This window comes from Thioalkalivibrio sp. ALgr1 (genome assembly GCF_000378285.1).
Taxonomy (GTDB): domain Bacteria; phylum Pseudomonadota; class Gammaproteobacteria; order Ectothiorhodospirales; family Ectothiorhodospiraceae; genus Thioalkalivibrio.
On sequence record NZ_KB905135.1, the window covers coordinates 224,050 to 330,825 of the forward strand.

The following is a 106,776-nucleotide window of genomic DNA, read 5'->3' on the forward strand; positions in this document are numbered from 1 at the left end:
GCCGCCTTGTCGCCGGTTTGTACGCGTTTGACCAGAGCCTCGTCGGAAGCCTTCTCGCTCATGCGGGGGCTCCCGCCAGGGCACCGGTCTCCGGTAATCTATGAAGCATGGACCGCCTGACTCGCATTAAGTTCGCTTTCCGCACAACACTGTTGCGAAAGGGCCACGATTTGCTCGGGCAACAAGCGCAGCACGTTACCTGAGCCATGGGAACAGTACAACAACCTCGCCTGGCCGACGTACTGGTCATCGGGAGCGGCGCAGCGGGGCTCTCCGCTGCCCTGCATCTGGCCCCGCATCGCCGCGTCACCGTAATCAGCAAGGGTCCAGTGGACGAGGGCTCGACCCGCTATGCGCAGGGCGGGATCTCCGCCGTTCTCGACCGCGCCGACTCGTTCGATGCCCATATCGCCGACACCCTGGATGCGGGGGCCGACCTGTGCGATCCGGACGCGGTCCGGCGCACCGTGGCCGCCGGCCCCGAGGCAATCCAGTGGCTGCTGAACCTCGGCGTGCCGTTCACCCGCGAGGCCCTGGAGGGGCGCAGCCGCCTGCACCTGACCCGCGAGGGGGGGCACAGCGCCCGGCGCGTCGCCCATGCCGCCGATGCGACCGGCCGCGCAATCGAGGATGCCCTCGTGAAGAGCGCCTCCGGGCAGGCCAGCATCGAGGTCTTCGAGCGCCACGTGGCAGTGGATCTGATCACCCAGCCCGTGGACGGAACCCGGCGCGTGGTCGGCGCCTATGTGCAGGACGCCAAGACCCGCGAGGTGGAAACCATCCTCGCCCCGACCGTGATCCTGGCGACCGGCGGCGCGAGCAAGGTCTACCTCTACAGCTCCAACCCCGACGGCGCCACCGGCGACGGGATCGCGATAGCGTGGCGTGCCGGCTGTCGCATCGCGAACATGGAGTTCATGCAGTTCCACCCGACCTGCCTGTTCCATCCGCGCGCCAAGTCGTTCCTGATCTCCGAGGCGGTGCGTGGCGAGGGCGGTCTGCTGCTGCTCCCCAACGGCGAGCGCTTCATGCCGCGCTTCGACAAGCGTGCGGAATTGGCCCCGCGTGACATCGTCGCCCGCGCGGTCGACCACGAGATGAAGCGTCTCGGCCTGGATCACGTGAACCTGGACATCAGCCACAAGCCGGCAGAGTTCATCCGCGAGCACTTCCCCACGATCTATGAGCGCTGCCTGGAGTTCGGCTTCGACATGACCCGCGAGCCGCTGCCGGTGGTGCCGGCCGCGCACTACACCTGTGGCGGGGTGATGGTGAACCACTTTGGCCAGACCGATCTGCCCGGCCTGTACGCGGCCGGCGAGGTCTCCTATACCGGCCTGCACGGGGCCAACCGCATGGCCAGCAATTCCTTGCTGGAGTGCCTGGTCTATGCCCGCGCGGCCGCCGAGCACATCCTCTCGCAGACCGACCTGCCCGCGCCGGAGCAGCTCGCGGCACCGCCCGCCTGGGACGAGTCACGGGTCACGGAATCCGAGGAGGAGGTCGTGGTCGCCCACGACTGGGATGAACTGCGCCGCCTGATGTGGGACTACGTCGGCATTGTGCGAACCCGCGAGCGCCTGCACCGCGCCGAGCGCCGCATCCGCATCCTGCAGGAAGAGATCCACGAGTATTACAGCCATTTCCGCATCTCGCCGGACCTGCTCGAGCTGCGCAACCTGGCCATGGTCGCGGAGATCATCGTGACCAGCGCCCTGTCCCGCAAGGAAAGCCGCGGGCTGCACTTTATTCGCGACTACCCCGAGACCGACCCGGCCCTGGACGGCCAGCCGACGATCCTGGCACCGGACAACGCCCTGCGCCCCGGCGACCGCCGCCGGCCGTAACCTGCCTCCCCGTCATTGCGAGGAACCTCGCGACGAAGCAAGCGGTATCCGCTAGCCAGCAAACCCCAAAGCGACGTCCAGCTCCGGGCGGTTGCCGCGTCGCCTGCGGCTCCTCGCAATAACGGGGGGCAAGCGCGGCGGCGCTACCACCACTTCTCGTACTTGAGCTGCGCCTCGGGGATTCCCCACTCGGCCAGAAGCGTGGCCATATCCTCGATGAACTCGCGCGAACCGCAGAAGTAGAACAGGGCGTCGCGCGGCAGGTTCAGGGACTCCAGCAGCTCGTGGCTGATGCGCCCGGTGTGGCCCAGCCAGTCCTCAGCCTCGCGCGTCACTGTCAGCGTTACGTCGATGTTCTCGGCCTTGGCCAGGTGCGCCAGCTCGTCGGGGAACAGCATCTCGTCCTGGTGAGCGACGCTGTAGACGAGATGGGCGTAGACGTCCGGCATGCCGTCATTGACCGCACGCAGGATGCTGAACAGCGGCGTGACCCCGATCCCCGCGCCCAGCAGCACGACGTTCCGCGCCATACCCGGCTCGAAGAAGAAGCTGCCCTGGCCGGGGGTGATGTAGACCGTATCTCCCTCGCGTGCGGTGGAGTGCAGGTAGTGCGTGGCGTGATGGTGATCGGCGTACTTGATTGCGAGCTGCAGCCGCCCGTCATCGCGCGGCGCGGAGACCACCGAATACCCCCCGACAAACGGCTTGCCGGCGGCCTGCGGGATCACCAGATCCAGCCACTGCCCGGCCTTGCTGGCAAAGCGCGCCGGGTCGGCCGACAGAGTAAAGACCTTGATCAGCGGCGTAACCTGTTCGATCGCCTCGATCCGGGCCGGCATGAAGTGTTCGGGCAGTTCAACGGCGTGTGTCATTTGGGGTCCGTGTTGGTGTCGCGTTCACGCCGCCGGGCCTCCTGGTAGAGAGCCTCCTGGGCGTCGAAATCCAGTTGTTCCAAGGCCTGCCCCTGCGCGCGGGCCAGGGCCTCCATGGTACGAAAGCGCGCCTCGAACTTGCGCGTGGTGCCACGCAGCGCACCCTCCGGTTCCACTCCCAGATGACGCGCCCAGTTGGTCACGGCAAACAGCAGGTCGCCGATCTCCTCGGCCACGCGCTCGGGATCGGCGTCGCTGGCCAGCTCCTCGCGGACCTCGTCCAGTTCCTCGTGGATCTTCTCCAGCACCGGGGCCGGGTCGCCCCAGTCGAAGCCCAGCCGGGCCGCGCGGCGCTGGGTCTTGGCGGCACGGGCCAGGGCCGGCATCGCCAGCGGGATGTCGTCCATCGCGCTGTGGTGGTCGCGCGCGGCGCGCTCCTCGGCCTTGGCCGATTCCCAGGCGGCCTCGCGGGCGGCATCATCCGAGTATTCGGCATCGGCGAATACATGCGGGTGGCGCCGCACCAGCTTGTCGCCGATCGCACGTGCGATGTCATCGAGGTCGAAACGCCCCGCCTCCTCCGCGATCCGCGCCTGGAAGACCACCTGAAACAGGAGATCGCCCAGTTCGTCGCGCAGCTCGCGACTGGCCGCCTCGCGGCCATCGTCGCGAGCGATCGCATCGGCCAGCTCGAAGGCCTCCTCCAGTGTGTGGGGCACGATAGTTTGAGCGGTCTGCGCCCGGTCCCAGGCACAACCCTGCTCGGGATCACGCAGGCGCGCCATGATCGCGCGCAGGCGATCCACGGGATTGGTGTCCGTCATGACGGTGGAGTGTAAGGGGTCCCGGTGGGCGGGCAAAACCGTCCGCCACACTCCGATGCCAGTGTCGGGGCCGCGTGATCGGCCCCGACACCTCGATCAGCCCTGCTGATCCGGTTCGCAGAGGCGCTTTTTCTCGTCCGGCAGGTTGTCCGGGCAGATCCCGCAGCCCTCGTTGCCGGGCAGCGCCCAGTCGATCTTCTTCGGATACGGCAGGTCCATCTCCTCCATGATCTTGACGAACTCGGCCTCGGGCTTGTTCTTGCCCAGACGCGGGTTGCGCATCTTCTCCTGCCCGATGGTGGTGATCTGGCGCTCTTCGTAGTCGTGGCACGGATATACCAGCGTCTCGTCTGGCAGGGTGAAGAACTTGTCATGGATCGACCGGTACAGGGTCTTGGCGTCACCCGACTGGAAGTCGGTGCGGCCACAGGCCTCGATCAGCAGGGCGTCCCCGGAGAACAACATCTTCAGGCCGACGTGATCCATCAGATAGGCATGATGGGAATCGGTATGCCCCGGGGTATAGAGGGGATTGATCACCAGATTCCCCACCTGGAAGGGCTCGCCCTCGCGCAGGCCGACGTCGCGACAGGGCAGCTCGTCCAGCGCCGGGCCGGCCAGCTGGCAGCCCGTCCGCTCGCGCAGCATCTTGCCGCCGGTGATGTGGTCGGCGTGGATGTGCGTCTCGATCGCGTAGTCGAGGCTCAGCCCCATCTCCTGCAGCACCCGCAGATCGCGGTCCACGGTCTCGATCACCGGATCGATCAGCGCGGTCTTGCCCGTGTCCGGGCAGCTCAGCAGATAGGTGTAGGTGGACGATTCTTCCTCGAACAGCTGCTTGAAAATCATGCGGTGTCCTCCAGGGCCATATGGGCCTGTCCGTTATATCAGTATTTACTAATACTAACCGGTAGTCGCTGCCGGCACCAAGCCAGTGTGCGTACCGCGACTATCTCCCGTTCGGAACCCCACCACTACCACGAGTTCCCGGAGCCGGGCCACCTCGCCCTTCTGTAGCGCCACGCCACTGGCTATCATGCGGCCTCTGCCGACATACACATCGACATCAAGGACTCACCATGGAAGCCAATCAAGTGGCCGAACTCATCCGCGCCGGCCTGCCGGAGGCCGAGAAGGTCGAGGTGACCGGGGGCGAGGGCAAATTCGAGGCCCTGGTCGTCAGCCCGCAGTTCGCCGGAATGAACAAGGTCAAGAAGCACCAGACCGTCTACGCCACCGTGCGCGACCAGATCGACTCCGGCGAGGTCCACGCGCTGTCCATCCGCGCCCTGACGCCGGAAGAGGCCGCAAGCGCCTAGGCACGGCGAGCGGTAATGCTTTCACCCAAGGGCCGCGAGGAGATCGAGCGCCTGCTGGAGGGCGGCCTGGTCCACGACTGGGGCGAGGCCGAGACGACTCTGCGCAATGTCACGCGCATGCTGCTGACCACGCGCCCGGACCTGCTACGTCTGTACTTCAGCCCCGAGGCCTGGGGCCAGATCACCGCCTGGCCGCAAAAAAAGGCTGCCAACGCAATCATCGCCGCATTGCGCACCGGCGTGGTCGACGCCCTCGGGCGACCGGCCATCGCCAACCGCGAGCAGGCCCGCTTCTACCTCCTGTGCTTTCAGGATGACCTCGCCGAACGGGTGGATGCCTGGTGCCGCAAGCACCCGGAGGAATGCCCGCGCCGCAGCCGCGCCCAGACCCAGGCCCTGCCCGGCAACTCCGACCCATGACCTCAACCGTTCTCGAATGCGGCGATGCCACCATCGAAACCCCACTACGCGACCTGCTCGAACGCTACGGGCTACAACTGGTAATGCATCCGCCCGGTGCCGCACTGCCCGGGACCTGGTGGGGCGAGCCCGAGGCGGGGATCATCGGGTTGGCCGTGCATGTACGCCCGGACACCCCGCTGCACTCGGCGCTGCACGAGGCCGGCCATCTGATCTGCATGGAACCCGAACGCCGCGCGGCCCTGCATACCAATGCCGGAGGCGACGACCTGGAGGAATGCGGGGTGTGCTATCTGCAGATCCTGCTCGCCGATGCCCTGCCCGGGGTCGGGCGCAACCGGCTGATGCAGGACATGGACGCCTGGGGCTACAGCTTCCGCCTGGGATCGACCGCGCGCTGGTTCGAGGGGGACGCCGACGATGCACGGGCCTTTCTGCGCGCCGAGGGCCTGATCGACTCGCACGAGCGTCCTTCCTTCGCCTGCCGCGGGGGCCTTGAGCCTGCGCGGGATGCTACACTGAGACCCACGTCACAAGACGCAACGCTCCCGCAAAATGTCCGGCCAGATCCGGGGCGGTGATTGCGCGGCCGGGCACCGCGGGCCGGGGGCACACGAACCCACTGGCGCCCCGCCCGGACCAGGGAATGATCGAAACACAGGCAACGGAATCGCTCATGGACACGACGACCATCGACAGTCTGCTCCAGGAAATGGACCTCACCGCGCACCTGTCGGAATCCGCCCGCGCGGAACTGGCCCAGGCATGCGCGAGCCCGGAGCTGCCCGCTGGCAAGCGGCTGCGGCCCAAGGACGTCGCGGACCGGCACCTGTTTCTGCTGAGCGGCCAACTGGTACGCGTCAGCGGCGGCACCCCTTCGCGCATTACCGTCAGCGATGGCAACAGCGAGCCGCCCCTGCAGATGTTCGACGGCGGGGCCGGCCAGCACGATTTCATCATCACCGAAAAGCCCTGCCGCATGCTGGAGGTGCCCACAGGGGCGCTGGAGCAGGCCCACAGTGCCTCGCTGGTAATGCACGACACCGAGCTGGATGACACGGAAGGCGCCTTTTTCGGCGAGCTGTACGACTTGATCACCAGCAATCGTCTGGAGCTGCCGACCATGCCCGAGGTCGCCCTGCGCATCCAGGAGCTGACCAAGGATCCAGACGCGGACATCGACAAGCTGACCGATGTCATCCAGCGCGACGGGACCATCGCCGGGGCCTTGTTGCACGCCACGAACAGCCCGCTGTTCCGCGGCTCGCAGCAGATCCAGTCGGTACGGGACGCGGTCACGCGCCTGGGCTTTCGCAATACCCGCATGCTGGCCATGAACATGGCTATGCGACAGGCCTTCAAGGCCCGTCATGCGGCTACACGCGAGGCGATGGAGGCGGTCTGGCAGCACGGGGTACTGCAATCGGCCTATGCCTATCTGGTGGCCGACTCCCTGAAGCTGCTGGACCGTGAGCGCGCGTTGCTCGCCGGCCTGGTGGCCGGCATCGGGGCCGTCCCGATCATCCAGTTCATCGAGGTACGCGAGGACCACCCGGAGCCCGAGCGGGTGGCCCGTCTGGTTCGCCGCCTGCGCAATCTGGCCGGCGTACTGGTTATCAACTACTGGGACCTGGGCGGAGACCTGGTCAATGTCGCGGAGCACAGCAGCGACTGGGGCTACCGGCCGGCGGAACCCGACTATGCCAGCATCGCGCTGGTCGCCCAGTACGCCGCGCTGCAGGCCGAGGGCAAGGAACTGCCGGCCCCGTCCGAGGTCAAGGCTTTCGAACTCCTGGGCATCGATGCCCCCGCCCCCGGGGAACCGATCGCCTTCCTGGAGGCCCGGGCCGCCGACCTGGCGGAATTGCAAAAACTCTTTGATATGTAGAGGTGTCGGTGATCGAGGAACGTCTTCCACAACTGGTCCCGTTCGCCGACCTCGGCGAGCGTGCGCGCCACAAGCTCCTCCAGCACGCCAGCACCCTGGACATCAAGCCCGGCCTGAAGCTGCATGCGCGTGACGAATGGCGCCACCTGATCTTTCTCCTTGAAGGCCGGGTAATCCTGTCTGACGACGGCCAGTCGGTCATCCTCAAGGGCGGCAGCCCGGAATCCCTGAACCCACTGTTCAACGAACGCGATTACCACAGCCACGCGATCGCGGCGAGTAGCGGGCGTATCGCCCTGTTCGACCGCAAGGTCTACGAAAACCTGATCGATGGCGCGCGCGAAGGTGTGGAGGTCAGCGAGATCGAGCTGTCCGACCTTGAGGGCGAGCTGTTCACCAGCATCTACACCCGCGCCTTCTCCGGCGAACTGCAACTGCCGCAATTGCCGGAAGTGGCACTGCACCTGCAGGCGGCGCTGAAGGACCCGGACGTCGATATCGAGCGCGTCACCCGCATCATCGAGGAAGACCCCAGCGTCGCCGCACGCCTGCTGTCGGTGGCCAACAGCCCGGCGATGGGGAGCCAGCGCGAGGTCTCGCGACTGGCCGATGCGGTCTCCCGTCTCGGCCTCGAACGGACCCGGCAACTGGTGATGGCGCTCGCTGCGCACCAGGTCTTCATTCGGCGCGACAGCCCCTACCACGGCCTGCTGGAACGCCTGTGGCGGCGTTCGGCCCGCGTCGCGGCCATCAGCTGCGTACTGGCGGACCAGAGCGAGGCAGTCGATCCGCAAAAGGCTCTGCTGGCCGGGCTGCTGCATCGGGTCGGTGCATTGCCCATCATCGGCGAGGTCGCCCGCAGCCACCCCGACCGCAGTGCCGAGGACATCGAGCGCATCCTCTATCGCCTGGAAGGCCTGATCGGCGAACTGGTTGCTCAACAGTGGGGCCTGGCTTCCGATATCATGGCGGCCATTCGCGATTCCGGTGGCCCGGAAACCGCTACGGCAGCACCCCTGACCGACATCGTGCGCATCGCTCGCAGCGCCTGCACGCGCGATGGCGACGACGCCCTGGCGGACCGGACGCCACTGGCCAAGTTGAACGCCGTGGCACGATTCGGCTTTGTGCTCGACGACGACGGCCAGCTGCCGGCAATCGACACGGCCCGCCGCGAGATTGACGCGCTGATCCGCGAGGTCGCCTGACCCCGATCGCGCCGCTATCGCCCCCTGATCGGGCGGAGCGACCGCAACCCATTCAGGGAAGACCCTATGACCACTCGAACACGACCCCAACCTGGCGAAAAACAACGCGCCGCCGACAAGGTCGCGCGCATCCCGGTCAAGATCAGCCCGACCGAGCAGCCGCAGCGCAAACCGAAGTGGATCCGCGCCCAGAGCCAGGCTCGGCCCGAGGTGCAGCGTATCAAGCGCATCCTGCGCAACCAGAAGCTGCACACCGTCTGCGAAGAGGCGAGCTGCCCGAACCTGGGCGAATGCTTCGCCCACGGCACCGCCACCTTCATGATCATGGGTGACATCTGCACCCGCCGCTGCCCGTTCTGCGATGTCGCCCACGGCCGCCCCGAGGCCCTCGACCCCGACGAGCCCCGCCACCTGGCGGAGACCATCCAGGCGCTGGGCCTGAAGTACGTGGTCATCACCTCGGTGGATCGCGACGACCTCCGTGACGGTGGCGCCGGCCACTTCGTGGACTGCATCCGCGAGGTCCGCACGCTGAATCCGAACACGAAGATCGAGATCCTGGTGCCCGACTTCCGCGGCCGCATGGACCGGGCGCTGGAGATCATGCACCAGGCCCCGCCGGACGTCTTCAACCACAATCTCGAGACGATCCCGCGGCTTTACCGCGAGGCGCGTCCCGGCGCCGACTATCAATGGTCGCTGGAGCTGCTGAAGCGTTTCCGCGAACAGCACCCCGGGGTGCCGACCAAGTCCGGTCTGATGCTCGGGCTCGGCGAGACCCGCGAGGAGCTGCTGGAGGTCCTGGCGGACCTGCGCGAACACGGCTGCGACATGCTGACCCTGGGGCAGTACCTGCAGCCCTCGCGCCATCATCTTCCGGTCACGCGCTTCCTGGCACCGGAGGAGTTCGACGACCTCGGCGAGGCCGCACGCGAAATGGGCTTCAAGCAGGTGGCCAGCGGTCCCATGGTGCGCTCCTCCTACCACGCCGACCTCCAGGCCCAGGGCCTCGAAACAGCCTGACTCGCCCTGCCGTCCCCTGCCGCCGGGGCGGCGCCCCGCGCCCTCAGGCGGGGCCTGGTTCGACCTTGGGTGTTTACGGTAGCTCCGGCCTGCCGCCTGCCTGCGCTCACTCGCGAGCGCGCCGCGAGGTACTTCTTTGCTCGTGCAAAGAAGTACCCAAGAAACACGCCCGGGATTCGCCCGGGAACCTTGCTCCGGACGCGCCAGGCCGGCGGCGCTGAAACTCGCTGCGCCTTTGGCTTCGCTCAGACAGTCAGCGCCCCGTGTCTATTTTGAATCGTCCGCCCTGTCACGCCCTCCACAAGGGGCTCATATCGGGAGGGAAGGTCAAAACGGGCGGTGTTCCCGCACCTGTCCTAATTCCCGCGCTGTAGGGTGCGTTGAGCGCAGCGAAACGCACCATGCCAACGTCGGGGCAACCCTGATGCGATTCGCTGCGCTCATCGGCATCCTACGATGGGTCTGGCGCCCGCTTGCGGGCGCGGCACGCCAAGGCCGCAGGCCGCGCGTGCCCGGATGTCGGAATACCCAGCCTCCATCCATTGGCACGAACGTCAGAACCGCCGTTGTCTTGACCTTCATCCCCCCGTATGAAGCCCCTTGCGGAAGGGTCCTCGGGACGGACGATTCAAAATAGAAACGGGGGCGCTGACTGTCTGAGCGGAGCCGAAGGCGTAGCGAGTTTCAGCGCCGCCGGCCCGAGGGCCCTGGAGCAAGGTCCCCGGGCGGAATCCGGGTGCCCTTCTTTGGGTACTTTCTTGGGCAAGCAAGAAAGTACCTCGCGGCGCGCTGGCGAGACAGCGCTTGGCAGGCGGCCGGCCGAAGGCACCGTAAACTCCAGAAGCCGAACTAGTCCCACCCTGAGGGCGCGGGACAACGCCCCAGCGCCAGCACACGGACGAGCTCGGGCGGCAAAGAGGGTTCATGCCTGATGCTCGCGACCGCGGCGGGAAACAGCTGTTCGGCTAGATGGGCGAGCAGTTGCTCGCGGACGCGGGTGGCGTCCACCGGGCCGAGCAGATGCTGCATGGAGGTCGCGGCGAGGCCGGGATAGCCACAGGGGTTCATGCGCTGAAACGGCGCCAGATCCGGGGCGATGTTCAGCGCCAGCCCATGGATGCTGCGCCCGTGCCGGATGCGCAGCCCGAGCGCCGCAATCTTGGCCCCGTCCACATATACCCCTGGCGCCTTCTCCCGGCGCTGCGCGTGGATACCCCATTGCGCGAGCGTATCGATCACCGCCTGCTCCAGGCCTTCGACCAGACGCCGGACCCCGACCCCCAGTCGCGGCAGATCCACCAGCGTGTAGATGACCAGTTGCCCGGGGCCGTGCCAGGTCACCTGCCCGCCGCGATCGATCGCGACCACCGGCGTCGCGCCGGGGTCCAGCAGATGCTCGGGGCGGCCATTACGGCCCTGGGTAAAGACGGGGGGGTGTTCGACGCACCAGAACGCGTCCGGCCGGGTCGCATCGCGCTCCCGGGCCTGGAGTTGCATCGCCTGCCAGACAGGTACGTAGGGCTGCATACCCAGCAGGCGGGCCACGGGGACGAGCGGACCGGTCACAGGATCATGCGGACCCGGTCGCAGCGCCCCAGGGCCCGGTAGAGGTCATCGAGCTGGGCCTGACTGGTCGCGGTGAAGGTGATGGTGATGCCGACGAAACGCCCGCCACTGGAGGCGCGCTGCTGGATCACGGCGTCGTCCGGGTCCGGCACATGCTCGGCCACACAGGCCTCCACGGCCTCCAGGAGCTCCGGGTGCGAGTCGCCCATGACCTTGATCGGAAAACGACAGGGAAACTCGATCAGGCTTTCGCGCTCGTCTGTCATGCGCACCCCTCGACTGGTGCCCGGGACGGGTGAGCGTCGCGCTTTGCCTGCTGATACGCGGCATGAACGGCCTGCCAGGCCGGGCCCGGGACCCCGGCTCCGACCGGATGGCCGTCGAGCCGACAAACCGGCAGGAGCTCCTTGGTGGAACTGGTCAGCCAGATCTCGTCGGCCGCACGCAACTGGGACTCGGACAGATCACGCTCCACAACATCGAGACCGCACTGGGCGGCCAAGCGCAGGACCAGGGCCCTTGTTACCCCCGGGAGCAGCGATGATGCCAGCGGAGGCGTAACCAGCGTGCCGTCGACGAGGGCGAACACATTGCTGGCCGCACCCTCCGTCACCTGACCGTCGCGCAACAGGATGGCCTCGACTGCATCCTGTTCGCGGGCCTCCTGACGCGCGAGCACGTTGGCCAGCAGCGTAGTGGCCTTGATGTCACAGCGGGACCAGCGCGTATCGGGCCCCGTCACCGCCGCGACCCCGGCCTGGCGGATCGTGTCCGCCAGGGGCACGATCGGATTCGCCATCGCAAAGACCGTGGGCGGCCCGCCGGCGGGAAAGGCGTGGTCGCGCGGGGCAACCCCGCGCGTGACCTGCAGGTACAGCCCGAGATCGATGGGCACATCCCCCTCGTTGCGCCGGACGAGCTCCTCCAGCATGCCCCGCCACTGGTCGAACGACAGCGGCGATTCGAGGCGGATGGCGTCCAGCGAGCGCTGCAGCCGCTCAAGGTGTTCCGTCAGCAGAAACAGCTGCCCGGCGTAGCTGGGGATTACCTCGTAGACCGAGTCCCCGAACAGGAATCCGCGATCCAGCGGGGAGATACGCACCGATTCGAGCGGCATGAAGTCGCCATTGAAATACGCAACGCTCACACTCGCCCCGAGTCAGAACGGCCAGACCGAGCGCAGCGACAAGGCAGCACCATCCCATAGGCGACGCACCAGCCCGCCCTCCTCGATCTCTTCAAGGGCGACGACCGGCTGCTGCCCGATCAACTCGCCATTGAGACGGGCCTGCACCTCGCCCACGGCGGCCCCTGCGGCCAGCGGCGCTTCCAGCGGCTGGTTCAATTCCATTGTGGCCTCAAGGTTGTCACCGCGGCCCGGGGGCACGATCACCCAGAAATCCTCGGCCAGCCCGACGGACACCTCGCTATCCGCACCACGATAGATGCGCGGGCTGCCCAGCTGCGTCCCCGCCTCGAACAGACGCTGGGGTTCGGTAAAACGCATGCCCCAGTTGACCAGGGCCTGCGACTCGTTGGCCCGACGCGTACCACCCTCCTGGTGGTTGGAGGCCTCGATGCCCAGCACCACGGCGATCAGGCGGCGATCGCTGCGCTTCGCCGACGAGACCAGGTTGTAACCGGCCGCAGAGGTCCAGCCGGTCTTCAGGCCATCGAAACCGGCGTCACGCCAAAGGAGCATGTTGCGGTTACTCTGCGAGATATCGTTGAACTCGAACGAGCGCTCGCTGTAATAGCCGTAAAGGTCGGGGAACTCGCGAATCAGCGCCCGAGCCAGCAGCGCCATATCCTGAGCAGAGGTGGATTGCGGCTCATCGGAAGGCAGCCCGTGCGAGTTGGTGAAATACGAGTTCATCATCCCGAGTTCACGCGCCTGGCTGTTCATCATGTCGACGAACGCCCCCTCGGAACCGGCCACAGCCTCGGCGAGCGCGGTGGAGGCATCGTTTCCGGACTGGATGATCATCCCGCGCAGCAGGTCCTCGACCTTCACCTCGTCGCCAACCTCAATAAACATGCGCGACGCGCCCCGCATACCCGTGCGCCAGGCCCGCTCGCTGATGGTCACCGTGTCCTCGAGCCCCAGCCGCCCGTCGCGAATCTCGCCGAACACGACGTAGGCCGTCATCAGCTTGGTCAGGCTCGCGGGTTCGCGATCAACATCCGCCTCGCGCGAGGCCAGCACCAGACCGGAATCGAAGTCCATCAGCGCATAGCTCTTCGCCGTCACGTCAGAGGGCGGGCTGGGGATCCCGCTTGGCATGGCCCCACCACTGCCCGGAACCGGCAGGGGCTCACCCGCCATCGCCGGCATGGCGGCAACGCACACGGCCAGGGAGAGGGTCATCAGGGCGCGGCGGGCGACAGAATGGAGCGGGGGGATCATGGTGGTTCGAGGCCTCCTGTAGAGATGGCTAACGATAGCAGACCGGGCCCGAGCAGATGAACGCAAACGGGCCCGGCGGCACAAAAACTGAGCGATACGCGATGTCAGTCGTCAACGATGCGGTAGTCGACGTGGGCGGCCTCCTGCAGGCGCTCGGTCGCCTCCTGCAGCTCGACCTCTTCCAGCGGGCCGATACGCACCCGATGCAGATCCGCCTGCTCGTCGCGTTCCAGCGTCGAGATCTCGATCGACTCGAAGCCCAGGGCCTCGAGATCGCGCCGGATCTCCTCCGCCGTTCGGCGTTCGGAAAACGCCCCGATCTGCACCCAGCGGCCGTTGTTCGCGGCGGCCTCTGGGGCGTTCGCTTCGGAAGCAGCGCGCGCGTCATCAGACGATGTCGCGACCGGGCTGCTGCCGCCCCCCTGGCTGGCCTCGGCGAGTACGATGGGTTCCGGCACTGGCGGGCGCGATTCGGCCACACGCGGCGAATCGACGTCTTCCGGCCCCACGGCACGAATGCGCACCGGGGCCACACCGGCATCGGTCATGTCCAGCCGATGCGCCGCCGCATAGGAGAGGTCAATGATGCGTTCATCCACAAAGGGTCCGCGATCATTGACCCGCACAATCACGCGACGGTCATTCTCCAGGTTCACGACCTCGACATAAGTCGGCAGCGGCAGCGTCTTGTGGGCTGCCGTCATCGCATACATGTCGTAGGGCTCGCCACTGGAGGTTCGCCGGCCGTGGAACTTGGTCCCGTACCAGGAGGCCAGACCCTCTTCCTCGAAGCCGGTGCTAGTGCGCAGGGTACGGTAGCGCTGCCCGAAGACCTCGTACTCGGGCGGGTTCCCGTAGCGACTCGGGGGCTCGTCGGTCGGCACTGCGTCGGGGATCAGCGCCAGATCCTGCGGGATGTCATCCGGGTCCGGGTAGGCGTCATACGCCGCATCGCCCAGCGGGCGATCCGGGTCTGCCTTGCGATCGGGGGCCGACGAGCAGCCGGCCAGCATCAGCGCGAACAACACCGCCGGCGCGGCGGCGGCCGCGCCAGGGCGGCACCGTTTACTCGGCAAAGGCCTCGGCCAGCTGGTGGACGGCCATCGCATACAGCGGGCTCCGGTTGTAGCGGGTGATCACATAGAAATTGGGATAGCCAAGATAGTATTCATACCCGTCCTCGCCCTCGAGGCGAATGAACGAGTACTTCCCGTCCTCGGCCACGGACTCGTCGGGATAGATGCCGTGCTCGGCGAGTTCGTCGAGATCAAAGCGGGCCTGGTAATTGCGGCTGATCAGCTCCTCGTGGGCATCCCCCTCGACCCGGGCGCGTGCCACCACCGGCTCACCGGTCTGCCAGCCATGCTCGCGGAAGTAGTTGGCGACACTGCCGATCGCATCCGGCCAGGAGTTCAGCAGGTCCCGGCGACCATCGCCGTCGAAGTCCACCGCGTAGTGACGGTAGCTGGACGAGATGAACTGTCCGCGCCCCATCGCGCCGGCGTAGGAGCCCCGTGTCTCGCGGACATCCAGGTCCTCCTCCTGCACCAGGGTCAAAAACTCGCCCAGTTCGCGGCGGAAGAAGTCCGCGCGCGGCGGGTAGTCAAATCCCAGCGTGACCAGCGCATCGAACACTCGGAAGCCCCCGGTGTTGCGCCCGTAGTTGGTCTCCACGCCGATGATCGCCGTGATCATCGCCTGCTCGACGCCGAAGGTCTCCTCGGCGCGCGCGAGGGTCTCGGCCTGCTCTTCCATGAAGCGCTCGCCGCGCTCGATGCGCAGGTCGTTCACGAAGATCGGGCGATAGTCCTTCCAGGGGCGCGCCTCGGCAGGGGCCGAGATCAGGTCGAGGATGCGTTGCTGGGGATCGGCCTCGGCGAACATACTCTCCAGCTCGTCGCGATCCATGCCCGCCTCGACCTGTTCGTCGATAAAGGCCTGGACCTCCTCGCGCTCCAGGTACGGCGGATCACCGGCGCGAAACTCGGACCCCGAGACGTTCGACAGGGAGCAGGCCCCCAGTGACAGGATCAACCCGGCCTGCAAGAGGACGGAACGAAGGGTGCCCAGCGGGCGGAGGTTGAGGGTCATCGATTCACCAGGCGCTTTTGCGACGCAATGCTCATGAGAATACCGAAGGCGACCATAAGCGTCACCAATGATGTGCCGCCGTAGCTCACCAGCGGAAGCGGCACGCCGACCACGGGCAGAAGCCCTGTCACCATCGCGATGTTGACCACCATATAGACGGCGAAGGTCAGCGCCAGGCTACCGCCCAGCAAACGGGCGAAGCGATCCTGAGCGAGGGCCGAGATCCACAGCCCGCGCGCCACGATCGCAAAATACAGCAACAACAGGAGTGCGACACCGATAAACCCGAATTCCTCGGCGTATACCGCAAAAATGAAATCCGTGGAACGCTCGGGCAGAAAGTCGAGGTGCGACTGCGTGCCATTCAGCCAGCCCTTGCCGTACAGCCCGCCGGAGCCGATCGCGATCTTCGACTGGATGATGTGATAACCGGTCCCCAGCGGATCCGACTCCGGATTGAACAGGGTCAGCACCCGCTGGCGCTGATAGTCATGCATCTGCAACCACAACGCCGGGATCGCGGCGGCCGCGGCCAGTCCCAGCCCGACGAACCAGCGCCAGCTCAGCCCCGCCAGGAAAATCACCAGGAAACCAGCGGCACCCACCAGCATCGCGGTCCCCAGATCCGGCTGACGCATGATCAGAAAAACGGGCACCAGGATCAGGGGCACCGTCACCAGCAGGTCGCGAAAACGCGGCCGATCGTTGCGAGTGGACAGGTACCAGGCGACCATCATCGGCACCGCCAGCTTCATGATCTCGGAGGGCTGGAAGCGCATGAAGCCGAGATCCAGCCAGCGTCGCGCCCCCTTGCCGATCTCGCCGGCGACCATGACCGCCAGCAGTAGCGCGACACCAGCCACAAACAGCCAAGGCGCGAGGGACCGCAGGGTGCGCACCGGGATCTGCGCGACCAGCACCATCGCGGTCACGCCGAGTCCGATGCGCATGGCCTGACGCTCCAGGGCAATCATGCTCTCGCCGGAGGCACTGAACAGCACCGCCAGCCCCACCAGCAGCAAGATGCCGATCAGCACCAGCAGCACGCCATCCAGGCGCAGGCGCCCCAGCACCCACTGCCCTAGCGGCATCTCGCGCCCCGTCACGCTGATCATTCGTCCTCCGCCACGTCGAGCGTCATTCCGGCGTCGCCTTTCAGGAAGGCGTCCATCACCTCGCGGGCCACCGGGGCCGCCACACGACCGCCCGAGCCGCCGTGCTCGACCAGCACGGCCACCGCGATCTGCGGATCGTCCGCGGGCGCATAGCCCACGAACAGGGCGTGATCCCACAGATGCCGGGGCAGCTCGTCCTCGTCGTACTCCTCGTCCTGGCCCAGCCCGAAGACCTGCGAAGTGCCGGTCTTGCCCGCGATGCGGTAGTTCGTCGGCGGGCGGCTGCCAATCGAACCCCAGGCGGTGCCATGGCGCGTATGTACGGCCTCGATCAGTGATTCGTGAATCGTGTCCCAGTGCTCCGGGGCCGCCTGCACCGGCTCGCGAGGCTGCGGCAGCAGCCGTTCGAGTTCGCCGTTGCCATTGTCCATCGACTGCAGCAGACGCGGCTGGATGCGCTGCCCGCGCCCGGCCAGCGTCGCCGTGAAGTCCGCCATCTGCAGCGGTGTCGACAGCATGTAGCCCTGGCCAATCGCGGTGATCAGGGTCTCGCCGGGGAACCAGACCTGGTCGTGCGTCGCTCGCTTCCAGTCACGGCTGGGCAGGATACCTGCGCGCTCGCCCGTGGCGTCGATACCGACGCGCTGCCCAAGCCCGAATGCCCCCAGCATCGGCACCATGCGGTCGATCCCCATCGTATGCGCAAGGTCGTAGAAATACACGTCAGAGGAGACCGCGATGGCGCGCGACATGTCGACCCAGCCATGCCCTTCCCGGCGCCAGTCACGATAGCGACGCTCATGGCCGGGGATCTGAAAATAGCCACGGGCAAACATCCGACGATCCGCGGTGGTAATCCCCTCGTCCAGCGCGGCCAGCCCCACCAGGGGTTTGACCGTGGAGCCCGGCGGATACTGCCCGGTCAGGGCGCGATTGAACAACGGCCGCGCGGGGTCAGATTGAAGATCGGAAAAGGCGGCCTGGGAGATGCCGTGCACGAACATCTCGGGGTCGAATCCCGGGGCACTGACCAGCGCCAGCACCTCGCCGTTGTTCGGGTCCAGGGCGACAATCGCACCCCGCCGGCCCGCCAGCGACCGGTAAGCGGCACGCTGCAGGTCCGCGTCAATGGTGAGCGTAATGTCGGTACCGGCCTCCGGTGGTGTCACCGACAACTCGCGGATCACCCGTCCCTGGGCATTCACTTCTACCTGACGGTAGCCCGGGCGGCCGTGCAGCAGGTCCTCGTAGTAGCGCTCGATGCCGATCTTGCCGATATGCGAGCTGCCGGCGTAGGCACGCGGGTCCACCCGTGCCAGGTCCTGCTCGTTGATCCGGCCCACGTACCCGACCACATGCGAGAACTTGTCACCGAGCGGATAGAAGCGCATCGGACGGGCCTCGATCTCCACCCCCGGCAACTCGTGCCGCGAGACCGCGATCCTGGCCACCGTGGTGTCGTCCAGGCCCGCCTTGAGCAGCACCGGCTGGAAGGGTCGGCGCTGACGCACGCCGCGGCGGAAGCGTTCGATATCCGCGTCGGAGAGCTCGACAAAGTCATGCAGTCGTTCCAGGAGGTCATCGAGATTGCCAGCCTGTTCAACCGTCACCTCCAGCTGGTAGGAGGCGCGGTTGCCCGCCAGCAACTGACCATTGCGATCCCGGATCACACCGCGACTGGGCGCAATCGGCTCCACCCGCAGCCGGTTGTTCTCCGACAGCGTGGTGAAATGGGTATGCGCGCCGACCTGAAGCCCCGACAGGCGCCAGCCGATCAGGAGCAGGACCGCGGCGAGCAGGACCAGCGCCAGCAGGATGCGCACGGCATACCGCTGCTGGTCCTGTTGTTCCTGCCCGTAGTCATCGCGCCCGGCCATCTCAGCGGACCGCCACAACAACGAACGCCGCGCACCCGGCGACCCCCGACCCCGGGGATACGGGGACGATCCACGCCACGCGCTGACGCCGGGCCGCTACCGGCTCAGATCTTGCTCTTCTGGTAACGCTTGTAGCTGGCAACAATCTCCGCCTTGGCCTCTTCGGCGCCTACCCAGCCCTCAACCTTGACCCACTTGCCCTTCTCCAGCTCCTTGTAGCGCTCAAAGAAGTGCTTGATCGAGTCCAGCAGTTCCTTCGGCACGTCTTCCGGGCCCTTGAATCGCTCGGACTGCGTGCACAGCTTGCTCACCGGAACCGCCAGGATCTTCGCGTCGACCCCGGCCTCGTCGGTCATTTTCAGCATGCCAATCGGGCGCGAGCGCACGACCGAGCCCGGCAACAGTGGCACCGGGGTGATCACCAGCACGTCCACCGGGTCGTTGTCTTCCGACTCCGTGTTCGGGATGAATCCGTAGTTGCACGGGTAGAACATTGCGACCGCCATAAAGCGATCGACCACCAGAGCCCCGCTGTCCTTGTCCATCTCGTACTTGACGGGCTGGCCCTGGGTGGGGATCTCGATCACCACGTTGATGTCGTTGGGGAGATCCTTGCCGGCTTCGATCTGGTTGAGGTCCATGCTTGAGTATATTCCGATTATTTTGAAGAGCGGGGCATTATACAGGGGAGAGCCTCCGCAATGGCACCCGTCGCCGTCAGGCCAGGGAGCCACGGGCTGTATTGAGCGGTTGCGGCCGATTACCCTCAGGCGGTATAAGACCGCGCTCGGGAAACGGTTTGCGCCGCACCGCCGCGGCCCTTTCACGATAGCCATTCACCGTGCCGCCTCGTACCCGGCTTGTGCTGCGGTTCGGCGTCGCACCCGGCAGCAGGAGTCAGCCATGCGTATCGTCCTGATGGGCGCACCGGGGTCCGGCAAGGGCACCCAGGCCAAGAAGATGGTCGCCACCTTCGGTATCCCCCAAATCTCCACCGGCGACCTGCTGCGCGCCGCAATGGCCGCCCAGACCGACCTGGGCAAGCAGGTCGAAAGCGCGATGAACGCCGGCCAGCTCGTACCCGACGACCTGGTCCTGGGCCTGATCCGCGACCGGCTGCAGGAACCGGACGCACAAAAGGGCTTCATCCTCGACGGCTTTCCACGCAACGTCGCCCAGGCCGAGACCCTGGACACCATGCTCGAGAAGCTCGGCGCACCGCTGGACCAGGCGATCCAGATCGATGTGCCGTTCGATGAACTGAAACAGCGCCTGACCGGACGCGTCTCCTGCGGCGATTGCGGCGCGGTATTCAACTCCCATACCTTCCCGCCCCAGCAGGAAGGGGTTTGTGATTTGTGCGGTGGCGAACTCGTCCACCGCGCCGATGACACCGAGAAGACGGTCGTCAATCGACTGAAGGTCTATGAAGAACAGACCCAGCCGCTGATCGAATACTACGCCCGCCGCGGCCTGCTCAAGCATGTGAATGGCACCCGCGACATTGCACTGATCTTCGACGAAGTCCGCCAGCTGCTGGGGAAACACTGATCCAGCATGATCCGTGTTTCCCCAGACTGAAACCCGCATGACGCCATCGCCTGACGGCTACGCACGCCCACTGCACCGCCGGGCCACGGCGCGGACCATCATTGCCTGCGTGCTCGGCGTCACGGCCACGGCGGCACAGGCCGGACTCGAGCGGATGGAGCGCCCCCCGGGCTGCGACTTCGCTCCCGGCATGGAGTGGCCCGAGATGCGCGAGCTCGCGGCCGAAATCACTGATATCGACGCCGATTACGTACGCCGAGAGGGTGAACTGATCAGCGCCCGCGGAAACGTCCAGCTCTTCGAACAAGGACGTCGCCTGGATACCGAATTCCTCGAATACGACCGGGCGACGGGCGTGGCTCGCACCGAGGGTGACACCCGGCTGTTCGACGGCGACCTGCTGCTGCACACCGACGGTGGCGAGTACCGCCTGGACGAAGAAACCGGGGAATTCCGGCGCATCGACTACCTGGTGCAGTCCGTGCCGGCACGAGGCAGCGCCGGGGTGGGCATCCAGCTCGCGCCCCACCTGCACGAGTTCGAGGACGCCGAGTACACCACCTGCCCGATCGACAACGACAGCTGGTGGCTGCGCACACGAGATCTGGAACTGGACCGCGAACGCGGCATCGGGGTTGCCCGCAACGCCCGCATTGACTTCAAGGGCGTGCCCATCGCCTACACGCCGTACATCCACTTCCCGCTGGACGACCGCCGCCAGAGCGGCTTCCTGCTGCCCAGCGCCGGGGTCAGTTCACGCCACGGGCTCGACATCAGCACGCCCTGGTACTGGAACATCGCACCGAACTACGACGCGACGTTCACCCCGCGAGTCATGTCGGACCGCGGGGTGAAGCTCGGCACCGAATTCCGCTACCTGCAGCCTCGCCACGAGGGCGTGGCCGATATCCGCTACCTGCCGAGCGACCGCGTATTCGGCGACGACCGGCACTACGTGCAGTGGTTTCACCAGAGCCGCCTGACCTCGGACCTGCGCTTTCGCCTGGACGCCGCCGACGCCTCCGACAGCGAGTATTTCCGCGACTTCGGTGGCGCGGACCGCTACTCCGGCAGCACCCCCTATCTGCGCCGCCGGGCGGACCTGACCTACAACCAGCCGGCCTACCGCCTGCGCACCCGCATCGAGGACTACCAGATCGTCGACCCCGAGTTGCGGGCCCAGCGCGAGCCCTACCAGCGCCTGCCGCAGATCACCCTGGAGGCGGGCGAGTATCTGGGGCGCGGACTGGCCTGGGACCTGGACACTGAACTGGTGCGCTTCGAGCGCAGCGAGAGCGACTCGCTGGAACCCCTGGGCACGCGCTTCGACCTCAACCCCACGGCCTCCTGGCGTTTCGATACTGGGGGCTTCTTCTTTGAGCCCAGTGCCGGGGTGCGCTATACCCATTACGAACTGGACCGCCGGGGCGAGCCAGGGCCCGAGTCGATCAGCCGCACCGTGCCGCGGGCATCGATCGACACCGGTCTGGTCTTCGAACGTCCGATCCAGGACGGGCGTCGCCTGCAGACGCTGGAACCGCGGATCTTCTACGGCTATGTCCCGTTCGTCGACCAGACCGATATCCCGGTCTTCGACACCGGCGAGGCGGACTTCAGCTTCGACAACCTGTTCAGCCTCGACCGCTTCGTCGGCGCCGACCGGGTCGGCGACACGCACCAGCTGACCACCGCGCTGACCACCCGCATCTTCGACGAGCAGACCGGCCAGGAACGGATGAGCCTGTCCGCCGGCCAGATTCGCTATTTCGAAGATCGCGAGGTCCGCCGCGCTCCTGACGGCGATCCGCTGACGGAGTCCCGCTCGGATCTCGCCCTTGAGGGCCGCGTGCGCATCGGCGATGCCTGGAGCGGCCGGGGCTCCATCCTGTACAACCAGGACGAAGGCGAGACCACCCTCACAGCACTGTCGGTCAGCTACAGCCCGAGCGCTCGCGCCCGCATCAACATGGGGTATCGTCAGCGCGAGGCCGGCAACCGCTCCATCGACCAGACCGATGTCTCCGTGCTGTGGCCGGTGACCCCACGCATCGATGCAATCGGGCGCTGGAATTACAGCCTGCAGGAGGAGCGTGATCTCGAACTTCTGGCCGGCCTTCAGTATCGTAGTTGCTGCTATGGCATCCGAGTGGTCGCCCGCCGCGCCTACGACTTCGACGAGACCTACGACAACTCGATTTATTTCCAACTCACGCTGGACGGACTCGGACGTTTCGACTCCGGCGTGGATTCGCTTTTGAGCGAGGGTATAGCCGGATATGACGCACTCCCCTGACCAACACCGCCGGGCCTCCTGGCTCCCGCTACTGGGCGCCGTGCTTATGAGCCTCGGCCTGTCCGCACAGGCGCAGGTTCCCGGCGGCGAACAGCCCGAGGACGCCGTCGAGGCCCCGGTCACCCCGGGGGCCGCCTCCGAGGCCGGTGCGCCGGCCGCGCCCATCACGCCACCGGAGGGGGATCAATTCACCGATCGCATCCTCGCCGTGGTCGGCGACGACGTGGTGACCCAGCGCGAACTGGTCGAGCGCATGAACCTGGTCGCCCAGCAAATGATGGAGCGCGGCACCCGCCCGCCGGATCGTGACACCCTCGCGCGGCAGGTCATGGAACGGCTAATCGTCGAGCGCGTTCAGCTGCAGGAGGCCGAGCGGGTCGGCATCAACATCGACGAGATGACCCTGAACCGGGCGATGGAGAACATCGCGCGCGAAAACCGCATGAACCTGCCGCAGCTGCGTCAGGCCCTGCTGCAGGACGGCGTCGACTTCAACGCCTTCCGCGAACAGATTCGCAACGAGCTGACCGTCAACCAGCTGCAGCGTCGCCAGGTCGACAACCAGATTCGCGTCAGCGACCAGGAAATCGCGGACCTGATCGCCTCGGAAAGCGGCGCCATCGACCGCGGCGTGCGCTATCGCATCGCGCACATCCAGGTCTCGCTGCCGCGCGGCGCGGACTCCAGCCAGATCGCCACCGCCCGCGAAAAGGCCCGCGAACTGCGCCAGCGGGTGCGCGAGGGTGAGGACTTCGCCAGCGTGGCGATCTCCGAGTCCGACGCGCCGGATGCACTGGAAGGCGGCGACCTCGGCTGGCGCACGGCCGGCGAGATCCCCTCCGTATTTGCCCGCGAGGCCGTGCTGATGCGCACCGGCGAGATCAGCGATGTGCTGCGCTCGCCGAATGGCTTCCACGTCATGAAGCTGGTGGACCGCGAAGGCGGCGACCAGACCCGCGTCCGGCAGACGCAGGTACGCCACATCCTGATCAGCCCCGACCAGGTCCGCAGCGACGAAGAGGCCCGCCGCCAGGCCGAGTCCTTGTACAACCGCATCCGCGAGGGCAGCGACTTCGAGGCCCTGGCCCGCGCGAACTCCGACGACCCCGGCTCCGCCGCCCAGGGCGGCCAGCTCGGCTGGATCAGCCCCGGCGAGCTGGTGCCCGAGTTCGAGGAGGCGATGAATGCCCTGCAGCCGGGCGAGATCAGCGAGCCGGTGGAGAGCCAGTTCGGCTGGCACATCATCGAGGTCCTCGACCACCGCGAGGTCGACACCTCGCGCGAGCAGATCCGCGCCCGTGCCCGCGAGATCCTGCAAAACCGCAAGCGCGAGGAAGAGATCGAGCTGTGGATGCGGCGCCTGCGCGACGAGGCCTATGTCGAGTACCGCGTTGACGGCTTCGGCTCCTGACGCCCGGACGCCGGGTGCAATCCCGCGTCTGGCACTGACCGCCGGCGAGCCAGCCGGGATCGGGCCAGATCTGCTGATTGCCCTGGCCCACGAGCCTGGCGGTGGCGCCCAGCGCGTCGCCATCGGGGAACCGGATGTACTCGAGCAGCGGGCGCAGCAACTGGGCCGGTCGATCCACCTGATCCCCTTCGACCCCGAACGACCGCGCACCGCTACGCCGCGCGGGGCCCTGGAGATCGTCGCGGTCCCGGCCGGCGGCCCGGTGCAGACGGGCACCCTCGACCCCCGGCACGCCGAAGGCGTACTGGCAATGCTCGCCGCCGCCGCCGATGGCTGTCTCGATGGCACCTTCGACGCGATGGTCACCGGCCCGGTGCACAAGGGCGTGATCAACCGTGCCGGCATCCCGTTCAGTGGTCATACCGAGTGGCTGGCCGAACGCGCCGGCGCGCCCATGCCCGTGATGATGCTGGCCACCGAATCCCTGCGGGTCGCACTGGTGACTACCCACCTGTCCCTGCGCGACGTCCCCGACGCGATCACGCCGGAGCGCATCGAGGCGGTCGCCCGCGTACTGCACCACGATCTGGCCGAGGACTTCGGAATCGAACGCCCGAGCATCGGCGTGTGCGGACTGAACCCGCACGCCGGCGAGGACGGGGTACTGGGGCGCGAGGAGATCGAGGTCATCACCCCCACGCTCGACCGGCTGCGCGCCGAGGGCCTGGACCTGCGCGGGCCGCTGCCCGCGGATACCGCCTTCACCCCGCGCGCCCTCGCCGAGGTCGATGCGGTACTGGCGATGTATCACGACCAGGGGCTCCCGGTGCTCAAGCACGCAGGATTCGGGCATGCAGTCAACGTGACCCTCGGGCTGCCCTTCGTGCGCACCTCGGTCGATCACGGCACGGCCCTCGACCTGGCCGGCAGCGGCCGCGCAGAGGTCGGCAGCTTCCTCGCGGCCGAGGGCCTGGCTCGGGAACTGGCCCGCCATCGCCTGCAGGCACAGGCCGCGCACGCCCATGGGTGATACCGCACATGGGTAGCGCGCTGCCGCCGATCCGCAAGCGGTTCGGCCAGAACTTCCTGCATGATCAGGCCGTGCTCGCGCGCATCGTCGGCGCGATCGCCCCGCACCCCGACGACCCGGTGCTGGAGATCGGCCCCGGCCGGGGGGCCCTGACGGGCGCCTTGCTGGAGCGCCTGAATCGTCTGGTCGCGGTGGAGATTGACCGTGACCTGGCGGCCGGTCTGCGCGCCGCCTTTGCCCCGGAGCGCCTGGAGCTCCATGTGGGCGACGCGCTGGATCTGGACCTGGCAAGCCTTGGCCCGACACCGGAGGGTGGCTGGCGGGTCGTGGGCAACCTGCCCTACAACATCTCGACCCCCCTGCTATTCCACCTGCTCGATCAGATGGAGGCCATCCGCGACATGCATTTCCTCCTGCAGCGCGAAGTGGTCGAGCGCATGACCGCCGCCCCCGGCAGCAAGACCTACGGCCGACTGACGGTCATGCTCGCGGCGCGCGCCCGGGCCCAGTCGCTGTTCGGGGTTCCCCCCGGCGCCTTCCACCCGCCGCCCAAGGTCCACTCCGCGGTCGTGCGCATCACACCACTGGAGGCGCCGCTGGTGGACAGCGCACTGTATCCGGCGTTCGCAAAGGTCGTGAACCAGGCTTTCTCCAACCGCCGCAAGACCCTGCGGCGGGGGCTGTCCGGGCTGGTGGATGCCTCCCGGATCGAGGCCGCCGATCTGGACCCGGGCGCCCGCCCGGAGACCGTGGACGTCCACGGCTTCGCAGCGCTGGCGCGAATGGTCGCGCCCAGCTGACCGGCCCCGCCAGCGGACCGCGATCCGCTATGATGGACCCATGGACTTCATGGTGGCCGACATCGGAGGTACCCGCACCCGGGTCGCACGTGCGCGCCGCGGCGGCGCGCACTGGTCGTTGCACGACATCCGCCGCTACCCCAGCCGCGACTTTCCCGACCTGGACCACATCCTCGAGGCCTGGCGCAACGAGGTCGAACCGGCCGAGCCGCTGGCCGCTGCGGGGCTGGCCCTGGCCGGCCCCGTTCAGAGCGGTCGGGCCCGCGCGACCAACCTCGACTGGCCAGAACTGGATGCGCATGCCCTCGAACAGGCACTGGGTATCCCGGTCGCCCTGATCAACGATTTCGCCGCTGTCGGCGCCTGCCTGGATGCCCTGGAACCCGGAGACCGGATCACCCTGCAGAACGCAGCGGCCGATCCAGAGGGTTTGCGCCTGGTGGTCGGGGCCGGAACGGGTCTCGGGACCTGCCTGGTCGGCCCGCGCCAGCAGCCCGCCATCCATCCCGGCGAAGGGGGGCACGCACGCTTTTCCCCGGCCGACGCCAACGAGGCGGCGCTCGCGGCGTTCGTCAGCGCCGAGGAAGGACTGTGCACCCGCGAGCACCTGCTCAGCGGCCGCGGCATTGCACGCATTGCACGCTTCGAGCTGGCACGCCGGGACGATGGCGAGCTGGCGCGGGCGCTGACCGCGGCCGACCCGGCCGCCGCCATCAGTGACCTGGCCGATGCCGGCCATGCAGCGGCCCTCGCGGTCGTCCAGCGTTTTGTAACGATCTATGCGGGACAACTAGCCGACATGGCCCTGACTGCGCTGCCCACCGGTGGGCTATACCTGGCCGGCGGGATCGCCCCGCGCTGGGCCGATTACTTCCAGGACACGACGTTTCTGCGGGCCCTGCATAATCGCCCACCGATGACCCACTTGCTTGAGCGACTGCCCGTGTCCCTTATCATGCACCCTGAACCCGGCCTGCTGGGCGCTGCCGTCAGCGCCTGGTTCCAGACAGGAGCTGCAACCGAATGAATTCGCCTCGCGAAACCGAAGAACACGCCATCGAGATCGAGGTCGCCACGGCCTATGTCGAGGACCAGTCGGAGCCCGATGACGACCGCTACGTGTTCGCCTACCACATCACGATCCGCAACTCCGGCGCGCTGACCGTGCAGTTGCTGAATCGCCACTGGATCATCCGCGATGGCCGCGACCAGACGCAGGAGGTGCGCGGCGAGGGCGTGGTGGGCGAGCAGCCGCGCATCGAGCCCGGTGACAGCTTCGAGTACACCAGCGGCACGGTGATCGAGACGCCGGTCGGCACCATGGAGGGCAGCTACGGCATGCAGGACGAACGCGGCAACACCTTCGAGGCGCCGATCCCGCCCTTCACCCTCTCCGTACCCCGTACGCTTCACTAGGCCAGGGCATGGCCCTTTACGCGGTTGGTGACCTCCAGGGCTGCCTGGACCCGCTGGAACGCCTGCTGGAGCAGGTCCGTTTCGACCCCGCCACGGATCACCTTTGGCTGGTGGGTGACCTGGTCAACCGGGGACCAGACTCGCTTGGGTGCCTGCGCTACGTACGCGCCCTGGGCGATGCCGCGACCGCCGTGCTGGGCAATCACGACCTGCACCTGCTGGCCACGGCCGAGGGTGTCCGCACCCCCGGCAACAAGGACACCCTGCGCCCCGTGCTGGACGCCCCGGATGCCGCCGAGCTGCTGGATTGGCTGGCGCAGCGCCCCCTTCTGCATACTGATCCCGCGGCTGGCTGGACCCTGGTGCATGCCGGCATTGCGCCGGGCTGGGATCTCGAAACCGCGCAGACCGAGGCCCGGCGGGTGGAGGCCGAGCTGCGCGACCCCGCGCGACGCCATGCGCTGTTCGAGGTGATGTACGGCGACGAGCCTGCCCACTGGGACCCGGAGCTGGCCGGATATGATCGCCTTCGCTTCACGATCAACTCCTTTACCCGCATGCGCTACCTGATGCCCGATGGCGGACTGGAATTCTCAGGCAATGGGCCACCGGAAGATGCCCCGGAAACGCTGACACCGTGGTTTGCCTGGCCGGGCCGCCCAAGCGAAGGCTGGTCCCTGGTGTTCGGTCACTGGGCCGCGCTCGGTCACCGCCGAGGACCCGGCTGGCTGTCACTGGACAGTGGCTGCGTCTGGGGCAGGACAATGACGATCGCGCGCCTCGACGAGACCCGCGACCCCTTCCGGGTACGCACCTGGCAGACCGCCTGCAGCCAATAAGGCGCAGCGTGGCCATCGGCGGCGCAAAGAGCGTCCGCCAGGGAAACACTGAGCAATGCACATGCTCGCACTTGAGTCGCTTTCGCGTGCGAACAAGGCGCGGTGACTACCGTGCAATCGATCTGCACAAGGGAGCCGCAGCACCGTGCGCACACCCGTTTTTGATCAACAATGGGCGGGTAACGCGCTCCACGAGACGCCTTGCCTCGGAAAACCCGGGCACCGATGCGACTTGTACTTGGGTCAGTGCTTCTCTAACCCGCGTGGACCGAGTGCAGATACGCCGAGAGTTCGTCCAACAGACGATCGCGGGCCGCATGCAGTTCGTGCAGGCGCGCCAGAGCCCGGCTATCCTCACCGCGTTCACGCAGGGCGAACAGCTCGCCGGCCAGGTCATGGACCTCCTGGTGCCTCTGAAGCAGGGCCTCGGCCTCGTCCACCCGCCGCGAGCCCGCACGCTCGAGGCCGCGAACGAATCCGTCCCGATCCTCGGCCAATAACGGCGGCTGAGAAGTCTGCCCCTGCAGATAGGCCTCCGCACGCATGACCCAGGCCCGGTGGGCGACTGCGGCATACATCAGAGGCATGGCCTCGCGATGGATCCGAGCCAGGTCCGCCCAGTGGGCCGGTGGCTGCCACTCGTTCACCCACGCCGGGATCCGGTCCGCCGGCATGGGATGCGCAATGCCGTAGCCCTGGGCCAGATCGCAACCGATGCCCAGCAGCATGTCGCCATGGGCAATGGTCTCCACCCCCTCTGCGATCACCTCCCGGCCGAAGGCCCCGGCCAGGCTCAGGACCCCGTCCAGAATCGCCAGATCCTCGGGATCATCCAGAATATCGCCGATGAAGCTCTGATCGACCTTGACCATCCCCGCCGGCAGGCGCTTGAGATAGGTCAACGAGGCGTAGCCGGTGCCGAAGTCGTCCAGCGACACGCCCACCCCGAGGGCCCGGCAACCCTCCAGGCGGCGGGAGATCTCCACCATGTCGCCCAGCGCACTGGTCTCCAGGACCTCCAACTCCAGGCGCCCGGGCGCGAGATCCGGATGGTGCTGCAGCAGCCGCTCCAGGCGCTCGACGAAGTTCGGCTGGCGCAACTGGTAGGCCGCGATGTTGACACTGACCTGTGTGGACAGCCCGACGGTCTCCCAGGCCCGCAGCTGCTGCAGGGTCCGGTCGATCACCCACTCGCCGAGATCAACGGCCAGCGGATGGTCCTCGATCTCGGGCAGGAAATCCCCGGGCGACAGCAGGCCATACTCCGGGTGCTGCCAGCGGATCAGGGCCTCGAACCCGATGACCGTGCCGCTGCGCATATTCACCTTGGGCTGATAGAACAGGACGAATTCCTCGTTCCCCAGCGCGCGGCGGATGTCTTCGATGGTCTCGTGGTGGCTGCGCGCCGAGCGGTCGCGCTCGGCATCGAACACATGGAAGCGCCCTTTGCCCGACAGCTTCGCCTGATACATCGCCTGATCGGCCTGACGCAGAAGCTGGTCTGCATCCAGGTCCTGGTCCGCCTCCGGGTAGAAGGTCACCCCGAGGCTGGCGGAGACCTGCAACCGGTCGTCTTCCAGCAGCATGGGTTCCGCGGCCGCCTGCAGCAGCCGCTGCAGCAGGGCCTCGCAGCCGTGCAGATCGCCGACGTCAATCAGCACCGCGACGAACTCGTCCCCACCCAGGCGGGAGAGGGTGTCTTCCGAGCGCATGACCGCCTTCATGCGCGCAGCGACCTCCACCAGCATCCGGTCCCCGGCCGCATGCCCGAAGGTGTCGTTGATTCGTTTGAACCCGTCGAGGTCCAGATAGACGACCGCCAGGTGCTCGCCATGGCGCCGCGAGCGGGCCATGGCCTGCTGCAGGCGATCCGCCAGAAGCACCCTATTGGGCAGACCGGTCAGTGCATCGAAATGGGCGATCCGTTCCAGCTGCCGCTCGTGCTCCTTGAGGGTGGTGATATCAGTCGAGATCCCCAGCAGGCCAATGATCTGGCCCGGCTCGTTGTCGTCCCGGATCGGGGTCTTGATCTCCAGATACACTCGGCGGCCGCCATCCTCCTCGATGACCTCGATCTCCTCGGTGGTCTGGTCGCCGTCCAGCACACGGTGGTCGATCTTGCGCAACCGGCGCACCGTGTCCGGAGGGAAGAAACGGCTGTCGGTGCTGCCGGGCAGATCCTCCTCCGTCGCGCCGAACAGGCGCCGGCAGGGCTTGTTGGCAAACGTGTATCGGCCCTGCGGGTCCTTCATGTAAATGTAGGAGGAGACATAGTCCAGCGCATCACGGAAGCGCTGTGCCTCGGCATGGGCCGCGCGCAGGGCGAGCTCGTCGTTCTTGCGGTCGCTGATGTCGGTGCAGGTACCGATCATCCGCAACGGGCGCTCCTCCGCATCGCGACTGACGATCAGGCCGCGATCCTCGAGCCAGATCCAGTGACCATCCGCGTGCCGGACCCGGTACTCCTGGACGTAGCGTTCGCGCCGGCCCTCGAGATAGGCCCGCAGCGCGGCCTTCACCGACTCCTGTTCATCCGGATGGATGCGCCGTTCCCATTCCTCCAGGGAGGCCCCGAGTTCGGCCTCGACCACCCCCATGATTTCGCGCCAGCGGGGCGAGAAGTAGAGCGTGTCCCGCGCGATATCCCAGTCCCAGAGGCCACTGCGCGAACCCTCCAGGGCAAAGCGCCAGCGAAATTCGCTCTCGCGCAGCTGCTGCTCCTGCCCGCGGAGCTCGTCGGTCAGGCGCCGGGCGATCTCCTCGGCGCGCACCCGGGTGCCGGAGATCGACAGGATCAGCCCGAACAGCAGGCCGCTCAGCGCCAGCCCGGCCACCAGCGTGCCCCAGGCGCTGGTGTAGGCCACCGCCGCATCCGGGTCCTGGTGATCGAACTGCAGCCGCCAGATGCGGCCGTTGAACTCGATCTCGCGGGACTGGGCAAACCGGCTGGGGACCTCCGAGTCGATGCCGCTGTTGCTGAACAGCAGGCGGTCGTCATCCACCTGGGGCCCGTCATAGATGCGCAGCCCAACGCCCTCGCCCTCCATCAGTTCCCAGTCACCAAGGATGCCGGTCATCAGGTCCGTCATGCGGTACGGACTGTAGGCCCAGCCCTTCAGGGCCTCGGCCCGTTGCCCCGGCGTATCGATGGGCATATCCATGCGATAGATGGGCACGTACATCAGCGTACCGGCCTGCACGTCCTCCTCGGTCTCCTGCACCAGCTGCACACGCCCGGTCAGCGCCGCACGCCCGGTATCCCGGGCCTGGGTCATCGCCTCGCGGCGCACCGGCTCCGAGAACATGTCATAGCCGAAGGCCCGCTGATTGCGGGCGTCGAAAGGTTCGAGGTAGACGATCGAGGAGTAGGTCTCGCGCGGACCCGGCGGAAACACGGTGTAGTCCGGGAAGCCCTCGGCCCGAATCTCCTCGATGTGTGCGGCCAGCTCGTCGGGCCGCAACAGGCGTGAAAAACCGATCCCCTGCACGCGCTCGAGGGTGTCGGATACCCGGAGCTTGCGCACGTAGTCGCGCCACTCCTCGCGCGTGACCTCCTCGGAGGCGTCGTACAATCCTGCGGCCCCGCGCAGCACCAGGGCGTAGGCATCCAGTCGCTCCTCGATCCGGATCGTCACCTGATCGGCGGCGAACGCAAAGCGATCAGTCGCCTCGGCATCCAACACCTGCTTGACCTGAAGCGCCGCGAGCAGCGTCAGCACGCCGCCAAAAACCAGTACGATCACCGCGAACGAATAGCGTCCGGAAGCATGGGTACGCGGGTGAAAGAAGGGTATCAACGTCAACAAAACGCCCTGGCCGTGAACAGAGCCAAGTTAACCACGAAAGAAATTCCGGTAACACCGGTCCCGGGCCGAGCCCGGGTCGCGGCCAGGCGAAGCAGAAAACGACAGGGCGCGCCGCTGTCGTCAGTCGCCGGCGACGGTCATCGATTCGACCAGGATCGAGCCGGTGTGGATGTTGCCCCGGCGGTCGACGTCGGTCCCCACTGCGACGATGCGCTGGTAGATGTCCTTCAGGTTGCCGGCGATGGTGATCTCTTCCACCGGGTACTGGATCTCGCCATTCTCCACCCAGAAGCCGGCGGCCCCGCGCGAGTAGTCGCCGGTCACTGCGTTTACGCCCTGGCCGATCAGTTCGGTCACCAGAAAGCCCGTGCCCATCTCGGCCAGCAGGGCGGCAAAGTCCCGCTCGCCGGGCTTTACGGTCACGTTGCGCGCGCCGCCTGCGTTGCCGGTGCTCTCCAGCCCCAGGCGCCGGGCGGCATAGCTGTCCAGGGTATAGCTCTGCAGTACGCCATCGGCCACCAGGGGACGATTGCGCGTACGCACGCCCTCGCCGTCGAACGGGGCGCTGCCGAGCGCGCGCGGCGTCAGCGGGCGTTCCTCGATCTGCATCCAGTCGGGAAACACGGACTCCCCGACCGCATTCAGCAGAAACGAGCTGTGGCGGTACTGTGCGGGGCCGGAGATCGCGCGGGTAAAGCTGCCGATCAGCGTGCGCGCCATCTCCGGGGCAAACAGCACCGGGCAGCTGCGCGTGGAAAGCTTGCGCCCGCCCAGACGCCGCACGGTGCGCTCGGCGGCCTGACACCCGATGGCCTCGCAGGCGTCGAGATCCGCCGCGTGGCGGGCCACGGTGTAGGCATAGTCGCGCTGCATGCCGGCATCGTCGCGTGCCACCAGGGCACAGGACATCGAATGACGCGTGCTGCGATACCCGCCCATGAAGCCCTGCGAGTCGCCGAGAAAGGCGATCGCACGGCGGGTGCTGACGCTCGCGCCTTCGGAATTCTCGATCCGCGAATCGGCGGCAAAGCCCGCGGCCTCGATCGCACGCGCGAGTTCGGTCGCCTGCTCGGCATCGCAGTCCCAGGGGTGATCGAGGTCCAGGTCATCCCACTCCCCCGCCTTGAGCGCGGGATCGGGCATCCCGGCATAGGGGTCCGGCTCGGTGTAGCGCGCGATGCGGCAGGCCGCCTCGACCGTATCCAGCAGGGCCTGATCGCCGAAATCAGTGGTCGAGGCGGCCCCCTTCGACTGGCCGAAATAGGCAATCAGCGACAGGCTCTGGTCGCGTTCGTACTCCAGCGTCTCGATCTCGCCCTTGCGCACGGACAGCTCCAGCCCGACGCTGTGGCTGACCACCGCCTGCACATCCGAAGCCCCCTGCGCGCGGGCCACGTCCAGGGTCCGCTGGACGCGATCCTGCAAGGAGTCGGCGGAATGGGACAGGGCCTGGATCTCGAGATCCGGCGCCATGCGTTCGGGAGATGTGCTCATACAGACGTCCGTTTGCGTTCAGATCAACAGGATCGGCGGGCCGGGAGACCCCGGCCCGCCGTGGTGCGTAATGCCCGGCGGGGCTTCAGGAGGGGCGGCCCGTGTGCTTGTGTACGGCGCCAACGTTGCCCCAGCGTTCCAGGTCCTCGACGTGCACGCCGACCCAGTAGAGCTTGCCGACGCTGTCACGGGTCCAGCCACCAACCAGTTCCTGGCCTTCGCCCAGCTCGACGTGATCGGCGAAATGCTCGGCACGTTCGCGGTCGCGGAAGACATGCCACTGCACGATCTTGTCGTGGCCGTGTCCCTCGGGCAGGGAATGTTCCTGATCCAGAAAATCCAGCTTCATCTAAGCCTCCTTGTCGCTGCTCGTCCGCGGGCACCCCGGGCCGACGTCAGGCCGCCTGGGTGCCCCCCACGGTCATGCCGTCGATACGCAGGGTGGGCTGCCCCACCCCCACCGGCACGCCTTGTCCTTCCTTGCCACAGGTCCCCACACCGGGGTCCAGGCGCATGTCGTTGCCCACCATCGAGACGCGGGTCAGCACGTCCGGGCCGTTGCCGATCAGGGTCGCGCCCTTGACCGGGTAGGTCACCCTGCCCTTCTCGACGCGATAGGCCTCGGAGGCTGAGAAGACAAACTTGCCGGAGGTGATGTCCACCTGCCCGCCGCCGAAGTTGACGGCATACAGGCCGTCCTCCACCGAGGCGAGGATCTCCTCCGGGTCGGCCTCGCCCGCCAGCATGTAGGTATTGGTCATGCGCGGCATCGGCAGATGGGCGTAGGACTCGCGCCGGCCGTTGCCGGTCGACTGGACGCCCGTCAACCGGGCATTCATCTCGTCCTGCATGTAGCCACGCAGAATGCCGTCCTCGATCAGTACGGTCTGCTGCGTCGCAGTGCCCTCGTCGTCCACGTTCAGCGAGCCACGACGCCCTTCCAGCGTGCCGTCGTCGACGATGGTGATGCCCTTTGCGGCCACCCGCTCGCCGATACGCCCGGAGAAGGCCGAGGTCCCCTTGCGGTTGAAATCGCCCTCCAGGCCGTGGCCAATCGCCTCGTGCAGCAGCACACCGGGCCAGCCGGGGCCCAGCACGACCTTCATCGTGCCGGCCGGCGCGTCACGCGCCTCCAGATTCACCAGGGCCTGGCGCACCGCCTCGCGGGCATAGCCGGCCGCGCGATCATTCTCGAGGAAGTAGCGATAACCGAAGCGGCCGCCGCCCCCGGAGCTACCGGATTCGCGGCGATCCCCCTGCTGGGCGATCACCTGAACGCTCAGGCGGACCAGCGGGCGTACATCGGTGGTCAGCTCGCCACGCGCATTCAGTACCAGGACCACCTCGTGCACCCCGGACAGGGAACACATCACCTGGGTCACGCGCGGGTCGGCGGCGCGCGCCGCGGCGTCCACTTCCTTGAGCAGGTCGATCTTGGACTGCTCGTCCAGCGAGTCCATCGGATTCTCCGGGGCGTACAGCGCCGGACGCGTAGGCATACGGCTCGCGACCGCGACCCGCCCGCTCTGGCCCGCATCGGCGATGCTGCGCGCGGTCCGGGCCGCATCCAGCAGTGCCGGCATCGCGATATCGTCGGAGTAGGCAAAGCCGGTCTGCTCGCCACGCACCACGCGAATGCCCACGCCACGCTCGATATTGAAGCTGGCCGACTTGACGATGCCGTCCTCCAGCGACCAGCCCTCCTGGCAGGCAAACTGGAAGTAGCAGTCGCCCCCGTCCACGCCGCGGCCAAAGGTCGTGCCGAGCAGGGTGGTCAGCTCATGGTCGCCCAGACCGGCCGGGTCGAGCAGGGTTTGTTGGGCAAGGCTGTCGATCATGGAATCCTCGTAATTCAGGAAGGCGTCGTATTCCAGTATGGAGCTTGGGGCCCGCGCCGGGCTTTCAAGCCCGCGCGCCACGCGGTTATGCCCGGCCCGGACGGTCGAGCTAGACCGTCCCCGGACACACCAGGCGTCGGTGCTCGATGGTGGGGAAGACCGTGCGGATGCGTTCGACCTGGGCATGATCCAGGTCCGCCAGCAGCACGCCGGGGTTGCGCTGCAACTGGTCGACCACCCGGCCCCAGGGGTCGATCAGGGCGCTGTGTCCGTAGGTCTCGCGACCGTTCACGTGAAATCCGCCCTGAGCCGACGAGAGCATGTAGTACTGGTTCTCGATCGCGCGTGCGCGCAGCAGGACGTCCCAGTGAGCCTGGCCCGTCTGCGCGGTGAACGCCGCCGGCAGCGCGACCCAGTCGGCCCCCTGGTCCAACAGGGCCCGAAACAGCTCCGGGAAGCGCAGGTCATAGCAGATCGCGAGCCCCATGCGCCCCACAGGGGTATCCACGACCACCACCTTGTCGCCCCGTTCGAATACCTTCGATTCCGTGTAGGCCTCGCTGCTGTCTGGTAACTGCACGTCGAACAGGTGGATCTTGTCGTAACGTGCGACCTGCTGGCCCTGGTCGTCGAACACCAGGCAGGCGGAGCGCACGCGCCCCCCGTCCTCGGTCTGTAGCGGCACGGTGCCACCGACAATCCACAACCCCAGGCGACGGGCCTGCTCGGCGAGGAAGGCCTGCAGCGGCCCCGCCCCGTCGGCGACCTCGGCGATGCCCAGGATGTCCGACTCCTGCATCCCCATGAACGCGAAGTTCTCGGGCAGCACCGCCAGACGGGCCCCCTTGTCCGCGGCCTCCTGCAGCAGGCGCTTGGCCTCCAGCAGGTTTGCCTGGGGCTGAGGCCCGGAGGCCATCTGTATTGCCGCTACCTGTGTCATCGGTACATCCGCTAGTCGTCGTTGTCAGTGGCGGGCTGAACCAGGGTCTGCACCTCCGGGTCGTCCCACGGACCGGTGACGCGATATTCCACGCGAGCGGCCTCTTCGATTTGATCCCCAATCCCCAGCACTCGTTCCGCCAACAGTACCACCACCCCGGTTACCGGACCGCCGACCAGGGCCCCGACGATCGGCAGTGCGGTACGCAGACTCGGCACCACCACGATGTGGTGATCGTAATCGCGCGCGACCAGGCCGGTGCGACCGCTCAGTCGTACGCGCGCGGATGGGCCCCGCATCTCCAGATCGGGGACGTGCAGATTGCCATCTTGCAGCGTCGCGGTCGCCTCCAGCCGATCGAACGAAAGTCCTTCCGTGAACACGTCACGGAAATCGAGCCGCAGACGTCGCGGCAACACATCCAGACTCACCAGCCCCAGCAGGCGCCCTGCCCCCGGCTCGACATCCGCCAGGCGGCCATCTTCGAGTTCCAGCTCCATCGTCCCGGCCAGTAACGCCAGGCGCGGTGCATACAGCGGACCAGGCCAGGACAGGTCCAGTCGACCCTCCCCCTCGCCCCCCACCAGTGCGCGGGAGAGCCGTGCCGATGACAGGGCCCCTCCCCAGTCATCACCAGACAGCCGGACATCCAGACGGCTGTCGGGCCGTCCGTCGGCGAGGACATGCCAATGGCCAGTCCCTTGCGCCCGCAAATCGCCGTCCGGGCCGCGGGCGCGCAGGCTCTCCACCCGCAGACCCTGGTCCACGGGCTCCAGTGCCAGGTGGACATCGGCCAGGCGGTACTCGCCGACTTGCAGCCGGTCCAGGATCAGATCCACCCCCGGCCACTCCCGCGGGTCCTCCAGCCCCCCTCCCTCGACAGCCCGAACGGTCGTATCGCTGTCCGGCTCGCCATCAAATTCCACGTCCTCGAGGATCAAATGACGCAGGCGCGCCTGCCAGCGGTCACGGCCATCGCCGGACGCACGCCAGGAGGCGCTTCCCGCCAGCCAGGCAGACTGGGCCTCCAGGTCCCAGCCCTCGTCACGACGCTGCCCCTGCAGGCGCGTACCCGGGATCTCCAGCTCGCCCCAGCGGATACGATCGCGCACGTCCAGCTCGATCCGCTGCAGGCTGAGGCCGCCGCTGCCATCTGCGGCTTCCACATCCCCCAGATCCACATCCCGCGCCCAGGGCGCCTCGGCCAGCGCCTCCAGCCAGGGCTGGACCTCCAGCTCCGGCAACCGTGCCCGCACCGAGAGGCCCTCGCCCGGAAGCGAGAGCAGGGTTGCGGCCGGGATGCCTATCTCCAGCGCCATGGCCTGCACGTCCGTTCCGGCCGCAGCGGTCTGTGGATCCACCCCGCGCGCAGCCGGGTCGTCCGGTGCCTGACTTGGGCTCAGGCGCAGGTGGGCCCGCAAGGTCTCGCCCAGCCGCACATGCCCGATGCCCGCCCGGCTGTGACCGAACGGGAGCGTTACCTCCAGTGGGCGCCGCTCATCGGGTTCCTTGCCAATCGGGCTGGGCCAGTCGATCCCGACGCCGACCAGATCCGAGCTCAGGTCGAGACGCACGCCATCGATGGCATCCCCCAGCCGCAGGGTCGCATCCCAGGTCGCGCGCCCCTCCAGATACGGCTGCAGGGCGGGTATGTCCTCCAGCCACGGTTCCAGCGGCTGGGGGCCATGGGCGCGAATCGTGGCCTCTTCGCCGTTCAGCGGCCAGTCGGCACTGACATTGATCCACTCTCCATGGACTCGTGCCTGCACATCATCGGCCCATACCCGGTCGTGGGTATCAAAATGCACCGCACCCTCCACGGCCTCGAAGCCGGTCGGCCAGCCGGCGACCTCGGCCCGCGTGTGCAGCAGGTCCAGCTGTCCCTGCACACGGACATCCTGCAGGCGGTCCTCGTCGAGCGGCAGGGTAATGCCCAGGGCCAGACGCGTGGACCCCTCGATCATGGCCGCATCGCGAATCTCGGCGGCGTCCTCCAGCAACCCGGCCTGACGCAGGTACAGCAGCAGGTCCTGTGCGGTGCCGTCGCCCGTCCCTTCGATTTCCAGGACCGGGGTGTCCATCATGTCGTCGATCCACACCTCGGTGCCGTGGACCGCCGTATCGAGGATGCGTCCCGAGACATCGGTCGCGCGGAAACTCGCGTTGTGGAACAGCAGGCGCCCGCGCAAGTCCTCCGCCACCGGCCAGCCGGGCTCGTAATCGAGCCGGCCTTCCTCGATATCCGCCCACAGGTCGAACACACCCGACTGATCCGTAAACGGGAAGTCGCGGCCACGGCCGCGATAGACCATACCGCCCCCGTCGGAGACCCCCGTCTGGATGCTCTCCGCCAGCCACTGGTAGGTATTGGATGGCAACAGGTGGATGGGCAGATAACGCTGGGTGTAGTCGCCGTCGGCGCGCAGGATATCCAGCGCCAGGTCCACGCGCGGGCCCGACTCGTGTCCGTCGAACAACAGCCGCATGCGTCCGCGCGCCGCCGCGTGCTCGTTCGCGACATCGAGCCCCTCCCCGGCGATGCGCCAATCACCCGCCTCGCTGCGCTCGGCCCGCAGCCGCCCGCGCACCGTCTCGACCCACAGGGGGTCATCAAACAGGGTCGGCATCTCGAAGCGCACATTGCGGCTGTCGAGGTCGAGCTCCAACCCGCCCTCGCGCCAGGAGACCTCCCCGTCGAACCCCTGCACGCCCGGCCCGTAATCGCCCGCATGCCATTGCAGATCGCGCAGTTGCGCCAGCGCCTCCACCGGCTCCAGGCGTTCCCCGTCATGCTGTGCCCGCACCCAGGCATCGCCAAGCCGTCCGCGCGGGCGCACCTCGCGCAGGGGGTCGGCCAGCTCGGGCGCGCGCTGCTCTACCAGGAACAACAGGGGGGCATAGGGTTCCACCTCCAGGTCCCGCGCCGCGAGTTCCAGCGCCTCGACGATCAGGGCCTCGGGTTCCCCCCCGAGCGTATAGCGCAGGCGCAGATCGCCCGACCCCGGGCGCGTGGCGGTCCAGTTGGATTCATGGGCGGCGCCGCGCACCCGCCAGTCGAAGCGATGACCAAAGGCACCCCCCGGCTCGCCCCCGGCTCCGTCCAGCTGGGTGTCGTGCTCGCCGCGCAGCGCGACCACACGGCCATCGTCGATCTCGCCCCAAAGGCGCAGAGCGGTCGTGCCGGGAGGCGGCTCCCAGCCCAGGCGCACCAGCCAGGGAGACCAGGCGCCCAGTGCCACCGGCTGGGTATCGAGGAAGAAACGTGCATCGCGGGCGGTCGCATCCGGCACCTCCACTCCCAGGATGAAGTCACCGTCGGCCGCCCCCTGCATGGCGCCATCGAGAAAGACTCGCAGCCGGCCCCGGGCATCCGTCCGCACGGCCAGGCGCCGCACGTCCAGGACCGACTCCAGCGCCGCCCCGCGGTCCTCCCAGGTGACGCGCACCTCGCTCGCCTCGAGATCCGGCCAGCGCTCCACCGGGATCTCCAGCAAGGCGCCGTCGCCCAGCCCCACCTCGTAGCCGTGTACGTGAATCGCGCCATCGGCCTCGCGGACCACCCGGACCTCGGTGCCGGCCACTTCGATCTGCATCGACGGAAAACGGCTTCGCAGCGTCGCACCGGCGCTGAGTGACAGGCGCAGACGTTCGAGATGCAGCGGTTCCTCGCCGGACAGGTCGACACGCACGCCCCGGGCAACCAGCGCCGGCGACCAGCCGGACCAGCCCAGATCGATCTCGTCCGTGCGAACGGGGTAGCCCAGCTGTGCGCTGGCCGTGGTCTCCACCCACTCGTCCAGCCCGTCCCAGTGGGCCACCGTCAGGCGCAGAGACAGCAAGGCAAGCGCAGCCAGCGCAATCAGCAGCAGGAGGACGCCAACAGCGACACGAACGGAGTGTGACAGGGCTCTCATTTCAGCCCCGACCGGCCGCCACACCGCCGGCCCGGTGTGCCGGGACCCCTGCGCTGTCTGGGCCCGTGCATCGCTGTCACGCCGTCCGTTTCCTCCTCCGTTCCTGGCTGGGGGCTCGTTTACCCAGCGTTTCCCTGGCTAGAACAAAACCACCTAGATGAAAACCACGTCGAACTGCTCCTGGGTATATAGCGTCTCCACCTGGAAACGGATCGGGATACCGACAAAGCTCTGCAGCTCCGCCAGGCTCGCCGATTCCTCGTCCAGAAGCAGGTCGATCACGTTCTGCGAGGCGAGCACGCGCAGTTCGCGCGCGTCGTACTGACGTACCTCGCGCAGGATCTCGCGAAACAGCTCGTAGCAAACGGTCTCGGCCGACTTCAGATAGCCGCGCCCCGCACAGGTTGGACACGGTTCGCAGAGCTGGTGTTCCAGGCTCTCGCGCGTTCGCTTGCGCGTCATCTCCACCAGCCCCAGTGGCGAGACATCGCAGATCTGCGTCTTCACGTGATCGCGTTCGAGCGCCTTCTCCAGCGCGCGGATCACCTGGCGCTTGTGCTCGTCGTCCTGCATGTCGATGAAATCGATGATGATGATCCCGCCGAGATTGCGCAGGCGCAGCTGGCGCCCGATCGCCTGGGCCGCCTCGAGGTTGGTCTTGAAGATCGTCTCTTCCAGCTTGCGATGCCCGACGAAACCGCCGGTATTGATATCCACCGTGGTCATCGCCTCGGTCTGGTCGAAGATCAGGTAGCCCCCGGACTTCAGCTCGACCTTGCGCTCCAGCGCCCGCTGAATCTCCTCCTCGACATTGAACAGATCGAAGATCGGGCGCTCGCCAGGGTAATGCTCGATCCGCCCGACCAGTTCCGGGAGGTACTGTGCGACGAACTCGCACACCTTCTGGTAGGTCTCGCGTGAATCGATACGGATGCGCTCGATCTCGACCCCGACCATGTCGCGCAGGATGCGCAGCACCAGCGGCAGGTCGGCGTAGACCTCCTCCCCCGCACTGGCCTCGGCGGCGGCGAGCTGAATGCTGTCCCAGACCTTCTTCAGGAAGGCCGTGTCGTTTTCCAGCGCCTCGTCGTCCACCAGCTCCGCCGCGGTGCGCACGATAAAGCCATGCTGCGGGGCGATCTCGTCGCGCAGCGCCTCCACCTTCTCGCGCAGACGACTGCGCGAGCCCTCGTCCTCGATACGCGTGGATACGCCGACATTGCTCTGATTCGGCATCAGCACCAGATGGCGGGACGGCACGGTGATGTAGGTCGTCAGCCGGGCGCCCTTGGTGCCCAGCGGGTCCTTGATCACCTGCACCAGCACATCCTGGCCTTCGCGCAGCAACTCGCGGATGGTCTCGGCACGGCCGGAACCATTGCCGCCGCCGTTTCCGGCGCCATTGCCCGCCCCATTGCCCACTCCTGGGCCATTAAGCTCTTCACGCTCCACCGGGGCCACGTCGGAGGCATGCAGAAAGGCCGTACGATCCAGGCCGATGTCCACGAAGGCCGCGTCCATGCCCGGGAGCACGCGCACGACACGACCCTTGTAGATGTTGCCGACGATCCCGCGCCGACGGGCCCGCTCCAGGTGCAGTTCGGTCAGAACGCCGTTGTCGACCAGGGCCACGCGGCTTTCCTGGGGGGTGACGTTCATCAGGATTTCGGTACCGGTCATGCTGGGTTTTTCTTCTTGTTGTTGTGAATGTGCAAGCCACGCCGGCCTCCCGCGCAGACGCGGAACGCCGGCCCGACGGGGCTACTTGGAGTCGGCTTCGGCGGGTTCGCCCGTGGCAGACTGCTGCTCCGCCTCGCGCCTGGCCTCGAGCTTGTCGGTGCGCGGCCAGGACTTGATTACCGCGTGCACAAGGGTCGCCAGCGGGATCGCGAAGAACACGCCCCACAGCCCCCAGATGCCACCGAACACGAACACCGCCGCGATAATCGCGACCGGGTGCAGATTGACCACCTCGGAGAACAGCAGTGGCACGAGCACATTGCCGTCCAGGAACTGGATCACCCCGTAGGCGATCAGCAGCCACGCAAACTCGCTGGACAGCCCGAACTGGAAGTAGGCCACCGCGGCCACCGGGATCGTCACCACTGCCGCCCCGATATACGGGATGATCACCGAGATACCGACCATGAACGACAGCAGCACGGCGTATTCCAGCCCGAACCAGTTGAAGGTCAAAAAGCTCACTGCCCAGACGATCAGGATCTCGATGAACTTGCCGCGCACGTAGCTGGCGATCTTCACGTTGACCTCGCGCCACACCTCGCTGGCCAGGTGCGAGTCGCGCGGCATGAAGCTGCGTACCCAGTCGAGGATCAAGTCGCGGTCCTTCAGCATGAAAAAGACCATCAGCGGCACCACGATCAGGTAGATCACAACATCCACCAGATGCCGGGCGCTGGCCAGCGAGAACGAGACGACGCGCTGTCCCAGCATGGTGGCCTCGGCCTGGATGGCGCCCATCAGATCGCGCACCTGCTCGTCCGTAATCAGTTGCGGATATCGCTCGGGCAGCTGCAGGAGCAGCGCCTGCCCCTCGCGGATCATGCCCGGCAGTTCGCGCACCAGTTGCGTCACCTGGGCCGACATCAGCGGCACGACACTAAAGAGGGCAGCCACCGTCAGCGCCAGGAAAACGATCAGCACGATCGTGACCGCCAGCAGGCGTGGAACATGCAGGCGTATCAGCTTTTGCACCGCCCCCTCCAGCAGGTAGGCGATAATCAGCGAAGCGAGCAGCGGCGCGAGAATGCGCCCGGCGAAGACGATAATCAGGAACCCCGCCAGCAGCAGGAACGCCAGGATCACTACCTGAGGGTCGGTGAAGTGCCGCCGATACCACTCGCGCAGGACGTCGATCATCGCGACTCGTCCCCGTCAGCCGAACCACCGTTCGCCTGAGTATCCTCGCCCTGGCGCATCGGGTCCTCGGCCAGTACCTTTTCGTAGTGGGTCTGGAACACAACCTCCAGCTCGTCGATCACCTCCACCGCCGAACGCCCCTGCATCACATGCTGGGCCATCAGCGCCGAAGTCTCGTTGAGCAGCTTGGAGCGATCCAGCATGTGATAGGTCGCCGACAGCCGGCGCATCGCCTTGACCACCGACTCCTGCTCCGGGCGCGGGATCGGCTCCGGCTCGGGCACCGGTTCCGGTGCCGGGGCCGGCGACTCCTGTTCAAGGAATCGCGCGAATTTCAGCAGGCTGGCCTGATCCTCGGGCGACAGGCGTGACGCGATCTCGGCCAGCTCGCGCGCCGGGTCGTCCTTTTTCTTCTTGCCACGGGCCAGGGCGGAGGCGACATCGCCCCCGCCCAGCCCGCCGGGACTGCCCATCGGAGGGAGCATGCCTACTCGTTCTCGATCTTCAGGCTGAACACGGGCATCTTGCGCCGCTCCTGCATCAGGCCGAGCTCCTTCACCAGGGCAACGATCACGTCCTCGGTGACCTTCTGCATGTCACCCCATTCCATGCGCGCCTCGCCCAGCAACTCGCCCATGTTCGGCGGCGGGTTGTGCTTGGCCTCCATGATGATGTCTTCCAGCATGCCCGGCTTCATTTCCGGCCGGAACAGCAGGCCGTAGGTCAGCTTGTCCGGCCGGACCGCCAGCCAGTCACCATCGTCGTCCACCAGGACCGGCTCCAGCCCCTCCGGCAGATCCACGCGGCCGTTGACCAGCTGCAGAACGCGACGCCCGTCCAGGGCCTCGGCCAGGTCGTCGCCCTCGCCGGCCGCGGTCTTGTGCGCAGTCACGAAACGGGCCCGGTACATCGGGTCCTCATGCGCGGTGCCACCAGCCTGTTCGGCTACCAGCAGCCCGCCCATGCCCAGCCCCACGACCGGGCGCTGCGAACGGCGGAAGATATCAATCAGCGCCAGCTCGTCGGGGACCTGCGGGTTTTCTTCATGGTCCGCGGTCGGCCAGGCACCACCGAGCAGCCACAGGCCGTCAAACTGGGCCGCCGACCCGGGGAGGTCCTGGCCGACAAAAGGCCGGTAATAGGAAAAGCCGATATCGCGCTTTTCGAGCTGCGATTCGATCAGGCCGAGAAACTCGGAATAGCTATGCTGCACTACGCAGTAATTCTTCATGTCGCGTCTTCTATTCGATTGGATTCTGTGTTCGCGGGGTCACCCTCGGCAGCGCCGGGCCCCAGGCCCGTGCAGTAGCCGCGCAGGAACTGCATCAGCACCTCCAGCGTCGGCACGCGGAACTGCTGGCGCGCATGCACCAGCGAGATCGGGCGTTCCAGCGGCGGGTCCAGCGGGATCGCCGCCAGCTCGCCCAGTGTCAGTTCCTTGGCGACCACGGCCTCGGACAGTACCGACACGCCCATGCCCGCCGCCACGGCGCCCTTGATGGCCTCCGGGCTGCCGAGTTCCATACACCCGCGCAGGGTATTGCGGTCGTAACCGGACCGCCCAAGGTACTCCATGATGACCTCGCGGGTCCCGGAACCCTCCTCGCGGCATATGAATGGCTGCTCGACGAACTCCGCGACCCGCACACTCTTGCGGCTGGCCAGTTCGTGCTCCGGCGGCACAATCAGGCGCAACTGGTCCACCGTGCAGGGCTGTACCAGCAGGGTGCGATGGCTCACCGGCGCCTCGACGATCCCCAGGTCAACACTGCCCTCTTCAACCATCGCGACGACATTCTCGGTGTTGCCGACACGCAGCCGGATACCGATATCCGGGTGTGCCCGACGGAAGGCGCCGAGCAGGGCCGGCAGCATGTACTCGGCCACCGTCATGCTCGCGCCGATCACGATCGCCCCGCCGTCAGCACCCTTCAGCTCGCGCAGCGCGGCCTCCAGCTCGCCGTAGGTATCGAAGATGCGCTCGGCATAGCGCTGCACCAGACGCCCGGCCTCGGTCAGGGTCACCCGATTGTGGTTACGGTCGAACAGCCGCGTCTCCAGCTGCTCCTCCAACTGGCGCACCTGGAAGGTGACTGCCGGCTGGGTCATATGCAGGACCTCGGCCGCCCTGGTAAAGGACAGGAGGCGCGCCACCGTAAGAAAGACCTGCAAGCGTCTATCGGCCATGCACCACTCCGCAACCCGTACGATTCGGCATGCTACCAAGCCACTCGCAAGGGGGACAGCCAGACGCACACCCATGAGCGACTGGCACCCACCAGTGACCGGGGAATGAACTCACCAGTCTCACGGGAATCAATTTTTAAAGAGGGACAGGCTGACAAAACTCATTCCAGCAAGGAACGCGCATGGAGCAGCTTTCGGAGTTTGACCGACCCTGGCGTCCCGAATCCTGGCTCGGGGTAACCGGCGCCTGGCGCCTGACCGGCGTGGGCCTGGTCCTGATCCTGATGGCCGGCATCACACTGCTGGTCTATCAGACTGGCGGCACCAGCACGGCCTATCTCAACTTCATCCTGATCCCGGTACTGCTGGGCGCCGCCCTGATGGGCCTGTGGGGCGGACTGGCCTTCGGCCTGCTCGCCGGGCTTCTGCTGGGGCCTCTCATGCCCCTGAACGTGGACGAAGGTATTGCACAGCCGACCCTCAACTGGGCAACGCGGGCAGGGATCTATCTGGTGCTGGGCGGGTTCAGCGGCTGGCTGTTCTCCCAGCTGCGCCAGCACGCAGCGCGGCTGTTCGATCAGGCCTACCACAACCCCGTGACCGGCCTGCCCAATCGCGAGTCACTGGAACAGCATATCCGCCATTTGATGGCCCAGGCGGAGGGCTCGGAGCAGCCCGCGACCCGGGTATTCGTGATCAGCCTGCAAATGGACAATTATGCGGACACGATCAGCGCCCTGGGCTTCGCCGCGGAGAGACCCCTGCTGATGGGGATTGCCGAACGACTTCAGGCCGTCGCCGGGAGTCCGGACACGCTCGTCTACCATATCCACGACGACCACTTCGCCCTGCTGCTGCCCCACCGCAGCCGCCAGGAGTGCCTGGCCACCACACAGGAGGCCGTGGAAGAGTTGCAGGCGCCGTTCGAGGTGCTCGGGCTGCCGGTTTACGTCGGGGCCCACGCCGGGGTGTCCTCTTTTCCGTTCCACGAACAGGACGACCCGCAAAGCCTGCTGACCAAGGCCTGGATGGCGATGCACGAGGCCAGTCAGTCGGGCCGGCGCTACCGCACCTACGACCGACGCAGCAACGACGCCGGCCGCCAGACCGTGGAGCTTCTGGGCGAGCTGCAAAGCGCCCTGGAGGACGACCAGTTCCAGCTGTACTACCAGCCCAAGGTCACCCTGCGGCGTGACGAATTGTGCGGCTTCGAGGCCCTGTTACGCTGGCAGCACCCGCACCGAGGACAGGTACCGCCGGACCGGTTCATTGCACAAGCCGAACGCACCGGGCTCATCCACGCCCTGACGCTCAAGGTGCTGGACCTGGCGATCGCCGACCTCCTCGTGCTGCGCGAGCAAGGCATCCAGGCCCCGGTCAGTATCAATGTCTCGGCGCGCAACTTCCTCGATCCCGACTTTGCACAAACCATTATCGAGCGCATAGAAGCCGCCGGTCTCCCGCCCTGCGCGCTGGAAATCGAGTTCACCGAGACGGCCCTGATGGCCGATCCTGATCAAGTCATCGAGGCCCTGCGGCGTCTGACAGAGCGCGGGCTCGCACTCTCCATCGACGACTTCGGCACCGGATATTCCTCTCTTGCCTACCTGAGGCGACTCCCGGTGACGACCCTCAAGGTCGATCAAACCTTCGTCTCCCACATGGCCACTCAGAGGGTGGACGAGCAGATCACCCGCGCGGCCGTGGGCCTCGCACACGACCTTGGCCTGAAGGTGATTGCCGAAGGCGCGGAAGACAGCCAGACCCTCGCCATGCTGCGCGAACTGGGCTGCGACGCCGTCCAGGGCTTCGGGGTCGCCCGCCCCATGCCCTTCGGCGAGGCACTGCAATGGGCACGCCATCAGACGGTCGAGCCCTCGTTGCGGCGCGAGTGCGCACTGGAGCAGGACGATCCGTGATGATCTTGCGCCCGGCCGCCGACTGGGCTAAGATCCGCCGTCTTTTGCTAGACCCAATTTCCGGAGTCCCCGAGATGGCCCGAGTATGTCAGGTGACCGGCAAGCGCCCGGCGACTGGTAACAACGTATCCCACGCCCACCGCAAGACGCGGCGGCGTTTCCTGCCCAATCTGCACACCCACCGCTTCTGGGTGGAGAGCGAGAACCGCTTCGTGCGGCTGCGCGTGAGCAGCAAGGGCATGCGGATCATCGACAAGCTGGGCATCGATGCGGTGCTCGCGGACTGCCGCGCACGCGGCGAAAAGGTGTAAGGAGCTACCCATGGCAGCGAAGAGCGCACGCGACAAGATCCGCCTGGTGTCCTCCGCCGGCACCGGTCACTTCTACACCACGTCGAAGAACAAGCGGAACATGCCCGAAAAGATGGAGATCAAGAAGTTCGATCCCGTCATCCGCAAGCACGTGATGTACAAGGAAGCCAAGATCAAGTAATCCCTGCCCGGCGCGAGAGCGCCTGATGGCAGAGCTATAAGCCCGGCTTGGCCGGGCTTTTTTATTTCCTGTGGCCTCGAGTGGGCGCACCATCACGGGCACCACTCATTCGGAGCCTATCCTTCCCCGGCCGCTCCCTGCTGTGCCGCCGTCTCTGCCCAGCGCATCATCATGCGCCCCCACTGATGGGCGGTTGCCGGATCCAGTTCGATCTTGGTGTAACGGCCGCCATCGCGGATAATAACCCTCAGGAGAGGGACTCCCGAGTCGTGCAGGATCTGCCGCAACTCCACGACCTCACCAAACGGCGCATCAATCGACTCCATGATGTGTTCGCTCTCTCCCGGGCCGGCCGCGCGCAGATCGGGCCGCCTCGTTCATCAACTGGCAAAGCGCAAGCATGCACCCTATTTTTGTCGGCCGGCAACCCATCTTCGATGCGCACGAGCACCTGGTCGGCTTCGAACTCCTGTTTCGCGCCGGCCACCGTAGCGAAGCGGCGGTGACCAATGGCGACGAGGCCACCTCGGACCTGCTGCGAAGCGCGTTCGTGGATATCGGCCTGACCCATCTGGTCGGTCCGCATCTGGCCTTCGTCAACCTGACGCGGTCCTTTCTCGACGACGACATCATTACCAGCCTGCCGCCCGAACAGGTGGTCCTGGAGATCCTCGAGGACATCGAGATCGATTCCGAGGTCGTCGCCGCGGTACAAAGGCTGAAGCAACGCGGTTTTCGCATCGCGCTGGATGACTACCAGTTTCAGGTCCACCACTCGCCGCTGGTGGCACTGGCAGACATCGTCAAGCTCGATGTGCTGGTTTTGTCCACCGAGGCACTGGCGCGCGAGGTCGAGACGCTGCGCGCATTCGGCGTAGAGCTGCTGGCAGAGAAGGTCGAAACCGCCGAGTGCTACCACCACTGCCAGCAACTGGGTTTTCGCTACTTCCAGGGCTACCACCTGTCACACCCGCACGTGATCGAAGGCCAGCGCCTGGAGAGCCTGGAAGTCGCGCTGTTGAAGCTGCTGAAGACACTGCAGGACCGCGATCCCGAACCGTCGGAACTGGAACGTCTCATTGGCGCTGAACCCGATCTAGCCGCCCAGATCCTGCGCATCGCCAACAGCCCCGCGTACCGCGCGGAACAGCCCACGGTCGATCTGGCTTCGGCGATCGAGCGTCTGGGACAGGGGCGAATCCGCCGCATCGGGATGCTGCTGGTGCTCAACAATGCGGCCGGACCCTCGGCCGCGGTCGAACAGGTCATGATCCGCGCCCGCATGGGGATGCTGCTCGCCCGGGCGTGCAACCTGACAGCCCCGGAGTGCGAGTGCCACTTCTCGCTGGGGATGCTCTCGGGACTGGACCGCGTACTGGGCATCCCGCTGCGTCGCATCCTGAACGAACTGCATCTGGTGCCAGAGACGGAACAGGCGCTGATCGAACACAAAGGCCCGCTCGCCCCCTGGCTGGAGACCATCGAGGCGTTCGAGGGACCGGCAAACCCGCCCCCCGCCGGCGAATCCCCGGTGGCGCCACAGGTTGCCAGCCGGCTCTACCTGGAATCGGTACGCTGGACCGAGGACATACTCGACGCGCTGTCCAGGACCTGACTGATGGCACCCCACCTGTACAACCGACTCGTCTCGCCCGGGACGACGCTCCAGGACGGCCTCCACGTGCGACTGGATGCCCCCGTGGGGATCCAGGCCGGGGCCGGCCGGATCGAGGTCGCCCCCGGCCTCGAGGCCCTGGCCCCGGATCTCTATATCGAGAGCTGGTGTGGAAACGGCCCAGCACGTTCCACGAACGCCACGCCCCTGCATCTGCTGGAGTTCGATGATGTTCTGTTCGCCGCCTGGCAGGGCCCGGACCGACCTTTGCGCGAACAAACCGAGCAGGCCTACCGTCAGCTCCTGAACGCCTGCAGGGAACGCGGCTTCGAGCACCCGGCACGCATCTGGAACTATTTTTCCGACATCCACGGTGACGAACAGGGCCAGGAACGCTACCAGGCCTTCTGTATCGGGCGCGCCGAGGCGCTGGGGGCGCTCGAAGTCCCGCTGGGCAGCATGCCTGCAGCCACCGCAATCGGCACCCGGCAACCGGGCCTGTTCGTCTACCTGCTTGCCACCCGTGCCCCGGCCCGTGCGATCGAAAATCCGCGCCAGGTCAGCGCCTACCACTACCCCGAACGCTACAGCCCGAGAAGCCCGGCCTTCGCGCGCGCCACGCTGCTGCTGACCGCGACCGGGCCCATGCTGATGGTCTCCGGCACGGCCAGTATCGTCGGTCACGAAAGCCGCCACCCGGACGATGTGGTGGCCCAGGCGCGCGAGACGGTAACCAACCTCCAGGCCCTGCACGACACGGCAGGGCGCGAACTCCCCGGCCCCGCGTGGTTGCGGGTCTACCTGCGGCGTCCCAAAGATCGCAACGCCGTTGCAGGGGTGATCGCCGACCACTACAAGGCAATGAAGCCGGGCCCCGTCATCCAATGGGCCCGGGGCGACATCTGCCGGCCAGAACTCCTGCTGGAAATCGAGGGCGTTCATGCCTGAGCTCCCCGAGGTCGAGACCACCCGGCGGGGCCTGTCACCTCTTCTTGAAGGCCAGACCATCGAACGGCTCGAGATACGCAATGGACGCCTGCGCTGGCCGGTGCCGGAGGAGCTGCCCGGGCGTCTGGCCGGGGCCCGCATCACGACATTGGCGCGACGAGCCAAATACCTGCTGCTGGACACCGACCGTGGCGGGGCACTATTGCATCTCGGTATGTCCGGCTCGCTGCGCCACTGCACGCCCGACGTCCCGCTGCGCACGCACGATCACCTGATCCTGCATCTGACGAATGGCTCGCAGGTGCGCTTTCACGATCCTCGCCGCTTCGGGTGCTGTCTGCCGCTGCCGGAGACCGGTGAGGTGCACCCTTTGCTGGCCGCCCTGGGGCCGGAACCACTCGATGCCACATTCAACGGCGACTACCTGTTCCACCGCAGCCGCGGGCGCCGGGGCCCGGTCAAGGCCTTCATCATGGATCAGGATATCGTGGTCGGGGTGGGCAACATCTATGCGACCGAGGCGCTCTTCCTGGCCGGGATCCGTCCGGGGCGGGCCGCCGGGCGCGTAACCCGGGCGGAATACGAACGACTGGCCGGATTCATCCGCACCGTGCTGGGCGCGGCGATCGAACAGGGCGGCACAACCCTGCGCGACTTCCTGCGCGAGGACGGGACACACGGGTATTTTCGCCAGTCACTGCGGGTCTACGGGCGCGCCGGAGAGCCGTGCCTGGAGTGTGCGACACCGCTACGCAACCGGCGCATCGGGCAGCGCGCCTCGGCCTACTGCCCGACCTGCCAACGGTAGCGAGCCGCGCACGCCCGGGAAACACTAACTAGCCGCGCTGACGCGCGATCCGCAGCACATCCGGAAGACGCCGCAGGCCGCGCATGATCTGGGCCAGGTGCTGACGATCACTGACGGTCAACAGGAAGGTCATCGCGGTGGAGTGGCCATCCTGCTCGTTGAACGAGATGTGCTCGATATTCGAGCCGTGATCGGCGATCACGGCCGCCATGTCGGCCAACGCACCGCGCCGGTTGGCGGTGCGGGTGCGCACCGCCGCGGTGAATTGCAGTTCCGGCTCGTGCGACCACTCGAGAGCGATCGTCTTGTCCGCCCGGTCGCGGCTCTCGTGCAGCACGTTGCGGCAGCTCTCCCGGTGCACGACCAGCCCACGCCCCGCGCTCAACTGGCCGATAATCGGGTCACCCGGGATCGGGTGGCAGCAGCGGGCGTAGTTCAGCACCAGACCCTCGGTACCCTTGACCGCCAGGGTAGTCTGAGTCGTGTTGTCGGCGTCCGCGCTCTCCTTGCCCACCATCTGGCGCGCGACCAGCGAGGCCATGCGGTTGCCCAGCCCGATATCCACCAGCAGGCTGTCCAGGTCCTGTAGCTGCATCGCGTCGAGCAGCTGATCCAGGCGGGCCGGCGAGATCTGCTTGAGCGAGGCATCCAGCGCGCTCAGGGCCTTCTCCAGCAGGCGCTCACCCAGGGCACGGGCCTCGTCCGACTGCATCGACTTCAGGCAATGCCGGATACCAGAGCGGGCCTTTCCGGTGACGACGAAGGACAGCCAGGCAGGGTTGGGGCGCGCGCCAGGCGCGGTGACAATCTCGACCGTCTGTCCACTCTGAAGGCGTACCGAAAGCGGCGCCAGCTGGCGATCGATCTTCGCGGCCACGCAGCGGTTGCCGACATCGGAATGCACCGCATATGCGAAGTCGATCGGGGTCGCATCGCGCGGTAGAACCAAGATGTCGCCCCCGGGGGTGAAGGTGTAGACCTCGTCCGGGAACAGATCGACCTTCACGTTCTCCAGGAACTCAATGGAGTTGCCGACGCTGTTCTGGATCTCCAGCACATCCTTAAGCCACTCGCGGGCCCGGCTCTGCGCGGTTCGCGCGGACTCGCCCCCGGCCTTGTACTGCCAGTGCGCGGCGATCCCGCTCTCGGCCACGCGATCCATCTCGGTGGAGCGGATCTGCACCTCGATCGGGATGGCCTGCGGCCCGAACAGGATGGTATGCAGCGACTGGTAGCCGTTCGACTTGGGGATCGCGATGTAGTCCTTGAAGCGCCCCGGCACCGGCTTGTAGAGGTTGTGCACCACGCCCAGCGAGCGATAGCAGGTGTCGACATCGTCGACGATGATGCGGATGGCGAAAACGTCGAACACCTCCTCGAACGAGTGGTGCTTGTCGCGCATCTTGCGATAGATGCTGTACAGGCTCTTTTCGCGCCCGGAGATGCGCCCGACGATCCCCGCCGCCTCCATGCGCGAGCAGATGGCCTGCTCGATGTTCTTCATTGGCTCGCGCCGGTTGCCCCCGGCCCGCTGCACGGCGCGCTCCAGCACGGCGGCGCGCCAGGGATGCTTGGCGGAAAAGCCGAGCTGCTCCAGCTCGCGGCGGATCGCGTTCATCCCCAGGCGCTGGGCGATCGGCGCATAGATCTCCAGGGTTTCCTTGGCGATGCGGCGGCGCTTGTCCGGGCGCATCACGCCCAGGGTGCGCATATTGTGCAGGCGGTCGGCCAGCTTGATCAGGATCACCCGGATGTCGCGGGTGATCGCCAGCATCATCTTGCGGAAGTTCTCCGCCTGCGCCTCGGCCTTGGACTGGAACTGCAGGTGGGTCAGCTTGGAGACGCCGTCCACCAGCTCGGCCACCTCCTCGCCGAATTCGGCGTGGATACGGTCCTTGCTGGTGGCGGTGTCCTCCATGACGTCATGGAGGATCGCGGCGCAGATGGCCTTGTGGTCCATCCGCATCTCGGCCATGGTCCGGGCCACGGCCAGCGGGTGGTAGATATACGGCTCGCCGGTCTTGCGGGTCTGGCCTTCGTGGGCCTCCGCGCCCAGCAGATAGGCGCGATAGACCTCCTCGACTTCGTCCGGCTCGAGATAGGACTCGAGCTCGGAACACAGATCGCTGATCAGGAATCGGGTCGAGTCACCGGGAACCGGCGATGCGGCCCCGGGCGCGGCTGGCTGCCCAGCGGCCATGAGTTATCGACCCCTAGCGTTCGTCGGCTTCCAGCTGCTCCAGATGGCGGATCGTGCTGAAGTCCAGCATCTGGTTCTGGGGCCGTTCATCGTGCTCGTCGAACACCTCGGTGCCGACCAGCCCCTCGGCGATCTCGCGCAGGGCGATGACCGTGGGCTTGTCGTTGTCCTCGGATACACGGGGCTCCTTGCCGTGTGCGATGTGACGGGCCCGGCGGGCCGCCATCAGCACCAGTTCGAAGCGATTGTCCACTTTTTCGAGGCAGTCCTCGACGGTGACGCGTGCCATGGGTACTCCGGTTATGAGTCGTTAATACTGCATGTTACGCCGTGCCCGGCGTGCTCGCCAACAGATTCCGTATCGTCGATGCGGAGCGTATCTCCTGCTCTACCGTGCGCAGACGGTTGGAACGGAAGATGCTGGCCAGATCACTGACCGCCCGCTCGAAATCCGAGTTGACGACCGTGTAGTCATATTCGCGGAAATGCGTGCAATCAGACTCCGCGTCGCGCAGGCGCCGCTGGATAACCTCTTCGCTGTCCTGCCCGCGTCCGCGCAGGCGGCGTTCCAGCTCGTCGCGCGACGGCGGCAGAATGAAGATCGAATGCGCATCCGGCACCGCCGCACGCACCTGACGCGCACCCTGCCAGTCGATCTCCAGGATCACGTCCATGCCGGCATCCAGGCGCTCTTCGACGCTGGCGCGTGCGGTGCCATAGAAGTTGTCGAACACCTTCGCGTGTTCCAGCAGCTGGCCGTCCTCGATCATGCCGAGGAATTCCTCGGCCGAGACGAAGTGATAGTGCTCGCCGTCAACCTCGCCAGCGCGCGGCTTGCGCGTCGTATGCGAGACCGAGACCTCGACCTGCTCCACCCGCTCCAGCAAAGCGGCGACCAGGCTGGTCTTGCCTGCGCCCGATGGCGCGGAAACGATGTAGAGGGTGCCGCGAACGGCCTGGGAAGTGGCGGTCATGAACGCGTCCGCAGGAGCAGAACAGGAATGGAATCATCGGCTGGCTGCCGGCCAGATACGACCCGGCACACCAGGGAAATAGAGTTGGTCGGAGTGAAAGGATTCGAACCTTCGACCCCTGCCTCCCGAAGGCAGTGCTCTACCAAGCTGAGCTACACTCCGAACCGAGCCCGCTATTATGCCGAGCCACTCCGGGCGTGTCCATGCCCTCGGCCAACGGAATACGTGATCCGGGCAACGCCCGATGCGCTTGCGCGGCCGCGAGTGCACCGACCCGCGGCCGCGCCCGGTCAGTGATCGCGGCCCACCGCGAAGCGCGCGAGGTCGATCAGGGCCTGGCGGTGTGGCGACTCGGGGAGCACGGACACCGCGGCAATCGCTGCCTCGGTCTCCGCGGCCGCGCGTTCGCGGGCGTAGTCCAGGGCCCCGGTGGCGTGGACAACCTCGAGCACTGCATCCACCTGTTCGCGCCCGCCGTCTTCGATCGCCTGACGCACAACGGTCTGCTGCTCCGGCGTACCGACCCGGATCGCCTGGATCAGCGGCAGGGTCGGCTTGCCCTCGGCCAGGTCATCGCCCATGCGCTTGCCGGTCACGGCATCGTCGGAAGAGTAGTCGAGCACATCGTCGATCAGCTGGAAGGCGGTGCCCAGATGCATGCCATAGCGCGCGAGCGACTCTTCCTCGGCCCGCGGACGCTCGCCCAGGATGGCGCCCAGCTGGCAGGCGGCCTCGAACAGCTTGGCCGTCTTCGACTGGATCACGTTCATGTAGCGGGCCTCGTCGACATCGGCATCGTGGCAGTTCATCAACTGCATCACCTCGCCCTCGGCGATCACGTTGGTCGCGTGGGCCAGGATCTCCATCACCCGCATCGAACCGACCTCGACCATCATTTCGAACGCGCGCGAGTAGAGAAAATCGCCGACCAGCACCGCGGCCTCGTTGCCAAAGATGTGGTTCGCGGTCTCGTTGCCCCGGCGCATCTCGGAGGCATCGACCACATCGTCATGCAGCAGGGTCGCGGTGTGGATAAACTCCACCACCGCAGCCAGCACCACCGGCTCCTCACCCTCGACCGCGCAGGCGCGCGCCGACAGGGTCGCCAGCAGGGGCCGCAGGCGCTTGCCCCCGGAGTGGATAATGTAGTGACCCAGCTGGTTGATCAGCACCACCGGCGAACTGAGCCGGTCACGGATGCACTGGTCGACCGCCTGCATGTCGTCTGCAGCCAGCTCTCGGATTGCGTTGATGGACATGCGGGTAGGCGCGCCAGTATGAGGAAGTTGGTAGGCGCTGGCATGCTAGGAAGGCCCCGGTGGGGTGTCAAGCGCGCACCGCCGAATGGCATTGACCCGAACGCGACTCACTGCTAGCATTTCCGCCCTTTCGCGAGACCGGTCTTCAGTTCCAGACTTTACGGGCCGGTCCACACAGGTATCGCAACGGAGTCCCAGGGAAATGTACGCGATCATCGCAACAGGTGGTAAACAGTACCGCGTCGCCGAAGGTGACGTGATCCGCATCGAAAAGCTTGAGGCCGAAGCCGGCTCCGAGGTCGAGTTCGACCAGGTGCTGATGGTCGGTTCGGGCGACGATGTTCGCGTCGGGGCCCCGCTGGTCGACGGCGGCAAGGTGACCGCGAAGGTCGAGGACCATGGCCGTGCCAAGAAGGTCCACATCATGAAATTCCGGCGCCGCAAGCATTCGCAGAAGCAGATGGGGCACCGCCAGCACTACACCACCGTGCGCATCACCGGCATCGCCGGCTGACGCGCCGGCGCACTTTTTCAGGAGAACGAATCCATGGCACATAAAAAGGCAGGCGGGAGTACCCGCAACGGGCGCGATTCCGAGAGCAAACGCCTGGGCGTAAAGCGCTTTGGCGGCCAGGTCGTGCGCGCCGGCAACATCCTCGTCCGTCAGCGCGGGACGCAGTATCATCCCGGCGAGAACGTGGGTTGTGGCAAGGACCACACGCTGTTCGCGAAGGTGGACGGCCAGGTCGTGTTCAAGGTCGGTGGGCCGAACAACCGGCGCTTTGTGAGCGTGCAGCCGCAGCAGTAAGCGGACACGCCACTGGTAGCGCCAAAAGCCCCGTTCCGCGGGGCTTTTTTATTGTGCGCATCAAGAACGGGAACCAGGAAGAAGCGGCATGAAGTTCATCGACGAGGCAACCATTACCGTGAAGGCCGGCGACGGCGGGAACGGCTGCGTGAGCTTTCGCCGCGAGAAGTTCATCCCGTTTGGCGGGCCGGACGGCGGTGACGGGGGCGATGGCGGCTCTGTGTGGCTGGTCGGCGACGAGGGGCTCAACACCCTGGCCGACTTCCGCTACCAGCGCCGCTTCGACGCCCAGCGTGGCGAGAACGGCATGGGGCGCCAGCGCACCGGTGCCTCCGGCGCGGACCTGGAGATCCCGGTCCCGGTCGGCACCCAGGTCCGTGACGCCGATACCGACGAGGTCCTGGGCGATATCACCCGCGACGGCGAGCGCCTGCTGGTCGCCCAGGGCGGCTTTCACGGGCTCGGCAACACCCGCTACAAGTCCTCTACCAATCAGGCCCCGCGCCAGAGCAAGCCCGGCACGCCGGGCGAGCTGCGAAAGCTGGCGCTTGAGCTGATGGTACTGGCTGACGTGGGGCTTCTGGGCCTGCCGAATGCCGGCAAGTCCACCCTGCTCTCGCGCGCCTCGGCCGCACGCCCGAAGATCGCGGATTACCCGTTCACCACCCTGATCCCGCAGCTGGGCGTGGTGCGCATCGGACCGAACCAGAGTTTCGTGATGGCCGATATCCCCGGCCTGATCGAGGGCGCGGCAGAGGGCGCCGGGCTGGGCACCCGCTTTCTCAAGCACCTGGCGCGCACCCGTTTGCTCCTGCACGTGGTCGACGTGGCCCCGCCCGACCCCGAGGCCGATCCGGTCGCAGACATGCAAACCGCGCTGGGCGAGCTCGAACGCCACAGCGACGAACTGGCCGGTCGTCCGCGCTGGATCGTGCTGAACAAGAAGGAACTGCTGGACGCCGAGGCCCTCGAGGACCTGATCGCGAGGGTGCGCGAGGTGGCGGGCGACGAGCGCCCGGTATTCACCATCTCCGCCGCCACCGGCGACGGGGTGGACGCGCTGATGCAGGCCGTCATGCGCCACATCGAAGCGGCCAACCAGGAGCCCGCTACGGCCCCCACGGCGACCGGCGAGGCCGGGGAGGATCGCGCGTGAACACCCGCGCCCTGCGCGAACTCCCGGCCATCCGCCGCGTGGTGGTCAAGATCGGCTCCGCGCTGATCACCGCCGATGGCGCGGGCCTGGATCGCCCGGCGCTGGAATCCTGGGCTCACCAGATCGCCGCGCTGCGGCGCAAGGGGCTGGAGGTCATCCTGGTCTCCAGTGGCGCCGTGGCCGAGGGCATGCGCCGGCTCGGGATGAACGAGCGCCCGCACCAGCTGCATCGCCTGCAGGCCGCCGCGGCCGTGGGGCAGATGGGTCTGGTGCAGGCCTACGAGCGGGAGTTCGCAAGCCACGACCTGCACGCGGCACAGGTCCTGCTGACGCATGACGACCTCGCCGATCGCTCGCGCTACCTGAATGCCCGTTCGACCATGCAGGCCCTGCTGGAGATGGGGACCATCCCCGTGGTGAACGAGAACGACACGGTCGCCTACGAGGAGATTCGGCTGGGGGACAACGACACCCTGGCGGCCCTGGTCGCCAACCTCGTGGTCGCAGACCTGCTGCTGATCCTGACCGACCAGGACGGCCTGTTCGACCGTGATCCGCGCCAGCACGCCGACGCAGAGCTGATCCACGAGGGCCGCGCCACGGATACCGAACTGCACCGCTTCGTGGCTGCCGATTTCGGGCGCCTGGGGCGCGGCGGCATGGCCACCAAGCTCAAGGCCGCGGAGCGCGCCGCGCGCTCCGGCACACATACCGTGATCGCCTCCGGGCGCGAGGCCCAGGTGATCGGCCGCGTACTGAAGAACGAGCGCCTGGGCACCTGGCTAAAGCCCGACCGCGAGCCGCTGGCCGCGCGCAAGCGCTGGCTGGCCGACCAGCTGCATTCGCGCGGCGAACTCCTGCTGGATGCCGGCGCAGCACGCGTACTGCGCGAGTCGGGCCGCAGCCTGCTGCCGGTGGGCGTGGTGGGCCTGCGCGGCGACTTTCGCCGCGGCGAGGTCGTGACCTGCGTCGACCCGGACGGCCGCCCGGTCGCGCGCGGGCTGACCAACTACGCCTCCAGCGAGGTGGAACGCATCCGCGGCCTGCGCGCGGACCATGTCGAGGCGGAGCTCGGCTACCTCCTGGAACCCGAGCTCATTCACCGCGACAATCTCGTTCTCTTGTAGATGCATTGCCCCGGCGATCCCACCGCTCGACGAATGCGGTAAGGTGCCCGCATCCCGAATCACCGACCCGAGCCAAGGAGCCCGCATGTCGCGCGAAATCATCCAGACCGAAAATGCCCCGGCCGCGATCGGCCCCTACTCCCAGGCCGTGCGTGCCGGCGACACCCTGTACCTGTCCGGCCAGATCCCGCTGGACCCGGCCACGATGGAGCTGGTCGACGGCGGCATCGAAGACCAGATCCGCCGCGTGTTCGACAACCTGAAGGCCGTGCTGGAGGCCGCCGGTGCGGATTTCTCCGACATCGCCAAGCTGAACATCTTCCTGATCGACCTGACCCACTTCCCGCTGGTCAACAAGATCATGAGCGAGGTCTTCGCCGAGCCGTACCCGGCCCGCGCCGCAATCGGCGTAGCCGCCCTGCCCAAGGGTGCGCAGGTGGAGATGGACGCCATCGCCTGGTGCCCGCGCGGCTGATCCGCGCGCGGCGACCGCGGTGGACCTTCAGGCACCGCTGACGGGGTTCAAGGGCGTCGGCCCCGCAGTGGCCGAGCGTCTGGCCCGCCTGGGCCTGGAACAGGCCCGCGACCTCCTCCTGCACCTGCCGCTGCGCTTCGAGGACCGTACCCGGCTGACCCCGATCCGCGCCCTGCGCCCGGGACTCCCCGCCCTGTTCGAGGGCCGGGTTACCCATGCCGAGGTCGTCCATCGCCGCCGACGCATGCTGGTGGTCACGCTGGAAGAGGACGGCGCGTCCATCCTGCTGCGATTCTTCCATTTCGGCAGTGGTCAGCAACGCCGCCTGAGCCCGGGCACGCGCATTCGCGCCTTTGGCGAGCCCCGCGGTATGCCCGGCGCAATGGAGTGCGTGCACCCGGAACTCCAGGTGGTGGGCACGAAACCGCCCGTGTTGGAGACCCACCTCACTCCGATCTATCCCACCACCGAGGGCATCTCGCAGAAGCTCCTGCGCCAGCTGGTAACCGAGGTCCTGCCGACGACCGGGCAGCTGCCCGACCTGCTCCCGGAGCTGAACCAGCGCCAGCTGCCCGGGCTGCACACGGCCCTGCAGCAGCTGCACCACCCGCCGGCGCGGGCCGAGGCCCTGGATGCACTGGACACCGCCGAGCAGCGCGGGCCCGCACGCACCCGCCTGGCCCTGGAGGAGTTGACCGCCCACCAGCTCGCCCGCATGGAACAAAGCCGCGCCCCGCAGGATACGCGCCGCGCGCCGGTCATCCGCCCCGAGGGCGCACTGTGGCGACAACTGCGCGACCAGCTCCCGTTCGAGCCCACCGGCGCACAGGACCGCGTGATCCACGAGGTGCGCGAGGACCTGGCCCGCCCGGCTCCGATGAACCGGCTGGTGCAAGGCGACGTCGGCTCCGGCAAGACCCTGGTCGCAGTCGCGGCCGCCCTGGCGGCGGTGGAGGCGGGCCATCAGGTGGCATTCATGGCCCCCACCGAGCTGCTCGCCCGTCAGCATGGGCGCAATCTCGCCATGTGGCTGGAACCGCTGGGCGTGTCGGTGGCGTGGCTGGGCGGACGCCAGGGCGCCAGCGAGCGGAGCCAGTTGCTTTCGGAACTGGCCAGTGGTCAGCGCCAGGTCGCGATCGGCACCCACGCCCTGTTCCAGGAGGAGGTCCGCTTCCAGCGCCTGGGGCTGGCGATCATTGACGAACAGCACCGCTTTGGCGTGCACCAGCGCATGGCCCTGCGCGACAAGGGCAACGGCCAGACGCCGCATCAACTGATCATGACCGCGACCCCGATCCCGCGCACCCTGGCCATGGCCCTGTACGCCGATCTGGACAGCTCGGTCATCGACGAGCGTCCACCGGGGCGCACACCCGTGCGCACCGCACTGATCAGCCACGAGCGCCGCGACGAGGTGATCGAGCGCATCCGCGCCGCCTGCGGCTCCGGCACCCAGGCCTACTGGGTATGCCCGCTGGTGGAGGAATCGGAACAACTGGAGGCAGAGTCCGCGGAGGCGACCGCCGAACGCCTGCGCGAAGCGCTGCCGGAGCTGAACATCGGGCTGGCCCATGGGCGCATGAAGGGGCCCGAGCGCGATACGGTGATGGAACGCTTCCGCGCCGGCGCGCTCGATCTGCTGGTCGCGACCACGGTGATCGAGGTCGGCGTGGATGTCCCCAACGCCAGCCTGATGATCATCGAGAACGCCGAACGCATGGGGCTGTCGCAGCTGCACCAGTTGCGTGGACGTGTCGGGCGCGGCAACACCGCCTCCGCCTGCGTGCTGCTCTACCGCCCGCCGCTGGGCGAGACCGCCCGCGAGCGCCTCGAGGCGATGCGCCGCACCGACGACGGCTTCGAGATCGCGGAGGTGGACCTCCGGTTGCGCGGCCCTGGCGAGCTGCTGGGCACACGCCAGACGGGCGACCGCAGCTTCCGCGTGGCCGACTGGTCACGCGATCAGGACCTGCTGGAGGAGGCCACGGAACTGGCCCTGCGCGTGCGCGAGGACCGGCCGCGTGCTGCGGCCCTGATCGAGCGCTGGCTGGGCAGCGCCACGCGCTATGCCACCGTCGGCTGAATCCGGGCCGCACGGAACGCCCGTCCCCGTCATCCATCAGACAAGAGAGCAAAGGAGTACTCAATGCCCGTTGAATCACTGTTATTGCTGCTGCTGGTCGGCGGCATCGCCGGCTGGCTCGCGGGTTTGCTGGTCCACGGCGCCGGCCAGGGCATCCTGCTGAACATCGTGATCGGGGTCATTGGGGCGGTGCTGGGTGGCTGGCTGTTCACCCAGCTGGGGGTACCGACGGCCGGCCTGATCGGGACCCTGGTGGCGGCCACCGTCGGGGCGATTCTGCTGCTGGCGCTGCTGCGTCTGATCGCACCACGCAAGTGGTAAACGAACCGCATGGAGGGAGACGCGATGATCCAGATCCTCGGCATTGTCCTGCTGGTCGGTGGCCTGATCGCGGCCATCGTCGGACTGCAGGACAGCTTCGGCCTGCGTGAACGGGCCGCCCGCCTGTTCTTCGGCCGCTTCACCCGGCGCACGCTTGCCCTGCTGATCGGGGGCGTCACCGCCGCGGTCGTGGGGCTTGCCCTACTGCTCTGACTCCCCCGCAGTCATCCCCCAGCGTATGACTTTTCCAATGCTCTCACCCCGAAAAAAGGTTGGCGCATATCGTCCAACCCGGTAGGGTCCGGACCGGGAGCAGGCGGTCACCCCGGGACGGGGGGCACGCCCTGCCCCGACCATAACAAGACCCCGGGGGACCGCATGACGCACTATTCCACGCGCCGACTGGCGCTCAGTGTGGCCGTCGCCGGCGCCGTGTTCGCCGCGCCGGCCACCCTGCTCGCAGCGGGGTTCTACATCCAGGAACAGGGTGTCACCGGCCTTGGCCGAGCCTATGCCGGCGAGGCCGCCGCCGCCAATGACGCCAGCACCATCTACTTCAACCCGGCCGGCATGACGCGTCTGCAAAGCGGCGAGTTTCAGGCCAACGTGCACCTGCTGATGCCGCGCACACGCATGAGCGACCGGGGCTCCTCGGCCACCGGCGCCTTCGGCGAACAGGCCACCGACGGTGGCAACGGCGGCAACCCGTACGAGCCGACCCCCGTCCCGAACCTCTACTGGGCCGAGCGCTATGGCGAGCGCCTGTGGCTGGGCGTGGGGCTGACCGCACCCTATGGCCTGGCCAACGACTACGACGACGACTTCTTCGGCCGCTACGACTCCACCGAGACCGACCTGAAGGTGATCAACCTGCACCCGTCGATGGCCTTCGAATTGAGCGAGCGCGTCTCCATCGGCGGCGGCCTGGACCTGCACTACGCGAACGCCACGCTGCGCAGCGCCATCCCCTCGCCCGCGGGACCGGATCCGGACACCGATGGCGAATTCAAGCTGGAGGGCGACAGCTGGGATGTCGGTTTCAACCTGGGCCTGCAGGCCGACCTGACCGACGCGACCCGGCTGGGCCTGCACTACCGCCACGGGGTCAGCCAGAACCTGCGTGGCACCGCAACGATCACGCCCCCGGCCGGGACCGGTGCGGATACCAACACCATGTCCGCGCAGGCCGAACTGAAACTGCCGGATATCGCGAGCGTCGCCCTGTCGCACGAGTTCGATGCCCGCTGGACCGGGCTTGTGCAGTACACCTGGTTTCGCTGGTCGAACTTCGACGAGATCGATGTTCGCGGCAGCGGTGGCGGTTCCATCCAGACCCTGGATCAGAACTATCGCGACAGCTATGCGATCGCCCTGGGCGCAGAATATCAGGCCAACCCGCAGTGGACGCTGCGCGCCGGAATCCAGTACGACCGCACACCGACCCGCGACGGATTTCGCAGCACGCGCACACCGGATGGCGACCGCACCTGGTACACGGTCGGCGCCAGCTACCGCGCCAGCGATCGCTTCAGTTTCGACTTCGGCTATGCCTATATCGACGTTGGCAGCGAGTCGATCGAGCTCGAATCGGAGTTTGCCAATGTCGGGGTAACCACCGAGACTCGCGGGCGCACGCGGGGCGATGTACACGTCCTGTCGGCGGGATTGCGCTACCGCTTCTGATGCCTGCCGGGGCGAGGGATCGCGCCCCGGCCCTTCACGGCTTCACCAGCTCCACCCCGCACGACTCCACCAGCGCGGCACGATCCGCCGCGGCCAGGTCCTCGCGGCCCGCGTTCGCGAGGCCCAGCTCCGCGTGCATGACCGCGGCGGGGTCATCGACGTGCCCGATCCCCAGCGCATGGCCGAGCTCGTGTGCCAGCGTCAGGCGCAGTTCGTCAAAGTCGCTCGCCTTGTAGACCGTGATGCTGCGACGGTTGCCCTGCTGCTGGTAGATCGCCATGTCGAAACCGCTGCCCGCAGCCGCTGTCCGGTTGAACTGATCGACCTGCTCATTGAAGGCGGCGATCTCGCGTTCCAGGTCGCGACCGGCCGCGTTCAGATCCGACCGGCGATCCTCCAGCCCGCGGCGGCGCTCTTCCAGTCGTTCGTGCTCCTCGCGCAGCTCTCGCGCTTCCCGTTCCAGACGCTCGCGGGCCTGCGCACTGCGCTCCCCGCGCCCCGCATTCCAGTCGGCGACCCGGCCTTCGTGCGCACGGCGGCGCTCGTCGAACCCGCGCACACCGCGTTCGTACAGCTCGACGTCGGCGTTCAGCGCCGAGCGATGGCGGTCCAGGCGCTCCCGGGCATCGTCGATATCCGCCTGTGCCTGATCCAGCTGCGCACGCGAGCGCTCCCGCGCCATGGCGCCGGCCTGACGTTCGTCGAACACCAGCCGCACGGCCATCCCTTCACCGTCGCGGGCGGTAAACAGCCGTTCTTCGGTATGGGTCTCCCACATCGCCACCGCGGCATCGAGTGCGCGGCGCACTTCGTCGGGCTCCAGCTCGAAGCGCGGGTCGATCTCGCCCAGATGCATCTCCACCGGAATCGCACAGCCGGGAGCGGCCGGATGCCCGCCGCCCGCCAGGAAATCGCGCGGATCCCCGTCCAGCAGCACGGCGCCGCCCAGCACCACGGCACCCGCACCGCCCAACACCCATAATGGTATGGCCATGCATCCCCTCCGAGACCCCCAACCGCAACATGCCACCGATCAGAGACATTCGCCAATTTGCTCCCCTGCAAGCGCCAAGGCACCATGAACCGCACACATTTCGCAGGGAGAGCCCCATCATGATGCCTCGTTCCAGCCTTTACAGCCTGCTGGCCGCCGTCCCGTTCGCGTTCCTGCCACTGGTGGCCCAGGCCGAAACACCGAATATCCAGCCGGGCGAGTGGGAGTACACGAACACCACCACCATGGACGGCGCGCACCAGATGCCGGAGCAGACCGAGACCTACACCGAGTGCGTGACCGAGGACGACCTCGCGCGCGGCGAGGAGATGATCGAGGCACCGGACGGCTGCAGCGTGGACAGCATGGACATGCGCGCGGACGGTGTGGACTACACCATGACCTGCACCGATCCCGACGGCACCAGCATGGACATGCAGGGCTCAATGCAGTTCATGGGGGATCGAGCGGAGGGCGAGATGAGCAGCGAGATCGACTCGCCGATGGGTCCCATGTCCGTGCGAATCTCGGTTGAAGGCCAGCGCATCGGCGACTGCTAGGGGGGGCGCCTGCTGACCGTATCTGACCGGCCCAGGCGATACCGGGCCGGCATTCTCAGCGCCTGACGGTCGCGCGCAATGCCAGGCGCACCAGCGTCTCTACCGAATCGGCCTGATCGCGCACGGCGGCGACCATCTTCTCCGCGCTGGCGCGCTGATAACCCAGCGACTCGAGCGCCGCCAGGGCCTCGCCGTCCATCGCGGCGGCCGGGGCATCGACCCCTACGCCGGCGTCACCCGGCGTGGCCGCGAATCCCATCTCGGCCAGTCGCTCGCCGAGCTCCAGCACCACCCGTTCGGCCGTGCGCTTGCCGATCCCCGGGACCTTGGCCAGTCCGGTCACGTCACCGCCGCTGATCAGGCCGGCCAGTTCATCGCCCGCGTAGGTCGAGAGCATCGCCAGCGCGAGCTTGGCCCCGATCCCGTTGACCCGGATCAGACGCCGGAACAGATCGCGGTCGCGCTTGTGCATGAACCCGAATAGCTGGTGCGCATCCTCGCGTACCACGAGGTGCGTGGTCAGCACGACACTGCCGCCCGGCTCCGGCAGGGCCGCCAGCGTGGAGAGCGGAACCTCGACCTCGTAGCCCACGCCACCCGCATCAATCACCACGCCATTCACCTCGCGGCTGATCAGCGTCCCCTCCAGCCGGGCAATCATGGGCGCCCCCCGATCACGGCCGAGGCGGCCCCTGCCAGACGCGCCTGGTGCTGGGCGGTATGGGCATGGCACAGCGCGACGGCCAGGGCATCGGCGGCATCGCTGCTGGCCGGTTCGGTCAGACGTAACAGTTGCTGCATCATGTGCTGGACCTGCTCCTTGTCCGCGCTGCCCACGCCGACCACCGCCATCTTGATCGCACGCGGCGCATATTCATGTACCGGGAGCCCGGCCTGGGTCGCCGCGCAGATGGCGGCCCCCCGGGCGTGCCCCAGCTTGATCGCCGACTGCGCATTGCGCGCGACGAACACCGTTTCGATCGCCAGTACGTCGGGCTTGAGTTCGCTGATCACCTCAACGACACCGGCAAAGATCTCGCCCAGGCGCTCGGGAAACCCCTTGGATCTGGGCCGGATCACGCCATGGCCGCGGGAACGGCCCTGGCCTTTGGCATACTCGATCACCGCAAAGCCGGTAATCCGCGAGCCGGGATCGATACCAAGGATACGCATCGTTGTTTGTCCAGAGAGGCGCGGATTACGGCGCGCAGCAGCGCGGCATCACTGCCCCACGCCTTCCGGGAAATCGGCGTTGGTAAAGACGTTCTGCACGTCGTCCAGGTCGTCCAGCATCTCCAGGAGCTTCAGCACGGACTCGGCGGTCTCCGCATCCAGTGGCGACAGGGTCTCCGGGCGCCAGGTGACCTCGGAGCTCTCCGGCTCCAGTCCGCGGTCCAGCAGCGCCTGGCGCACGTCCTGATAGGCATCGGGCTCGGTAATCACCTCGATTGCGCCGTCGTCCTCGACCTGCACATCCTCGGCGCCGCCCTCCAGCGCGGCCTCCATGACCGTCTCGTCGTCCAGACCGGGCGCAAAGCGGACCACGCCCTTGTTCTGGAACAGATAGGCCACCGAGCCATCGGTCCCCAGGTTGCCACCCATCTTGGAGAAGGCGTGGCGGACCTCGGCCACTGTCCGGTTGCGATTGTCGGTCATGCAGTCGACCAGGATCGCCGCACCGCCCGGGCCATAACCCTCGTAGCGAATCTCCTCCATCGCGGCCCCGTCGGACTCACCGGCGCCGCGCTTGGCCGCGCGCTCGATGGTATCCCGCGTCATGTTGGCGCCAAGCGCCTTGTCGATCGCCAGGCGCAGGCGCGGATTGGTCTCGGGGTCGGACCCGCCCTGCCGGGCAGCGACGGTGATCTCGCGGATCAGCTTGGTAAAGAGTTTGCCGCGCTTGGCGTCCTGGGCGTTCTTGCGATGCTGGATGTTCGCCCACTTGCTGTGGCCTGCCATTCGGTCACGACTCCTTGGGTTGGGTTCGTTGGGCGCGGCCAGGCGACCGCGAGACCCGCACAGTCTAATCGACTGGGGCCGTCGGGTTCATGCCAGGATGCAAAGGGACGCTGGATGGAGCCGCGCAGGGCGTGCACGGGGAGCAGGAAAGGTCTGCCTTGCTAAGGACGCAGCAACGGTCCCTCGACGGCCTCGCGGGCCTCGCGCCCGGCCAGCTGCTCGATCAGCGTCAGGGCAAAGTCCATCGCCGCCCCCGGACCACGTCCGGTAATGATGCGCTCGTCGACTTCCACGAGCCCCCCGGTAGAGGGGATACCCGATTCGTCCAGTGCCCCGGTAAACGAGGTCACGCGGCGACCTTCCAGCACACCCGCCTGCGCCAGCGCCTTGGGCCCGGCGCAGATCGCGCCCAGCCAGCCGTCGCGCTCGGCCTGTGCCCGCAGCATTGCCTGCACCCGTGGATCGTCGCGCAGGTGATCGGCGCCCGGCAGCCCACCGGGCAGCACGATCAGGTCGAAGGCATCGTCCTGAACTGCTTCCAGCGTGGCGTCCGGCTGGATCACCGTCCCGCGGGAACAGCGCACGGGGCCCTGTTCGAGCCCCGCGACCGTGACCTCGAAGCGCGCGCGGCGCAACAAGTCGATGATGGTGACGGCCTCCAGCTCCTCGGCCCCGGCCGCCAGCGGCACCAGGACACGCGGTGTTTCCTGCGTCATGGCCACCTCCGATCAGCGCTGGCTGTAGATGTTCAGCCCCTTGAGCAGATTCAGGGCCTCGCTCAGGCCGTAGTCGCGCTCGGCCAGGCTCTCGCCATTGTCGTCATCATCCTCCGGCACGTCCTCGCCTTGCAGCTCCCGCTGCATGCGCACCTGGGCGTCGCGGCCATTGCCGTCATCGGCACGCGAGACCGTCAGATTCTCCAGCCGGATATCGGGCTCTACGCCGTCTTCCTCGATGTTGCGGCCGTCCGGCGTGAAGTAACGCGCGGTGGTCAGCTTGATACCGGTGTTCTCGGTCAGCGGCAGGATCGTCTGCACCGAACCCTTGCCAAAGGTGTTCTGGCCCATGACCACCGCACGCTTGTGGTCCTGCAGGGCGCCGGCCACGATCTCGGAAGCCGAGGCCGAACCCCGGTTCACCAGTACCACCATCGGGGCACCGCCGAGCACATCACCCGGCGAGGCCTGGTAGCGGAACTGCGAGTCCTCCAGCCGGCCCTCGGTGTAGACAATCAGCCCTTCCTCCAGGAACGCATCGGACACACCGACCGCACCGTTCAGAATGCCGCCCGGGTTGTTGCGCAGGTCCAGCACCAGGCCGCGCAGATCACCCTCTTCCTTCAGCTCTTCGACGGCTCGCACGACGTCACGCGCGGTGCGCTGCTGGAAGTTGCTGATACGCAGGTAGCCATACCCGTCTTCGAGGATCTCGGATCGCACGCTCTGGACTTGGATACGGTCACGGGTCAGCGTGATCTCCTTCGGCTGGTCCTCGCCCTCGCGGACGATGGTCAGGGTAATGTCGGAGCCCTTCTCTCCACGCATCTTGGAGACGGCATCGGACAGCGTCATGCCCTGCACCGATTCACCGTCCAGGCGAATAATCAGGTCACCCGCCTGGATGCCGGCCTTGCTCGCCGGGGTGTCGTCGATCGGGGCAATGACCTTGACGAAGCCATCCTCCATGCCGACCTCGATCCCCAGACCACCGAACTCGCCGGAGGTCCCGACCTGCATGTCCTCGAAGTCCTGCTCGTCGAGATAGGCCGAATGCGGGTCCAGCCCGGAGAGCATCCCCTGGATGGCGTTATCCAGCAGCTCCTTGTCGTCCACCTCGGTGACGTAATTGCGCTTGATGCGCATATACACCTCGGTAAACCGCTGCAGGTCCTCCACCGGCAAGGCATTCTGTGCGCCATTCTCGCGATCGGCATACACCGCCACCGACACGCTGAGCATGACACCGACAACCAAACCCACCACCAGGGCGTACCCAGTGCGACAAGACTTCTTCATTACCGATCCTCTAGAAACGGAGGTATTTACCGGACCGATGGTAGCACCGGGAATCTGACCCATGCCTGAACGCCCGACTGCGTCTGCTGTTTTCGCCCGACAAATCCTTCAAACACGGTCACGATTATTTCGTGACGCTCGTCATTGAGATAGCCACCAGTCCTCAGGGTTCAACGGATCGCCATTTCGCCGAATCTCGAAGTAGAGTCCCGGTGCGATCGCCTCGCGCCCGGCGCCGGCCAGGGCCATCCGCGTGCCGCCCTCGACCTCCTCGCCCTCGGCGACCAGGATTTCCTCCAGGTTGCTGTACAGCGTCAGGTAACCGCTCCCGTGGTCGAGGATCACCAGAAAACCGTAGCCCTGCATCCAGTCGGCGTAGACCACACGACCAAAATGGACGGCGTGCACCGACTCGCCGCTGTCAACCTCCAGCACGGTTCCGCGCCAGCGTGACTGCAGACGACTGCCGCGCGGCTCGTTGAAGCGCCGAACGACCGAGCCGTCCGCCGGCATCGGAAGCTCGCCCTGGAGGTCAGCAAAGGCGACATCGGAACGAACGGGCGCACGCTCGGGTGGGGGATCGCCCCGCGCAGCACGCTCTTCGCGTTCAGCCGCATCGCGCTCCACCTCGCGAATCAGGTCTTCCAGCGTCTCGGCATTGCGCTCCAGCCGCGCCAGCTCCAGCGCCTCGTCCGCGATCGCGCGTTCCAGCTCGTCCATCGCCACACGCTGCCGCTCCTCCTCGCGTTCGAGATCCGCCACCACCTCGCGCAGCGCCGCCTCCTGCTCGGCCAGCACCGCCTGCTCGCGTTCCAGGTCGTCGCGCGCGGCGCGCAGCACCTCGAGCTGTTCACCCAGGGCCGCCAGCGCCTCGGCCCGCGCCTCGCGCAGGCGCGCGGCGATCTCCGGGTGCAACCGGCTCAGCTCGCCCTCGCCTCCGGTGCCGGGTACGCGTCCCGGGTGCCGGTCGCGCTGCCACTGGTCGCGCAGCAGGCGCCCCGCCTGCACGCGTTCCTCGCGCAGCCGTTCCTCTTCCTGCTCAACGCGCGCCTCGTGCTCGGCGATCACCTCGGATTGTTGCTCGCGCTGGGCCTCCAGTTCGCGCAGTTCGCGCCGCGACTCGCTGCTGCCCCGCGCCGCGCGCTCGAGCTCATCCTCCAGACGTTCGAGCGCGGCCTGGCGCTCCTCCTGACTGCGCTCCAGGTCACGGATCGCCTCCAGCGTCTCCTCCAGTTCGGCCTCCGGTTCAAACGCCGACAGGCTGCCTGCGGGCGCCAGCAAAAATGCCGCCAGAACAAGCAGTAAGGGGTATCGGGAAGTCAAGATTGCGCAAATTCGCATATCGGGGTACGTTTAGGTACTTATATTCTCACCCGGTTACGGGCTTGCTGTTTCGCAAAACAATAAAGAGGCATGCCGTGAGCAACGAAGCGGTCGAAGAAGAAAAGATGGTCGAAGAAGAACTGATGTCTCAGGACGAGGACATTGAACGGGCCTCGCGCTCGCTCAAGGCCATGTCCCACCCCCTGCGGCTCAAGATCCTCTGCATTCTCGGCGATCGCGAGATCAGCGTACAGGAAATCGTCGATCAGGTCGGGACCTCGCAGAGCAACATTTCGCAGCACCTGGGCATCCTGCGCGACAAGGGCATCCTGGCGACCCGCAAGGATGCGAACCGTGTCTACTACCGAGTGGGGGACTCCCGCACGCTGCGCCTGATCGGTATGATGCAGGACGTTTTCTGCAGCTCCTGACATCTCCCTGACCGACGCGGCGGCCTGAATGCTCGAAAGACTCCCTGAATTCCTGTCCAATCATCCGATCCTGACCGGTGCCCTGCTGGCGGTTGTCGGGATGATCCTGTTCACCGAGTTCCGCCGCCTGACCCGCAAGTACCGCACCCTCTCGCCGAGCGAGGCCGTGCGCGTGATCAATCAGGACGACAGCCTGGTGCTGGATGTGCGCGAGGACAACGAGATCGCCTCCGGCCGCATTGGTGGGGCCAAGCACATCCCGGTGGGCAGCCTGCAAAAGCGCATGGACGACATCGCCAAGTACAAGGACAAGCCCGTAGTGGTGTACTGCCGCAGCGGTAACCGCTCCGCGATGGCCGCCTCACAGCTGACCGCTGCGGGGTTCCAGGATGTCGTGAACCTCCAGGGCGGCATCCAGGCCTGGCAATCCGCGGGCATGCCGATCAAGAAGAAGTAATGCGCTTCGAGGTCTATGGCACGGTCCGCTGCCCGTTCTGTCTGCTGGCCCGCCGGCTGCTGATCCACCACGGTTACCCCTTCGACGACCACCCGGTGGATCGCGAACCCGGGGCGCGCGCGGAGATGGAACAGCGGGCCGGCCGCAGCTCGGTGCCGCAGATTTTCCTGGGTGACACCCATATCGGCGGATACGACGAGCTGCAGGCGCTGGATCGCTCCGGTGAACTGCAACGCATGGCCGAAGCGGCCGGCATCGCGCGCACCAGCGACGCCTGAGCCCCCAGGACGACGGGAAAACTCACCCGCCTCTTGACTCCTATCCGGCGCCACATTCCTTTACGATTCCCGCACACGAATCCCATTCTCCACGACTCGGAACAACATCATGGCTGAAGAAACCTCCAACACCAGCGGTAACGGCGCGGGCGCGCAGGGCAACTCCCAGGACAACCCCGGCTTCTCCATCCAGAAGGTGTTCATCAAGGACATCTCGTTCGAGTCGCCGGACGCCCCCGAGATCTTTCTGAACGAGTGGAAGGGCGACACCAACATTCAGCTGAACACCAACGCCCGCCCGATTCGCGAAGAAGAAGGCGTGTTCGAGGTCGAGCTGAAACTGACCGTGACCACCGAGTCCAACGGCAAGACCGCCTACCTGGTCGAGATCAACCAGGCCGGGGTCTTCATCGTCCGCGGCTTCCCCCGCGACCAGCTCAACCAGCTGCTGGGCTCCTACTGCCCGAACCTGCTGTTCCCGTTCGCCCGCGAAACGGTCGCGGACCTGGTACTCAAGGGCGGCTTCCCGCAGCTGCTGCTGCAGCCGGTCAACTTCGAGGCGCTGTACCAGCAACACCTGGAAGACCAGAAAAAGGCATCCGGCGACTCGCAGGCGGCCGCGCCGGAGTCGACCTCCCAGGCCTGATCCGGGGCTCGCACCCGTGCGCATCGCACTCCTGGGTGGCGGTTCCTGGGGCACCGCGCTGGCGATCCACGCCGCGCGTCTGCACCAGGACGTCGTGCTCTGGGTCCGCAAGGACGAGGCCGCCGAGCGGCTGAGCCGCGCGCGCGAGAACGCCCGCTATCTGCCCGGCATCCCCTTCCCCGAAACCCTCTCCATCAGCGCCGCCCCCGGTGTGATCGACGATGTCGACCTGGTGCTGATCGCGGTCCCGTCCGGGGCCTTTCGCGAGACCCTGCGCTGGATGCAGCCGCGCCTGCGTGAAGGGCAGACGGTCGCCTGGGCCACCAAGGGACTGGAGACATCCAGCGGGGCCTGGCTGCACGAGATCGCCGAGGAAGAACTGGGCTCCGGCTTCCCGCCCGCGCTGATCTCCGGACCCTCCTTCGCCGCAGAGGTGGCCCGCGGCCAGCCCACCGCACTGACGGCGGCCTCGCAGAGCGAACACAGCCTGGACCGCCTGACTGGCGCACTGCATGGCAACGCCCTGCGCATCTATCGCAATCACGACGTGATTGGTGTGGAGCTGGGCGGAGCCCTGAAGAACGTCCTCGCGGTCGCGACCGGGATCGCCGACGGCGCGGGCTACGGCGGCAATGCCCGCGCCGCGCTGATGACGCGCGGTCTGGCCGAGATGCAGCGCCTGGGCGAGGCGGTCGGGGCCCAGCCGGGCACGCTGACCGGGCTTTCCGGTCTCGGCGATCTGATCCTCACCTGCACCGATGACCAGTCGCGCAACCGTCGCCTGGGGCGCCTACTGGGTCAGGGCTATGACCTGGAGACGGCCCGCGCCCGTATCGGCCAGTCGGTCGAGGGGGTCGAGACCGCGCGCCAGATCAGCACGCGCGCCGAGGCCCTGTCGGTGGACATGCCCATCTCCGCGGAGGTCCACGCCGTGCTTTACCAGGGGCGACCGGTACGCGAGGCCGCCCGCCGCCTGCTGGAACGCGATCCGACCCACGAGAACCCGACCGGGTAACCCCGAGCCGAACCCGAACAATCGCGCATGCCGGCACAGTTCGTTACCGTGCACGGACGATTGTCCACAGCTGGGAGGCACCCATGCGCAAGGCGTGGAAGGAACTGGATCTCGAGGGCGGCGGCCTGCAGGCGATCAACGCGAAACTCGCGGCCGAGATGCGCGCGCGCCCGCCCGCCTACGTCGCCTGGGTCCTGTTTCCGCTGGGACTGCACCGTTTCTATCTGCGCGAACCTTTGGGGGGCGCGGGCTACATTGGCCTGAGTGCGGCAATCCTGATCGTGGCCTGGCTAGTGGCTGGCTGGTGGTGGCTGATCCCGACGGGTGCCATGGTGGCCTGGGCGGCGTTTGATCTGATCTGGATCGACCGCCGCGTGACCGACTACAACAAGGAACTGCGCAAGCAGGTGTTCCTGCGCAAGGGCCACAAGCCGCCCCAGGATTATCGCGGCCGCTACACCAGCGACGAGGACGCCCAGCGCGAACTGACTGAATACCAGTCGATCAAGGAAGGCGAGCGCGCCGGGCACCCGGGCCCCGCCGGGGCGAATGAGCGCGATCGCGACGTGGGCGGCAAGCGGCGCATGCCAAGCTTCAACGAGCAGGAAGCCATGCTGCGCCAGATGCGCTCACGCAAGAAGGGCGAGGCCGAGGACGACTGAGCCCCAGCCTCCGGCTTCATGCCCCCACTCAGGCGGGCACAAACGGACTTTAGTTATCGCCCGGGCGCCAGACGCCACTGGCCTCCTGCGGCGGCGGGGCGGCCTGCTTGCGGCTCTCCATATCCACGAACACCGACTCGGTGAACTGCGAGAGCTGCTTCAGATACTCCTTGCGCTCGTTCACCGACTCCGGCATCTGCGCCACCAGAAAACCAGTGATCGCGCTCAGATACTGCACGGCCACGATGGGCTGCTGGGCCTTGGGATCGGTCTCGACCAGAACGTCCTGGATCTTCTGGATCAGGTCGCCGGACAGCTGCAGGGTATCGTCGCTCATGGTGCTCTCTCGGTTATCGAATGTGTGAACAGGCTAAGGCAAGGTCGCCGCGTCCAAAAGTGAACGCAAAGCCGGCGGGACTTTCCATCACGACCGGCGAATCGCCCGACCCTCACCACGGCCGCGGCGGTGGCCCCCGATCTTCCGGATTATCGTCGTCCGGACCGGATTCTGGGGCATCATCCTCGGTGTCATAGTCCTCGCTAACGCGATCCGCCGGCACCTGCCAGGGCTCGCTGGGCAGGATCGACCGCTCGCCCGGGCGCGGTGCCCAGCGCTCCTGCTCCAGCCCCCGGATCAGCCCCACGATCATCATCAGGATCACCAGCGAAAATGGCAGGGCCGCCAGGATCACTGCGCTTTGCAGGACCTCCAGCCCGCCCGCCAGCAGCAACACCGCAGTGATCAGGCCGATCAACGCACCCCAGATGGTCAGATGCCGCTTGCGGTGCTCTGTGGAACCGTGGGCCAGCAGGGTATTGATCACGACGATCCCGGCGTTGGCGGAGGTCAGCAGGTAGGTCGCAATCAGGATCGTGATCAGCCCGCCCCCGACCTTGGCCACCAGCCAGGGCTCCAGCGTATCCATGGTCGCGAAGGTGGCCATGGTCAGGTCTTCGGAGACCTTGTCGGCAATATCCGCGATCCCCTCGACCTCGGCATGCAGCGCGGTACCGCCCAGCATCGCCAGCCAGAAAAAGGTGATGACCGTAGGCACCAGCAGCACGCCCAGGACAAATTCGCGCAGCGTGCGCCCGCGCGAGATGCGCGCGATGAACAGCCCGACAAACGGCGCCCAGGCCAGCCACCAGCCCCAGTAGAACACCGTCCAGTCGGAATGCCAGGGGTCCGTCTGGTGGGCGTGGGTGTACAGCGAGAGCCCCAGCAGGTTCTGCAGGTAACTGCCGGAGGACTGCACGAACAGTGCCAGCAGATACTGGGTCGGCCCCCAGATCAGCAGCAGGCCCATCAGCGCCACGCTCAGCCACATATTGGCCTGGGAAATCCGCTGTACGCCGACCTGGACGCCGGTAATGACCGAAACGATCGCAATGACAGTGAGCAGGGCTGCCAGGAACAGCTGCCCGTTCTCGCCACCGGAAATCCCCAGGGTATGCACCAACCCGGTATCCAGCTGCTGAATACCCAGCCCCAGGGTAGTCGCGATCCCGAACACCGTGGCGAGGATGGCCAGCAGATCAACGATGTCGCCGGGCCAGCCGTGGCTGTATTTCCCGATCAGCGGATGCAGCGCGGAGCGCAGCGCCAGCGGCTGCCCCCGGCGAAAGCCGAAGTAGGCGAGGATCAGCGCCAGCAGCGCAAACACCGCCCAGGCATTCAGACCCCAGTGAAAATAGGTCAGCACCATCGACATGTCGGCGGCCTCGGCCGTCTCGCCGTTGTCCAGCAGGAACGGGTTGCCCCCGTAGTGACTGAGCGGCTCGGCCACCGCCCAGAACAGGAGGCCCACGCCCATGCCGGCGGCAAACAGCATGGCCAGCCACGAGACAGTGGTGAACTCCGGCACCTCGTCATCCCGCCCGAGACGGACGTCCTTGTAACGGCCGACCCCCAGCCAGATCACGATGGCCAGGAACACGGCCATCGCGACCACGTAGTACCACTCGAGGAAAGGCGTCAGAAAGGTGCGGGCGTCCGAGACCACCCGCTCGAGTTCATCCGTGCGGTAGATCGCAAACAGCGCGATCAGCACCACCAGCAGCAGCGCGATCGGGGCTACGCGCGGGTTCAGTCCCTTGAACGGTCCTCGGGTCGCGACGTTGTACATCCGCTTCCTCCCTGAAGTGTCCGGCCCTCAGACGCGATGCGTGTGCAGCAGTTCCCGCTCGCCTGCGGAACGGTTACCGGTACGAAAATCCTGGATGACCCGATGCACGAAGCCCAGCTTCGAGATCGCCTCCGGTGTCAAGACGAATGGATAGACATGGGCATGCCCCATACTGCGGTTCAGGCTGTTCAGGGCTGCGGCCAGCGGCAGCCAGTGCGCGACCAGGGCATCCGGATCGTCGGTGGCGTAGGCATCGAAATGCGATTGCCCGCCCTGCGGCCCAAGCCTCGCCGCCTCTCCAACACTGGGCGCGACATCCATGCCATAGGCCGCCGCCGTATCGAGGGCGTCGACGATATGCAGGTAATGCGCCCAGGTCTCGGCCCAGTCCTCCCAGGGATGGGAGCTTGCATAGGCGGACACGAAATGGTTCTGCCAGTCGCTGGGCGGCCCATCCTCGTAATGGCGGCGCAACGCCTCGTCGTAGTCGATGCGTTCATCGCCGAAGCGGCCACGGAAGTACTCGTGCCAGCGCGTCCCCCCGATCAGACGGTCCCAGTAGTAATGCGCCGATTCATGACGAAAGTGTCCGAGGATGGTGCGGTAGGGCTCGGCCATGGCCTCGCGCATGCTCTCGCGCACGGACGGGTCCGCCTCCGCGATGTTGAGTGTAATCACGCCGTTCGCATGCCCGGTTACCACGCCGCCGCCCTCGTGGAAATCAGGGTTCGGGTCGGCCAGAAAATCGAACGCCACGCCGGCGGAGTCCGTCTGCTTGGACACAACGGGTAACCCCAGGCGCAACAGGCTGTAGACCAGGCGCCGCTTTTCCGTCTCCATCCGTTCCCACAGGCGCGCATTGCCCGGCACGCTCAGATCGGGGATGGTGCGGTTCAGCCGGCACGCGCGGCAATAGCCCTCCGGGTCATCGTGGCGCACCATCCAGTTACAGACCGCGTCCACCGCGTAGTGGCGGCACTGGCGATAAAGCGGCCCATCGGGTTCGCCCGCGACACGCCACAGCCCGCCCGGGATCGGCTCCCCGGAGGAGAAAAGCGCATCCCCGGCCATCTCCAGCGCCGACAGCTCCAGGCGATCGGGCAGGAAGCCCAGCCGCCGTCCACAACCATTGCAGTAGGTATTGTCGAAATAAATGACACTACCGCAGCCTTCACACTCGAACAGCTGCATTACGACCTCCCGAAAAGCCGTGCCGCGGCGATTCGCGGCACGGCTTTCAGCCTACGCCAAAACCGCTGCATGCGTCGCGCACGTTCTGGCCCTCAAGGCCCACTCAGGGGTCTGGTTCGAGCAGCATTTGTACCCGCTTCAGCGCCAGCGGGTCTGTCAGAATCCCCGCATGCGTGGTGTTCACGCCGTAGATGCTGCTCGCCATTCCCTGTATCGGGGGGTACAGCATGGTCGACAGCGTGAGTACGCCATCCGTCCCTGCGCGTCCTCCGCTATCCGGACGGCGAAAGCTGAATAGCAGGTGCAGCTCCGTCTCCCCCGACAGTTCCGATTCGAACAGTCGGCGCTGATACTCGCTGCCGGGTGCCATGTCACGCCAAACCGGGATCACCACCGGCGAACGATCGACCCCCGACTGCGCGGCGGCATGCCCGTGCCAGGGCGTGGACAACGCAATCATGCGTGGGATCCGGGCCGGCGCCGCCCGCCGCTCGCGCTCATGCAGAAAGCCCTTCGCCACCAGCCCCCCCATGCTGTGCGCCACGACCGGCAGGGACTCCACGTCATAGCGCAGCTCCAGCTCTTCCAGGGTCTGCGCCAGGTGGGCCGCGATGGACTGCAGGGGCAACCCGGACGGGTAGTAGTACAACCAGGGTTGGTAACGCTCGCGATCGAGCTGGTGGATGAGTTCGGCGAACCCTCGCGGCGAGCCGTTCATACCGTGTACAAACAAAACCGGGATGCGGCCGGGATCGTAGGGTTCGAGAAAATAGACCCCGGCATAGCCGGCCAGCATGAAATCCAGCGGCCGCCACTGGCTCCCGCGCGCGACATCGTCGTCGAAACGCGGGTCATCCAGCGTAGTCACTTCCCCGAACGCCGTGACCCCACCGACGCTGAAGGGGCCGCCCTCCGGACCCCGCTCGCGCGCGGGCGACAACGCGATCGCATGTGCCGCGACCCCTTCGCCCCCGATCCGGATCTCCATATCGCCAAAACGCGTACCCGCAGGGCATTCCAGCACGCCACCCTCGTTTGCCAGGTACACCGGGGCACCCGCCTCGTGGCGCCCGTCACGCTCGGGGTCGGCAAAGGCCAGGACCTGGTAACGCCCCGGCGCCAGGCCAAAGAACCACTCGCCACCTCCAGCGCTCACCATGTGGTCCACCGGTTCCGGCACGGCACCCTCCTCCATCGGCGCGCGGAATACCGCGACCACATAAGGTCCCGGGACCTCGTCATCCGCCATCACGGTTCCGGCAATCGTGCAGGCCTGGCCCATCATCTGCATCTGTCCGCGCGCATCCCACAGCCCGCAGCCCGTCAGCCACCACGCCACCAGCACCAGTGCGGCAATCCTTGCTCCGTCCATGTCCGCCTTCCTGCCCGCCCGGATTAGTCCAACAAGCGGCTCGTGCATCTCGCCGCCCACCTGTCCCTCTCAGGATAGCGGCGCACACGCCAAATCGCCTGCTGTTAACCGCCGCTGTGGTACCCGCCCCTGCGCGCCCCAAACAAAAAAGGCCCGCGCGGGGCGGGCCTTGTCGGTTGCGGAAGAAAGCGGGCCGAATCAGGCGGCCGCTGCGGCGCGGGTGAAGGCCAGATGCTCGCCGGCCATGTCCACCTCGATGGTGTCGCCGGGGCCGAACTCGCCGGCCAGCAGCGACTGCGCCAGCGGGTTTTCCAGCTGGGTCTGGATCGCCCGCTTGAGCGGACGCGCCCCGTAGACCGGATCGAAGCCCGCGGCCCCCAGGTGGTCCAGCGCGGCGTCGGTGATGGTCAGCCCCAGGTCGCGCTCTTCCAGACGCTTGCGCAGGTACTGCAACTGGATGTCGGCGATCGCGCGGATCTGCTCGCGCTCCAGCGGATGGAACACCACCACGTCGTCCACACGGTTAATGAACTCGGGGCGGAAGTGCTGCCCGACGATCTCCATCACCGCGCCCTTCATCGCCGCGTAGTTCTCCTCGCCGGCCATCTCCTGGATCTGCTGCGAGCCCAGGTTGGAGGTCATCACGATCACCGTGTTGCGAAAGTCCACGGTGCGCCCGTGCCCGTCCGTCAGGCGGCCGTCATCCAGCACCTGCAGCAGCACGTTGAAGACATCCGGGTGCGCCTTCTCGACCTCGTCGAGCAGGATCACGGAGTACGGCTTGCGGCGCACGGCCTCGGTCAGGTAGCCGCCCTCCTCGTAGCCGACATAGCCCGGGGGCGCCCCGATCAGCCGCGCCACGGAGTGCTTCTCCATGAACTCGGACATGTCGATGCGCACCATCGCTTCTTCCGTGTCGAACAGGAAGCTGGCCAGCGCCTTGGTCAGCTCGGTCTTGCCCACGCCGGTCGGGCCGAGGAACAGGAACGAGCCGTTCGGGCGATTCGGGTCGGACAGGCCCGCCCGCGAGCGACGAATGGCATTGGCCACGGCATTGACCGCCTCGGACTGACCGACCACGCGGGCGCCGATCGCCTCCTCCATGCGCAGCAGCTTGTCCTTTTCCCCCTCCAGCATCTTGGAGACCGGGATGCCGGTCCAGCGTGATACGACCTCGGCGACCTCTTCGTCGGTCACCTTGGTGCGCAGCAGTTTGGTCTCCTGACTTTCCATCTCGTGGGCCATGGCCAGGGACTTCTCCAGGTCCGGGATCCGCCCGTACTGCAGCTCCGACATGCGCGAGAGATCCCCGGCGCGGCGGGCCGTCTCCAGCTCCATGCGGGCACGCTCGAGCTCTTCCTTCAGTTGCGCGGCACCGGAGACCGAGGCCTTCTCGGATTTCCACACCTCTTCCAGATCGGAGTACTCGCGCTCCAGGCGCTCGATCTCGCCCTCCAGGGTGTCGAGGCGCTTCTTCGAGGCGTCGTCGGATTCCTTCTTCAGCGCCTCGCGCTCGATCTTCAACTGGATCAGACGGCGCTCCAGGCGATCCATGGACTCCGGCTTGGAGTCGATCTCCATCTTGATGCGGCTGGCCGCCTCGTCGATCAGGTCGATCGCCTTGTCCGGCAGCTGGCGGTCGGTGATGTAGCGCTGCGAGAGCTGCGCGGCGGCGACGATCGCCGGGTCGGTGATCTCGATTCCGTGGTGGACCTCGTAGCGCTCTTTCAGTCCGCGCAGGATGGCGATGGTGTCTTCCTGGCTGGGTTCGTCGACCAGCACCTTCTGGAAGCGGCGCTCCAGCGCGGCGTCCTTTTCGATGTTCTGGCGGTATTCATCCAGCGTGGTCGCGCCGATGCAGTGCAGCTCACCACGCGCCAGCGCCGGCTTGAGCATGTTGCCTGCGTCCATCGCGCCCTCGGCCTTGCCGGCGCCTACAAGCGTATGGATCTCGTCGATGAACAGGATCACCCGGCCCTCTTCCTGCGACAGCTCCTTTAGCACGGACTTCAGCCGTTCCTCGAAGTCACCTCGGTACTTGGCCCCGGCCAGCAGCGCACCCAGGTCCAGCGCCAGTACGCGCTTGTCCTTGAGCCCCTCGGGCACCTCGCCGTTGATGATGCGCTGCGCCAGGCCCTCGACGATCGCGGTCTTGCCAACCCCCGGCTCGCCGATCAGCACCGGGTTGTTCTTGGTGCGGCGCTGCAGCACCTGGATCGAGCGGCGGATTTCCTCGTCACGCCCGATGACCGGATCCAGCTTGCCCTGCTCGGCACGCTCGGTCAGATCGGTGGTGTATTTCTCCAGCGCCTGACGGCTCTCCTCGGCATCCGGGTTGTCCACCTGGCTACCACCGCGAATGTCATGAATGGCCTTGTCCAGTGCGTCCTTGTTGGCGCCGGCATGGCGCAGCATCTCGCCCACGCCGCCCTTCTCGTCGACGGCGGCGAGCAGGAACAGCTCGCTGGAGATGTACTGGTCCTTGTTCTGCTGGGCCAGCTTGTCGCAGACATTCAGCAACCGGCCCAGGTCATTGGAGACATGGACCTCGCCGGCCGCGCCCTCGACGCGGGGCATGCGGTCCAGCGCCTCGCCCAGCGCCGAGCGCAGCTGGCGCACGTTGACGCCCGCGCGGTCGAGTACATGGCGCACGGTACCGCCATCCTGGTCCAGCAAGGCCAGCAGCAGGTGGGACGGTTCGATGAACTGGTGGTCGCGGCCAACGGCAAGTGACTGCGCATCGGCGATCGCGGACTGGAATTTGGTGGTCAGGCGATCCATTCGCATTGGGAAACCCCTCGGTCAAATCTGTATGAACTGACACGAACCATGGGGGCAATGCCCGTCGCTTCAAGGATAGCCACCGAATTTAGAACACGTGGCGCGCCGTCATTCCTCGTCCAGATGCCCGAGCCAGGCCAGCGTGCCCATGCGCCCGGTCTCGCCGTCCCGGCGGTAGGAGTAGAACCGCCCGACCTCCGAATAGGTGCAGCGCCCGCCGCCTGCCACCTGCACAACATCGACGCGCTCCAGCCGGTGCCGGGCCAGCGCGTAGATGTCCGCGTGGAAATGCCCGTTCGGGCCGGGACGGAAGGCGGGCGCGGCCTCGACATCGTGATCGAGGAAGGTATCACGCACCTCCGGCCCGACCTCGAAGGCCCCCGGGCCGATCGCCGCCCCCATCCAGGCGCGGATCTCCGCCTCGGGGCGAGTAATGCGCAGGGCCTCGACGGCCGCCTCGAGCACCCCGTCGGCCAGCCCGCGCCAGCCGGCATGGGCCACGGCCACCGCCTCGCCATCGTCGGTCGCCAGCACGACGGGCAGGCAGTCCGCCGTCTGCACCGCACAGACCACACCGGGCGCGTCGGTGAATACCGCATCGGCCTCGATCACCTCGCCCTGCTCCCACGCCTCCAGCAGGTCCTCGGCCCGGATGACGCGCGTGCCGTGGACCTGCCGCGGCCAGGCGACGGGCTCCGCGATCCCCAGGCTGTGTTCCAGGCGGTAGCGGTTCTCGGCGACATGTTCGGGGTCATCGCCGGTATGCAGGGCGAGATTCAGCGAGTACCAGGGGCCCGTGCTCACGCCCCCCTCCCGCGTGCTCTGTACCGCCCAGACGCCCGACGGGAGGTCGCCGAAGTCCGGTGCGAGCGTGGGGATCAATTCAGCGGTCATTCTCGGCCTCCCGGTCGGTACGCAGGGCGACGAGCAGCGCCTCGAAATCCTCGGGCACGGGTGCCTCGAAGGCGAGCACTTCGCCACTGTCAGGATGCTCGAATTCCAGTCGCGCCGCATGCAGGGCCTGACGGCGAAAGGCCGCGAGCGCCCCCTTCGCCGCCTCGCCCATGCCACGCACCGGGCGCGGGCGCCCTCCATAGGCGGGATCGCCCACGATCGGGTGCCGGATATGCGCCATGTGCACGCGGATCTGGTGGGTACGCCCGGTCTCAAGTCGCACATTCAGCAGGGTATGAGCCGGGAAACGCTCCGCTACCCGATAGTGGGTCACCGCCGGCTTGCCACCGCCCGTGACCGCCTGGCGCTTGCGATCCACCGGATGACGGCCGATTGGCTCTTCGATGGTGGCACCGCTGATCACGCGACCCTGCACCAGTGCCCGGTACTCGCGGTGGACCGTACGCTCCTGCAACTGGCGCACCAGCGCGGTCTGCGCCTGCGGCGTACGCGCAACCACCATCAGCCCGGTGGTGTCCTTGTCCAGCCGGTGCACCACCCCGGCGCGCGGCAGCTGCGAGAGGTTCGGGTCATGGTGCAGCAGGGCATTGACCAGGGTACCGGCACGATGCCCCGCCGCCGGGTGCACAACCAGCCCGGCCGGCTTGTTGATTACCAGTACGGCGGGGTCCTCATGGACGATATCCAGCGCAATGGGCTCTGGCTCGGCCTCCAGGACCGGGGCCTCCGGGGGCTCCAGCACGACATGCTCGCCGCCCTGCACCGGCGTGCGCGGTTTCGGCTGGCCACCGTTCACAGTCAAGGCCCCTTCCTTCAGCCACTGGGTCAGCTGGCTGCGCGAATACTCCGGGAACAGCCTAGCCAGCGCGGCATCCAGCCGCTGGCCGGCCTCTTCCTCGGGGAGTTCCGCAGATCGCGGTTCGTTCATTGGCGATACTCGTCTCGATTTTCCCGCACCCGCGAACGGCCAGGCACGGCATGATGTTGTAGAATCCGCGGACACCGCTTCATCTGCGAGGCCCCATCGTGATTTCTGCTCCAAACCTGCTGCGCCTGCTCGCCGTCCTGCTCCTGGCACTTGTGATTGCCGGCTGCGCCGGACGCGAGGACCCGACGCTGGGCTGGTCCGCCAGTCAGCTCTACGGCGAGGCGAAGAACGCCCTGAACGAGGGGAACTACGATCAGGCCGTCGAATACTACGAAATCCTCGAGGCTCGCTACCCGTTCGGCCGCTATGCCCAGCAGGCGCAGATCGAGATCCCGTACGCCTACTACAAGGCGCGCGAGCCGGAGGCCGCCATCGCCGCGGTGGACCGCTTCATCCAGCTCAATCCGCGCCACCCGAACCTGGATTATGCGTACTACCTGCGCGGGCTGATCAACTTCAACCGCCAGCAGGGCTTCCTCGCCAACCTGTTCCCGCGGGATCCGGCGGAGATGGACCCGGAACCCTTCGAGCAGGCCTTCCAGGATTTCGACCGTCTGATCCGCGAGTTCCCCGACAGCCGCTACGCGCAGGATTCCTACCTGCGGATGGTCTATATCCGCAATGCGCTGGCGGCCTACGAACTGCGCGTGGCCGAGTTCTATATGGAGCGCACCGCCTGGGTCGCGGGCGCCGAGCGCGCGCGTCACCTGCTGGCCACCTACCCCGGTGCCGAGGTCCAGCCACAGGCCCTGGGCGTGCTGTGGCGTGCCTATACCGAACTGGGGCTCGAGGACTACGCCGACGCGACGATGATGGTCCTGGAACTGAACTATCCCGACGCCGCCGTAGCCGTGCGCGCGGGCGAACCGATCGAGACCCGCGAGCAGCGCGGCGGCCTGTGGCGCGTGTTCGACCGCTTGCCGTTCTTCACGAACTGACCGGGGAGCATCCGCACTCCCCCGGCTTCACAATCAAACCGTCATTGCGAGGAGCCGAAGGCGACGCGGCAATCGGTTTCCTGAACCCGCAGGCCTGAATCCGGGGATTACCGGAGCCGGCCGATTGTCTCGTCGCTGCGCTCCTCGCAATGACGGGACAAAGCCCGAGGCCGAGGGTTACAGCGCCTCGCTACCCTCTTCGCCGGTACGGATACGCACCACGCGGGCCATGTCGGAGACAAAGATCTTGCCGTCCCCGATCTTGCCAGTGCGCGAGGCCTTCACGATCGCATCGATACAGGCGTCCACGCGGTCGTCATCCACCACCAGCTCCAGCTTTACCTTGGGCAGGAAGTCGACCACGTATTCCGCACCCCGGTAGAGCTCGGTATGGCCCTTCTGCCGGCCAAAGCCCTGGACCTCGGTCGCGGTCATGCCGGCAATGCCCATCTCGGTCAGGGCCTCGCGGACATCCTCCAGCTTGAACGGCTTGATGATCGCCTCGATCTTCTTCATGCGAATCCCTTTGGTTGTGCCCGCCGCGCGGGCGCTCGTCTTGCATCCGAAAGTGTACCAAACCGCCACCGCGGCGCCCGCGCCCCGGCTCAGCCGTTGCGTGGGCCACAGGCGCGTGAGGGCCCTCAGCCCGGGCGGTAGCCGGAGGTGATCGGGTAGCGCCGGTCACGGCCGAAGGCCCGTCGGCTGACGCGCACCCCGGGCGGGGCCTGGCGGCGCTTGTACTCGGCCAGGAAAACCAGCCGCGCGATGCGCTCCACGGTGGCCCGATCAAAGCCATCGGCCACGATCTCCTCCACCGAGCGCTCCTGTTCGACGAAGGCCTCCAGCACCGCATCCAGCACCTCGTAGGGGGGCAGCGAATCGGCATCCTTCTGATCGGGCGCCAGTTCGGCGCTGGGCGGACGCTCGATCACCCGCTCGGGGATCGCCGCGCCACGCGTATTGCGCCAGCGCGCCAGGCGGTACACCCACTGCTTGGAGACATCCTTGAGCGGGGCAAAGCCGCCGTTCATGTCGCCATACAGCGTGGAATAGCCGACGGCCATCTCCGACTTGTTGCCCGTCGCCAGCAGCAGCTTGCCGCTGCGGTTCGACAGTGCCATCAGCAGCACCCCGCGGGCGCGCGACTGCAGGTTCTCCTCGGTCACATCCCCCGCATGGGCGGGCATCGCGTCGAACGCCGGTGACAGGCCCTCGAGGAAGTCCTGCACCATCGGCTCAATCGCGATCTCGTGGTACTCGATACCCAGCAGCCGGGCCTGTGCCTCGGCATCCTCGATACTCATCGACGCGGTGTAGCGATACGGCATCATCACCGCCGTCACGGCGGCCGGACCCAGGGCGTCCACCGCCAGTGCAGCCGTCAGCCCCGAGTCGATGCCGCCGGACAGGCCCAGCAGCACGCCTGGAAACCCATTCTTGGCGACATAGTCGCGGATGCCGATCATCAGGGCCTGGTAGAGGTCGCGGGCATCCGCCTCGTCCGGCTCCGGGCCGGGGTCGGTCAGCGTCGGGCGGATGCCGCAGGCGGACAGGTGCATGGTCTCGGGACGGGGCTGCAGTTCGATCCCGGACGGTCCGCGCCGGCCCTGCACCAGGGCATACCCGGTCGCCCAGGCCGGCAGCACCGCGCGCGCGCCATGCGCGGCGTCGTGCACGAAGGAGCGGCCGTCGAACACCAGCTCGTCCTGACCGCCCACCTGGTTCACGTAGACCACCGGGCAGCCGGTCTCGGCGACCCGCGCGCCCACCACCTGCAGGCGCTCCTCGGCCTTGCCGCGATGATAGGGCGAGGCATTCAGGTTCAGGATCAGTTCGGCGCCGGCCGCCTGTGCGGCAGCGGCTGGCGCCGCCTGCCAGATGTCCTCGCAGACGGTCAGGCCGATCCGCCAGCCCGCCAGCTCAACCACGCAGGCCTGATCGCCCGCGACGAAATAGCGCTGTTCGTCGAATACCGAATAGTTGGGCAGGACCTGCTTGGCATAGCGCGCGATCTCGCGACCGTCGCGCAGCCACAGCGCGGCGTTCACCAGACCCTTCTCGGTGGTAACCGGCGCGCCGAGGATCACGTCGATGCCCGCTACCGAGCGTGTAATCGCGGCCAGGGACTGCTCCACCGCGCGCAGGAAGGCCGGGCGCAGCAGCAGGTCCTCCGGGGGGTAGCCGGTCAGGGCGAGTTCGGGGAAGACCACCGCGCGCGCACCGGCGGCGCGGGCCTGTTCGATCGCGTCCTCGATCAGGTGGCGGTTCGTATCCAGCCCGCCCACGATCGGGTTGATCTGGGCCAGGGCCAGCGGCAGGTCATCGGTGGACGCCATCGCGGCGTATCAGGCGCGATCGAGCGCGGACTGCATGGCCTGGCCGAGTTCGGCCGGGCTCTCGGCCACGCTCGCCCCGGCCGCGCGCAGGGCCGCCATCTTCTGTTCGGCCGTGCCCTGGCCGCCGGCGATAATCGCCCCGGCATGGCCCATGCGACGTCCGGGCGGCGCGGTGGCGCCCGCGATGTAGGCCGCCACCGGCTTGTCGAACTCGTTCTCGATATAGCGCGCGGCGCGTTCCTCGGCATCGCCGCCGATCTCGCCGACCAGCAGCACGCCGTCGGTCTCCGGGTCGTCGCGGAACAGGCGCAGGCAGTCGACGAAGTCGAGCCCCTGGATCGGGTCGCCACCGATGCCGATGCAGGTGCTCTGGCCCAGCCCCCGATCCGAGGTCTGCTTGACGGCCTCGTAGGTCAGGGTGCCGGAGCGCGAGATGATGCCGATGCGCCCGCGCTGGTGGATATAGCCGGGCATGATGCCGACCTTGCAGGCATCCGGGGTGATGATGCCGGGGCAGTTCGGGCCGATCAGACGGGTCGGACTGCCGGCCAGCACCTGCTTCACGCGGATCATGTCCTGCACCGGGATGCCCTCGGTGATGCACACGGCCAGCTCGATGCCGGCATCCGCCGCCTCGCAGATCGCATCGGCCGCGAACGGGGCCGGGACATAGATCATGCTGACGGTCGCACCCGTCTGCGCCACCGCATCGGCGACGGTATTGAACACCGGACGGTCCAGATGCGTCTGTCCGCCCTTGCCGGGCGTCACGCCCCCGACCAGACGGGTGCCGTAGGCGATCGCCTGCTCGGAGTGGAAGCTGCCCTGCTTGCCGGTAAAGCCCTGGCAGATCACCTTCGTATCGCGGTCGACGAGGATGCTCATGCCACGGCCTCCACCACGGTGCGCGCCGCGCGGTCGAGGTCCGCGGCCGGGATCACGTCCAGGCCGGAGCTGGCCAGCGCCTCGCGGCCCTGCTCGGCATTCGTGCCTTCCAGCCGCACCACCACCGGCACCTGGACCTGCACCTCGCGGATTGCAGCGATGATGCCCTCGGCGATCAGGTCGCAGCGCACGATGCCGCCAAAGATATTCACCAGCACCGCCTTCACCGAGGGGTCCGACAGGATCAGCTTGAACGCGGCCGTGACCCGCTCCACCGTCGTGCCGCCGCCGACATCCAGGAAGTTGGCCGGCTCGCCGCCGTGGTGCTTGATCAGGTCCATCGTGGCCATGGCCAGGCCCGCGCCGTTCACCATGCAGCCGATGGAGCCGTCCAGGCGGATGTAGTTGAGGTCGTGCTCGTGCGCCTGTTCCTCGGCCGGGTCGCGCTGGCGCGCGTCACGTTCGGCCATCAGTGCCTTCTGGCGGTAGGCGGCGGAGTCGTCCACGGTCAGCTTGGCGTCGATGGCCAGCAGCTGGTCGTCAGCGGTCAGCACCAGCGGGTTGATCTCCAGCAGCTGCGCATCCACCTGCTGGAACAGGGCATGGGCATTGGTCACCAGTTGGGCCATCGCCTTGGCCGGCTCGCCCGACAGCCCGAGGGCAAAGGCAACCCGCCGCCCGTGAAACGGCATCACGCCCGTGGCCGGGTGGATCGGCAGGGTGATCACCGCCTCGGGCCGTTCGGCGGCCAGGGTTTCGATGTCCATGCCGCCCTCGGCGGAGACCACCAGCGCCAGGCGCTCGCGGGCCCGGTCCACCAGCAGGGCGAAATAGAACTCGCGGGCGATGTCGGCGGCTGGCTCCAGCAGGAGCTGATCCACCGGCAGGCCCTCGGGGCCGCTCTGCCCGGTGACCAGACGCGAGCCCAGCAGCTTCTCCGCCGCCTCGCGCGCAGCCTCGGCGGAATCCGCCATCACCACGCCACCGGCCTTGCCGCGCCCGCCGGAATGCACCTGGGCCTTGACCAGCACACGCTCGCCGCCCAGTGCCTGCCAGGCCTCGGGAAGCTCGTCAGCGTGGGTGATCACCTGTCCGTCGGGAACGGGGATGCCGGCGTCGCGAAAGCGCGCCTTGGCCTGAAATTCGTGGAGATTCATGGGTGTGGAGGATAGCGGTGCGCCCATTTCCCTACAACTGCGGGCCCTACAACTGCGGGGGCGAACGCGAGGGGTGGTTTCTCAGGCGGCCTGCACCGGGATGCCGTGGCCGGTGCGCACGATCGCGTTGCGGGCGTCGAGATACACGAGGTTCGGGGTGAATTCCCGGGCCGCGGCGGCCTCCATCTGCGCGTAGGCGCAGATGATCACGCGATGCCCCACCGCCGCCTTGTGTGCGGCGGCGCCATTGACCGAGATGATGCCGGAGCCCGGCTCGCCCTCGATCGCGTAGGTGGTGAAGCGCTCGCCGTTGTCCACGTTGTAGATCTGGATCTGCTCGAACGGCAGGATGCCGGCGGCTTCCAGCAGCCGCGTATCGATGGCGCACGAGCCCTCGTACTCCAGCTCACAATGAGTGACCTGGGCCTTGTGCAGCTTGCCCTTGAGCATGGTGACGTGCATCGGCGATTTTCCCGGCGATAACCTCTGGGGGCGCAAAATTATCCGCGATTGTGCCAGGCGCGGCAAATGCCCCACCCCGAATCGGGCACGGATCAGTTCGTCGGGCGGGTGCGGACGTTGTCGATCAGACGGACTTCCGCCAGCCACGCGGCGGCCAGCACGACCAGGTCCTGATCGGCCAGCGCCACGCCATGCTCCGGCTCGGCCAGGTCCTGCGCGCGGCGGATGGACAGGTATTCGGGGTCGAAGCCGGCCTCGCGGAGACGATCGCAGGCACGCCCCTCGACCTCGGGGATGCGCTCGGCATCGAATACCGTCGCGCCCCGGCAGACCGTGGCCACTTCGTCCAGCACGCGCTTGAGCTCCGGCGCGATCACCCGCGCCTCTTCGGGCAACTGGTCGTTGCGCGAGCTGCAGGCCAGGCCATCCTTCTCGCGTACCGTCGGGATGGCCTCGACCCGTACCGGGATATCCAGCCCCTGCACCATGCGCTCGACCAGCTTGAACTGCTGGTAGTCCTTCTCGCCGAACAGCGCGATATCCGGCCGCACGAGATTGAACAGCTTGGTCACCACCGTGGCCACGCCATCGAAGTGCCCCGGGCGAAAAGCCCCCTCCAGCATCTCCGACAGTCCCGGGACGACCACCCGCACTGGAGGCATGCCGTCGTCCGGGTACATATCCTCCTCCGACGGGCAGAACACCGCGTCCACACCCGCCTCGGTCAGCAGGCGCGAGTCCTCCTCCAGGGTGCGCGGATAGCGCTCCAGGTCCTCGGGGCGGTCGAACTGCATCGGATTCACGAAAATCGAAACCACCACGCGCTGCGAACGCGCCCGGGCATGCCGGATCAGCGTCATATGCCCCTCGTGCAGGTGCCCCATCGTGGGGATCAGGGCAATGGTTCCGCGGCCCTTGCGGGCCCATTCTCGATGCATGGCCACCAACTGGGGCCGGTCACGCAGGATTCTCATGGGCCAGGGGTCTCTTGGGCCGGGGTCCTCATGGACGGAAAAAAGAAAGAACTAACGGTACGTGTGCACGCCGGATTCAGGGAACGTGCGCGCACGCACCGCCTCGCAATAGGCGCGAACTGCGCCCTCCAGCGAGCCACCGTCGCCCAGAAAGTCGCGGGCGAAACGCGGCGGCTCGGGCGTCAGACCAATCACGTCCTGGATCACCAGGACCTGGCCATCGCAGCGCGGGCTGGCGCCGATCCCGATCACCGGGATATCGGTCGCGCGCACGATCGCGTTCGCCAGCTCCTCCGGTACGCTTTCCAGGAGCAGGCCCTGGGCACCCGCCGCTTCCAGGCGTGCGGCCAGCGATTCCATCTCGGCGGCGGCGTGCGGGTCACGACCCTGTACACGATAGCCACCCATGCGATGCACCGCCTGCGGCGTCAGGCCCAGATGGGCACAAACGGGAATCCCGGCGGCCACCAGGCGCTCGACGATCGGCAGCTCGGCCAGACCGCACTCGACCTTGACCATGTGCGCACCGGCACGCAGCAAGGCCCCGGACTGCTGCAACGCGGTCGGTGCATCGGCGTCGCCAAGAAACGGCAAGTCCGCCATGATCATTGCGTTATGGGTCACACGAGCAACATTTGCGACGTGATAACACATGTCGTCAATTGTCACCGGCAGCGTGGTCGGGTGCCCCTGCACCACCATGCCGAGCGAATCCCCGACCAGGATGACGTCCACGCCACAGCGATCCAGTAGCGCGGCAAAGGACGCATCATACGCCGTCAGACAGGTAATCGGTTCGCCGGCCTGCTTGCGCCTGGCCAGCGTATTGACCGTGATCGGCCGCATCAGTCTGCCTCCCGGGCGGGATCGGTCTGCCGCACGTCAGAGCGTGATCGGCAGCGGATTGAAATAGTGTCGGCCACCCTGGATCGGCTCCAGGAACTGCACCAGCTGTTCGAAATCGGCCGGATTGTTCACCCAGTCGATCTCGGTGGCGTTCACGATCACCAGTGCCGCCCCTTCGAAATGATAGAAGAATTCCGCATAGGCGGCGTTCAGGCGTTCCAGGTAATGCGCCTCGATGTGACGTTCGTACGGTCGCGCACGCTGGCGAATGCGGTCCAGCAGCACTTCCACGGGCGCCTGCAGGTAGATCACCAGATCAGGTCGTGGCAGACCCGCGCGCAGATGCCGAAACATCTCGCGGTAGATCTCCAGCTCGTCAGGGTGCAGGTTGAGCTCGGCGAACAGCGGGTCCTTGTCCATCACGTAGTCGGCCACGTGGCGCTGCTCGAACAGGCCCTTCTGGCTGACCGGCGTCAGCTGCCGCACACGCTGCACCAGAAAATGCAGCTGCGTGGCCAGGGCGTGTTTGTCCGGCTCCTGGTAGAAGCGCTCGAGGAAAGGGTTCTCGTCCGGTGCTTCAAAAATTCCCTCAGCCCGCAGGTGTTCCGACAGCAGACGCGCGAGGCTGGACTTGCCCACCCCGATCGGTCCTTCCACCGCAACAAAGTCGAAGTTGCTCAGACTCACCGCTGCCCTCCAGCACGGGCAACGTTCGGGTCCTCCAGCGCGACCAGCGAGGCGCCATCGAAGCGGCGGGCGAGCCGCTCGATCAGGCCCTCACCCGGAATCTTCAGACCCGGTGCCAGCTCGGCCAGCGGCAGGACCACGAAGTCGCGCTCGGCCAGGCCCGGATGGGGTACATGCAGCCCGGGCAGGTCCAGCACCTGATCCCCGTACAGCAAGATGTCCAGGTCGAGCAGGCGCGGCCCCCAGCGGGTGCCATCGCGCTCGCGGCCACAGTCGGCCTCGATCGCTTGCAGCGCATGCAGCAGCTCCAGGGGTTCGAGCCGGGTGTGCAGCCGGGCCACGGCATTCACGTAGTCCGGCTGGTCCTGCGGGCCCATCGGCGGGTTTCGGTACAGCCGCGACTGCCCCGTCAGCAGCGTCTGCGGCACGTCACCGGCCAGGCGCCGAAAGGCCTCGCGCACCTGATCCTCGGGGTCGCCAAGATTGGCGCCGATGCCCACGAACACCTGCAAACCAGCGTCGGTCATGCCGCATCCCCGCCGTCATTCGAGCTGCCGGCTTCGCCATCGCCCGTGCGTCGACGTTTTCGGCGACGCCCGCCACGGCGGGCACGGCCCTTACCCTTGCCGCCGCCCCCAGCCATCTTCTTCTGCTCGCCCTCGTCCTTCTCCTGGAACTCGGTCCACCAGCGACACAGTTCCGGGTCGGCATCGCCCGCGCGGGCGCGCAGGCAGAGAAAATCGTATCCCGCTCGGAAACGCGGATGCGTCAGCAGGCGCAGCGCGCGGCCACCCCGCGCCCGTTCCAGCCGCGCCTGCAGCTCCCAGATCTCACGCACGATCAGGCTGAAGCGCTTGGGGATCGACACCGTCTTCACCTGGCGATCCAGCACCTCGGCCATCGCCTGCTGCCAGGCCGGGATCTCCTGCTCGCCGTCCTCGATGCGCCGGGTCGCCGCCACCTGCACCGGGGCCCACAGGATCGCGGCATAAAGAAACGCCGGGTTGACCCCAAGCTCTTCGTTGATGCGCTTGTCAGTATTGAGCAACGACTCGACCAGGAACTGCCGCCGCTCGGCGCCCACATCCGGATCGGCGAAGCACTCGGCCGCCTCCGGGAACATCGGCGCGAACAGACCAAAGCGCTCCAGTTCATCCAGGCAGGTGACCGCCGCACCACTGTGGAACAGCTTGATCACCTCGTCGAACAGCCGCGCCGGGGCCACCGTCTGCATCAGGCCCGCGAGCTCGTGTATCCCGGCCTCGACCTCGGGCGCGACGCGCAGCCCCAGCTTCGCGGAGAAACGCACCGCGCGCAGCATGCGCACTGGGTCCTCGCGCAGCCGCGTCTCGACATCGTCTCCGATCAGGCGCAACACGCCCTCGCGCAGGTCCTCGACCCCGCCGGTGTAGTCGAGCACCGAGAAATCGTCGATGTCGTAGTACAGCGCGTTCACGCTGAAGTCCCGCCGCACCGCGTCCTGCTCGATCGTGCCGTAGCGGTTGTCGCGCAGGATGCGCCCCTCGTCGCTCAGCGCCACCTGCCCGTCGCCGCCCTCGTCCTCGTCGTGCGGCGCTCGGAAGGTGGCGACCTCGATCACCTCGCGGCCGAACAAGACATGAGCCAGGCGGAAACGGCGCCCGATCAGGCGGCAGTTACGGAACAGCCCGCGCACCTGGTCCGGCGTGGCATCGGTCGCGATGTCGAAGTCCTTCGGCTCGCGCCCCAGCAGCAGGTCGCGCACGCCCCCGCCCACCAGACAGGCGCGGTAGCCCGCATCACGCAGGCGATAGAGCACCTTCAGGGCGTTATCGTCGATCGCGGCACGCGAGATGCCGTGCTCCTCGCGTGAATACACGCGCGGTTCGGGGATCGCGGCGGACGGGGTTGCAGGATCGGCCTGAGTCACTCGGTTCGGGTTCCGTGAACGAAAGCGCAATATGGTAACAGCAAGCCGGTTCGGGAAAGGACCGGACGGACAAACATCATGTCCCGGCTCCTCGTCCCGCCCCCGACAACTGCAGGCGCAGCGGCGCGGTTTCGCCGGTCAGGCGGTAGCGCAGATAGTCATCGAGGATACGCCGATGGTCAAAGACCAGGGGCTGGCTCTGATCGTCGGGGTCCAGCCAGGCACAGTCCGCGGCGTCATCGGCCGCATGGGCCTCGCCCGCACCGCGCGCCACGAATACGGCGCTGACGGTGTGCCCGCGCGGATCCCGCGCAGGATCGGAATAGACGCCCAGCAAGGCCTCCAGCGTGACCTCCAGACCGGTTTCCTCCAGGGCCTCGCGCACGGCGGCCAGCTCAACCGACTCGCCGACATCCACGAAGCCCCCGGGGAGGGCCCAGCCATGGGGCGGGTTGCGTCGCTCGATCACCAGGACACGGCCAGGGTGAGCGGGGTGATGGATCACCACATCCGCGGCCAGCAAGGGGGTTTGTGGTGGGCCACTCATTCGTCTTGTCCGTCCTGGCGGATGAAACGCCGGATCTGGCGGCGCTGGCGCTTGTCCGGGCGGCGAATAGGCGCGCTGTCGGCCACCGCCCGCTCCGAGCGCCGGCGCTCGGACTCGGCCTCGCGCCGGGCCGTGCTCTCGGGCGTCTCGGCATACAGCTCGCGCGCCTCGGTCGCGGGCCGACGCTGATCATTCAACGCCCGCACGTCGATGTCCCAGGTCTGCTGGCCACGATGAATCGTCAGGCGATCACCCGGGTGCACCCGGCGCGCCGGCTTGCAGCGCTCGCCATTCACATGGACCTTGCCACCACTGACGGCCTCGGTGGCCAGCGCGCGGGTCTTGAAGAAGCGCGCGGCCCACAGCCACTTGTCGATGCGCAGCCCGCCGGCGGGCGCGGCGCGCGCCTCAGCCCTGGCCAAGGAACCCTCGCACTGGAGACACTGGACTTTCCCGCCGGATCGCGGGCATGGACAATGCGCGCCTTTCCACCATCAGAGGATGGGGCCCCGCATGGGGCTTCGATACGTCATGAAACTCCCGCATCTGCACCTGATCAGCTTTGACCTTTGTCCTTTCGTTCAGCGTAGCGTGATCACGCTGAAATACAAGCAGGCGCCGTTCGAAGTGACCTATATCGATCTCGCGGACCCGCCCGACTGGTTTCGCGAACAATCTCCGCTCGGCAAGGTGCCGATCCTGAAGGTTGATCACGACACCGTGCTGTTCGAATCGGCGGTGATTAACGAATATATCGATGCGATCACCCCGCCCTCACTGATGCCGGACACGCCGCTGCAGCAGGCCCGCACGCGCGCCTGGATCGAATACCTGGGCGAGCAGACCATGACGCAGTACCGCTGGATGACGGCGGCGGACGAAGAGGCCTTCGAGATGGAACGCCATGCGGCCTCGCGCGGGCTGGAGCGACTGGAACGGGAGCTGGCAGCCGATCCGCTGCTCACGGGGCATGCCTTCACCCTGATCGATGCCACCCTCGCGCCGATCCTGCTGCGCTACGGCCTGATCGACGACATCGATAATCCCTGGGAGCCAGAGGCGTTTCCGCGCCTGGCCGCGCGCTGGGAAATGCTGCGCGACATGGACGCGGTCTCTACCTCGGTCCCCGGTGACTTTGCGGCGCGGTTGGCCGCCTACCTGCGCGCACAGAAAGGCTTCGCCCCGGCGCACATCGCCTCGCGCCTGGCCGACACGGCCTGAGGCCAGGCCTCCGGGCGCCCGGGCCCTGACGGGTTGGACGTGGCAGCAGCACACGTCTTTGTGGCTGGGCCTGGTTCGTCCTCTGGAGTTTACGGTGGCTTCGGTCCGCCGCCTGCCTGCGCTGTTTCGGCAGCGCGCCCCGAGGTACTTTCTTGCTTGCCCAAGAAAGTACCCAAAGAAGGGCACCCGGATTCCGCCCGGGAACCTTGCTCCAGGACCCTCGGGCCGGCGGCGCTGAAACTCGCTGCGCTACGCTTCGCTCAGACAGTCAGCGCCTCTCTTCCGGCCCGAGGACCCCTCCGCAAGGGGCTTCATACGGGGGATGAAGGTCAAGACAACGGCCGCTCTGACGTTCGTGCCAATGGATGGAGACAAGGTGTTCCGACATCCTGGGCACGCGCGGCCTGCAGCCCTGGCGTGCAGCGCCCGCCAGCGGGCGCCAGACCCCATCGTAGGATGTGATGAGCGCAGCGAATCGCATCAGGGGTTGCCCCGGCGTTGGGATGGTGCGTTTCGCTGCGCTCAACGCACCCTACAGCTCGGGATTTAGACAGGTGCAGAAACACCGTCGGTTTTGACCTTCCCTCCCGATATGAGCCCCTTGTGGAGGGCGTGACAGGCCGGAAGAGAGGCGCTGACTGTCTGAGCGCAGCGAGTTTCAGCGCTGCCGGCCTGGCGCGGCCGGAGCAAGGTCCCCGGGCGAATCCCGGGCGTGTTTCTTGGATACTTCTTTGCACAAGCAAAGAAGTATCTCGCGGCGCGCTGGCGAAACAGCGCATGGCAGGCGGCCGGACGAAGGCACCGTAAACTCCAGAGGACGAACCAAGCCCAGCCTGAAAAGCGGCTGGACTGAAAAGCCGCGCGAGGGCGCGTCAGACGGGGCGGTGGGGGCAGGCGCTGTCGTTGCAGTCGCCGTACAGGACCAGGGCGTGGTCCTTGATGGAGAAGCCGTGCTGGCGCGCGACCTCGCGCTGGCGGGTCTCGATGGTCTCGTCGAAGAATTCTTCGACACGGCCGCACTGGTTGCAGACGATGTGATCGTGGTGCCCGCCGCGCTCCAGCTCGAACACGGCCTGGTTGCCCTCCAGGTGGAGCCGGCAGACCAGCCCCGCGGCCTCGAACTGCGTCAGCACGCGGTAGACCGTGGCCAGCCCGATCTCCTCGCCCGAGTCGAGCAGCTCGCGGTAAATGGCCTCGGCCGTCAGGTGGCGCGTTTCCGAGTTCTCGAGGATCTCGAGGATCTTCATCCGTGGCAGCGTGACCTTGAGCCCCGCTTTCTTGAGATCGCTTGTTTCCATCCTTCGATTCCCGTCACCCGATTGCTTGAGAGCATCCGGACGCTTTGGTGTACCATGCGCGTTCAACGGCCCATCCGACTTCTGGGGACCCGCCGGCTCGATGATCAAGATTCTCATTTCTATTGCCGTGGCTGCAAGCCTGCTCACCGCCTGCAGTGGCTTCAATCAGTTCCGCCTCGATGTACAGCAGGGCAACGTCATCGACGCGACACAGGTCGCCCAGATCCAGCCCGGCATGACCCCGCAGCAGGTCCGCTTTCTGATGGGTACGCCGCAGATCGACGGCGCGTTCAAGCGCGAAGACCGCTGGGACTACGTCTACTATCGCCGTCCCGGGATCGGGCCGACGGAGCAGCGCCGCGTAACGGTGTTCTTCGAGAATGGCGTAGTCAGTTACGTCGACTCCGACGTGCCGCAGCCGATCGCGCTGGACCAGTACCCGGTCGAGCTCGACGACAACTGATCGCAACCGGCCGGCTCAATCGCCGGCCGAATCCTTGCCGCCCCCGGCGCCGTCCTCCGGCTTCTCGCCCGCGGGCTTTGCGGACGCCTGATCGCCGGCCTTCTGCGCGTCCCCCTTGCCGGGCTTCTTACGGTTCTTGCCGGCCCGCTGACGACGCACTTCTTTCGGGTCGGCGATCAACGGGCGGTAGATCTCGATGCGATCCTTCGGGCGCAACACCGTGTCACGCCGGGTGAGCTTTCCGAAGATCCCCACTTTGGCGTTTTCCAGATCGATCTCCGGGAACTGGGCGTCGATCTCCGACTGGCGCAGGGCTGCGTCCACGGTCGTGCCCTCGGGCACGACCAACGGCAGGATCACCTGGCGGTCGGGGCGTGCATAGGCGACCTCGATACGGATTGTGCCGTGCCCCGCCTCGGGGCTAACGGCATCCTGATCATCGGGCACCGTAGACCTCGCGCGCGCGCCGCACAAAGGCGTCGACAAAAGAGTTGGCGAGCTGGTGGAAGATCGGCCCGATCGCGAACGACATCAGCCGGCTGGCAAACTCGAATTCCAGCTCCAGCGCGATACGCGTCTGGCCATTGTCCAGCTCGGTAAAGCTCCAGGTGCCGTGCAGGCGACGAAACGGCCCGTCCGCCAGGCGGATGTCGATGCGCTCGGGGCGCTGCACGCGATTGCGCGTGGTGAACGACTTGTGCAGGGCGCCCTTGGCCATCTCGATGGTCCCTTCCACCTCATCCTCTCCGCACATGCGCGCACGCGAGCTGCGGCAACCCGGCAGAAATTCCGAGTAGGAATCCACGTCATTAACGAGGTCGAACATCTGCTCGCGGGAGTACGGGACCTCCGCCGAGCGCCGGACTGTCGAGGACATCAAATAAGCTCCACCGCGCGCAGGAACACAAACAGGATGGCAATCGGGGCCACGAAGCGCACCAGGAAATACCAGATCTGGTACAGACCCCCGAGTTTCATGCGCAGCTCGGACTGGACCGAGCGCTCGGTCATGCGCCAGCCTACGAATACCGCGATCAGAAACCCGCCCAGCGGGAGCAGGATGTTAGCAGTCACATAGTCCAGCAGGTCCAGGATCCCCATGTTGAACAGGGTGTAATCCGACCAGACGTTCAGCGACAGCAGCGCGCCAATTCCCATCAGCCAGGCGGCGATAGCAATGCTGGCGCTCGCGGCCACGCGCGTCATGCCGACATTCTCCACCAGATAGGCGACGGCCGGCTCGATGATGGAGATGGACGACGTCCAGGCCGCGAACACCAGCAGCACAAAGAACATCGTCCCGAAGTAGAGCCCGCCCGGCATCTCCGCGAACGACAGCGGCAGCGTGACGAAGATCAGGCCCGGCCCCTGCTCCGGCGAAAGGCCCGCGCCCAGCACGATCGGGAAGATCGCCAGCCCGGCCATGATCGCCACCAGGGTGTCGGCGCCCACCACGGCCGCCGAAGTCCTCGCGATCGAGGCGTCGCTCTGCAGGTAGCTGCCGTAGATCATGATCGCGCCCATGCCGAGGCTCAGCGTGAAGAACGCCTGCCCCATCGCCAGCAGCACCGCGTTGGCCGTCAGCGCCGAGAAATCCGGGTACAGCAGGAACTCCAGCCCCGCGATAAAGTTCCCTTCCACCATCGCGTAGCCGACCATCACCACCAGCATTACGAACAGCAGCGGCATCAGGATGGTCACGGCCTTCTCCAGACCGGACTGCACGCCGCGCGCGACCACCATCGCGGTCATCACCATGAAGATCGTATGCCAGGCCAGCAGGGCCTCGGGATTGGATAGCAGGCCGTCGAACATGGCCTCCGAGCCATCCGCATCCAGGCCCAAGAAGCCGCCCGTGCCGGACTTGAACACATAGGACAGCGACCAACCGGCCACTACGCTGTAGAACGACAGGATCAGGAACCCGGCGAGCACACCGATCCACCCGATCATGCCCCAGCCACGGCTCAGGCCCTCTTCGCGCGCCAGCGTCACCATCGTATTGATCGGGCTCTGGCGGCCGCGCCGCCCCAGCAGGATCTCCGCCATCATCACCGGCAGGCCGATCAGCAGGATGCAGCCGAGGTAAACCAGCACGAAGGCCCCGCCACCGTTATCGCCGGCGATATAGGGAAAACGCCAGATGTTGCCAAGCCCGACAGCCGACCCGGTGGCCGCGAGGATAAAGGCCAGGCGGGTCGTCCACTGACCGTGGATGGAAGTCGTGGCAGGCATCAGCGGCTCCTTGTTGGTGGTACCCGTTCCATCGTTCAGCGCAGCCAGATCGAGTTGCGGTCAACGGCGCAGGCGGCACAAGCGGGGCTTCGAGTCGCCCGGAATTGTGGGGCAGGCTTCCCACGGGCTCAACTGTACGCGGCAAGCGCCGACCCGCAACGCGTCCGCGATCCTGTACGTTCGTGCGTGTTTCCTCGGCTTTCGCCCCGCGCGTGCAGTACACTGCGCGGGCCATGGGAAAGCCAAAGAAGAAAAAGGACGCCGGTTCCAACACCATCGCGCTGAACCGCAAGGCGCGCCACGATTTCTTTATCGAGGACCGCCTGGAGGCGGGGCTGGAGTTGCAGGGCTGGGAGGTCAAGTCCATGCGGGCCGGGCGCGCCCAGCTCAGCGAGGCGTACGTGCTGCTACGCAAGGGCGAGGCGTTCCTGTTCGGGGCCCACATCACCCCGCTGCCCACCGCCTCCACCCATATCAACCCGGACCCGAGCCGCACGCGCAAGCTGCTGCTGCACCGCTCGGAGATCAACCGCCTGATCGGCGCGGTGGAGCGCAAGGGCTATACCCTGGTCCCCATGGCCCTGTACTGGAAACATGGCCGCGCCAAGCTGGAGATCGGCCTGGCCAAGGGCAAGAAGGATTTCGACAAGCGCGCAGCCAAGAAGGACAAGGACTGGCAACGCGAGCGAGCGCGCATCCTCAAGAGCGGCTGAAGGAGAAACCGGGGTTCGACCTTACTCGGTCGGATGAGTCCGGCCCTTCCACCACCAGCGCCGGGTCAGCCAGCTCAGCTTCGTCACCGCCAGCACACCCGCTGTCAGTGCCTTCACGGGCCGCAGCAGGCGCAGTCCGCGCAGCTGATCGACTGCAAATCCCAGCAGGAACGCCCTGGGGATCATCTCCGGTGAACCCAGACGCTGCAGCGCGCGCCACCAGCCGGTGGCACGCACATCGTCGCGCAGTTCGTCGACCTCACCCTGCAGCCGCAGGCGCAGTTCGCGAGAACGGCCCCGCAGGCCCAGCCAGGTGCCAGCCATGAGCTACTCGGTATCCCGGCTTTCGGGCCGTGCGACCAGATTCCGTACCAGGGCGCGCGTCTCCGGGTAGGTCATGCCGTGCAGCAGCCGGCCAATGCCGCGCGCAACCAGCCACGCCAGCACGCCGGTCAGCGCCGCCACGATCACCAGCGACAACGCCGGCGACACCCCCGCATAGGCCTGCAGCAGCATCACCACGGCCGCGACCAGCGCCAGCCACACCGTGACCAGCAGCAGCCCCAGCACCACCGCAAACACGATAACCCCCACCGCATTGCGCACCAGTTGTCGGGTCTCGGTCCCCAGCAACTCGCGCGAATCACCCAGGATTCGACCGAGGTCCTGCATCACGTCCCCGGGGTCGGCGGTATCGGAGTCCGGTCGCTCGCGCGCCGGCCCGTCGTCCTGCGCGGCCATGGCCTACTTGCGGCGGGTCAAGGCCGAGAACAGGGTCCCCGCCACAAAGGCCAGGCCGATCGCGGTCAGCGGGTTGTCGCGTACGTAGTTGCCGACCACGCGCAAGACGTCCTCGGAACTCTGACGCGCCTTCTCCGCCCGCTCGCGAACCTCTTCATCCGCATGCGAAAGGCCCTCGCGGATGCGTTCCTCGGCCGTACCGGCATGCTCCGCCACGCGGTCCACGGCCTCGTGGGCCTGGGCCGCCACACGTTCAGTGGTGGAGGCGTCATGTTCCGCTTCGTCCTGTTTCTTCGCACTACTGCTTTTCGTCGTTGCCATTACACGCACTCCCTATCGCGGGCCTGGATCATCTTCCGACCCATCCCCCGCGGAATTGGTTGCAGGGTCATCGAAACCACTCAACCCCGTCAGGATTTCCGGGTCTTCCTCGGCCACTTCCGAGGTATCCACCAGGGCCGTACTCCACTTGACCCTGAAGTGTTTCCAGAGGCTGGCCACAAACGCCGACAACGGCACAGCCAGGATCATGCCGATGATGCCACCCAGCGCCGTCCCCCAGAAGAAAATCGAGATCACGACAATCGCCGGATGCAGTCCGGAGCGATCCGCCATGATCTTCGGCGTGAGCAGCCAGCTCTCGATCAGCTGCACCAGGGCAAACACCACGAGCACCAGCGCAACCAGGGTCAATCCGCCACCCTCAGGCTGGAGATAGGCCACCGGAAGAGCCAGCGTCAAGCCGACGATCGTCCCCAGATAGGGCACGATATTGAGAAACCCCAGCATCAACCCGAACAGGATCGCCGCCTGCAGGCCGATCAGCGAGAACCCGGCGGCCAGCAGAACCCCCATGATCAGGGCGATCACCACCTGCCCCTGGAAGAACGCCGTCACATAGCCGACAAACAGGCGGCCCAGGAACATCAGCTCGCGCTGGGTCTGGGGCCGAAAGACCGACAAGACCTCGCGCCCGCCCTCCTTCAGGCGTTCGCCGGACAGCAGCGCAAAGAACAGATACAAGGGCACAAAGGCCAGCCCGACGACTACCGTCACGTAGTGCATCAGCTGCGAGCCCACACCCTCCAGGTTCGGCATGATGCTCTGGAGATCCAGGTCCTCCAGCATCGAGGCCACGCGCTCGGTGGCGTCAGGGAAATTGCGCGAGAATGACTCGTAGGCATTCTCCGCCAGCTCCGGGGCACCCTTGATGAACTCCTGAACCTGATGGCTCGCCGTGGGCACCACCAGTACGGCGACAACCACCAGCGCAATCAACACCACACCGAACAGCGAACTCACCGCCCCCATCCGCGAGAATCCCGCAATCCGCTGCAGCCAGCGCACCACCGGGTAGAGGATCAGGCTCAGCACCCCGGCCACCGACAGCGGCAAGAGCAGCGCGTAGAAAAACGACACCACCTGCCCCAGCAACCAGACCAGCAGGGCCGCCAACCCGGTCAGCACCATGAAGGCGGCGAGCACGGCGACATAGCGGAACAGGGTCCGCTCGAAGGCGCTGAATTCGATATTCGATTGCGGCTGGTTTTCCACGGAGGGCTCGCATGAGGGGGTCGTTCGACCGTAACCACCCGGCCATGATCTGCCACGGTGCGCACCATCGTTTCAGGCACTGCATCACAAAAATATGGCGCTCGACCCAGGCCCGAGTACGCGCGGCCCCTCCCGAGGGACGCTGATTCAATCAGCTAGAACAAATCCGCCCACTCCGTCAGGGCAAACCAGATCACGTATCCCCCGTAGAGAATCAGAAAGATGACGCTAAGGATCGTGATCGGGCGAAAGCCCTTCACCCGCACCTCGTAGGAGACATCCTCGCCGCGCGCCCGCCGCCGCCGCACCTCCAGCCAGCGCGATACCCGCCACCAGACAAACAGCAGGATCAGGACAACGGTCAGGAACTTCAGCATCGCGGTTCGTTTCCTCGCACTCGGCCCGGGTAGGCTCTGAACGCGACACTACCCGAGAACGCCACCCGCCGCATCGTCATCCCGCCGCCGCACCCCACTTCGCCATCCCGGCCGCAGCGCAGCGAAGAGCCGGGATCTCCGCGGCCATGCACCACCCCGACGCCCGAGATCCCGGCTAACCGCTCCGCGGTTTCCGGGATGACGACACAGAGGGTGACGCACAGCGTCCTGTGTTGCTCAAGCTCCTGTGGGAGCCCGCTTGCAGGCGAAGCCCCCGCCAGACCCGACTCTTCCTAGCCGCGCCGCTTCGTATGCCGCGTGGCCGGCGCATTCCATGGATCCTCCGGCCAGGGGTGTTTCGGATAACGCCCCTTCAGCTCGCGGCGCACCTCCGGATATCCATTCTCCCAGAAGCTGGCGAGATCCTGGGTGACCTGCACCGGTCGCCGTGCCGGCGACAGCAGGTGCAGCACCAGCGCCACGCGGCCGCCCGCCACCCGGGGCGTCTCGCCCAGGCCGAACAGCTCCTGCAGCTTCACCGCCAGCACCGGCGGGTCCTGCGTGTAATCAATGCGGTGAGCGGAACCGGAGGGGACTTCGATCCGCGCCGGCGCCTCCCGCTCTAGTTGCTGCTGGTGGCCCCAGTCCAGCCGTGCGCGCAGGATCGCCGCCAGATCCAGCCGCTCCAGATCCCGGCGCCGTGTAATCCCTGCCAGATACGGCCCCAGCCAGTCCTCGAGGGTCATCAGCAGCGCGTCGTCGCGCAGATCCGGAAAACCGGCCGCGGGCAGGGTCTCGTGCAGCAACTGGATGCGCGCACGCAGCTGGGTCGCCGCGTCATCCCAGGGCAGCAGCGCAAGGCCCTCGCGGCGCAGCCGCTCGCACCAGCGCGGGATGGTGGCGGCGGGGTCGTCCAGCGCGACCATCTGCCGCTCCACCACCAGCGTGCCGATCCGTCGAATCCGCGCGTTCTCCAGCCGCGCGCCGTCCTCCACCCAGTCGCAGCGCGTCTCGCGGTGGAAGAGTTCCGGCGCCTCCTGCTCCAGTGCGGCCAGATCCAGCGCCACCGCACAGCGGATGCGGGCCTCGCGGTCGGCATCCGTGCAGTCCACCGCCACCAGGTAGTCGGCATGCGCCAGACGCTCGCGTTCCGGTAGCCACGCGCCGCGACCATTCCCCATCACGAAGCGACCGGCAGCCTCGCCACGGCGGCGTGCGATGCGCTCCGGCCAGGCCAGCGCCGCCAGCACGCCCACCGCCGTGCTTTCGTCCAGTACCGCATCCATAACGGCGGGGCGGTCCCCGGCTCGCGCCAGCGCCTGCTCCAGACGCCGCAGCCCGGATTGCCAGGCCCGGCCACCGGAGCGCCGCGCGCGCTCCAGGCGCGCACCCAGCTCCAGCGGAGCCCCCGGCCCGGCCACACCCGGTTCCTCCACGGCTACCGCCAGTTCGCAGGCCAGGCGTGCCAGCCCCCGCTCGCGGCCCCGCAACAGCATGTGCGCCAGCCGCGGGTGGGTCGGCAGGCGTAGCAGGGCCCGCCCATGCCCGGTCATCCGACCGGTGGCATCCACCGCACCCAGTTCCGCGAGTACCGCCTGCGCGGAGGCCAGGCCCTGCGCGGGTGGCGGCTCAAGCCAGTCCAGTTCGGCCACCGCCTCGCCCCAGCCGGCCAGTTCCAGGGCCAGCGGCAGCAGGTCCACCTGCTGCATCCCCGGCGTCGCGTAGTCCGGGCGCGCGACCTCGTCGGCCCGCGCCCACAGGCGGATCGCGACGCCGGGCTCGGTGCGTCCGGCACGCCCGGCGCGCTGCTCGGCGGCGGCCTTCGAGGCCGGGAGCGTCACCAGGCGCGAGAGCCCGGTCGCCGCATCGAAGCGCGGCTCGCGGGACAGCCCCGCGTCGATCACCACGCGCACGCCCTCGATGGTCAGCGAGGTCTCGGCGATGTCGGTCGCCAGCACCACCTTGCGCTCGCCCGCGGGCGCCGGGCGCACGGCCCGGGCCTGCTCCTGCGCCGACAGCCGCCCGAACAGCGGCGCGATCTGCGCGGGGCCGGAGGCCGTGTCCACCCCCTCACCCAGGCGCGCGGCCACTTCGCGGATCTCGCGCTCGCCGGGCAGGAAGACCAGGATCGAGCCCGTCTCCGCCGCCAGCGCGTCGCGAACCGCCTGCGCCACGCCGTCAGCCAGCGGGGCATCCTTCGCCGTTGGGGCGTAACGGACCTCGACCGGGAACTGCCGCCCACGCGCTCGCAGCACCGGCACGGCATCCGCCTCCGGTCCGGCCAGCAGCCGGGCCACGGCCTCGTCGTCGAGGGTCGCCGACATCACCACGATGCGCAGCTCCGGGCGCAGCAGCCGACGCACCTGCAGCGCAAAGGCCAGCGCCAGCTCGGCCTCCGGCCGGCGCAGATGGAATTCGTCGAAGACCACGGTGCCAACCCCTTCCAGCAGCGGGTCACCCTGGATGCGCCGCAGGAACAGCCCATCGGTGACCAGCTCCACCCGGGTGCGGTCCGAGACCTTCTGCTCGTCGCGCACGCGATAGCCGACCGTCTGCCCGGCCGCTTCGCCCAGCTGCGCGGCCATGAAGGTCGCCGCCATGCGCGCGGCCAGCCGGCGTGGCTGCAGCACGATCACACGGTCCTCGGGGCTGGAGGCGGCCAGATGCAGCGGGACGCGGGTGGTCTTGCCGGCACCGGGTTCGGCCACCAGCACGGCGGCGCCGTGCGACGCCAGCGCGGCATCCAGGGGGTTCAGGAGATCTTCCAGCGTCCGGGCCTGCGGCGCCTCATTCAACTCTTTCGCCATCTACAGCGGTCAGTTCTCGACCACGCGCGTGCCAGCCTGCACGCGGTCCCCCGGGCGGGTGACCACACGCTCGCCCGCCTCCAGGCCCTCGAGGATCTGCGTGGCGAAACCCGAGCGACGCCCCACCTCGACCCGGCGCGGCTCGGCACGGCCGTCCTCGACCACGAACACCGACCACTCGCCGCGGTCGCGGAACAGCGCGCTGGTCGGAACCTGCAGCACCTCATCCCCTTCCCACAGCAAGAACTCGGCCTCCACGCGGTAGCCCACCGCCAGCCCGGCCATGCGGGCCTCCACCGCGTCGAGGTCGAGGATCACCGGCACGCGCTGCTCGTCCACGCCCAGCGCGGAGATCCTGGTAAAGCCGAAAGGCTGCACCCGGCGTACGGTGCCCTCCAGTTCGGCATCGCGGCCCCAGTCGGTCAGGCGCACGCGCATGCCCGGCACCACGCGCACCGCGTCCATGGACAGCAGATCCACCTGGACCTCGAGGTCGTCGAGATCGCCCACGACCAGCACCGGCTCGCCGGCCCCGATCGTGCCCTCGCAGCAGCGATACCGCTCCAGGATCACGCCTGCGGCGGGCGAACGAACCGTCAGGGCATCGGCCTCGGACTCCGGCATCTGTCCACTGGCAATATCCAGCACCACCCGCGCGCTCTCGACCTCGCTGCGCGCGACCTCCACCGCGGATTCGCCGGCGCGAACCGCCGAGCGCGCCCGATCGCGTGCGGTCTCCATACGCTCCACCTCGGTGGCGGAAACCGCACCCCGGTCGAACAGCTCTTGATAACGGCGATATTCCGATTCCGCGAAGCGGGCCTCCGACTGCAGGTTCTCCAGATTCGCCTCGGCGCTTCGCAGCCGCGACCGAGCAGCGGCGAGATTCTCGCGCGCCTGCTCACGCGAACGTGCATCCAGCGCCGGGGTCGGCAAAGGCTCCATGCGGAAGAGCGCGTCGCCGAGCTCGACGGCATCGCCCTCCTCGAGCCGGACGCGATGCAGGAAGCCGGCGATCGGCGCCGACACCGTAAAGGTGTCGCGCAGCCGCGTGCGCCCTTCCTCGCGCACGGTCTCTTCGAACGGGCCGGCCTCGACCGTGGTCAGCGATACCGGCACCGGCTGCGGGCGCAGCGCCCATACCAGCGCGGCCACCCCTGCCAGCACGATGAGCCCAACCGTGATTCGCTTTTTCATCGCCATAGGATCAGTCTCGCAAATCCCGCCACCCGGCGCTTCCCCCTCATCGCCCGGCACGCCGGGGCGTATGTCTGCAAGTTGCCACCCTCGGTTATCACCTGAACGGTGGTTGGCAACCAGCCGCTGTGAGGCTGGGCCTTGTTCAGCATCTGGTGTTTACGGTGCTTTCGTCCGACCGCCTGCCTGCGCTGTCTCGCCAGCGCGCCGCGAGGTACTTTCTTGCTTGCCCAAGAAAGTACCCAAAGAAGGGCACCCGGATTCCGCCCGGGGACCTTGCTCCAGGGCCCTCGGGCCGGCGGCGCTGAAACTCGCTGCGCTACGCTCCGCTCAGACAGTCAGCGCCTCTTTTCCGTCCCGAGGACCCCTCCGCAAGGGGCTTCATACGGGGGGATAAGGTCAAAACAGAAGGTCTCCCCGCGCTTGTACTTAACTCCAACGCCGTAGGGTGCGGTTGAGCACAGCGAAACGCACCGTTCCAACGTCGGGGCAACCCTGATGCGATTCGCTGCGCTCATCGGCATCCTACCCTTAGCGCCCGCTTGCGGGCGCGGCACGCCATGGCCGTAGGCCGCGCGTGCCCAAGATGTCGGAAGACCCAGCCTCCATCCATGTGCTACGCCGCTGGGACAGCCGTTGTTTGGACCTTCACCCCCGTTGTCGTCGCGCCGAGTGGAGAGGGTTTTCGCGGGAAGAGAGGCGCTGACTGTCTGAGCGGAGCCGAAGGCGCAGCGAGTTTCAGCGCCGCCCGCGAAAACTGTGCTGGTCTAATTTTCGTGGACACCTCGATCGGTGGAATGATTGGGATCTGATCGAGGAGACGATATGGGACGCAGGAATTTTGATCCGGAGTACAAGCTTCGGGTGGCCCGGATGGTGGTGGATGAGGGCCAGAGTGTGCCGCAAGTGGTGCGGGACACCGGGGTGGGCGAGACGGCCGTTCGGCGCTGGGTCGAGCAACTCAAGGCGGATCGTGCCGGGGAGGCCGGCGATGGCCGGCCTTTGACGCCGGAGCAGCGACGGATCCGGGAGCTGGAGGAAGAGAATCGCCG

108 protein-coding genes and 1 tRNA gene (1 of these 109 only partly in view) are annotated in these 106,776 nt (G+C 67.0%); 42 read left to right on the forward strand and 67 right to left on the reverse strand.

The window, feature by feature from the left end; genetic code table 11:
- A protein-coding gene (gene rpoE / locus F466_RS0110505; protein ID WP_018138078.1) for an RNA polymerase sigma factor RpoE crosses the window boundary here: on the reverse strand, window positions 1–62 show its 5' end (the start). The gene continues 520 nt to the left of window position 1, outside the view; 62 of the gene's 582 nt are visible here — the first part of the coding sequence; its start codon is at window positions 60–62; the stop codon falls past the left edge of the window.
- Between the two features lie 144 nt (window positions 63–206).
- On the opposite strand from rpoE, the gene nadB reads away from it, so the two are divergent.
- Window positions 207–1,847: an L-aspartate oxidase gene (gene nadB, locus F466_RS0110510; RefSeq protein WP_018138077.1), complete on the forward strand. Its 1,641-nt coding sequence runs from the start codon at window positions 207–209 to the stop codon at window positions 1,845–1,847.
- 143 nt (window positions 1,848–1,990) lie between these two features.
- Here the strand turns inward: nadB and F466_RS0110515 are convergent, their stop codons facing one another.
- The 3 genes from F466_RS0110515 to F466_RS0110525 form a co-directional block, all read right to left on the reverse strand.
- Window positions 1,991–2,719 (reverse strand): ferredoxin--NADP reductase, encoded by a 729-nt coding sequence (locus tag F466_RS0110515; protein WP_018138076.1) that lies wholly within the window; start codon window positions 2,717–2,719, stop codon window positions 1,991–1,993.
- Window positions 2,716–3,543 (reverse strand): nucleoside triphosphate pyrophosphohydrolase, encoded by an 828-nt coding sequence (gene mazG / locus F466_RS0110520; RefSeq protein WP_018175438.1) that lies wholly within the window; start codon window positions 3,541–3,543, stop codon window positions 2,716–2,718. The genes F466_RS0110515 and mazG overlap by 4 nt, the downstream gene beginning before the upstream one ends.
- 96 nt (window positions 3,544–3,639) lie before the next feature.
- On the reverse strand, window positions 3,640–4,392 hold the full coding sequence (locus tag F466_RS0110525; protein WP_018138074.1) for an MBL fold metallo-hydrolase: 753 nt from the start codon (window positions 4,390–4,392) through the stop codon (window positions 3,640–3,642).
- A gap of 230 nt (window positions 4,393–4,622) precedes the next feature.
- On the opposite strand from F466_RS0110525, the gene F466_RS0110530 reads away from it, so the two are divergent.
- From F466_RS0110530 to lipA, 6 genes are all read left to right on the forward strand, one after another.
- Entirely contained in the window at window positions 4,623–4,862 is a 240-nt protein-coding gene (locus tag F466_RS0110530) for a BolA family protein (RefSeq protein WP_018138073.1), read from the forward strand.
- Between the two features lie 15 nt (window positions 4,863–4,877).
- Window positions 4,878–5,282 (forward strand): hypothetical protein, encoded by a 405-nt coding sequence (locus F466_RS0110535; RefSeq protein ID WP_018994079.1) that lies wholly within the window; start codon window positions 4,878–4,880, stop codon window positions 5,280–5,282.
- Window positions 5,279–5,863 carry a hypothetical protein gene (locus tag F466_RS13745; protein ID WP_018175436.1) on the forward strand — a complete coding sequence of 195 codons (585 nt, stop codon included), beginning with the start codon at window positions 5,279–5,281 and terminating at the stop codon, window positions 5,861–5,863. The genes F466_RS0110535 and F466_RS13745 overlap by 4 nt, the downstream gene beginning before the upstream one ends.
- Before the next feature lie 95 nt (window positions 5,864–5,958).
- The gene (locus F466_RS0110545; RefSeq protein ID WP_026182190.1) at window positions 5,959–7,170 is read left to right on the forward strand and encodes an HDOD domain-containing protein; all 1,212 of its coding nucleotides are present in this window, start codon (window positions 5,959–5,961) and stop codon (window positions 7,168–7,170) included.
- 8 nt (window positions 7,171–7,178) lie between these two features.
- Entirely contained in the window at window positions 7,179–8,378 is a 1,200-nt protein-coding gene (locus F466_RS0110550; protein WP_026182189.1) for an HDOD domain-containing protein, read from the forward strand.
- A 66-nt stretch (window positions 8,379–8,444) separates the two neighbouring features.
- Window positions 8,445–9,401, forward strand: a complete 957-nt coding sequence (lipA, locus tag F466_RS0110555; RefSeq protein ID WP_018138068.1) for a lipoyl synthase — start codon at window positions 8,445–8,447, stop codon at window positions 9,399–9,401.
- An 849-nt stretch (window positions 9,402–10,250) separates the two neighbouring features.
- On the opposite strand, the gene lipB is transcribed toward lipA, so the two are convergent.
- The 9 genes from lipB to ppa all read right to left on the reverse strand — a co-directional run bounded on the left by lipB (window position 10,251) and on the right by ppa (window position 19,098).
- Window positions 10,251–10,967: a lipoyl(octanoyl) transferase LipB gene (gene lipB, locus F466_RS0110560; RefSeq protein ID WP_018994080.1), complete on the reverse strand. Its 717-nt coding sequence runs from the start codon at window positions 10,965–10,967 to the stop codon at window positions 10,251–10,253.
- Window positions 10,964–11,233 (reverse strand): YbeD family protein, encoded by a 270-nt coding sequence (locus F466_RS0110565; protein ID WP_017925710.1) that lies wholly within the window; start codon window positions 11,231–11,233, stop codon window positions 10,964–10,966. The genes lipB and F466_RS0110565 overlap by 4 nt, the downstream gene beginning before the upstream one ends.
- A complete protein-coding gene (locus F466_RS0110570; RefSeq protein WP_018994081.1) occupies window positions 11,230–12,114 on the reverse strand; it encodes a D-amino acid aminotransferase in 885 nt (294 codons plus the stop codon). The genes F466_RS0110565 and F466_RS0110570 overlap by 4 nt, the downstream gene beginning before the upstream one ends.
- A gap of 12 nt (window positions 12,115–12,126) precedes the next feature.
- Window positions 12,127–13,374, reverse strand: a complete 1,248-nt coding sequence (locus F466_RS0110575) for a D-alanyl-D-alanine carboxypeptidase family protein (protein ID WP_018138668.1) — start codon at window positions 13,372–13,374, stop codon at window positions 12,127–12,129.
- 104 nt (window positions 13,375–13,478) lie between these two features.
- A complete protein-coding gene (locus F466_RS0110580) occupies window positions 13,479–14,483 on the reverse strand; it encodes a septal ring lytic transglycosylase RlpA family protein (RefSeq protein WP_038038390.1) in 1,005 nt (334 codons plus the stop codon).
- Window positions 14,440–15,465 carry a lytic murein transglycosylase B gene (mltB, locus tag F466_RS0110585; protein WP_018138666.1) on the reverse strand — a complete coding sequence of 342 codons (1,026 nt, stop codon included), beginning with the start codon at window positions 15,463–15,465 and terminating at the stop codon, window positions 14,440–14,442. Before mltB ends, F466_RS0110580 begins: the two co-directional genes overlap by 44 nt.
- Entirely contained in the window at window positions 15,462–16,580 is a 1,119-nt protein-coding gene (gene rodA / locus F466_RS0110590; protein WP_018138665.1) for a rod shape-determining protein RodA, read from the reverse strand. Before rodA ends, mltB begins: the two co-directional genes overlap by 4 nt.
- Window positions 16,577–18,457 (reverse strand): penicillin-binding protein 2, encoded by a 1,881-nt coding sequence (mrdA, locus tag F466_RS0110595; protein WP_018138664.1) that lies wholly within the window; start codon window positions 18,455–18,457, stop codon window positions 16,577–16,579. The genes rodA and mrdA overlap by 4 nt, the downstream gene beginning before the upstream one ends.
- Before the next feature lie 104 nt (window positions 18,458–18,561).
- Complete coding sequence (gene ppa / locus F466_RS0110600; protein WP_018138663.1) at window positions 18,562–19,098, reverse strand: inorganic diphosphatase; 537 nt, start codon at window positions 19,096–19,098, stop codon at window positions 18,562–18,564.
- A gap of 262 nt (window positions 19,099–19,360) precedes the next feature.
- On the opposite strand from ppa, the gene F466_RS0110605 reads away from it, so the two are divergent.
- From F466_RS0110605 to F466_RS0110640, 8 genes are read left to right on the forward strand one after another with little or no spacing between them, the layout of a single operon-like run.
- A complete protein-coding gene (locus F466_RS0110605) occupies window positions 19,361–20,008 on the forward strand; it encodes an adenylate kinase (RefSeq protein WP_018138662.1) in 648 nt (215 codons plus the stop codon).
- A 37-nt stretch (window positions 20,009–20,045) separates the two neighbouring features.
- A complete protein-coding gene (locus F466_RS0110610) occupies window positions 20,046–22,301 on the forward strand; it encodes an LPS-assembly protein LptD (RefSeq protein WP_018994082.1) in 2,256 nt (751 codons plus the stop codon).
- Entirely contained in the window at window positions 22,285–23,712 is a 1,428-nt protein-coding gene (locus F466_RS0110615; RefSeq protein WP_026182207.1) for a peptidylprolyl isomerase, read from the forward strand. The genes F466_RS0110610 and F466_RS0110615 overlap by 17 nt, the downstream gene beginning before the upstream one ends.
- On the forward strand, window positions 23,678–24,742 hold the full coding sequence (gene pdxA / locus F466_RS0110620) for a 4-hydroxythreonine-4-phosphate dehydrogenase PdxA (RefSeq protein ID WP_026296449.1): 1,065 nt from the start codon (window positions 23,678–23,680) through the stop codon (window positions 24,740–24,742). Before F466_RS0110615 ends, pdxA begins: the two co-directional genes overlap by 35 nt.
- Window positions 24,743–24,750: 8 nt before the next feature.
- Window positions 24,751–25,542 carry a 16S rRNA (adenine(1518)-N(6)/adenine(1519)-N(6))-dimethyltransferase RsmA gene (gene rsmA / locus F466_RS0110625; RefSeq protein WP_018175425.1) on the forward strand — a complete coding sequence of 264 codons (792 nt, stop codon included), beginning with the start codon at window positions 24,751–24,753 and terminating at the stop codon, window positions 25,540–25,542.
- A gap of 40 nt (window positions 25,543–25,582) precedes the next feature.
- On the forward strand, window positions 25,583–26,569 hold the full coding sequence (locus tag F466_RS0110630; protein WP_018994084.1) for an ROK family protein: 987 nt from the start codon (window positions 25,583–25,585) through the stop codon (window positions 26,567–26,569).
- Window positions 26,566–26,958 carry a Co2+/Mg2+ efflux protein ApaG gene (apaG, locus tag F466_RS0110635; protein ID WP_012983348.1) on the forward strand — a complete coding sequence of 131 codons (393 nt, stop codon included), beginning with the start codon at window positions 26,566–26,568 and terminating at the stop codon, window positions 26,956–26,958. The genes F466_RS0110630 and apaG overlap by 4 nt, the downstream gene beginning before the upstream one ends.
- 8 nt (window positions 26,959–26,966) lie before the next feature.
- Complete coding sequence (locus tag F466_RS0110640) at window positions 26,967–27,797, forward strand: symmetrical bis(5'-nucleosyl)-tetraphosphatase (RefSeq protein ID WP_018994085.1); 831 nt, start codon at window positions 26,967–26,969, stop codon at window positions 27,795–27,797.
- A 254-nt stretch (window positions 27,798–28,051) separates the two neighbouring features.
- Here F466_RS0110640 and F466_RS0110645 read toward each other — a convergent pair whose 3' ends face one another.
- From F466_RS0110645 to F466_RS0110695, 11 genes are all read right to left on the reverse strand, one after another.
- Complete coding sequence (locus F466_RS0110645; RefSeq protein ID WP_018994086.1) at window positions 28,052–31,540, reverse strand: EAL domain-containing protein; 3,489 nt, start codon at window positions 31,538–31,540, stop codon at window positions 28,052–28,054.
- A gap of 183 nt (window positions 31,541–31,723) precedes the next feature.
- The gene (pmbA, locus tag F466_RS0110650) at window positions 31,724–33,097 is read right to left on the reverse strand and encodes a metalloprotease PmbA (RefSeq protein WP_026296450.1); all 1,374 of its coding nucleotides are present in this window, start codon (window positions 33,095–33,097) and stop codon (window positions 31,724–31,726) included.
- 85 nt (window positions 33,098–33,182) lie between these two features.
- Window positions 33,183–33,446, reverse strand: coding sequence for a hypothetical protein (locus F466_RS0110655; protein WP_012983351.1), 264 nt, complete (start codon window positions 33,444–33,446; stop codon window positions 33,183–33,185).
- A gap of 46 nt (window positions 33,447–33,492) precedes the next feature.
- Entirely contained in the window at window positions 33,493–34,935 is a 1,443-nt protein-coding gene (tldD, locus tag F466_RS0110660; RefSeq protein WP_018994088.1) for a metalloprotease TldD, read from the reverse strand.
- A gap of 109 nt (window positions 34,936–35,044) precedes the next feature.
- Window positions 35,045–35,875 carry a carbon-nitrogen hydrolase family protein gene (locus F466_RS0110665; RefSeq protein WP_038082739.1) on the reverse strand — a complete coding sequence of 277 codons (831 nt, stop codon included), beginning with the start codon at window positions 35,873–35,875 and terminating at the stop codon, window positions 35,045–35,047.
- An 11-nt stretch (window positions 35,876–35,886) separates the two neighbouring features.
- Window positions 35,887–39,789, reverse strand: a complete 3,903-nt coding sequence (locus tag F466_RS0110670) for a YhdP family protein (RefSeq protein ID WP_018994090.1) — start codon at window positions 39,787–39,789, stop codon at window positions 35,887–35,889.
- Window positions 39,790–39,942: 153 nt separating this feature from the next.
- A complete protein-coding gene (rng, locus tag F466_RS0110675; RefSeq protein ID WP_018138651.1) occupies window positions 39,943–41,469 on the reverse strand; it encodes a ribonuclease G in 1,527 nt (508 codons plus the stop codon).
- A gap of 81 nt (window positions 41,470–41,550) precedes the next feature.
- Window positions 41,551–42,669, reverse strand: coding sequence for an AI-2E family transporter (locus F466_RS0110680; protein WP_018175419.1), 1,119 nt, complete (start codon window positions 42,667–42,669; stop codon window positions 41,551–41,553).
- Window positions 42,666–43,142, reverse strand: coding sequence for a hypothetical protein (locus tag F466_RS0110685; RefSeq protein ID WP_018138649.1), 477 nt, complete (start codon window positions 43,140–43,142; stop codon window positions 42,666–42,668). Before F466_RS0110685 ends, F466_RS0110680 begins: the two co-directional genes overlap by 4 nt.
- Before the next feature lie 14 nt (window positions 43,143–43,156).
- Window positions 43,157–43,900, reverse strand: a complete 744-nt coding sequence (locus F466_RS0110690; RefSeq protein WP_018138648.1) for a type 1 glutamine amidotransferase — start codon at window positions 43,898–43,900, stop codon at window positions 43,157–43,159.
- The gene (locus F466_RS0110695; protein WP_018138647.1) at window positions 43,897–44,856 is read right to left on the reverse strand and encodes a LysR family transcriptional regulator; all 960 of its coding nucleotides are present in this window, start codon (window positions 44,854–44,856) and stop codon (window positions 43,897–43,899) included. Before F466_RS0110695 ends, F466_RS0110690 begins: the two co-directional genes overlap by 4 nt.
- 182 nt (window positions 44,857–45,038) lie before the next feature.
- Here F466_RS0110695 and F466_RS0110700 point away from each other — a divergent pair, with 182 nt between their 5' ends.
- The 3 genes from F466_RS0110700 (at window position 45,039) to rpmG (ending at window position 47,267) form a co-directional block, all read left to right on the forward strand.
- Window positions 45,039–46,775: a bifunctional diguanylate cyclase/phosphodiesterase gene (locus tag F466_RS0110700; protein ID WP_018994091.1), complete on the forward strand. Its 1,737-nt coding sequence runs from the start codon at window positions 45,039–45,041 to the stop codon at window positions 46,773–46,775.
- Window positions 46,776–46,849: 74 nt separating this feature from the next.
- Window positions 46,850–47,086 (forward strand): 50S ribosomal protein L28, encoded by a 237-nt coding sequence (rpmB, locus tag F466_RS0110705; RefSeq protein ID WP_012983361.1) that lies wholly within the window; start codon window positions 46,850–46,852, stop codon window positions 47,084–47,086.
- 10 nt (window positions 47,087–47,096) lie between these two features.
- Complete coding sequence (gene rpmG / locus F466_RS0110710; protein ID WP_012983362.1) at window positions 47,097–47,267, forward strand: 50S ribosomal protein L33; 171 nt, start codon at window positions 47,097–47,099, stop codon at window positions 47,265–47,267.
- Window positions 47,268–47,383: 116 nt separating this feature from the next.
- Here the strand turns inward: rpmG and F466_RS0110715 are convergent, their stop codons facing one another.
- Window positions 47,384–47,593 (reverse strand): hypothetical protein, encoded by a 210-nt coding sequence (locus tag F466_RS0110715; RefSeq protein WP_018138645.1) that lies wholly within the window; start codon window positions 47,591–47,593, stop codon window positions 47,384–47,386.
- A 74-nt stretch (window positions 47,594–47,667) separates the two neighbouring features.
- On the opposite strand from F466_RS0110715, the gene F466_RS0110720 reads away from it, so the two are divergent.
- From F466_RS0110720 to mutM, 3 genes are read left to right on the forward strand one after another with little or no spacing between them, the layout of a single operon-like run.
- Complete coding sequence (locus F466_RS0110720; protein WP_018994092.1) at window positions 47,668–48,882, forward strand: EAL and HDOD domain-containing protein; 1,215 nt, start codon at window positions 47,668–47,670, stop codon at window positions 48,880–48,882.
- 3 nt (window positions 48,883–48,885) lie between these two features.
- A complete protein-coding gene (locus tag F466_RS0110725; RefSeq protein ID WP_018994093.1) occupies window positions 48,886–49,830 on the forward strand; it encodes a hypothetical protein in 945 nt (314 codons plus the stop codon).
- A complete protein-coding gene (gene mutM / locus F466_RS0110730; protein WP_018994094.1) occupies window positions 49,823–50,638 on the forward strand; it encodes a bifunctional DNA-formamidopyrimidine glycosylase/DNA-(apurinic or apyrimidinic site) lyase in 816 nt (271 codons plus the stop codon). The genes F466_RS0110725 and mutM overlap by 8 nt, the downstream gene beginning before the upstream one ends.
- Before the next feature lie 28 nt (window positions 50,639–50,666).
- Here mutM and spoT read toward each other — a convergent pair whose 3' ends face one another.
- The 5 genes from spoT to ispB form a co-directional block, all read right to left on the reverse strand.
- Window positions 50,667–52,838: a bifunctional GTP diphosphokinase/guanosine-3',5'-bis pyrophosphate 3'-pyrophosphohydrolase gene (gene spoT, locus F466_RS0110735; protein WP_018138641.1), complete on the reverse strand. Its 2,172-nt coding sequence runs from the start codon at window positions 52,836–52,838 to the stop codon at window positions 50,667–50,669.
- A gap of 13 nt (window positions 52,839–52,851) precedes the next feature.
- Window positions 52,852–53,127 carry a DNA-directed RNA polymerase subunit omega gene (gene rpoZ, locus F466_RS0110740; protein WP_017925738.1) on the reverse strand — a complete coding sequence of 92 codons (276 nt, stop codon included), beginning with the start codon at window positions 53,125–53,127 and terminating at the stop codon, window positions 52,852–52,854.
- Between the two features lie 34 nt (window positions 53,128–53,161).
- Window positions 53,162–53,812 (reverse strand): guanylate kinase, encoded by a 651-nt coding sequence (gene gmk / locus F466_RS0110745; protein WP_018138640.1) that lies wholly within the window; start codon window positions 53,810–53,812, stop codon window positions 53,162–53,164.
- A gap of 85 nt (window positions 53,813–53,897) precedes the next feature.
- Window positions 53,898–53,974 (reverse strand) — tRNA-Pro (locus tag F466_RS0110750).
- A gap of 128 nt (window positions 53,975–54,102) precedes the next feature.
- Complete coding sequence (gene ispB, locus F466_RS0110755) at window positions 54,103–55,071, reverse strand: octaprenyl diphosphate synthase (RefSeq protein ID WP_018138639.1); 969 nt, start codon at window positions 55,069–55,071, stop codon at window positions 54,103–54,105.
- Between the two features lie 202 nt (window positions 55,072–55,273).
- Between ispB and rplU the strand changes: the two genes are divergently transcribed.
- The 9 genes from rplU (at window position 55,274) to F466_RS0110800 (ending at window position 62,724) form a co-directional block, all read left to right on the forward strand.
- Window positions 55,274–55,585 carry a 50S ribosomal protein L21 gene (gene rplU / locus F466_RS0110760; RefSeq protein ID WP_012983371.1) on the forward strand — a complete coding sequence of 104 codons (312 nt, stop codon included), beginning with the start codon at window positions 55,274–55,276 and terminating at the stop codon, window positions 55,583–55,585.
- Window positions 55,586–55,618: 33 nt separating this feature from the next.
- On the forward strand, window positions 55,619–55,879 hold the full coding sequence (gene rpmA / locus F466_RS0110765) for a 50S ribosomal protein L27 (RefSeq protein ID WP_012983372.1): 261 nt from the start codon (window positions 55,619–55,621) through the stop codon (window positions 55,877–55,879).
- Between the two features lie 88 nt (window positions 55,880–55,967).
- Window positions 55,968–57,035: an Obg family GTPase CgtA gene (gene cgtA, locus F466_RS0110770; RefSeq protein WP_018994096.1), complete on the forward strand. Its 1,068-nt coding sequence runs from the start codon at window positions 55,968–55,970 to the stop codon at window positions 57,033–57,035.
- On the forward strand, window positions 57,032–58,162 hold the full coding sequence (gene proB / locus F466_RS0110775; RefSeq protein WP_018175411.1) for a glutamate 5-kinase: 1,131 nt from the start codon (window positions 57,032–57,034) through the stop codon (window positions 58,160–58,162). The genes cgtA and proB overlap by 4 nt, the downstream gene beginning before the upstream one ends.
- Before the next feature lie 85 nt (window positions 58,163–58,247).
- A complete protein-coding gene (locus tag F466_RS0110780) occupies window positions 58,248–58,637 on the forward strand; it encodes a RidA family protein (protein ID WP_018138636.1) in 390 nt (129 codons plus the stop codon).
- Window positions 58,591–60,720, forward strand: a complete 2,130-nt coding sequence (gene recG / locus F466_RS0110785; RefSeq protein WP_081601204.1) for an ATP-dependent DNA helicase RecG — start codon at window positions 58,591–58,593, stop codon at window positions 60,718–60,720. Before F466_RS0110780 ends, recG begins: the two co-directional genes overlap by 47 nt.
- A 63-nt stretch (window positions 60,721–60,783) precedes the next feature.
- Window positions 60,784–61,041 (forward strand): GlsB/YeaQ/YmgE family stress response membrane protein, encoded by a 258-nt coding sequence (locus tag F466_RS0110790; RefSeq protein ID WP_018138634.1) that lies wholly within the window; start codon window positions 60,784–60,786, stop codon window positions 61,039–61,041.
- 24 nt (window positions 61,042–61,065) lie between these two features.
- A complete protein-coding gene (locus F466_RS0110795; RefSeq protein WP_026296451.1) occupies window positions 61,066–61,254 on the forward strand; it encodes a DUF3185 family protein in 189 nt (62 codons plus the stop codon).
- 165 nt (window positions 61,255–61,419) lie between these two features.
- The gene (locus F466_RS0110800; protein ID WP_018994098.1) at window positions 61,420–62,724 is read left to right on the forward strand and encodes an OmpP1/FadL family transporter; all 1,305 of its coding nucleotides are present in this window, start codon (window positions 61,420–61,422) and stop codon (window positions 62,722–62,724) included.
- 34 nt (window positions 62,725–62,758) lie between these two features.
- Here the strand turns inward: F466_RS0110800 and F466_RS0110805 are convergent, their stop codons facing one another.
- Entirely contained in the window at window positions 62,759–63,718 is a 960-nt protein-coding gene (locus tag F466_RS0110805) for a matrixin family metalloprotease (protein WP_038082743.1), read from the reverse strand.
- Window positions 63,719–63,837: 119 nt separating this feature from the next.
- Between F466_RS0110805 and F466_RS0110810 the strand changes: the two genes are divergently transcribed.
- Window positions 63,838–64,278: a DUF3617 family protein gene (locus F466_RS0110810; protein WP_018649268.1), complete on the forward strand. Its 441-nt coding sequence runs from the start codon at window positions 63,838–63,840 to the stop codon at window positions 64,276–64,278.
- A 55-nt stretch (window positions 64,279–64,333) separates the two neighbouring features.
- Here the strand turns inward: F466_RS0110810 and ruvA are convergent, their stop codons facing one another.
- From ruvA to F466_RS0110840, 6 genes are all read right to left on the reverse strand, one after another.
- Window positions 64,334–64,939 (reverse strand): Holliday junction branch migration protein RuvA, encoded by a 606-nt coding sequence (gene ruvA, locus F466_RS0110815; RefSeq protein ID WP_018994100.1) that lies wholly within the window; start codon window positions 64,937–64,939, stop codon window positions 64,334–64,336.
- Window positions 64,936–65,451, reverse strand: coding sequence for a crossover junction endodeoxyribonuclease RuvC (gene ruvC / locus F466_RS0110820; protein ID WP_018138628.1), 516 nt, complete (start codon window positions 65,449–65,451; stop codon window positions 64,936–64,938). Before ruvC ends, ruvA begins: the two co-directional genes overlap by 4 nt.
- Before the next feature lie 48 nt (window positions 65,452–65,499).
- Window positions 65,500–66,237, reverse strand: a complete 738-nt coding sequence (locus F466_RS0110825) for a YebC/PmpR family DNA-binding transcriptional regulator (RefSeq protein ID WP_018138627.1) — start codon at window positions 66,235–66,237, stop codon at window positions 65,500–65,502.
- Window positions 66,238–66,398: 161 nt separating this feature from the next.
- The gene (locus F466_RS0110830) at window positions 66,399–66,953 is read right to left on the reverse strand and encodes a DJ-1 family glyoxalase III (RefSeq protein ID WP_018138626.1); all 555 of its coding nucleotides are present in this window, start codon (window positions 66,951–66,953) and stop codon (window positions 66,399–66,401) included.
- 12 nt (window positions 66,954–66,965) lie between these two features.
- On the reverse strand, window positions 66,966–68,252 hold the full coding sequence (locus F466_RS0110835; RefSeq protein ID WP_018138625.1) for a S41 family peptidase: 1,287 nt from the start codon (window positions 68,250–68,252) through the stop codon (window positions 66,966–66,968).
- Window positions 68,253–68,393: 141 nt separating this feature from the next.
- Entirely contained in the window at window positions 68,394–69,593 is a 1,200-nt protein-coding gene (locus tag F466_RS0110840) for a peptidoglycan DD-metalloendopeptidase family protein (RefSeq protein WP_038082746.1), read from the reverse strand.
- Window positions 69,594–69,670: 77 nt separating this feature from the next.
- Between F466_RS0110840 and F466_RS0110845 the strand changes: the two genes are divergently transcribed.
- From F466_RS0110845 to F466_RS0110870, 6 genes are all read left to right on the forward strand, one after another.
- On the forward strand, window positions 69,671–70,006 hold the full coding sequence (locus tag F466_RS0110845; RefSeq protein ID WP_017925754.1) for a helix-turn-helix transcriptional regulator: 336 nt from the start codon (window positions 69,671–69,673) through the stop codon (window positions 70,004–70,006).
- Between the two features lie 28 nt (window positions 70,007–70,034).
- The gene (locus F466_RS0110850) at window positions 70,035–70,463 is read left to right on the forward strand and encodes a rhodanese-like domain-containing protein (protein WP_018138623.1); all 429 of its coding nucleotides are present in this window, start codon (window positions 70,035–70,037) and stop codon (window positions 70,461–70,463) included.
- Window positions 70,463–70,741: a glutaredoxin domain-containing protein gene (locus F466_RS0110855; RefSeq protein WP_018138622.1), complete on the forward strand. Its 279-nt coding sequence runs from the start codon at window positions 70,463–70,465 to the stop codon at window positions 70,739–70,741. The genes F466_RS0110850 and F466_RS0110855 overlap by 1 nt, the downstream gene beginning before the upstream one ends.
- Window positions 70,742–70,850: 109 nt before the next feature.
- On the forward strand, window positions 70,851–71,387 hold the full coding sequence (gene secB, locus F466_RS0110860) for a protein-export chaperone SecB (RefSeq protein ID WP_017925757.1): 537 nt from the start codon (window positions 70,851–70,853) through the stop codon (window positions 71,385–71,387).
- Window positions 71,388–71,403: 16 nt separating this feature from the next.
- Window positions 71,404–72,402, forward strand: coding sequence for an NAD(P)H-dependent glycerol-3-phosphate dehydrogenase (locus F466_RS0110865; RefSeq protein WP_018138621.1), 999 nt, complete (start codon window positions 71,404–71,406; stop codon window positions 72,400–72,402).
- Between the two features lie 83 nt (window positions 72,403–72,485).
- Window positions 72,486–73,064 carry a hypothetical protein gene (locus tag F466_RS0110870; RefSeq protein WP_018138620.1) on the forward strand — a complete coding sequence of 193 codons (579 nt, stop codon included), beginning with the start codon at window positions 72,486–72,488 and terminating at the stop codon, window positions 73,062–73,064.
- 49 nt (window positions 73,065–73,113) lie between these two features.
- Here F466_RS0110870 and F466_RS0110875 read toward each other — a convergent pair whose 3' ends face one another.
- From F466_RS0110875 to rluD, 7 genes are all read right to left on the reverse strand, one after another.
- Window positions 73,114–73,401 carry a hypothetical protein gene (locus F466_RS0110875; protein WP_017925760.1) on the reverse strand — a complete coding sequence of 96 codons (288 nt, stop codon included), beginning with the start codon at window positions 73,399–73,401 and terminating at the stop codon, window positions 73,114–73,116.
- 112 nt (window positions 73,402–73,513) lie between these two features.
- On the reverse strand, window positions 73,514–75,190 hold the full coding sequence (locus F466_RS0110880) for a BCCT family transporter (protein ID WP_018994102.1): 1,677 nt from the start codon (window positions 75,188–75,190) through the stop codon (window positions 73,514–73,516).
- A 27-nt stretch (window positions 75,191–75,217) separates the two neighbouring features.
- Window positions 75,218–76,381 carry a putative zinc-binding metallopeptidase gene (locus F466_RS0110885; RefSeq protein ID WP_018994103.1) on the reverse strand — a complete coding sequence of 388 codons (1,164 nt, stop codon included), beginning with the start codon at window positions 76,379–76,381 and terminating at the stop codon, window positions 75,218–75,220.
- A 103-nt stretch (window positions 76,382–76,484) separates the two neighbouring features.
- Window positions 76,485–77,753, reverse strand: coding sequence for a triacylglycerol lipase (locus tag F466_RS0110890; RefSeq protein WP_018994104.1), 1,269 nt, complete (start codon window positions 77,751–77,753; stop codon window positions 76,485–76,487).
- Between the two features lie 198 nt (window positions 77,754–77,951).
- On the reverse strand, window positions 77,952–80,534 hold the full coding sequence (clpB, locus tag F466_RS0110895) for an ATP-dependent chaperone ClpB (RefSeq protein ID WP_018138616.1): 2,583 nt from the start codon (window positions 80,532–80,534) through the stop codon (window positions 77,952–77,954).
- A gap of 108 nt (window positions 80,535–80,642) precedes the next feature.
- On the reverse strand, window positions 80,643–81,428 hold the full coding sequence (gene pgeF, locus F466_RS0110900; RefSeq protein WP_018994106.1) for a peptidoglycan editing factor PgeF: 786 nt from the start codon (window positions 81,426–81,428) through the stop codon (window positions 80,643–80,645).
- The gene (rluD, locus tag F466_RS0110905) at window positions 81,418–82,377 is read right to left on the reverse strand and encodes a 23S rRNA pseudouridine(1911/1915/1917) synthase RluD (protein ID WP_018138614.1); all 960 of its coding nucleotides are present in this window, start codon (window positions 82,375–82,377) and stop codon (window positions 81,418–81,420) included. The genes pgeF and rluD overlap by 11 nt, the downstream gene beginning before the upstream one ends.
- Window positions 82,378–82,475: 98 nt before the next feature.
- Here rluD and F466_RS0110910 point away from each other — a divergent pair, with 98 nt between their 5' ends.
- Window positions 82,476–83,315 (forward strand): outer membrane protein assembly factor BamD, encoded by an 840-nt coding sequence (locus F466_RS0110910; protein ID WP_018138613.1) that lies wholly within the window; start codon window positions 82,476–82,478, stop codon window positions 83,313–83,315.
- Window positions 83,316–83,492: 177 nt separating this feature from the next.
- Here the strand turns inward: F466_RS0110910 and F466_RS0110915 are convergent, their stop codons facing one another.
- The 12 genes from F466_RS0110915 to F466_RS0110970 form a co-directional block, all read right to left on the reverse strand.
- Window positions 83,493–83,831, reverse strand: coding sequence for a P-II family nitrogen regulator (locus tag F466_RS0110915; protein WP_012983402.1), 339 nt, complete (start codon window positions 83,829–83,831; stop codon window positions 83,493–83,495).
- Between the two features lie 125 nt (window positions 83,832–83,956).
- Entirely contained in the window at window positions 83,957–85,651 is a 1,695-nt protein-coding gene (locus F466_RS0110920) for an NAD+ synthase (protein WP_018994107.1), read from the reverse strand.
- 9 nt (window positions 85,652–85,660) lie between these two features.
- The gene (sucD, locus tag F466_RS0110925; protein ID WP_018175400.1) at window positions 85,661–86,536 is read right to left on the reverse strand and encodes a succinate--CoA ligase subunit alpha; all 876 of its coding nucleotides are present in this window, start codon (window positions 86,534–86,536) and stop codon (window positions 85,661–85,663) included.
- The gene (gene sucC / locus F466_RS0110930; protein WP_018138610.1) at window positions 86,533–87,693 is read right to left on the reverse strand and encodes an ADP-forming succinate--CoA ligase subunit beta; all 1,161 of its coding nucleotides are present in this window, start codon (window positions 87,691–87,693) and stop codon (window positions 86,533–86,535) included. Before sucC ends, sucD begins: the two co-directional genes overlap by 4 nt.
- A gap of 81 nt (window positions 87,694–87,774) precedes the next feature.
- Window positions 87,775–88,155, reverse strand: a complete 381-nt coding sequence (panD, locus tag F466_RS0110935) for an aspartate 1-decarboxylase (protein WP_012983407.1) — start codon at window positions 88,153–88,155, stop codon at window positions 87,775–87,777.
- Window positions 88,156–88,247: 92 nt separating this feature from the next.
- Window positions 88,248–89,129: a pantoate--beta-alanine ligase gene (gene panC, locus F466_RS0110940; protein WP_018175399.1), complete on the reverse strand. Its 882-nt coding sequence runs from the start codon at window positions 89,127–89,129 to the stop codon at window positions 88,248–88,250.
- 51 nt (window positions 89,130–89,180) lie between these two features.
- Window positions 89,181–89,975 (reverse strand): 3-methyl-2-oxobutanoate hydroxymethyltransferase, encoded by a 795-nt coding sequence (gene panB, locus F466_RS0110945; RefSeq protein WP_012983409.1) that lies wholly within the window; start codon window positions 89,973–89,975, stop codon window positions 89,181–89,183.
- A gap of 36 nt (window positions 89,976–90,011) precedes the next feature.
- Window positions 90,012–90,662, reverse strand: coding sequence for a deoxynucleoside kinase (locus F466_RS0110950; RefSeq protein WP_012983410.1), 651 nt, complete (start codon window positions 90,660–90,662; stop codon window positions 90,012–90,014).
- Window positions 90,659–91,189, reverse strand: a complete 531-nt coding sequence (folK, locus tag F466_RS0110955; RefSeq protein ID WP_012983411.1) for a 2-amino-4-hydroxy-6-hydroxymethyldihydropteridine diphosphokinase — start codon at window positions 91,187–91,189, stop codon at window positions 90,659–90,661. Before folK ends, F466_RS0110950 begins: the two co-directional genes overlap by 4 nt.
- Window positions 91,186–92,571: a polynucleotide adenylyltransferase PcnB gene (gene pcnB, locus F466_RS0110960; protein WP_018138607.1), complete on the reverse strand. Its 1,386-nt coding sequence runs from the start codon at window positions 92,569–92,571 to the stop codon at window positions 91,186–91,188. The genes folK and pcnB overlap by 4 nt, the downstream gene beginning before the upstream one ends.
- A 76-nt stretch (window positions 92,572–92,647) precedes the next feature.
- Window positions 92,648–93,094 (reverse strand): NUDIX hydrolase, encoded by a 447-nt coding sequence (locus tag F466_RS0110965; RefSeq protein WP_018138606.1) that lies wholly within the window; start codon window positions 93,092–93,094, stop codon window positions 92,648–92,650.
- A gap of 20 nt (window positions 93,095–93,114) precedes the next feature.
- Entirely contained in the window at window positions 93,115–93,540 is a 426-nt protein-coding gene (locus F466_RS0110970) for an RNA-binding S4 domain-containing protein (RefSeq protein ID WP_018138605.1), read from the reverse strand.
- 109 nt (window positions 93,541–93,649) lie between these two features.
- On the opposite strand from F466_RS0110970, the gene F466_RS0110975 reads away from it, so the two are divergent.
- A complete protein-coding gene (locus tag F466_RS0110975; RefSeq protein ID WP_018994108.1) occupies window positions 93,650–94,339 on the forward strand; it encodes a glutathione S-transferase family protein in 690 nt (229 codons plus the stop codon).
- Between the two features lie 872 nt (window positions 94,340–95,211).
- Here the strand turns inward: F466_RS0110975 and fur are convergent.
- Complete coding sequence (gene fur, locus F466_RS0110980) at window positions 95,212–95,637, reverse strand: ferric iron uptake transcriptional regulator (protein ID WP_018138067.1); 426 nt, start codon at window positions 95,635–95,637, stop codon at window positions 95,212–95,214.
- 100 nt (window positions 95,638–95,737) lie between these two features.
- Here fur and F466_RS0110985 point away from each other — a divergent pair, with 100 nt between their 5' ends.
- Window positions 95,738–96,100, forward strand: a complete 363-nt coding sequence (locus F466_RS0110985) for an outer membrane protein assembly factor BamE (RefSeq protein WP_018138066.1) — start codon at window positions 95,738–95,740, stop codon at window positions 96,098–96,100.
- Between the two features lie 15 nt (window positions 96,101–96,115).
- On the opposite strand, the gene F466_RS0110990 is transcribed toward F466_RS0110985, so the two are convergent.
- From F466_RS0110990 to F466_RS0111000, 3 genes are read right to left on the reverse strand one after another with little or no spacing between them, the layout of a single operon-like run.
- The gene (locus F466_RS0110990) at window positions 96,116–96,547 is read right to left on the reverse strand and encodes an RnfH family protein (RefSeq protein WP_018138065.1); all 432 of its coding nucleotides are present in this window, start codon (window positions 96,545–96,547) and stop codon (window positions 96,116–96,118) included.
- Window positions 96,537–96,977 (reverse strand): type II toxin-antitoxin system RatA family toxin, encoded by a 441-nt coding sequence (locus F466_RS0110995; protein WP_018994109.1) that lies wholly within the window; start codon window positions 96,975–96,977, stop codon window positions 96,537–96,539. Before F466_RS0110995 ends, F466_RS0110990 begins: the two co-directional genes overlap by 11 nt.
- Window positions 96,977–98,335 (reverse strand): sodium-dependent transporter, encoded by a 1,359-nt coding sequence (locus F466_RS0111000; RefSeq protein WP_018138064.1) that lies wholly within the window; start codon window positions 98,333–98,335, stop codon window positions 96,977–96,979. Before F466_RS0111000 ends, F466_RS0110995 begins: the two co-directional genes overlap by 1 nt.
- A gap of 233 nt (window positions 98,336–98,568) precedes the next feature.
- Between F466_RS0111000 and smpB the strand changes: the two genes are divergently transcribed.
- Complete coding sequence (smpB, locus tag F466_RS0111005) at window positions 98,569–99,048, forward strand: SsrA-binding protein SmpB (protein WP_018138063.1); 480 nt, start codon at window positions 98,569–98,571, stop codon at window positions 99,046–99,048.
- A 21-nt stretch (window positions 99,049–99,069) separates the two neighbouring features.
- Here smpB and F466_RS0111010 read toward each other — a convergent pair whose 3' ends face one another.
- The 7 genes from F466_RS0111010 to F466_RS0111040 form a co-directional block, all read right to left on the reverse strand.
- A complete protein-coding gene (locus F466_RS0111010) occupies window positions 99,070–99,372 on the reverse strand; it encodes a hypothetical protein (protein ID WP_018138062.1) in 303 nt (100 codons plus the stop codon).
- 3 nt (window positions 99,373–99,375) lie between these two features.
- A complete protein-coding gene (locus F466_RS0111015; RefSeq protein WP_018175393.1) occupies window positions 99,376–99,789 on the reverse strand; it encodes a phage holin family protein in 414 nt (137 codons plus the stop codon).
- Window positions 99,790–99,792: 3 nt separating this feature from the next.
- Window positions 99,793–100,110, reverse strand: a complete 318-nt coding sequence (locus F466_RS0111020; RefSeq protein WP_018138060.1) for a YqjD family protein — start codon at window positions 100,108–100,110, stop codon at window positions 99,793–99,795.
- A 12-nt stretch (window positions 100,111–100,122) separates the two neighbouring features.
- Window positions 100,123–101,343: an AI-2E family transporter gene (locus F466_RS0111025; RefSeq protein WP_018994110.1), complete on the reverse strand. Its 1,221-nt coding sequence runs from the start codon at window positions 101,341–101,343 to the stop codon at window positions 100,123–100,125.
- A gap of 155 nt (window positions 101,344–101,498) precedes the next feature.
- A complete protein-coding gene (locus tag F466_RS0111030; protein WP_017925782.1) occupies window positions 101,499–101,720 on the reverse strand; it encodes a hypothetical protein in 222 nt (73 codons plus the stop codon).
- Window positions 101,721–102,013: 293 nt separating this feature from the next.
- The gene (hrpB, locus tag F466_RS0111035; RefSeq protein WP_018994111.1) at window positions 102,014–104,527 is read right to left on the reverse strand and encodes an ATP-dependent helicase HrpB; all 2,514 of its coding nucleotides are present in this window, start codon (window positions 104,525–104,527) and stop codon (window positions 102,014–102,016) included.
- Window positions 104,528–104,536: 9 nt separating this feature from the next.
- The gene (locus F466_RS0111040) at window positions 104,537–105,730 is read right to left on the reverse strand and encodes an efflux RND transporter periplasmic adaptor subunit (protein ID WP_018175390.1); all 1,194 of its coding nucleotides are present in this window, start codon (window positions 105,728–105,730) and stop codon (window positions 104,537–104,539) included.
- A gap of 819 nt (window positions 105,731–106,549) precedes the next feature.
- Here F466_RS0111040 and F466_RS13185 point away from each other — a divergent pair.
- Window positions 106,550–106,776 (forward strand): transposase (locus tag F466_RS13185; protein ID WP_018993787.1); only part of this gene is annotated, 227 nt, incomplete at its 3' end.

Bases quoted from the DNA above. Each gene is read 5' to 3' on its own strand.
- mutM (WP_018994094.1), top strand. From the start codon at position 49,823: ATGCCTGAGCTCCCCGAGGTCGAGACCACCCGGCGGGGCCTGTCACCT.
- F466_RS0110915 (WP_012983402.1), bottom strand. From the start codon at position 83,831: ATGAAGAAGATCGAGGCGATCATCAAGCCGTTCAAGCTGGAGGATGTC.
- F466_RS0110530 (WP_018138073.1), top strand. From the start codon at position 4,623: ATGGAAGCCAATCAAGTGGCCGAACTCATCCGCGCCGGCCTGCCGGAG.
- F466_RS13745 (WP_018175436.1), top strand. From the start codon at position 5,279: ATGACCTCAACCGTTCTCGAATGCGGCGATGCCACCATCGAAACCCCA.
- F466_RS0110810 (WP_018649268.1), top strand. From the start codon at position 63,838: ATGATGCCTCGTTCCAGCCTTTACAGCCTGCTGGCCGCCGTCCCGTTC.
- sucD (WP_018175400.1), bottom strand. From the start codon at position 86,536: ATGAGCATCCTCGTCGACCGCGATACGAAGGTGATCTGCCAGGGCTTT.
- F466_RS0110615 (WP_026182207.1), top strand. From the start codon at position 22,285: ATGACGCACTCCCCTGACCAACACCGCCGGGCCTCCTGGCTCCCGCTA.
- F466_RS0110640 (WP_018994085.1), top strand. From the start codon at position 26,967: ATGGCCCTTTACGCGGTTGGTGACCTCCAGGGCTGCCTGGACCCGCTG.
- panD (WP_012983407.1), bottom strand. From the start codon at position 88,155: ATGCACGTCACCATGCTCAAGGGCAAGCTGCACAAGGCCCAGGTCACT.
- F466_RS0110515 (WP_018138076.1), bottom strand. From the start codon at position 2,719: ATGACACACGCCGTTGAACTGCCCGAACACTTCATGCCGGCCCGGATC.
- F466_RS0110655 (WP_012983351.1), bottom strand. From the start codon at position 33,446: ATGAAGCTGGATTTTCTGGATCAGGAACATTCCCTGCCCGAGGGACAC.
- F466_RS0110825 (WP_018138627.1), bottom strand. From the start codon at position 66,237: ATGGCAGGCCACAGCAAGTGGGCGAACATCCAGCATCGCAAGAACGCC.
- apaG (WP_012983348.1), top strand. From the start codon at position 26,566: ATGAATTCGCCTCGCGAAACCGAAGAACACGCCATCGAGATCGAGGTC.
- F466_RS0110795 (WP_026296451.1), top strand. From the start codon at position 61,066: ATGATCCAGATCCTCGGCATTGTCCTGCTGGTCGGTGGCCTGATCGCG.
- ppa (WP_018138663.1), bottom strand. From the start codon at position 19,098: ATGGACCTCAACCAGATCGAAGCCGGCAAGGATCTCCCCAACGACATC.
- sucC (WP_018138610.1), bottom strand. From the start codon at position 87,693: ATGAATCTCCACGAATTTCAGGCCAAGGCGCGCTTTCGCGACGCCGGC.
- F466_RS0110700 (WP_018994091.1), top strand. From the start codon at position 45,039: ATGGAGCAGCTTTCGGAGTTTGACCGACCCTGGCGTCCCGAATCCTGG.
- rluD (WP_018138614.1), bottom strand. From the start codon at position 82,377: ATGAACGAACCGCGATCTGCGGAACTCCCCGAGGAAGAGGCCGGCCAG.
- F466_RS0110535 (WP_018994079.1), top strand. From the start codon at position 4,878: ATGCTTTCACCCAAGGGCCGCGAGGAGATCGAGCGCCTGCTGGAGGGC.
- F466_RS0110545 (WP_026182190.1), top strand. From the start codon at position 5,959: ATGGACACGACGACCATCGACAGTCTGCTCCAGGAAATGGACCTCACC.
- F466_RS0111015 (WP_018175393.1), bottom strand. From the start codon at position 99,789: ATGGCCGCGCAGGACGACGGGCCGGCGCGCGAGCGACCGGACTCCGAT.
- F466_RS0110850 (WP_018138623.1), top strand. From the start codon at position 70,035: ATGCTCGAAAGACTCCCTGAATTCCTGTCCAATCATCCGATCCTGACC.
- F466_RS0110835 (WP_018138625.1), bottom strand. From the start codon at position 68,252: ATGAAGAAGTCTTGTCGCACTGGGTACGCCCTGGTGGTGGGTTTGGTT.
- mltB (WP_018138666.1), bottom strand. From the start codon at position 15,465: ATGACCCTCAACCTCCGCCCGCTGGGCACCCTTCGTTCCGTCCTCTTG.
- ispB (WP_018138639.1), bottom strand. From the start codon at position 55,071: ATGTCCATCAACGCAATCCGAGAGCTGGCTGCAGACGACATGCAGGCG.
- cgtA (WP_018994096.1), top strand. From the start codon at position 55,968: ATGAAGTTCATCGACGAGGCAACCATTACCGTGAAGGCCGGCGACGGC.
- F466_RS0110790 (WP_018138634.1), top strand. From the start codon at position 60,784: ATGCCCGTTGAATCACTGTTATTGCTGCTGCTGGTCGGCGGCATCGCC.
- smpB (WP_018138063.1), top strand. From the start codon at position 98,569: ATGGGAAAGCCAAAGAAGAAAAAGGACGCCGGTTCCAACACCATCGCG.
- F466_RS0111030 (WP_017925782.1), bottom strand. From the start codon at position 101,720: ATGCTGAAGTTCCTGACCGTTGTCCTGATCCTGCTGTTTGTCTGGTGG.
- folK (WP_012983411.1), bottom strand. From the start codon at position 91,189: ATGACCGACGCTGGTTTGCAGGTGTTCGTGGGCATCGGCGCCAATCTT.
- ruvA (WP_018994100.1), bottom strand. From the start codon at position 64,939: ATGATTGCCCGGCTGGAGGGGACGCTGATCAGCCGCGAGGTGAATGGC.
- rpoZ (WP_017925738.1), bottom strand. From the start codon at position 53,127: ATGGCACGCGTCACCGTCGAGGACTGCCTCGAAAAAGTGGACAATCGC.
- F466_RS0110580 (WP_038038390.1), bottom strand. From the start codon at position 14,483: ATGCGATGGCCGTCCACCAGCTGGCCGAGGCCTTTGCCGAGTAAACGG.
- spoT (WP_018138641.1), bottom strand. From the start codon at position 52,838: ATGGCCGCTGGGCAGCCAGCCGCGCCCGGGGCCGCATCGCCGGTTCCC.
- rsmA (WP_018175425.1), top strand. From the start codon at position 24,751: ATGGGTAGCGCGCTGCCGCCGATCCGCAAGCGGTTCGGCCAGAACTTC.
- F466_RS0111010 (WP_018138062.1), bottom strand. From the start codon at position 99,372: ATGGCTGGCACCTGGCTGGGCCTGCGGGGCCGTTCTCGCGAACTGCGC.
- F466_RS0110885 (WP_018994103.1), bottom strand. From the start codon at position 76,381: ATGCAGCTGTTCGAGTGTGAAGGCTGCGGTAGTGTCATTTATTTCGAC.
- rpmG (WP_012983362.1), top strand. From the start codon at position 47,097: ATGGCAGCGAAGAGCGCACGCGACAAGATCCGCCTGGTGTCCTCCGCC.
- mrdA (WP_018138664.1), bottom strand. From the start codon at position 18,457: ATGGCCGGGCGCGATGACTACGGGCAGGAACAACAGGACCAGCAGCGG.
- F466_RS0110985 (WP_018138066.1), top strand. From the start codon at position 95,738: ATGATCAAGATTCTCATTTCTATTGCCGTGGCTGCAAGCCTGCTCACC.
- F466_RS0110680 (WP_018175419.1), bottom strand. From the start codon at position 42,669: ATGATCGACGTCCTGCGCGAGTGGTATCGGCGGCACTTCACCGACCCT.
- F466_RS0110880 (WP_018994102.1), bottom strand. From the start codon at position 75,190: ATGTACAACGTCGCGACCCGAGGACCGTTCAAGGGACTGAACCCGCGC.
- F466_RS0110840 (WP_038082746.1), bottom strand. From the start codon at position 69,593: ATGCGAATTTGCGCAATCTTGACTTCCCGATACCCCTTACTGCTTGTT.
- tldD (WP_018994088.1), bottom strand. From the start codon at position 34,935: ATGATCGACAGCCTTGCCCAACAAACCCTGCTCGACCCGGCCGGTCTG.
- F466_RS0110720 (WP_018994092.1), top strand. From the start codon at position 47,668: ATGCACCCTATTTTTGTCGGCCGGCAACCCATCTTCGATGCGCACGAG.
- F466_RS0110725 (WP_018994093.1), top strand. From the start codon at position 48,886: ATGGCACCCCACCTGTACAACCGACTCGTCTCGCCCGGGACGACGCTC.
- F466_RS0110605 (WP_018138662.1), top strand. From the start codon at position 19,361: ATGCGTATCGTCCTGATGGGCGCACCGGGGTCCGGCAAGGGCACCCAG.
- panC (WP_018175399.1), bottom strand. From the start codon at position 89,129: ATGAGAATCCTGCGTGACCGGCCCCAGTTGGTGGCCATGCATCGAGAA.
- pgeF (WP_018994106.1), bottom strand. From the start codon at position 81,428: ATGACCGCTGAATTGATCCCCACGCTCGCACCGGACTTCGGCGACCTC.
- F466_RS0110805 (WP_038082743.1), bottom strand. From the start codon at position 63,718: ATGGCCATACCATTATGGGTGTTGGGCGGTGCGGGTGCCGTGGTGCTG.
- panB (WP_012983409.1), bottom strand. From the start codon at position 89,975: ATGCGGCCGATCACGGTCAATACGCTGGCCAGGCGCAAGCAGGCCGGC.
- F466_RS0110610 (WP_018994082.1), top strand. From the start codon at position 20,046: ATGACGCCATCGCCTGACGGCTACGCACGCCCACTGCACCGCCGGGCC.
- lipA (WP_018138068.1), top strand. From the start codon at position 8,445: ATGACCACTCGAACACGACCCCAACCTGGCGAAAAACAACGCGCCGCC.
- F466_RS0110870 (WP_018138620.1), top strand. From the start codon at position 72,486: ATGCGCAAGGCGTGGAAGGAACTGGATCTCGAGGGCGGCGGCCTGCAG.
- ruvC (WP_018138628.1), bottom strand. From the start codon at position 65,451: ATGCGTATCCTTGGTATCGATCCCGGCTCGCGGATTACCGGCTTTGCG.
- F466_RS0110695 (WP_018138647.1), bottom strand. From the start codon at position 44,856: ATGGCCGATAGACGCTTGCAGGTCTTTCTTACGGTGGCGCGCCTCCTG.
- F466_RS0110855 (WP_018138622.1), top strand. From the start codon at position 70,463: ATGCGCTTCGAGGTCTATGGCACGGTCCGCTGCCCGTTCTGTCTGCTG.
- F466_RS0110800 (WP_018994098.1), top strand. From the start codon at position 61,420: ATGACGCACTATTCCACGCGCCGACTGGCGCTCAGTGTGGCCGTCGCC.
- fur (WP_018138067.1), bottom strand. From the start codon at position 95,637: ATGGAAACAAGCGATCTCAAGAAAGCGGGGCTCAAGGTCACGCTGCCA.
- F466_RS0110690 (WP_018138648.1), bottom strand. From the start codon at position 43,900: ATGAAGAATTACTGCGTAGTGCAGCATAGCTATTCCGAGTTTCTCGGC.
- hrpB (WP_018994111.1), bottom strand. From the start codon at position 104,527: ATGGCGAAAGAGTTGAATGAGGCGCCGCAGGCCCGGACGCTGGAAGAT.
- rng (WP_018138651.1), bottom strand. From the start codon at position 41,469: ATGACCGGTACCGAAATCCTGATGAACGTCACCCCCCAGGAAAGCCGC.
- F466_RS0110565 (WP_017925710.1), bottom strand. From the start codon at position 11,233: ATGACAGACGAGCGCGAAAGCCTGATCGAGTTTCCCTGTCGTTTTCCG.
- F466_RS0111020 (WP_018138060.1), bottom strand. From the start codon at position 100,110: ATGGCAACGACGAAAAGCAGTAGTGCGAAGAAACAGGACGAAGCGGAA.
- F466_RS0111000 (WP_018138064.1), bottom strand. From the start codon at position 98,335: ATGCCTGCCACGACTTCCATCCACGGTCAGTGGACGACCCGCCTGGCC.
- rodA (WP_018138665.1), bottom strand. From the start codon at position 16,580: ATGATCAGCGTGACGGGGCGCGAGATGCCGCTAGGGCAGTGGGTGCTG.
- F466_RS0110830 (WP_018138626.1), bottom strand. From the start codon at position 66,953: ATGACGCAGGAAACACCGCGTGTCCTGGTGCCGCTGGCGGCCGGGGCC.
- gmk (WP_018138640.1), bottom strand. From the start codon at position 53,812: ATGACCGCCACTTCCCAGGCCGTTCGCGGCACCCTCTACATCGTTTCC.
- F466_RS0111040 (WP_018175390.1), bottom strand. From the start codon at position 105,730: ATGGCGATGAAAAAGCGAATCACGGTTGGGCTCATCGTGCTGGCAGGG.
- pmbA (WP_026296450.1), bottom strand. From the start codon at position 33,097: ATGAGCACATCTCCCGAACGCATGGCGCCGGATCTCGAGATCCAGGCC.
- F466_RS0110575 (WP_018138668.1), bottom strand. From the start codon at position 13,374: ATGATCCCCCCGCTCCATTCTGTCGCCCGCCGCGCCCTGATGACCCTC.
- F466_RS0110890 (WP_018994104.1), bottom strand. From the start codon at position 77,753: ATGGACGGAGCAAGGATTGCCGCACTGGTGCTGGTGGCGTGGTGGCTG.
- secB (WP_017925757.1), top strand. From the start codon at position 70,851: ATGGCTGAAGAAACCTCCAACACCAGCGGTAACGGCGCGGGCGCGCAG.
- F466_RS0110780 (WP_018138636.1), top strand. From the start codon at position 58,248: ATGTCGCGCGAAATCATCCAGACCGAAAATGCCCCGGCCGCGATCGGC.
- F466_RS0110975 (WP_018994108.1), top strand. From the start codon at position 93,650: ATGAAACTCCCGCATCTGCACCTGATCAGCTTTGACCTTTGTCCTTTC.
- rpmB (WP_012983361.1), top strand. From the start codon at position 46,850: ATGGCCCGAGTATGTCAGGTGACCGGCAAGCGCCCGGCGACTGGTAAC.
- F466_RS0110685 (WP_018138649.1), bottom strand. From the start codon at position 43,142: ATGGGCAGTCCCGGCGGGCTGGGCGGGGGCGATGTCGCCTCCGCCCTG.
- F466_RS0110995 (WP_018994109.1), bottom strand. From the start codon at position 96,977: ATGTCCTCGACAGTCCGGCGCTCGGCGGAGGTCCCGTACTCCCGCGAG.
- F466_RS0110920 (WP_018994107.1), bottom strand. From the start codon at position 85,651: ATGGCGTCCACCGATGACCTGCCGCTGGCCCTGGCCCAGATCAACCCG.
- rpmA (WP_012983372.1), top strand. From the start codon at position 55,619: ATGGCACATAAAAAGGCAGGCGGGAGTACCCGCAACGGGCGCGATTCC.
- F466_RS0110715 (WP_018138645.1), bottom strand. From the start codon at position 47,593: ATGGAGTCGATTGATGCGCCGTTTGGTGAGGTCGTGGAGTTGCGGCAG.
- pdxA (WP_026296449.1), top strand. From the start codon at position 23,678: ATGTCGAGTACCGCGTTGACGGCTTCGGCTCCTGACGCCCGGACGCCG.
- F466_RS0110875 (WP_017925760.1), bottom strand. From the start codon at position 73,401: ATGAGCGACGATACCCTGCAGCTGTCCGGCGACCTGATCCAGAAGATC.
- F466_RS0110665 (WP_038082739.1), bottom strand. From the start codon at position 35,875: ATGACACAGGTAGCGGCAATACAGATGGCCTCCGGGCCTCAGCCCCAG.
- rplU (WP_012983371.1), top strand. From the start codon at position 55,274: ATGTACGCGATCATCGCAACAGGTGGTAAACAGTACCGCGTCGCCGAA.
- mazG (WP_018175438.1), bottom strand. From the start codon at position 3,543: ATGACGGACACCAATCCCGTGGATCGCCTGCGCGCGATCATGGCGCGC.
- F466_RS0110670 (WP_018994090.1), bottom strand. From the start codon at position 39,789: ATGAGAGCCCTGTCACACTCCGTTCGTGTCGCTGTTGGCGTCCTCCTG.
- F466_RS0110630 (WP_018994084.1), top strand. From the start codon at position 25,583: ATGGACTTCATGGTGGCCGACATCGGAGGTACCCGCACCCGGGTCGCA.
- F466_RS0110525 (WP_018138074.1), bottom strand. From the start codon at position 4,392: ATGATTTTCAAGCAGCTGTTCGAGGAAGAATCGTCCACCTACACCTAT.
- nadB (WP_018138077.1), top strand. From the start codon at position 207: ATGGGAACAGTACAACAACCTCGCCTGGCCGACGTACTGGTCATCGGG.
- clpB (WP_018138616.1), bottom strand. From the start codon at position 80,534: ATGGATCGCCTGACCACCAAATTCCAGTCCGCGATCGCCGATGCGCAG.